The sequence below is a fragment of the Marinobacter orientalis genome, assembly GCF_004792665.1.
In the GTDB taxonomy this organism is placed as follows: domain Bacteria; phylum Pseudomonadota; class Gammaproteobacteria; order Pseudomonadales; family Oleiphilaceae; genus Marinobacter; species Marinobacter orientalis.
Genome location: NZ_SRZX01000010.1, coordinates 1 through 83991 on the forward strand (window position 1 = coordinate 1; position 83991 = coordinate 83991).

An 83991-nucleotide genomic window follows, 5' to 3' on the forward strand; every position below is an offset into this window, starting at 1 on the left:
CGGTTTACGTTCCACGCTTCCTCCCCACGGTCGGTCGCCCTTCCGCAGTTGCGCTTCACTTCATTCGCTGTGGCCAGCTTATGGGAGGACTTGCACCTCCAGGAGTGCGCCCGTGCCGGGCGCACAAAAGAAAACCCCGCTTTTGCGGGGTTTTCGATACTACGGGGAAACAATCAGCCCAACAGCTTGATCATCACACCGGCCGCAACCGCAGAGCCGATAACACCTGCCACGTTCGGGCCCATGGCGTGCATCAGCAGGAAGTTATGCGGATTGGCTTCAAGACCAACCTTGTTGGACACCCGTGCCGCCATCGGCACCGCGGATACACCTGCAGAGCCGATCAGCGGATTGATGGGCTCCTTTACGAAGGCGTTCATCAGTTTTGCCATCAGAACACCACAGGCCGTACCCACACCGAAGGCCACAATGCCCAGGCCAAGGATGCCCAGGGTCTGGGCGTCAAGGAAGCTGTCAGCCATCAGCTTGGAGCCAACCGACAGGCCCAGGAAGATGGTTACGATGTTGATCAGCGAATTCTGGGCGGTGTCGCTCAAACGCTCGACCACACCACACTCGCGCATCAGATTACCGAAGCAGAACATACCCAGCAGCGGAGCCGCATCCGGCAGGAACAGCGCAACCGCAACCAGCACAACGATCGGAAAGACAATTTTCTCTTTCTTCGTCACCGGACGCAGTTGAGTCATTTTGATGGCCCGCTCTTTCTGCGACGTCAGCGCCTTCATGATCGGGGGCTGAATCATCGGCACCAGCGCCATGTAGGCGTAGGCTGACACTGCGATTGCACCAATCAGGTGCGGCGCCAGTACGCTGGACACATAGATAGAAGTGGGGCCGTCTGCACCACCGATAATACCAATGGCGGCCGCTTCCAGGATGGTAAACTCAAGGATACCCAGCCAGTCCAGCAGTGCGGCGCCCAATACGGTACCAAAGATACCAAACTGGGCCGCCGCGCCGAGCAGCAGTGTCTTCGGGTTTGCCAGCAGCGGGCCGAAGTCCGTCATCGCGCCCACACCCATGAAAATCAGCAGTGGCCCGATGGTGCTGCCGATAACAACGGTGTAGAAATTGTAAAGCATTCCGTTGTTATAGCCATTATCCTGGGCAACCGCGTTGGCCACGCTTATGGAAGCGTAACTTGCATCCTTATAGGCAGCCTTGAAAGCCTCCTTGACCTCCGGCGTTACCGCCTGTCCGGCCTGATAGGAGACGTCCAGAACACTCGCCAGCGCAGCCATAGCCTGGGGCCTGGCAAAGTGAATAGCATTTTCCGCCGCAGACAGGGCAAGCCCCGCCTCCGGAATGTTCGCCAGAATGCCACCGAAACCAATCGGCACCAGCAGCAAGGGCTCGAACTTCTTGCGAACCGCAAGGTACAAAAGCCCGAGGCCGATGAGGATCATCACCACCTGTCCGGGCTCTATATTGAACAGGCCACTGCCTGTCCACAACGTCATTAATTTATCCATGGAATGCTGGCCCTTATGCGATTGTCAGCATTTCATCATCAACGGAAACGGCATCACCGACCTTGATGAAAACTTCGCCGATGGTACCGGCCTTGGGTGCGCGCACCTCGGTTTCCATTTTCATGGCTTCGAGGATAATCATCACATCGCCTTCTTCAACGACGTCACCGGGAGAAACCAGCACCTTGAAGATGTTGCCACCCAGAGGTGCCGGAACCGGCTCGCCACCGCCCGCAGGAGCTGGCGCAGGCGAGGAAGCGGCAGGTGCCGATGCACCGGAACCGTCCTTGCCTTCGATCTGGCTGATCTCACCACCCTCGTTGACGGCAACCACATACTTCTTGCCGTTAACTTCCACGGTATAGGTTTCCGGAGCGCCCTTCTTGGCCGGCGCCGATGCCGCAGCTGCGTCATCTTTGGTTGGTACCGGCTCGAACGCGTCCGGATTGCCACGGTTCTCGAGAAACTTGAGACCAATCTGCGGGAACAGCGCGTATGTGAGGACGTCGTCCACTTCCTGATCGGCCAGCTTGATGTCTTTCTCTTTTGCGATCTCCCTGAGCTCGTCGGTCAGCTTGTCCATTTCCGGCTCAATCAGATCCGCAGGCCGACAGGTAACTGGCTCTTTCCCTTCCAGAACACGCTCCTGCAATTCCTTGTTCATTGGTGCCGGTGCAGCACCGTACTCGCCTTTGAGAATGGCAGAGGTTTCCTTGGAGATGGACTTGTAACGCTCACCGGTCAGCACGTTCAGTACTGCCTGGGTGCCTACAATTTGCGAGGTCGGTGTTACCAGCGGGATATAACCCAGATCTTCACGCACCTTGGGGATTTCGGCCAGTACTTCGTCGAACTTGTCACTGGCGTTCTGCTCTCTCAGCTGGTTTTCCATATTGGTCAGCATGCCACCCGGAACCTGGGCAATCAGGATACGGGAATCGGTACCTCTGAGACTGCCTTCGAACCTGCCATACTTCTTGCGGACTTCACGGAAATAACTGGCGATCTCTTCAAGCAGGTTGAGATCGAGACCGGTGTCACGCTCGGTGCCTTCCAGAATCGCAACCACGGCTTCGGTCGGCGAGTGGCCGTAGGTCATGCTCATTGAGGAGATGGCGGTATCCACGTTATCGATACCGGCCTCAGCCGCCTTGATGGCGGTTGCGGTAGACATGCCGGTTGTTGCATGGCATTGCATGTGGATCGGGATGTCCAGCTCTTTCTTCAGACGGCTAACCAGATCGAAAGCAACATAGGGCTTGAGAATACCCGCCATATCCTTGATGGCAATGGAATCGGCACCCATGGAGGCAACTTCTTTGGCCAGGTCAACCCACATCTCGATGGTGTGGACCGGGCTGGTAGTGTAGGCAATGGTGCCCTGGGCATGCTTGCCTGTTTTGCGCACGGCCTTGATGGCGGTTTCCAGGTTACGCGGATCGTTCATCGCGTCAAAGATCCGGAACACGTCAACACCGTTTTCAGCGGCACGATCAACAAAACGCTCTACCACATCATCCGCATAGTGCCGGTAGCCCAGCAGATTCTGGCCCCGCAGAAGCATTTGCTGCGGCGTGTTGGGCATGGCCTTTTTGAGTTCCCGAATGCGCTCCCATGGATCCTCACCCAGATAGCGAATGCAGGAGTCAAAGGTAGCACCACCCCATGATTCCAGAGACCAGAAGCCTACTTTGTCCAGCTTCTCCGCTATGGCCAGCATATCATCAAGCCGCATGCGGGTAGCCAGCAGGGACTGGTGGGCGTCACGGAGAATAACGTCCGTAATCCCCAGAGGTTTCTTTGTGTCAGTCATCGTGTCAGCCTTCTGTTTAAAGGTTCTAATCTGTCTGCCAGGTCACTTCTTGTGGCGTGACCGGTATTGTGCAATCGCTTTTTTAATCGCTTCAGCGGTGTCAGGATCAACTGGCGAAGGCGCTGAGGGCTTTGCACGTGAATTACGGGCCGGAACAGCAGGTTCTGGTTCAGCCGGGCCGAACCTGAGGACCAGTTTTGACATGAGCAGGGTTGCAAACACCAGTATGACCAGGAATGCGAATACAAACCCCATGCCTGCGACCATCAGATCAATGGCTTGTGACATCAGCTCATTCATAACGAATAGCTACCTGTATTGAGTTATTGATTTTCCCGATTTGCCGGGCATTCAGCGGATCACACCCACAACGCGGACAATCCGGAGGACAAAATCCCGCGTAATTTACCGTTTTCCGACCCACTGAGCAACCTAATTGCAGGTTTCAATAGGTGGTTTCCGAGCGCTCCGGTCCCTATTGAAGGGACGCGGGCAGGTAAAATCGATTCTCATTCATGCATAACGCACGCGCATTTTCCGACCTTTTATGCGGCCTTGCTCAAGCCTTTTCAGGGCCGTGGCCGCTGAAGCTTTCTCAACGGCAACAAAACACTGGAAATCGAAGAGATCAATCTTGCCGACCACCGTGCCGGGAAGTCCGGCTTCACCGGTAAGCGCCCCCAGGACATCGCCGGGCCTGACCTTGTCTTTGCGGCCCCCGGCAATGCACAGGGTTTTCATTGCCGGATCAATCGGCTTCAAAGGCGTGGCCAGCAGGTCTGCAGTATTGCCCCACTCCACCGCCTGCCTGCGTTCCGCCTCCAGCCGGTTGATCTTGTGGGCCTGGGACGGCGTGCAGAAGGTCACTGCCAGGCCCTGTTCACCTGCCCGCCCGGTGCGTCCGACACGATGGGTATGCACTTCCGGATCCCTTGCCGGCTCCACATTCACCACTAACGGCAGGGATTTGATATCCAGGCCCCTCGCTGCAACATCAGTCGCCACAAGCACGGAACAGCTCTGGTTGCCAAAGCGAACCAGAACGCTGTCGCGATCCCGCTGCTCCAGATCGCCATGCAGAGGCAAAGCCGCAAACCCCAGGCCATTCAGTTCGCTGGCTACTTCGTCGCACTGCTGCTTCCTGGTACAGAAAGCAAGACAGGAAGCGGGCTGGTGCAATGACAGCAATGCCGCCAGAGCCTGAACCTGCTGCCCCGGTGCAATCTCATAGAATCGCTCACTGATGTCCGATTCAACAGCCTGGCTATCGATTCTCACATCCACCGGGTTGTGCTGGTACTGCTCACTGAGTTTGCGGATATTGTCCGGCCAGGTGGCAGAAAACATCAAAGTCTGCCTTTTTGTCGGCGCCTGGCTGATAATATCTTCCACCGCCTCCTGAAATCCCATATCCAGCATGCGGTCGGCCTCATCCAGAACCAGAGTCTCAAGCTGGTCCAGCTTTAACGTCGCCTTGCGCAAATGGTCCTGAATCCGCCCCGGCGTTCCCACCACAATGTGGGCGCCGTGGCTGAGCGAGCCGATCTGCGGGCCAATGGAAACACCGCCGCACAACGACAGGATTTTCACGTTATCCCGGGCCACGGCCAGTTCTCGCAGGGATTTGGCCACCTGGTCCGCCAGCTCCCGCGTCGGACAGAGCACCAGCGCCTGAACCACAAACCTGCGCGGATGCAGCTTTTCCACCAGCGGGATACCGAAGGCAGCTGTCTTGCCACTGCCGGTCTGGGCCATGGCGATCAGGTCCTTGCCCTCAAGCGCATGAGGCAAGGCACCGATCTGGATGGGTGTCGGATTTTCAAAGCCAAGCCTCGACAGGTTCTCGAGCATTGGCCGGGAAAGACCCAGCTGGCTGAATGACGGCATAAAAATTCCTGGAGATAGCGATAAGGGGTGGGTTCGACCGGGAGCGTTCCGGGCGTATACTGGGACCAGTTTACCAGAAATAGCAAACCGCCACGGAGCATTGCATGCCATCACTACAGGATCAGCTGTTAAAGACCGGCCTGGCCGATGAGAAAAAGGCCAAGGCCATTCGCAATGAAAAACATAAAAAGCGCAAGCAGCAGCCCAAAGGTGCTGTTGAAGTCAACGAGGCCGAGATCAACGCCCGCCAGGCAAGGGAAGAAAAGGCGGAGCGGGACCGGCAACTGAACCTCCGGCGCCAGAAAGAAGCGGAGAAAAAGGCCGTGCTGGCCCAGATCCGTCAACTGGTGGAGACCAACCGTCTTGACCGGTCCCGGGGGGAAACTTCCTACCAGTTTGTCCATGACAAGAAGATCAAGAAGGTCCTTGTGGACGACGCCATGGTGGACCAGCTCTCACGTGGTCGGCTGGCTATCGTCTATGTCAACGACAGTTACGAGATCGTGGCTGAAGGCGTTGCCAGAAAGATTATGGAGCGCGATGAGAATGCCGTGGTTGTCCTTCATGACCGCAAAAAAGACGATGCCGGAGAAGATGATCCCTATGCCGGTTATGAGATTCCTGATGATCTGATGTGGTAGACAAACGGCCTGCTTCCGATAGGGTTCAGGCCTGGAGGTCAATCATTCCGTATCACGTTAAAAACATCCGGCAATCAACTGTAACTGTAAAGTTCTGGAATACGCAGCCGTAAACCGACTTAATATAAGTCAGATAAAATCCACCTTTACTCTTCGGGGCGTACCGGGAAAGCCGCCCGGCTTTCGGGCCGACTCCGTAGGTCCAAAGGCAGGGTCGGCAAATCCCACATCCGAGGAAAAACCATCAATGCGCGTTCCAGAGCTTTTCACCAACATGACCATACGCGCCAGACTGGCGGGTGGGTTTTCCATCCTGCTGTTACTGACCATTGTGGTGGGCGTCGTTGGTGACCGGGCCCTGGACAGATATAGCCAGAGGTCAAACATCGTTGCCATGCTTGGCCAGGTAAGTACCGGCCTTACCGAAGCGCGCGTGGAAGAAAAGAACTTCCTTCTGACAGGCGAAGCCAACGCTGTTGCAAAGACCCGCGCCCAAGGAGATCGCGTTCTCGAATTAACCAACGACATCCGACCCTTGCTGGCCAATAACGAGGATATCGACACTCTGGGCAGCATCCAGGCTGACGTAAAACAGTATCAGCGACTGATGGGGAAAGTGGAGGAGAACATCAGTGACCGGGAAGAGGCTGCCAACCGCCTTGAAACCAGCGCCCGGATCCTGGGATCTTCCCTCAAGGCCCATAGCTCGCTGTTTTTTGCCTCGGCAATGTTCGAGGATATGCGCCGGTCCGAGCGAAAGTTTCTTATCGAGAACGACGAGGCCAGCGTAAAGGCATTCCTTGACGACGCCAAAAGGATCCAGGCCCCGTTGAAATCCGCCAGTATTACCGCCGACGAAAAGGCCCGGATCAACGAGGCTCTCGACACCTACGTCGAAAATTTCCAGGCCGTTGTTACGCTGACCGGCTCGGAACAGCGCTTATCCGACGAAATGGTCAGCACCGCCAAGAGTGCCATCACCTCCGCAGACCGACTCCGGACACGCCAGTCCGATAAAATGGCGACCGATGGTGAGCAGGCCTCCGCCCTCATCTTCGGTACCACAGGTATTGCTGTGGTGCTTGGCTTACTGATGGCTTATCTGATTACCCGCGCCATTGTCTCCCCGATCAGGCAGGCCGTTGACGCTGCTTCAGAAGTCGCATCCGGCAACCTGACTGTTGATATAAAAGCTACCGGGACCAATGAAATCGGTCGCCTGATGGCCGCACTCGCAACCATGGTGACGAACCTGCGGGAACTGGTCAGAAGCATAGACTCCGGCGCTTCCAATATCGCGACTTCAGCCGAGGAGCTTTCCACCGTAACCCATCAGACCAGCGATGGCATTAATCGTCAAAAACAGGAAACGGATCAGGTTGCGACTGCCATGAATGAGATGACCGCGACCGTCGCGGAAATTGCAAAAAACGCAGAGCAGGCCCTGGAAGTGGCAACGGATGCTGCCAACCAGGCAACCGATGGTGAGCGTGAGGTAAGAGAAACCGTAGATCAGGTCAACAGGCTCGCCAGAGAAGTCAGCCAGAGCATGGAAACAATTGAGGGCCTGCAAAAGGAAACAGCAAACATCGGTACGGTCCTGGATGTTATCAAATCCGTTGCCGATCAAACCAACCTGCTGGCATTAAATGCAGCCATTGAGGCCGCGCGTGCCGGTGAGCAAGGGCGGGGGTTCGCGGTGGTTGCTGATGAGGTTCGCTCCCTGGCTCAGCGCACCCAGACATCTGCCCAGGAAATCGAAACGCTGGTAACCACCCTCCAGAACAGCGCGGGCAATTCAGTTTCCGCAATGGGCTCCAGTACCACCATGGCTTCCAATACACTGGAGCGGGCAACAGCAACGGGTAAAACCATAGAGCGTATCGCCAGAGCTGTTGAAGACAGCAAGCAGTACAACAATCAGATTGCCACCGCAGCAGAACAACAGACATCGGTCGCAGAAGAAATCAGCCAGAATATTACCCGCATCCGGGACGTGACTGACCAGTCCGCGGCCTCTTCCAATCAGACGGCCACCTCAAGCAACGAACTGGCAAGGCTTGGCAGCGAGCTCCAGGACCTCGTTTCCCGCTTCAGGTTGTAACGGCGCCGGCCCCTAAACCGCAACAGGGGCCGGGCTGGCCTTCACTCGTCCCGGTTCCAGTAGACCCGGACCAGACCCGCTTCCTTGACGTACTGGATGTCCAACTCGCCATCGTAGGCGCTCTCAATGGCTTCGCCGGTTCCCCGGGGCAGGTGCCGGTCGGTGAATTTGACGATCAATCCTCCTTCCGGGCCATCCTCGACACCCATCATCCGCTTCATGGGATGCTGAGCCTTTTCTTCCTCGACCTTATTCTCAATAAGGTTCATGATTTCCTTCCTGTGCGCCAAAAGAAAACCGCCGGAGAGTGTCAGGACACCAGCAGGAATATCATCCCGGATTCGCTCACAGGCGGGGCACATCACATCATTGGCCTCACCAACCTGCTCTTCGGGCCATTGCCAGCGTCCTTTGTGAAAAACAGCCCCACACTCCGGGCATGCGGCCGGCTCTTTGGGCTTGCTCCCGGTCATATACGGGTCATGATTTTCTTCCTTGATGAGCCTGTCACCACGACCGCGTTCAGCTACATCACCATCTTTACCGCTCATATTTTTGCTCCCTTTCCGGTTTTACAGGCCATCCGTTCTCCGTGCGGCTGGTGCCGCCTGGCCAAATAAATTGCTTTCACCCTGAAGGATAGGATGGAGGACGAGAGTTATGCAAATGGCGATCATCGGGGAATTGACGGAGAGCAAAACGCCTCAGTCTGTGGGGTTCACAAACTGAGGCGCATTGGTCTTGAATTGGCGCGGCTGGGAGGATTATTCGGGCCTGCGGCCCTCACCCTTCGGGCCGCCGTCGCTATGCTCCGGCGTTCCTCAGCACACTTCGTGCGCTTCGGTCGAACCTCTTTCGGTTCAAATCCTCCCAGCTATACATAGCAAAACGCCTCAACCTGTGAGATGCACAAGCTGAGGCGTTCTGATCTTGATATGGCGCGGCTGGGAGGATTCGAACCTCCGACCGCCTGGTTCGTAGCCAGGTACTCTATCCAGCTGAGCTACAGCCGCTTGAAACTGTGAATCCCGTCTGACTTGCGAGCAAGCCTCTGATTCCGGGTGCACGAGAGTGCATGCTTAATAAGTGGCGCGGCTGGGAGGATTCGAACCTCCGACCGCCTGGTTCGTAGCCAGGTACTCTATCCAGCTGAGCTACAGCCGCGCATCCAAAAACTCTTACTTCAGCTCTGATCCGTTCTCTTTTGTCTCCGAATACCTCCGGAAAGAAATGGCGGAGAGGGAGGGATTCGAACCCTCGGTACGATTGCTCGTACGGCTCCTTAGCAGGGAGCTGGTTTCAGCCACTCACCCACCTCTCCTTGAGAACGGGGCGTATACTACCATAATTTTTCTGATTTCATAGGGTTGACACAAGTTTTTTCAGACCACGCCATCCCTGGTACAAAAAAACCGTCCGGGTTCCCCTCGAACGGCTTTCTTCACCCTCAGCTATTGCCAGGTTCCGGCTCTTCAGAGTCTTTCTCGCTCTGAATACGCTGATAGATTTCTTCACGGTGCACCGCCACTTCCTTCGGGGCATTTACACCGATTCTTACCTGATTACCCTTTACCCCAAGCACGGTTACGGTGATGTCATCACCGACCATCAGGGTTTCGCCAACACGACGGGTCAAAATCAACATGTTCCTTACTCCCTTATCCAGAGCTACCTGTTCCGACAAATGTATACTACTTACTTTTATAGTGGGATCACTTATCAATCAAAAGACGCGTAGTGGCTTATACGCACACATGGAGACAGAAGCCTGCAAATGATTCCCTTTTTTACGGAAAGCCGAGGCGAACAATGCTACACGCCCGCCAAAATATCAGGCCTCCTCCACTCCTGGCTTATCGAGTTCGAACGCACTATGAAGTGCGCGAACCGCCAGCTCAAGATATTTTTCATCAATCACCACAGAAATTTTTATCTCTGAGGTGGATATCATCAGAATGTTGATACCCTCGTTGGACAGTGCTGCAAACATTTTGGTTGCAACACCGGCGTGGGAACGCATGCCCACACCCACAATACTTACCTTGGCAATCTTGCTGTCACCACTGACTTCACGCGCACCGAGTTCATCCGATACTTTCTGGAGAACAGCCTGGGCGCGCTTGAAGTCGTTGCGGTGCACAGTAAAGGTGAAATCCGTGCGATTGTCCGCACCCACGTTCTGAACAATCATGTCTACTTCGATGTTGGCATCACTGACCGGCTGCAGAATACGCAAGGCACTGCCGGGTGTATCGGGTACACCAGCGATCGTCAGCTTGGCTTCATCACGGTTAAAGGCTATTCCGGAAACGACCGGTTGTTCCATGGCGTTTTCATCCTCGAGAGTAATCAGGGTGCCTTCGCCTTCCTGGAAGCTGGAAAGAACCCTTAAAGGAACATTATATTTACCTGCGAATTCCACCGCGCGAATCTGAAGTACCTTCGAGCCCAGACTGGCCATCTCGATCATTTCTTCAAAGGTGATCCGCTCAAGCCTGCGGGCACTGTCGACCACCCGTGGGTCAGTGGTATAGACCCCATCCACATCAGTGTAGATCTGGCATTCATCGGCCTTCAACGCGGCGGCGAGGGCAACAGCTGTGGTATCCGATCCGCCCCGGCCCAGGGTGGTGATGCTGCCATTCTCATCAATGCCCTGAAAGCCTGCAACCACAACCACCCGGCCGGCATCCAGGTCTTCCCTCATGCGCTGCTCGTCAATCTGCCTGATGCGCGCCTTGGTGTGGCTGCTGTCAGTCAGGATCCGCACCTGGGAACCGGTATAGGAACGCGCATCGCAGCCACGCTTCTGCAGGGCCATGGAAAGCAGCGCGATGGTTACCTGCTCACCGGTGGAGACCAGCACGTCCATTTCCCGCGGCGTGGGCTCTTCCATAATCTCATGGGCAAGGCCAATCAGACGGTTGGTCTCGCCACTCATGGCTGACACCACAACTACCACGTCATGGCCTTCCCTGCGAAAGCGACTGACTTTCTCAGCAACCGCTTCAATCCGTCCGGTGGTGCCTACGGATGTACCACCAAATTTCTGAACCAAGAGCGCCATTATTTTCCCGATACCAAACGTGGACAAACGACAGGACGAAGCCCGCCTCAGACGACAAAACGGGCGGAATTATAAACGCCTGCCCGCTGCCGAAACAGTCACCTATGCAATATTTTTCTCGACCCAGGCTGGAACGCCGGCGAGTGCATCCGCCAGCTTCGAAGGATCATTACCTCCACCCTGGGCCATATCCGGACGACCACCGCCCTTACCATCGACCTGGGCCGCCAGGTGCTTCATCAGGTCACCAGCCTTGATCCTGCCGGTGGCAGACTTGGTCACACCCGCCACCAGTGTCACTTTGCCGTCTTCAACGCTGGCCAGCACCACAACGCCCTCGCCCAGCTTGTTTTTGAGCTGATCAGCGGTTTCCATCAGCGCCTTGCGATCTGCACCCTGCATTTCCGAAGCAACCACTTTCAACCCGCCAACCTCCACGGCAGAACCAGCCAGGTCGGTTCCGGCGGAGCTCGCCAGTTTTGCCTGCAGAGCACTGAGCTCTTTTTCGAGCTGCCGGTTACGATCCAGGGTTTGCTGAATTTTCTCCACCAGCGACTCACGGGAACCTTTCACCAGCTTTATCGCCTCACGCAGTGTCTGCTCGGTTTGCTCGACCCACTCCAGGGCACCAAAACCGGTCACCGCCTCAATGCGGCGAACGCCGGAGGAAATACCGCTTTCCGAGGTGATGCGGAACAGGCCGATATCACCGGTCCGTGCCACATGAGTACCACCACAGAGCTCCACAGAATAATCGTCCGAACCCATGCTCAGCACTCTGACGGTATCACCGTACTTTTCGCCGAACAGCGCCATGGCACCCTTCGCCCGGGCCTGCTCCATATCGGTGATCTCGGTCTGTACCGGTGTGTTATCCAGGATCTGCTGATTGACCTGGTGCTCGATCTCCCGCAACTGTTCCGGTGTAACCGGCTCAAAATGGGAGAAGTCGAATCGCAGCTTGTCCGGATCCACCAGCGAGCCTTTCTGGGTAACATGCTCGCCCAACACCTTGCGGAGCGCGGCATGCATCAGATGCGTTGCCGAGTGGTTTTTCCTGGTCCGCTCGCGGCGATCGTGATCAATGCGGGCATCCACTTCCAGTCCCGGGAACAGCTCGCCTTCCATCACCGTGCCGATGTGAAGGTGATTGCTGCCTTCCTTGCGGGTATCGGTGACCATGAAGCGGCCGCCGCTCCATGTCAGCAGGCCGGTATCTCCCACCTGGCCACCGGATTCCGCATAAAATGGCGTGCGCTCCAGCACCACCACCGCTTCGTCACCCGCCTGCGCGTTTTTCTCGTTGCCATCGACAATGACGGTGCGAATGGTTTCGTGGCCGTCTATATGCTCGTACCCGGTAAACTCCGTGGAACCTTCAATGTCCAGGCCGGCGGCGTTGTAATCCATACCAAACTTGCTGGCGGCACGGGCACGCTCGCGCTGAAGCTCCATCGCTTTGTCATAGCCTTCATAATCCAGGGCCAGGCCCCGCTCACGGGCAATGTCATTGGTCAGATCAACCGGGAAACCGTAGGTGTCATACAGGGTAAAGATGGTCTCACCCGGAATCTCCGAACCTTTGAGCTCGGCAATATCCTGCTCCAGCAGGCGCAACCCCTTGTCCAGGGTCTTGGCGAACTGTTCCTCTTCCTGCAGCAGCACCCTTTCGATCTGTTTGCGACTGCTGACCAGTTGCGGATAGGCATCACCCATCAGCTCAACCAGGGCACCGGTCAGCTTGTAGAAAAATGCCTGGGTTGCGCCCAGCTTGTTGCCATGGCGCGCGGCCCGGCGAATAATCCGGCGCAGCACGAAGCCACGACCTTCGTTGGATGGCATCACCCCGTCGGCAATCAGGAAGGCGCAGGAGCGAATGTGGTCTGCCACGACTCTCAAAGAAGCTTCCGTAGTGTCCACACCACCCAGAATGTCAGAAGCTGCATTGAGCAGATCCTGCATCAGGTCGATTTCATAATTGCTGTGAACGCCCTGCATTACGGCGGTAATGCGCTCAAGCCCCATGCCTGTATCGACCGACGGCTTGGGCAGAGGCAGCATGTCACCGTTCGCCTGGCGGTTATACTGCATGAACACCACATTCCAGATTTCTATGTAACGGTCACCGTCCTCTTCCGGGCTGCCCGGGGGCCCACCTTCAACGTCAGGGCCGTGGTCATAAAAAATCTCGGTACAGGGGCCGCAGGGGCCGGTATCGCCCATCTGCCAGAAGTTGTCAGAGGCATAGGGCGCGCCCTTGTTGTCGCCAATGCGCACAATCCGGTCTGCAGGAACGCCGATTTCCTGGTTCCAGATATCAAAAGCTTCGTCATCAGCGGCATAAACGGTCACCCACAGTTTTTCTTTCGGCAGGTTCAGCCAGTCACCGCCAGTCAGGAAGGTCCAGGCAAAGTTGATGGCTTCGCGCTTGAAGTAGTCACCGAAGCTGAAGTTGCCCAGCATCTCGAAAAAGGTGTGATGGCGCGCGGTGTAGCCCACGTTTTCCAGGTCGTTGTGCTTGCCGCCCGCCCGAACGCATTTCTGCGACGTCGTTGCACGGGTATAGTCGCGTTCTTCCCGGCCCAGAAACACGTCCTTGAACTGGTTCATTCCCGCGTTCGTGAACAGCAGGGTCGGGTCATCAGCTGGCACCAACGAGCTGCTTGGCACGATGGTATGGCCCTGCTGGTGAAAGTAGTCGAGAAATGCCTGTCGCAACTCTGCGGTTTTCATAGCCCTTTGATACCCTTCTATAAACCCGTTTGGGTCCATGTTTAAAGACACATACTTACATGCGTTTGCAAATCCGCTACTCTAGCACACGCCGAGAACAGGAAAAACGTGAAACATCACAGGAGACGCCATGCCGCGCCGCTTTCATTCCTCTGAGGAATTGTTACCCCCCGCTCCTTTCATCAAGCGGCTCATGGCCGTGATTTATGATGCACTGATCAGTGTTGCGGTGCTGCTGGTGACCACCTGGGCGTACACACTCGTAGCAGGCTGGATTACCGGCTGGGACAGGTATGAGGAAATGGCGGAAGCCGGCACCCTGGAGGCAGATCCGATACTCACGTTTGTGCTGTTCCTGACTTTATACCTGTTCTTCGGCTATTTCTGGACCAGAACCGGTCAGACGCTGGGGATGCAGGTATGGCGTATTCGGATTGAAAACCTGGATGGCACATCCGTGTCCTGGACGCAGGCACTGAAACGCTATGTGGCCGCCGCCGCGATTCTGTTCGTTGCCCTGCTGGGCGCCTATTACCTGAATGCCGCTACCCTGTTTGTAACCATTCCGGCGATTATCGCGCTGTTCTACCCTATCAACGGGCTTTCGCTGACGGACCGTGCCTCCGGCAGCATCGTTGCCTCGGTGCCCAAAGAGTCCGTGAAATAACTAGCCGGCCCTTCTCATCAGTACGGTACCAACCACGGCACTGATGGCTATTGGCAACAGGATCGCAACCACCGGATTGAAGCCAAACACAACGCTCATCGGCCCCAGCAGGTCCTGCATGTACTTGAAAAGCAGCCCTACGATCAGGCCGGTAAACACCCGAAATCCCATGGTCACAGACCTGAGCGGCCCGAAAACAAAGGAGATCGCCACCAGCACCATAACCGCAGTGCCCAGCGGCATCAGAACTTTCTTCCAGAATGCCAGCCAGTAATTGGCGGCGTTCAACCCCTGCTCACCCAGGTAGCTGGCGTAGGTATAAAGGCCCGAGATGGACAGGTCCTCCGGCTTTACAATCAGAACACTGAGCACATCGGGGGACAGGCCTGTCTTCCAGCGCAGCGCCCGGTATTTTTTCTGCGTGTTCCCATCCTCACTCAGATTGGTTGTGGTGACATTTTTCAGCAACCAGTCGTCGCCCTGATAGATGGCTCTTTCAGCAAAGGTCACGGACACCAGCCAGCGCTCATCATCAAAACGGAACAGCGATATGCCGTGCAGCACCCCATTGGGCTGAACGGCATTCAGGTGCATGAACACCTCACCTTCCCGGTGCCAGATGCCCGAGGCAGATGCGACGTTTTCTCCCGCGCCCTGGGCAATTGCTTTCCGGCTCTGGGCCATGCGCTCTGCCGGAGGCGCAACGTATTCACCAATCAACACGCCGATCAACACCACCACCAGCGCCGGCTTCATGGCAGACCAGACAATACGCTTAAGGGATACCCCGGCAGCACGAATAACCGTCAGTTCGGAAGAGCTTGCCATGGCGCCGAGCCCGACCAGGCATCCCATGAAAGCGCCGAGAGGCAGATAGTCGTAGATGCGGCGAGGCAAAGTCATCAGCACATAGAACAAAGCCTGCAGCATCTGATAATCGTTTCTGGCGTCATCCAGCTCGGCGATGAATGCAAAAATCAGGTCCAGGGACAGCACCACCAGCATCACCAGGAAAATGGCGCCACCTACCGTATTCATCACATAACGGTCGATCTTACGCACGGGCACGACCCTCCCGAGTCAGTCGCCGCCGGTTCAGCCAGGCGGGACCGAACAGCAGCCATAGCCCGAGCAGCAGAAAGATAGCGTGAACCCAGAGCAGGCCGATCCATTCCGGAACCTTCCCGCTTTCAAGAGCATCCCGGGCCACGATGAGAAGACCGAGGTAGGTGATATAGACCAGCATCGCCGGAAGCAGATGAAAGAAGCGCCCCTGGCGCGGATTCACACGGCTGAGCCGAACCGCCAGCAAAGTGACAATCGGCACGATCAGCGGCAGGGTAAAGCGCCAGTGCAGCATGGCGCGGTGTCCCGGGTCATCCGACGCCATCAAATCCCAGGTACTCAGCCCCTCTTCCAGCTCCTTTTGCCGGGCATCACCGCCGCGGATTTTCAGCCCATAGGCATCGAAGCCGGTCACATCGTAATCGAGATTACCGGGGATACCCTCGAAGCGGGCTCCCTCCTCGAGCACCAGGAACCGGCTGCCGGTGTCTTCATCAATCAGCTGGGAGCCTTCCCTGGCGGTAATAATCGACAGGCCCTTGCCATTGCGGTTGTACTCGGCAATGAAAACGCCCTCAAGGCGGCGCTTGTCGTCACTCAATCCTTCCGTGTAGGTAACACGCTCACCTGATGACAGCGACTGGAAGCGTCCCGGTGCCAGCATTTCAAATTCCGTCGCCTGACGTTGCTCATTGAAAATGGCCTCCACCTGCTTCATGCCCCACGGGGACACATACAGGCTCATGGCCCCCACGGTCAGAATCACCGGGATGCTGCCGATCAGGGTCTTGCCCAGCAGCTGCTTTTCGCTGACGCCGCAGGCAAACAGCACCGTCATTTCGCTTTCCAGGTACATCCGCCCGTAAGCCAGCAGAATGCCGATGAAAAAACCCAATGGAAGGATCAGTTCCAGGAAACCGGGGAAACGGTAGGCCATGATCTGGAACAGCACATCTCCGGCCAGTTCGCCGGCGGCGGCATCCGCCAGATACTTGATAAACCGGCCGCTCATGAACACCATCAGCAAAATGCCGGAAACGGCAAGCATGCTGACAATCACCTGACGGGTAAGGTATCGGAAAACGATGCTCAATTCGGTCTCTCAGAGCCGGATGCGACCGGAGTCGGTGGAAATCTGGATTCGCCGTATTCTAAGTAACCTTGGCACCGAATGACAGACCACAGGGTTAACAAGCTGTCAGCGCTTGATAATTTTGCCCCAAACCCCAATGCTATAGGCATTCGGACAGCAAACCCGTGCGGGACTGTCCTCCATCCGAATAACCAACGGGAGTTGCCATGAATTTTACCCTGAGCAGTAAGCCCATTCCCGACACCAAAGCGGATTGCCTTGTTGTCGCCCTGCCGGAGAAAGGCGACTGGCCTGCCTCCACCACACAGGCAAACGAAGCCCTGGGCGGACTGATCAAGGCCCTGCATAAAAACGGGGATGCTACCGGTAAAAACGCAACCACCCTGCTAGTGCCTCTGGACGGACAACCCTGGTCACGCCTGTTGGTGGTCGGCACCGGTGCAGACAAGGACCGCACCCCCGCAAACTATCGCAAGGCCCTTGTTGCCATGGCGAACCAGATCAAGGATGGCCCCTCCAAACACGTCCTGATTGGCCTGGGCGACACGCTGGTGACCGGCGATGACGCCACCAGCTCCGAAGCTGCACGTCTGAACCTCCTTGGGCGCACTCTGGAAGAACAGTTCTACCGATTCAGCGAGTTCAAGAGCGAGAAGCCCTCAGACCGCAAACTGGCAAAAGTCACCGTTGCCGCCTCCGGCACGGGCGAGTCGTTAAAAGACGCGTTTAACCTGGGCCTGGCCACCGGTCGCGGCATGAACTTTACTCGTGACCTCGGCAATACACCGCCGAACGTCTGCCATCCTACCTGGCTCGCCGAACACGCCGAACAGCTGGCGAAAGCCAACGACGTCATCAAGACCGAAGTGCTCGATGAGAAACAGATGAAGAAGCTGGGCATGCACAGCCTGCTTTCCGTGTCTGCCGGCAGCGCCCAGCCCGCCAAGCTGATTGTTATGGAATACCGTGGCGGCAAGGAGAAGGACAAGCCTTACGTGCTTGTGGGTAAAGGCATCACCTTCGATACCGGCGGCATCAGCCTCAAGCCCGGCGAAGGCATGGATGAAATGAAGTATGACATGGGTGGTGCTGCCGCTGTGTTCGGTGCCATGAAAACCATTGCCGAAACCAGGCCGAAAATCAACGTGGTTGCCGTTATCGCCGCTGCCGAAAACATGCCCAGTGGCACTGCGACCCGCCCGGGCGATATCGTCACCTCCATGTCCGGCCAGACCATCGAAATCCTCAACACCGATGCCGAAGGCCGCCTGGTGCTGTGCGATGCGCTCACCTACGTCAAGAAATTCGACCCGGAAGTGGTTGTCGACATGGCCACCCTCACCGGCGCCTGCATCATCGCCCTGGGCAGTCACGCCACCGGCCTGCTGAGCAACAACGACGACCTGGCCAACGACCTGCTGGCAGCCGGTGAACGCGCCGGCGATCGCGCCTGGCGCCTGCCCCTGTGGGACGAATACCAGAGCCAGCTCGACAGCAACTTCGCCGACATGCAGAACATCGGCGGCCGCCCGGCCGGCACCATCACCGCAGCGTGTTTCCTGTCGCGCTTCGCCAAGGACTATCGCTGGGCACACCTGGATATCGCCGGCACCGCCTGGAATTCCGGCAAGGCGAAAGGCTCCACCGGTCGCCCGGTACCCTTGCTGGTCGATTACCTGATGTCCCATGCCGGAAAGTAACCCCGGCGTCCGGAATGAAAGGAACCAGTCCTACTGGTTCCACATCCTCACCCAGAACACCCCTGCTGCCCGCAATCTTCACACCGCCAAACTGGTGTTCAAGGCCCGACAGCAGGGAGATCGCGTGGGCATCGTCTGCGACACCATGCAGCACGCCCGGGAACTGGACGACCTGCTCTGGAACTTCAGCCCGGACGCCTTTATCCCCCATAGCATCGTCCCCGACTCCGCCACTACCTGTACCGATCCCGTCGGGATATTGCTTTGCCCGCCGGTGGCAGAGGACTGGGATACCGTGATCATCCTCTCGGACACGTTGCCGGCAGAAGCGGACCGGTTTAAACGGTTGGCGCTGGTGGCTCATAATGATGAGGCGGTGCTGGGGCAGGCGCGGTCGCATTTCAAGCAGTTGCGGGCGTTGGGGATTGAGCCTCGGGTGCATGATCAGAGGAAGCGGTGAGATTTTGAGCCTTTTGTAGGACTTCTCGTTTGGCGGAGGAGCGCGGTGGTGGTATTTATTTCCCTTGGGAAAAGAACTCGCTGCGCTCAGACACCTTTTCCTGGCGGGAAATAAATACCACCACCCCACTCTTGCAGGCCAGGCGGGTATCTCTCAAAGGGCGCAAGGTCTGTCTCTGGTTCGCCGCGAACCGACGGACCATGTATAATCGACGGTCTCAAATTTCCCTTGTGAATCAACCAAACGGTCACCAGCAGAAACCCATGGAAAAAACCTACCAGCCAGAAAAAATCGAACGCCAGTGGTACGAAAACTGGGAATCCAGAGGGTACTTCCGCCCCTCCGGCGAAGGCGAATCATTCAGCATCGCCATCCCCCCGCCCAACGTCACCGGCAGCCTGCACATGGGCCATGCGTTCCAGCACACCATCATGGACACGCTCACCCGTTTCAAACGCATGCAGGGCCGCAATACCCTCTGGCAGGTAGGCAGCGACCACGCCGGTATCGCCACGCAAATGGTGGTTGAACGCAAACTGGCGGCCGAAGAAGGCAAGACCCGCTACGACCTGGGCCGGGAAGAATTCATCAAACGCATCTGGGACTGGAAAGAGCACTCCGGTGGCACCATCACCGACCAGATGCGCCGCCTGGGTAACTCCGTGGACTGGGACCACGAACGCTTTACCATGGATGACGGCTTCTACAGGGCGGTACAGGAAGTCTTTATCCGTCTCTATGACGAAGGCCTGGTCTATCGTGGCAAGCGTCTGGTCAACTGGGACCCGAAACTGCATACCGCCATCTCCGATCTGGAAGTGGAGAACAAGGAAGAAAAGGGTTTTTTCTGGCATCTGCGCTACCCTCTGGCCGACGGCGAAAAGACCCGGGACGGCAAGGATCACCTGGTGGTCGCCACCACCCGCCCGGAAACCATGCTGGGTGATACCGCCGTGGCGGTACACCCGGAGGATGAACGTTATCAGCACCTTATCGGCAAGTTTGTGGATCTGCCTCTGGTAGGTCGCCGGATTCCCATCGTTGCCGATACCCACGCCGACCCGGAAAAAGGCAGCGGCTGCGTAAAAATCACTCCTGCCCATGACTTCAACGACTATGCCGTGGGTAAGCGCAACAACCTGGTAATGATCAACGTGCTGACCCAGGATGCCTGCATCCGCGATGTCGCCGAAGTGGTCAACCCCGATGGCAGCGAGAACACAGAGGTGGACGGCAGCCTGCCTGTCGCCTACAGCGGACTGGCCCGTGAGGACGCCCGCAAACAGATCGTGGCGGACATGGACGCAGAAGGCCTGGTTGAGGAAGTGGAAGACCACGTATTGAACGTGCCCCGCGGTGACCGTTCCGGCCTGATTATCGAGCCCATGCTGACGGATCAGTGGTTTGCCGATGCCAAGACCCTGGCAAAGCCTGCCATTGAAGCCGTGGAAGACGGACGTATCCGGTTTGTACCGAAACAGTACGAGAACATGTACTTTTCCTGGATGCGCGATATCCAGGACTGGTGTATTTCCCGCCAACTGTGGTGGGGTCACCGTATTCCCGCCTGGTACGACGCCGCAGGCAACATCTATGTCGGCCGCAGCGAAGATGAAGTTCGCCACAAGCACAACCTGGCCGCTGACGTGGCGCTGAGCCAGGACGAGGATGTACTGGACACCTGGTTCAGCTCTGCCCTGTGGACCTTCGGTACCCTGGGATGGCCGGAAATTACCGAGCGCCTGAAAACCTTTCACCCCACCGATGTGCTGGTCACCGGCTTCGACATCATCTTCTTCTGGGTTGCCCGGATGATCATGATGACCATGCACTTCATGAAGAACGAGGACGGCACCCCACAGGTACCGTTCGAGACCGTCTACGTGACCGGCCTGATCCGGGACGAGCACGGCGACAAGATGTCCAAGTCCAAGGGCAATGTGATCGACCCGCTGGACATGATCGACGGCATCGGGCTGGATGAGTTGCTGGAAAAGCGCACCGGCAACCTGATGCAGCCCAGGCTGGCTGAAAAAATAGCCAGACGCACAAAGAAAGAATTCCCGGAAGGCATCACCGCCCACGGCACCGACGCCCTTCGCTTCACCCTGGCAGCCATGGCCACCACCGGCCGTGACATCAACTGGGACATGAAGCGCCTGGAAGGTTACCGGAACTTCTGCAACAAGCTGTGGAATGCCGCCCGTTACGTGCTGATGAACACCGAAGGCGAGGATTGCGGCGTAAACGGCGAGCCGGTGGCGCTGTCACTGGCGGACCGCTGGATCATCAGCGAGCTGCAGGCCTGTGAACAGGACGTGATCCGTTACCTGGACCAGTATCGCTTCGACCTGGCGGCCTATGCCCTGTACGAGTTCATCTGGAACGAATACTGCGACTGGTATCTGGAGCTTTCAAAGCCGGTGCTGAACGACGACAATGCCAGCGTTGAGGCGAAGCGTGGCACCCGCCGTACGCTGGTTCGTGTTCTCGAGGCAGTTCTGCGCCTGGCGCACCCGATCATGCCCTTCATTACCGAGGAAATCTGGCAGCGTATCGCGCCGCTGGCCGGCAAGAGCGGTGACAGCATCATGCTGCAGCCCTTCCCCAGTCCGGATGAAACCAAGCAGGATACGGCTGTCGCCGCCGATATCGAGTGGCTGAAAGGCGTGATTGTCGCGGTACGCAATATCCGTGGCGAGATGAACATTTCCCCCGCCAGGTCCATTCCGGTGTTACTCCGCGGAAAAGACCCGGAAGACAAACGCCGACTGGACCAAAACCGGCAATTTCTGGCATCACTGGCCAAGCTGGAAAGTGTGGAATGGTTCACTGGGGGCGAAGCTCCCATGTCTGCCACCCAACTGGTCGGCGAGATGGAAGTACTGGTCCCCATGGCCGGCCTGATCGACAAGGACGCGGAACTCAAACGCCTGGACAAGGAGCTTGAACGGCTGCAGAAAGAAGTGGATCGACTGGCAGGCAAGCTCGGCAATGAAAAATTCACCGCCAAAGCTCCGGCCGAAGTAGTGGAAAAAGAAAAGGACAAGCTCCGTGATGCTCGCGGCAGCATGAACCGGCTGATTGAACAGCGGGCTGCCATCGAGGCCATGTAACCTCATGAGCGGGCGCGAGGAGAACCAACAGTTACCCGGGACCGGTCTTATTGCCATTCTGGGGGCAGGCTCCCTCGGCCGATTGTGGGCCGGGTACCTGTCCGCCGGCAAGGTGGCCTTTGTACCCCGCCATGGCTCCGCTGATGTGTCTGGCGCAGACTCACTAAGCTACAGACTTCAGCGATTCGATGGCTCTGCCGCATCTGTATCCATCCCATGGCTGACCAGCTCGTCAGAACAGCCCTCTGTGCTGCTGGTCACGACCAAAGCCGGCGATACTCTGGGCGCCCTTGAATCCCGACTACCCGAACTGCCCTGCGACACACCCATTGTGCTGTTCCAGAACGGTATGGGGAGCCAACAGGCTGTTGCGGAGCGGTGGCCACGCCGGCCCATCCTTGCCGCCAGCACCACCGAAGGCGCCAATCGTCCGCAGCAAGGCCAGACGGTCCACGCCGGCAGGGGAGAAACCCGGGTTGGTGCTCTCACAGACAGGGCAAGACCGTTCGTGAAGCCGGTAGTGCAGGCCCTCGCCGCGAGCGGGCTGAAAGTCCATGCGGAACCCGATATACGCCAGAGGCTTTGGGACAAGCTGATAGTGAATGCCGGCATCAACGCCTTTACCGCCATTCTCAACTGCCGCAATGGCGACATTCTGAACAGCCGGTTCTACCTGGAGCGTATAGACGACCTGTGCGCGGAAATCGCGGCGGTGCTCGAAGCGGAGGGCGGCCGGCCACTGACGCCTGCCATGATCCGCGAGCGCATTGAAACCGTGGCACAAAGCACGGCAAATAACACTTCGTCCATGCTGAGCGACCGACAAAAGGGCCGGACCACGGAGATTGACTTCATTAATGGCTACGTTGCACGCCGCGGACAGGCCCATGGCATTGAAGTGCCGGTGAATCAAATGCTGACAGAACGGGTACAGCAACTGTCGGCTGATCCAGAAGCCGGGAGGCCAGGCAATCAGAACAAGCCGGGAGCATCCTGACCGGCAATCGCCTTTTTGATCCGGGCCTCCGGTTCAGAGGCCCTGTCGCCTCAGACCCGGAAAGCGTCCACCAGCCGTTGCAGCGAGGCTGTCAGTTGCGACATCTCCCGTGAGGAGGCCAGAGTCTCTTCGGCATTGTCCGCCGTTTTCTGGCCCAGCACGCTGATCTGCTCAACATTGGTATTCACATTTTTCGCAACCGCCGACTGCTCTTCTGCAGCCTGGGCAATCTGGTGACTCATATCCACGATCGTCGATATCCCCCGGGCAATCCGATCCAGCGCCTCAGTAACTTCAGAGGATTTCCTGACCGTGGTTTCCGTCACCTCATGACTGTTTGTCATGGCTGCTACCGCGTCTTTCACGCCGCTTTGCAGGCGGGAAATCATGCCTTCTATTTCTTCTGTGGACTTATGAGTGCGCTGGGACAATGACCGCACCTCGTCTGCAACCACGGCAAACCCACGTCCCTGTTCGCCAGCACGGGCTGCTTCGATGGCCGCGTTCAGGGCCAACAGGTTTGTCTGCTCGGCAATCGCCTTGATTTCCACCAGCACCTGACTGATGTTGTCGCTGTCGGCATTCACCCGGTTGATAACCTCAACCGCACCCGAAATCTCGGTCGCCAGACGGTTGATGGTCTCAACAGTATCAGACACCACCTCGCGTCCCTTCTCGGTATCTTCTTCTGCCGTGCTGGCACTGTCGGAAACCCTGTGGGCGCTTTCTGTCACTTCATTAACAGCTTCCACCATCTGGCTCATGGCTTCGTTGATCTGGCCGGACTCCTCCATCTGCCGGGCGACCGCCTCGCTGTTGGCGGCGGCCGTGTCATTGACCCGGCTTGCCTGGCGATCCACATCCGATGTCGTACTGCTGACGGACCGGATCAGCTCCGCGATCCGGTCCGTCATGCTGTTGAACTCCGTGGTCAGCTCACCCAGTTCATCCCGGTTATCCAGCTCGATGTGGGCTGTCATATCACCCGCAGCCACATTACGGGCCGCCTGGCTGAACCGGTTGATAGCCGTGCGCACCGACATGAAGAAGCCGACGTACAGATACACCACCACCAGCAGTACAACAACAAGAGCAACAATAATGAACTGCCGCTGCTGAACCTCGCCATCCAGCCGTGCATTGAGGTTATCCCTGACCACATCGAAAATGCCCGCCGTAAAGGCATCATAATAAACGAGCTGATTCTCGATCGTGCGGTTAAAATCCTGCCATGGCAATTCCAGGCGCATGGGAGTGATGACATTGGCATCAAGCTCGTTCCGAATAGTAATCAGACTGCCCTCAATACCCTTGACAGCGTTACCGTTATTTTCCGCCAGATCCGGCGAGGTATCGATCGCAACGGAAAGTGAAGGGCCAAGAAGAGATGAACGATTGGTGAGCGCGTCGTAGATTTCATTCAGCGAATCACTGAGGCCGTAGCCCACCTGCCCTTCCAGCAAGGCATGGATCCCGAAGGAACGGGCCCGCCCGATAATGTTTTCGGCATCCGGAAGAGCCTCGCGCACAAGCCCGAGCAACAGCAGATTCTCCCTCGACGCATCCTGGCCCAGGCCGGAAATCTCGATAGTGGCGGAAAGCATGGCACGGACTTTCTGGACAAACTCCTGATAGTACTTGAACTGGGGGTCAATATTGCCCTGATAGCTATCAGCCGACTTCAGCCGCTGCCACTCTTCCCGCAGCAGCGCAATCTGCTCTGCCCAGTTACCGGATGTATCGAAGCGGGCATTCGCACCAGCCAGTTCTTCCAGCCGGAGGCCAATTCTCTCAGCCGCGGCATCAGATCTGGAAAGCAGCTCGCTGTTGTCCTTGATTTTGCCGGGGGCCCGGAAATCACGGTATTCCAGGGACGCTTCGAGAAGCGCATCGACCTTCTCCAGTTGCTCAAGGCCTTCAACACCGCGAGTCATGGTTTCCACCGACCGGTTCAGTTCACTGATCACCAGCCACGACAGGGCAACAATAGGCAGCAGGAACAGAACGCTGATCAGGCTGAATTTGTAGAACATTGGCAGCCGGTTCATCAACGACACAGCAGGCTTGATAAGCTGGTTCACGTACACTCCCACACAAGGCGCCGAAAAAATGAAAATGGATTCTATCTTTTATTTTGTCGACTAAAGTACTACAAACTTGAGTGTTGCTCGGCGAAAAAATGTAATTTTTGTTAAAAAACATCAACTCTATACCACGCCGGCAATCACCAGCAGCGCCAACAGACAGATCCATACCAGCATACTGCGGTTCAGCAGGCCCCGGATCGCATCCAGGCTACGGCGGCCATAGCCGGGCCACTCATCGGGGTGAATCTGTGAAAATCGTCCCGGGTCCAGCGCATAGCCTGTCAATGCGCTATTTGCCGCTGCCATCAGCACCTGATCCGTTTTTAGCGTTATACCGGCCAGAACCCGTTTCCCCTCGCTCATCCAGCCTGCAAGATCTCCGGCCACGCCGAAGGTAAACGCCAACAGGCGAGCCGGCAACCAGTTGAGTACTTCTGCCAACGCGGCAAAGTCGGGCCGTGCTGCCGTCTGTGGCCAGTGGTCCCGCAACGCAATGATGCCTCGTGCGAAAAAGGCAGCTGCCGGACCAGCAACCACATACCAGAAAGCAACCAGGAAGAATCGCTCGAAGACATGGGCCATCAGCGTGCGTGACAGTAGCAGATGCATCTCATCCGGAGAGGCAGCCGCACCTCTGTCCCGAGGGGGAAGGTTGTCCTTGATATGATGCCAGGCAGCCTGCATATCGCCTCTGGCCCAGGACGTACTGTAGGCTTCCAGTGGTGATCGCCAGCCAGGCGCCCCCATCAGCGTTACCAGCAACACGAATTCCAGCGGGTAGGCCGCCATTCTCCAGCCAAGCTTGTCCAGATACCCGACACCAACCGCAAGCACTACTGCCGGCACGGCGATCACGAGTAGCCCTTTCCACTTCCCGGCGCCATTTCCGGCTGACATTTTGCTGCTGGCCCGGAAGGCAGCACGCCACAGTGAATCCCCGGACCAGGCATTTGCCGCATCGAGCTTGCGTCTTGTCAGGTATGCAAGCAGAAAGACTACCAGCGCCATCAGCCACTCCTCCCCGTATCCGGCCCGGCATTCAACATCTGCCGGTAGCGAGACCAGTTGAATGCCGGACCAGGGTCGGTTTTCCGGCCCGGCGCAATATCACTGTGGCCGGTAATCCGTTGCGGGGTAATTTCCGGCCAGGCCGCCATAATCCTCCATGACAGGTCCGCCAACGTCCGATACTGGGCGGTGGTATAGGGAATGTCATCCGTACCTTCCAGTTCAATCCCTACGGAAAAGTCGTTGCACTCCTGCTCACCCTCAAAGCATGAGCGGCCCGCATGCCAGGCCCTGTTCAACAGGCTGACAAACTGCACTGCTGACCCATCACGCAGAATCAGTAAATGCGAAGACACTTTCATCGCAGCAATGGTCTCGAAATAAGGATGCTCCGACGCATCAAGCTGGTTGCAGAAAAACCGCTCTATGGCATCTCCACCGAACTGCCCTGGCGGCAGGCTGATGTTATGAATCACCAGCAGGGAAATGCCTGCGCCTTCGGGGCGAGGGCTGAAGTTGGGTGAAGGACACCACCGGGCTGTGCTCACACGCCCGGTGCGGCGCAGCCGGGAGGCCGGGATTTCTGAAGGGTCATTCGAGCAGTGGGGTGCGTTTTGTTCAGACAATGTATTTCCAGCTGGCCGGCGACGAAGGTTTTATCACCATTCGCCTCTGTTACGTTCGTGCCAGTGATTGAAGCACAAAGCGGGAGACCTTGCTATGCAGTCAGTCCTTGCGACTGCTACGCAGGTTATCGATGATGGACTCCAGGGCTCGATCGAAAATCAGACCGTCATCAAGCATGGTGATTTCTTCCGCCGCCAGGGCCATGGCCAGATCTTCGCGCTGATACTCGGCCACTTTCGCACCACTGCGATTAACGAAGATGTATTTGCCCGTTGCCTTGATAAAGGCGGCCAGTTTACAGCGAATCTTGCCACCGTCGCGAATCAGCTCGATCCAGGATCCGACACGGAGGCCATCAGCACGCTCCAGCCATTGTAGCTCAACGCCACTGCCGGCCTCCGGGGCTTCGGCAGCCCTGGAAACGACCGGTTCAGAAACTGCTGCAGCCGGTTCGGGTGTTGTCAAAGGTTCCGGGGATTGCGGAGTTTTTGCAGGCAGTTCTCTGTCCTGCGGATGGGCAGCGGCAGAAATTTTATCCCCGGGGGTTTCAGGTTGTACCGGCTTTTCAGCAGCTGCCGGGTGCCGGGATGCTGTCACCAGGCGCTGGAACACATCCACATGGGCCAGCTCAAGATCCCTTATAGCGGCGTCGGTGGCGAACGGATCCCAGGCTATTTCCTGCAGCGCAGACCGCAGCCTGTCAACGATGCCGGGGATTGCCCTCAGCAATTCACTCCGGGTGCTTTCTTCGACCGGCTTCGGATCCACGCTCCAGACCAGCTGGCGGGTGAATTCAGTTGCCGCCTGCCAGCGCTCACTGTCGTCGCCCTCACGCAGTACAATCCACTGCAGATATTTCGACCACGCCTCATTCAGCAGCGTGACCACCTGAGGAGGCAGATCCCGGCCAGTCATCTGCTCGCTCAACAGTGCTTCTGTGGCCCTGGAAGCCCTTTCCTGTCTGGCCCGACCCTCTTCTGCGTCACGAAGACGCTGCTCCACCAACTCCCGCCGGCGGCGGTCCAGGTCCATGAAATGCCCGAAGTCACTGAGCAACTCGCTGAACAGGTCCACATTGTCGGTGAATTCATTCAGGACACGGTCAACGACCGATTCGATTTTTTCCCGCAAGGGGTCTCGCTGGCCTGCTTTTTTCTCAGTCCAGCCAATGGCCGACATGGCCAATTCGTTGACCAACTTTCTTACCGGATGCCCGCCGCGATTGAAGAAGTTCCTGTCGCTCAGAGCCACCTTCAGCACCGGAATCTGCAAACGCCCGATGACGGCTTTCATGACGGGATGAAGCTGACGGTCTTCAAGAATAAAGTCGAACAGCATGGAAACCAGGTTGATGACATCGTTGTCGACCTGACCGACATTGAAGGCGCCGCCTGTTTCAGCCCGGAAAACTGGCTGCAGTTGCTCAGACAAAGGCACCACCTCACCCTGGCGCCAATGGAGGGATTGCGCCTGTATGTCACTCAGTCGCAGCATCAGGGCGCCGGTATCCAGCAATACCGTCCCTCCGGACGGTCTTCCTGTGGCGCCGCTCTGCCCCTTGTGCAGCAACGCACTGAGCTCGGAGAAGGTAGCACCAACATCCCCGGGTGGCGCTGTCAGCGGCCCCGCCGAATCAGATCCTGCCTTTTCAGAGAGTATGCCTCCACTCCCGGCGGCCCCGGGCGCGCGTCCTGAAGATGGACGCCCCCCGGCAGGAGCACGGCGCATGTCCGGCAACACGCCTTCGGCGATCAGAGTCTTGTTTGCGTCTTTGTAGACATCGCCAAGAATCCCGACCAGCAGACGATCAAACAGTTTCAGCACCACCAGTTTGGCGCGAATGTCGATGTCCAGGTCAGCACAGGCTTCTGCGACGCCCCCACAAATCACTTCCGGGCTCAGAGGCATCTGGCTGTCATCAAGTTCTGCCGAGGGCACCAGGTGGGAGACCCGGACATTCAGCAACCCGATTGCTTCGGCATGCTGGTTGCGAAGCTTGTTGATCAGGTTATCGATGGCTACCTGCTGCTCCAGATCAGCGTGGTCCATCAGGGCAAGGGAATCCTGCTCAACTTCATCCAGGGTTCGGCTTCCGCTGGCTGGACGAAAGGAGCCAATTTCATTGAAAGCGCGGCTGACGTATTGCAGAACAGACACCGTCATGTTCTTGCGTCGCAACCGGAGTTCCCGCATGGCATCGAAATAGGCGGTCTGATCCTGATTGGTGCTGGCCTTGTCAGCCAACTCGAAAAGCGAATCGTCGGCCTTGTCAAAGAAACCGGACATCACCGCCTTCAGCGACCGACCGGATACGTCACGCAGGCGCACCAGCGAGCCCGGCAGGGAAAACCTGTCCGGCAAATTCCGGGCTTTGAAGCTTACAACCTTGTTATCCTGCGCCATTCGGCTACTCCGGACGGTAACTGGAAATCTTTGTTATCAGACATCTTAGGCCTTACCCACGTCACCTTGTGTCAGAATTTGTCACCTTTTGTGTTTAAGTGACGGTCATCACAGTTTAGGATTCCGGTTCACCTCCGTTTGGTGAATGCGCGGCCGGGCTTTAGAATCATTATCTCGACCCTATTGCGTACAAGATCCCAAAATTCAGGACCGGAACCTTGACCATGATCCCAGCAGAACTGCTTCGCCAATCCCGCACAGAAACCGTCGCCCAAAGCCTCCGGGAAGACATCGGGGACGGCGATATCACCGCTATGCTGATACCCGAAAACCGGATCAGCCATGGAAGGGTTATCACTCGCGAAACTGCAACCATCGCCGGAAGGGCCTGGGTTGAGGAGGTTTTCAGGCAGGTGGACTCAAGCGTTACGCTGGACTGGCAGGTCAAGGACGGGGACGAAGTAAATCCCGACCAGGTGCTGTTTACCATGGCAGGACCGGCCCGCAGCCTGCTCACCGCCGAACGGACGGCCCTCAACTGGCTTCAGATGCTCTCCGGCGTCGCCACAACATGCACGGCCTATGCGCGGCGCGTTGCCCATACCGGCGTGCGGCTGCTTGACACCCGTAAAACACTTCCGGGCCTGAGACTGGCTCAGAAATACGCGGTAACCTGCGGTGGTTGCCATAACCACCGCATTGGCCTCTGGGACGCGTTTCTGATCAAGGAAAATCATATCGCCGCCTGTGGTTCGATTGCCAACGCAGTGGCCGCGGCCCGACGCATCGCCCCCGGCCGCCCGGTGGAAGTGGAAACCGAAAACTCTGATGAACTGGAGCAGGCCCTTGCCGCTGGCGCAGACATCATCATGCTGGACGAATTTTCACTGGATGATATGAAGAAGGCGGTTTCCCGCACCGACGGCGCCGCAAAACTGGAGGCTTCAGGCAGCATAAACAGCGACACCCTGGTACCGGTGGCAGAGACAGGCGTGGACTATATTTCCATCGGGGCGCTGACCAAGGATGTACGGGCAGTTGACCTCTCAATGCGGCTGGAAGAGACCAACTGACGAATCACGACGGCCCGGAAAGCAGGCGGTCCATCTCCGCCAGTTCACGAACGAGGCGGCGACCGGATTCACTCCTGCCCCGGAAATGCTCCTCGGCCATGGGGGCCATGCCGGATACCTCTGGTAATGGTTGCTCGTTTTCAATCAATACTTTCATGCGCCAGACAAACACAAACTGAAGCCACTGGGTGAACTCCAGGGTATCCACCGCAAACGGTTTCGTACTTTGCAACGCCTCGTCAGGCGGCGGATCCGTTTCCCACGCACCCATACGCCGCAGTTCGGTCTCGATCTGCAACAGGCGCTCAGCTACCTGGGCGGCATGGTCGGGTTGAATTGCCATAATTCGCTCTCAGTCGGCCAATGGTTCCAGCTCGACAGTTTCTCCATGGAGCACCCGGTACAGGTCTTCATACTGCCGCGTCAGGGGATGCTTGGGCGCCATATGAATCAACGGCTGCCGGCTCTGGTGAGACTCCTTCATCTTCACCGAGCTGGACAGTCTCACCGGCAATACCGGAAGCCCCTCGTCCATCAATTCACGAACCAGCTTTTTGGGCAAACTGGCTCGCGGCTGGAACTGGTTGGCGACAATGCCTTCCACCACCAGGTCTTCATTATGGTCTTCCTGCAACTCCTGAATTTCCTGGAGAATGCTGTACAGCGCCTGGCGGGAAAAATCGTCACAATCGAAGGGAATGAGGCACCTTTGTGCCGCGATCAGCGCCGAACGGGAATAGAAGTTCAGCGCAGGCGCCGTATCGATGTAGATTTCATCGAACGATTCGCCCAGTTTTTTCAGTGCCTCCCTCAACTTGTAGATCTTGTGCTTTGCTTCCAGCCTGTGCTCCAGAAAATCCAGCTCCGGGCTGGAAGGCATGACAAACAGGTTATCAAAGGGCGAAGCGTGAACAAATTCATCAGCGCGCCGGCTGAACACCGTGAATGCCACCATCTGCTCCAGATAGTCCGCCACGGTGTCCTTCAGCTCCGTTGCCGGTTTGCCCAGCAGGTAATGGGTTGAATTGCCCTGGGGGTCGAGATCAACGACCAGTGTGCGCTTGCCCCGGGCGGCACTGATGGCCGCCAGGTTACAGGTTATGCTGGATTTACCGACACCACCTTTCTGATTAAACACGACTCGTCTCATCTTGTTCCCCTGACTTTGTCCCTGTATTTGGTTGGCCCTACCAGCCCATAACCGACTTCACGAAGGGTATCGTCAGTCGACGCTGGGCACGTAATGAGTTCTCGTCCAGGCGATCCAGTATTGCCAGCAAGTCGGCAAGTTTTCGCGGTGCACGCCTGAGAATATATACTGCCACGTCGTCGCCGAGAACCAGTCCACGCTGTTCGGCCCTGGCCATGAGAATCCGTAAACGGTCATCATCACGGTAGATTCCCAGCTGGATCGTCAAACCGTGGCGAAGCCGTGATACCAGATCCGGCAACAGAAACGGCAGCTCGCCGGGCACTTCGGAGAGGCTGACGACCATCATGCTGCCGCGATCATTTACCCGATTGTACAGATGGAAGACGGCTTCTTCCCAGTTTTCAAGGCCGGCAATGAGATCCAGGTCGTCCAGACAGATCACCGACTGGTTTTCCAGGCCTGTCAACGCCTCCGGTCCGAACGGTAATAACTCCGTCACACTGACGCATACGGCACTCTGTCCACGCTGTTCGGCATGGTGGCAAACCGCCTGCAACAGATGGCTCTTGCCAGTATCGGCATCGCCGCAGACGGCAACGACGGGTACCGGAGCTGATCGCTCGCATACGTCTCTCAGACGGGCCGCTGCCGCTGCATTTCTGTCGCCATGAAAATTATCGAACCGGGCGTCATCCCGAAGTTTAACACCCAGCACCAGTTGCGATGCACTCACTGTCTCTTGATCCTCCAGGCCCTCAGGCTCCAGATGGCGATATAGTGCCCCCCGCTGAACACCGCGGAAACCGCCACCAGAAGAATTCCCGCTTCAGTAACCCAGGGCTGCATCGGAAAGCCTGCCAGCAGAACGATAATCGCCAGGACAACCACTATCTGGATCAGCGTATTGAGTTTACCGGGAAGCGAGGGCTTCAACTCAAAGCGGCCGATCCCGTAGTGGAAAGCCAGTCCGCCGCAGACAATCAGAAGATCCCGGCCCAGCACCAGCCCGAACAGCCATGGTGGCAAGACGCCGGTCAGGGTAAGCATGAGGTACGCTGCAATCAGCAGGGCCTTGTCGGCCAAAGGGTCCGCAATAGCGCCCAGACGGGTCCGCCAGTCGAAATGACGGGCGAGAAAACCATCAATGACATCCGTGGCTGACGCAACGAAGAAAATGGCCAGTGCGATCCGGTATTCCTTGGCCATCAGCGCGGCAGCAAAAGGGGCAATCAGCACGATGCGCAGAAACGTCAGGGCATTGGGAATCCAGCGCCAGCGGTGCATCGTCATGACACGCTTCCCTCTCCCTGCGGCACCCGGAAATTACTCTCCGTTTTCCGGGTTGATGATCGAAGCTGGCTGCCAGCGGTAGTGCAACACCTGGTAAAGTGACTCGAACGCCTGCTCCGACTCCTGTTCATCAACCAGCAACGGCTGGTATACGAACAGAGGGTTAGCCGTGGCGCTGCTGTTCTCTGCATTGTCCTCGGCCAGCGCGACTCCACCTTCGGGCGTCGGCAAAATGGACTCGTCGGAGTCACCTTCAGCGGAATCGCTGCGGTCTCCCGGATCGGTGCTGTCGCGGACCGGTATCCGGGATACTTCCGCATCAGACAGCGGTACCAGGCGCGGAGCAAGCGCAATGTACTGTTTCAGCTGTTCCATTTCACCTGAAAACACGAGCCGTAGCTTTAACTGGTCCTCTCGAGCCTGGGTAGCGCCCGCTTCAACTACCGGCGACAGGTTCTTGAGTACCCTGTTCACACTGGCGTAATCCGTCAGGCTGGTAATACCGTGCACAACAATATCGACCTGCGGCGATTCACCCACATCACTTCCGGCAACCGCATAACGGTCCGCAAACATTTCGGCCCAGCGCCCGATAAGTCGGGCAGCAAGCTCTTCCCTGGTGTCGGCGGTGACTGACTGTTCCGTGCTGTCCAGGCCCATACCATCAAACACCCATCCGGCACGCCACTGCGAGCCGGACCGGCTGATTCTCACCAATGACACCAGATCATGCTCAAGCTCCTCGGAAGCGCTCCTCACACTGGAGGTGAACTGACCCCATATATCGGATAACAGCTCCCGGTCCTGCCCAAACTCCTCGGGAGGCAGGGTTACCGGAAGGCCGCGGTCAACAGCCGCCCCCTGCAATATCTGCCGCCACTGACCATTCGCCCCGCCGATTTCCCCGTCAGCATGCACGAGGGTGCGACGGCCGCTCTCTTCCACCGCAATCCATGCCAGCGTGAGAGGCCGGTTCGCCCCCCAAACCGGTGCATCGACAGACGCAAGCGCACGATTGACCCCTACAGCGCCAAATGACATGCGCAAACGGTGGTTGTTCTCATCTGAGCGAAGAAACTGGTAGGACTGCAGCAGGGATTCAGCATTGCTCAGGAGTGCGTCAACACCCTCATTATCCAGCACATCGCGAGTGCCGGAAACACGCACGAAAACACGGCTGAGGCCTGCGGCATAGCCCTGCTCCAGATCTTCTGGCTGGGAACTCGCCACCGGCACTTCCACCGAATAAAGGCCGGTAACGGTAACGGCGGCGGCCGGAGCCGCCATCAGCGCCAGCAGACCGAATAGCCGCAATGACCGACGGAGTATCTGCGCTGCCTGCATCGAGATTTTTCCTGAGTCTGGCATGAACCACCCTGCAATTCGTCTGAATGGCGGATAGGATACACCAAGGTCCCTGGTGTGAGTAGTTAACCGCGCTTGCACAGAGCCAATACAACTCCTTGATACCCCCACTGCGCCAAACATTGCAATTGCATTTGGAGCACCACTCCGCACCTGTTAAAATCCGCCGCCTGACCCACTGTCCAAACGGTTAAGCACTCCATGAGCGAACAGAAGCCCTCCCTCACCTATCGTGATGCCGGCGTTGATATTGACGCAGGAAACGAACTCGTCAACCGCATCAAAAACACGGCTGCGCGCACCCGCCGGCCGGAAGTTCTCGGTGGCCTCGGCGGCTTTGGCGCCATGGTTGCCATTCCCCAGGGCTACCACGAGCCGGTTCTGGTGTCGGGCACAGACGGAGTAGGCACCAAGCTCAGGCTTGCCATGCAGCTTAACAAACACGACACCATCGGCATCGACCTGGTTGCCATGTGCGTCAACGACCTTGTTGTAGGTGGCGCGGAACCTCTGTTCTTCCTCGACTACTACGCCACCGGAAAACTGAACGTGGATGTTGCGGCCCAGGTGGTTGAGGGCATTGGCAGCGGGTGCGAGCAGGCAGGCTGTGCCCTGGTGGGCGGAGAAACCGCGGAAATGCCGGGCATGTATGAGGGTGACGATTACGATCTGGCCGGCTTCTGTGTGGGCGTTGCCGAACGCAGCGAAATCATTGATGGCACTCGTGTACAGACGGGCGATGTATTGCTTGCCCTGGGCTCTTCCGGCCCGCATTCCAACGGTTATTCACTGATCCGCAAAATTCTGGAGGTCAGCAACGCCGACCTGGACCAGACTGTTGCCGACGTAACGCTCGCGGAGGCACTGATGGCGCCAACCCGCATTTATGTAAAAAACCTGCTGCAACTGGCCCGTGAGGTGGATGTTCGTGCACTTTCCCACATCACCGGCGGCGGCCTGCCGGAGAATATTCCCCGGGTTCTGCCCAACGGCATGGTTGCGGCTATTGACACCGACAGCTGGAAGCTGCCCCCCGTTTTTCAGTGGCTGAAAGATGCCGGCGGAGTCGCCAGTGAGGAAATGTACCGTACCTTCAATTGTGGCGTTGGCATGATTGTATGCATTCCGGCCAATCAGCGTGAACTGGCACTGGACACCCTGAACGCACTCGGAGAGAACGTCTGGCAGATCGGTGTTATTGAAGCGGCGGCAGACTCCGCCTCCGCGGCATCTATTCGCTATGCGCCGGGGCTGTTGTCGGTATGAAAGCAGATTCAGTAACCGCACCCCGTATTCTGGTCCTGGCCTCCGGAAGCGGTACCAATCTGCAAGCCCTGATTGATGCCAGCCGTGAGCGTGATTTTCCGGGCCGGATTGTGGCGGTGGGCAGCAATCGTCCCCAGGCTTTCGCCCTGGAGCGGGCGGCACAGGCGAACATCGATACCTTCGCCGTAGACCACACCCGTTATGATTCCCGCGAGCAATTTGATGGTGCGCTGATGGCGGAGATCCGCCGCCACAACCCGGACCTGATTGTGCTGGCAGGATTCATGCGTATTCTGACCACGGATTTTGTTCAGGCGTTACGCGGCACCATGCTGAATGTTCATCCCTCCCTGTTGCCGAAATATACCGGACTCAACACCCATCAGCGCGCGCTGGAGGCGGGAGAAAAGGTGCACGGTGTATCCATTCACTTTGTTACCGAGGAACTGGATGGCGGTCCCGTTATCGCCCAGGCAGAGGTCAGTGTGGCTCCGGAAGACACCCCGGAGTCCCTTGCCGAAAAGGTCCAGCAGAAAGAACACGTGCTGTACCCCATCGTTGTGCGCTGGTTCTGCGAAGGTCGCATTCAGCTCGGCTCAGACTACGTGGTTTTCGACGGTCAGCCCCTGAACGGGCCCATGGTGCTTCCGGACGACGGTGCTGCAGCATCGGCCGGGTGACTTTATCGTCATCTCCGGGTGCCATCGGGCGCGTTAGACTGTCCACACACAGGCACACCAGCCATTGTACCAGCGGAGGAATTCCCATGCCCCTGAAATACAGCTCCGCAGTCCTGCCAGCCATAGTGGCCTGGGCACTTCTCATTGGCGCCACCCATGCACAGGCTTCAGAAGAAGGGCAGACTGCAGGAGATACACAGACTCCGGAGGCAGCGGAGGAGATTCCTCTCCGGCCCATGGAGCTCAGCTACAACGCCTCCATGGACAGAGGCATATCCCTCAAAGGCAGTGCCCGCCGCATCCTCGAACAAAGGGATGACGGCACCTGGCATTTCCGCACTGACGTGGACTCCTTCATCGCCGATATTGATGAGTCGCTGATCTTCCGCTGGGAGAACAATCAGGTGATCCCCCTGCGTTACCGTTACAAACTTTCCGGCTTCCTGATCAGGAAGAGAGAGGAAGCGATCGATTTTGACTGGGACAAGATGGTGGTCAGCGGGCACCATGAGGGCGACAGGTTTTCGATGGAACTGAAAGAAGGTGCCATGGACCCCATGGGCTACCAGCTGCAACTGAGCCAGGACATCAAAGCCGGCAAACGCGAAATGGAATACCTTGTTATCGACAAGGGCGACTACGACACCGACCGTTTTGCCGTCATTGACCAGGAAACAACGCGCATCAATGGCGAGGAGCTCAGAACCCTCAAGGCAGAGAAAGTTCGCGACAGCGATAGCAAGCGACAATCACTGATGTGGTTCGCACCTGAGCGCGACTACATGCTCATCCGCTTCCTGCAGGTGGAGCCGGATGGCAGCGAGTATGAGCTGACAATCAGCGAAGCCTCCTTTGATCGCTAGACTTTCAGCACGTTACTTTCCGACAGCCGCCCATACGGCTTTCACTTCGTCGGCAATAATGCGCAGCCCTTCGGCGACTCGCTCATCATCCTGGGAGTAGGTAACCCGCAGGCACTCATGACGATGCTGCCAGTCATCCTCGGGCAATCCCGGGAAGAAGTAGTGTCCGGATACGACCAGCACTCCCCTCTCCTTCAACCGCTGATAGAGCTCAAGGCTGGTAATGGGAAGGTCCGGGAACCACAGCCACAGGAACATGGCACCTTCGGGTTTGTGGACATACCAGCGGCAACTGTCTTCACCCATGGCGGCGCGAAACGCGGCAACCGCCCGTTCCATCTTGGCCTTGTAGAAGGGGCAGACCACGTCACGGCTGAGTGACAGGATTTCTCCGGAACGCACCAGAGGCTCTGCGAGCATGGCGCCAAAGCTGCCAGTGGCGAGATTCATGATGGCGTTAATACCCGACAGCGCCTTGATCACGGGCTCGGCTGCAATAACGATGCCCGTGCGTACCGCCGGCAGGCCGAACTTGGACAGGCTGAGACACAGGATCACCTGCTCATTCCAGCGGGGTGTCGCATCCACAAACAGCAGGTTCGGGAAAGGCGTGCCATAGGCCCCATCCACAATCAGCGGGATGTCGTGCTGGCGAGCCAGCTCTTCCAGCCGGGCCAGCTCGTCATCGGTGACCACGTTGCCGGTGGGATTGGTGGGGCGGGAAACACAGATGGCGCCGGTTTCGCCGGTGACCTCAACCGCGTCAAAATCCACCCGGTATTTGAATTCGTGGGCATCTGTAAAGGAGATATCCGGTTGCACAGCGTGGAACAGTCCGGGCTCGATACCCGCGTCGGCATAGCCGATGTATTCCGGTGCCAGGGGCAGAAGGATGTGCTTGCGCATCCCATGGCCATAGTCGCCGCCGAACATGTTGAACAACATGAAGAAAGCGGCCTGGCTGCCGTTGGTCAGCGCAATGTTTTCCGGTTTCAGACCCCAGCCGTACTCCCGGTTCAGCAACTCCGCCAGCGAGGCAATAAACTGTTTCTCACCCTGGGGCGGATCGTAAATACCCACCAGCCGGCGCGTATCCCCCTCACTCCGGGCCATCTCCGCCAGGATCTGCTGAACCCGCTGCTGTATTTCGGGAATATGGCCGGGATTGCCACCGCCCATCATGATCATGTCATCGCCGGATGCGAGGGCATTACCAAGGTCATCCATCAGTGAGGTGATGCCCGCATCTGCGGTGAATTTTCGGCCGAACGAAGAGAGTTTCATGGTGCTTGTCTGTACCGATTCAAAGACGGGTTGTAATCCCAGTGTAGGACAGAGCCGGCAGCGCCGCTGCTCAGTCGTGCAGGGAAATGCCGAGGTTGCTCACGCCCTCGTTGGCGGCGTCCTCGCGGATACGTTCCACAAACTGGCTGGTAGGGGTTCGCTGACGCTTGAGGGCGAGTATCAGGTCACGCTGGAACACTTTGTCTTCTTTCATTAACGGGTGTTGTTCCAGCAGCCGGACCAGCTCGTCCTCTTCCAGGTTTTCCCCTTCAGAAACTTCAATAAAGTTCACCACTGTCGCCGTGGCCATCTGTGAAGCGCCGGTTGCGCGATGCTTGCCCGGATTGAGCCGGTTAAGCAGCGCCTGCTCCAGCAACTGGCAGAAATCAAAGGCCGGATAGACACCGTAGGCATCGTAGACATTCACATCTGGTGACAGGGCTTCCAGTTTAGCCAATAGCTGGGGGATGGCTGCTTCGGGAGCATCTTTTTGCAGCATTTCCCAGCCCAGATCGAGTAACTGGCGCATTTTGGCGCCGGTTTTCAGTCCAACGGCGTCCGCGAACAGGGCGTAGTTGGGAAAGGAGCGCTCCGCGAGGGCCATCAGGAAGGTGAATTCCCGCCAGCCCTGCAGTTGTGATACCGCTTTCAGAAACTGATTGGCATTCACTGTGGATCTCTCCTGGGGGTAAAGGCACTCATGCTCGCGGCAGTGTGACGCCGGTTTGTCCCAGATATTTTCCGCGCCGGTCCTTGTAGCTGGTACCGCAGACTTCATCGGACTCGAAGAAGAGCATCTGGGCGACACCTTCGTTGGCGTAGATCTTGGCGGGCAGGTTGGTGGTATTGGAAAACTCCAGGGTCACCTGCCCTTCCCACTCCGGCTCCAGGGGGGTGACGTTGACGATGATGCCGCAGCGCGCATACGTTGATTTGCCGAGGCAGATGGTCAGTACGCTGCGGGGGATACGGAAATACTCTACGGTGCGGGCCAGAGCGAAGGAGTTCGGGGGGATGATGCAGACGTCGCCGGTGTAGTTGACGAAGCTGTTTTCGTCGAAGTTCTTCGGGTCCACGGTGGCGGAGTGGACGTTGGTGAAGATTTTGAATTCGTTGCTGCAACGGACATCGTATCCGTAGCTGGAGGTGCCGTAGGAAATTACGCGGCCTTTTCCGGTTTCGCGGACCTGATCGTACTCGAAGGGTTCGATCATTCCGTGCTCCCGGGACATCCGGCGAATCCAGTGGTCGGATTTGATGCTCATGGGTGACGTCTCGTATCCATAAAAAAAGAGGCGGTAGTTTACCTGTTCGGTTTTTGTCTGTCGAAGCTTTGGCCTTCTGAATTCCACCCGCAAGCTTGGGGGCTGCAAGAACAGGCAGGGCCTTCCGAAACACGCCGTGAATACATCCCTGTAGGCTTGAGAAAAACATCCATGTTTTTCACAGTTTCGGAAGGCCCTGCCTGTTCTTGCGATCGAGCTTCGGTGGCGTTTCCTAGTGCTCTGTTACCGAGACGCTCGAGATTGAGCCGGTGAGGTTTCTCTCCCTCGTAGACAGTTCAGCGCCTACCCTTCGGGCGATGTCCCTGTAGCGTCTTGCCACTTCCGAGTCAGGCTCGGCCACTACCGAGGGAATGCCGCCGTCGGTCTGTTCGCGGATGGTCATGTGCAGCGGGAGTTGGCCAAGCAGCGTGGTGCCGTATTCTTCAGCGATGCGTTCGCCGCCGCCATGGCCGAAGAGGGGCTCTTCGTGGCCGCAGTTGCTGCAGATGTGGACGCTCATGTTTTCAACCACCCCCAGCACAGGGATCTCTACCTTGCGGAACATTTCGATGCCTTTTTTACCATCCAGCAGGGCGATGTCCTGGGGCGTGGTGACGATTACCGCGCCGGTCACCGGGACTTTCTGGGCAATGGTGAGCTGGATATCACCGGTGCCCGGGGGCATGTCGATGATGAGGTAGTCCAGTTCGTTCCACAGGGTCTGTTGCAGCAGTTGCATGACGGCGCCGCTGACCATGGGACCGCGCCAGACCATGGGGGTTTTGTCGGTGACCACGAACGCCATGGAGTTGGCCTGCAGGCCGTGGGCCTCCATGGGGATGAAGTATTTGTTTTCGTGGGTGTCCGGGCGCTTACCTTCGGGCACGCCCAGCATCATGCCGATGCTGGGGCCGTAGATATCGGCGTCCAGTATGCCCACACGGGCACCTTCGGCCTGCAGGGCCAGCGCCAGGTTGACGGCGGTGGTGGATTTGCCCACGCCGCCCTTGCCGGAGGCAACGGCGATGATGTTTTTCACACCGGGCACGGACTGGATGTCTTTCTGGCCTTTATGGGAATGAATGCGCTGCCCGACGTGCACCTCGACACTCTCAACGCCGTCCACGTCATCAAGGGCATTGGTAAGCAGCTCTTTAAGAGCACCAGCGATTCCCTTTGAAGGATATGGCAGCTCAATCATTGCCATGACCTTGCCGCGGTCGTCTGTCGTCAGGGATTTCACTGCACCCAGCTCATACAGATCCTTGCCCAGGTAGGGATCGCGGTACTGTTTTACGGCGGTTTCCAGTGCGTGCTGTGAAATCTGTGCCATCAGAGTCTCCGGATAAAGCGTTGAAAGCAGGTGTTTCGGGTGAAAAATCTTTGCTTGGAAGGTATCATCTGTGCCCGTTTCTGGCCATAAAGAGTTTTGACCCTGAGCAAGGCCGGCAAACGCGAACGCCAACTCCTGACGAATGAAGGTTCGGACCAAACATGACGCAAGCGAGTTCAAAGCAACAGCGCGATATTCTGGTAACCAGCGCCCTGCCATACGCCAATGGCCCCATCCACCTGGGCCATCTACTGGAATACATTCAGACCGACATCTGGGTGCGCTATCAGAAAATGCGTGGCCAGAACTGCTACTACGTCTGTGCCGATGATGCTCATGGTACTGCGATCATGCTCCGCGCCGAGCGTGAGGGTATCTCGCCCGAAAATCTGATTGACCGCATCCGGCAAGAGCACCAGCAGGATTTTGGCGGCTTCCATATCCGCTTTGACAACTACTACACCACCCATTCCGAGGAGAACCGCCAGTTCTCGGAATACATCTATCGTCAGTTGCAGGAAAACGATCACATCGCTACCCGCAAGATCATCCAGGCGTATGATCCGGAAAAGAACATGTTCCTGGCGGACCGTTTCATCAAGGGCACCTGCCCCAAGTGCAAAACCGAAGACCAGTACGGCGACAACTGTGAAGCCTGTGGTGCCACCTATACCCCGGCGGAGCTGATCAATCCCCGTTCGGCGGTGTCCGGCGCCACGCCTGTCGAAAAAGAATCAGAGCACTATTTTTTCCGCCTGCCGGCGTTCGCGGATTTTCTCGCCAACTGGACCCGTAGCGGCACCCTGCAGCCCCAGGTGGCCAATAAACTGGCCGAATGGCTGGATGCGGGCCTCCAGGAATGGGATATCAGCCGGGATGCGCCCTACTTCGGGTTCGAGATTCCTGACGCCCCGGGCAAGTATTTCTATGTCTGGCTGGATGCCCCCATTGGTTACCTGGCGAGTTTCAAGAACCTGTGCAACCGGGAGGGCATTGATTTCGAGCACTTCTGGAAGGCGGACTCCACCGCCGAGGTGTATCACTTCATCGGCAAGGACATCATCAATTTCCATGCCCTGTTCTGGCCGTCCATGCTCCACAGCGCCGGCTTCCGCACGCCAAGTGCGGTCTGGGCCCACGGTTTTGTCACGGTGAATGGCAAGAAGATGTCCAAGTCCCGGGGCACCTTCATCATGGCCCGCACTTATCTGGACCACCTGAATCCGGAATACCTGCGCTACTACTTCGCCGCCAAGCTTACCGGCAGCGTCGATGACATGGACCTGAATCTGGAAGACTTCGCCGCCCGCGTCAATTCGGATCTGGTGGGCAAGGTAGTGAACATTGCCAGCCGCAGTGCCGGGTTTATCACCAAGCGATTTGACGGCCAGCTTGGCACCGTTACCGAGCACGACAAGTTGAAAGAGTTTATCGATGCCGGGGATGAAATCGCAGACTTCTACGAGGCCCGGGAATTCGGCCGCGCAATGCGTCGCATCATGGAGCTGGCGGACATCGCCAACCAGTATGTGAACGACGAGCAGCCCTGGGTAATCGCCAAACAGGATGGCCAGGACGACGCCCTGCAGGCCATCTGTACCAATGCCATCAACATGTTCCATTTGCTGATGACCTACCTGGCCCCGGTACTTCCGGAAACTGCAAAAGCTTCGGAAGGATTCCTCAATGCCCCACTGGACTGGAACAGGCGGGAGCAGAGACTGGAAAACCATGGCATCAACAAGTTCAAGCCGCTGATGAACCGTGTGGACATGGACCAGATTGAAAAAATGCTGGACGCCTCCAAAGAAGAGCTGCCTGCAGCGACCGGGAAGCCGGCGCCTGCCACCAATCTTGAGCCGATCGCCGACGAGATCGAATTCGGAGATTTCGCGAAAGTTGACCTGCGGGTTGTTAAAATAGTGAAAGCCGAACATGTGGAAGGCGCAGACAAGCTTCTTCGGCTCACCCTTGATGTGGGGCATGGCGAACGCAACGTCTTTGCTGGTATCAAGTCTGCCTACAGGCCGGAAGATCTTGAGGGACGCCTGACCGTGATGGTTGCCAACCTCAAGCCCCGGAAGATGAAGTTTGGCATGTCCGAAGGCATGGTTCTGGCAGCGGGCCCGGGGGGTGAGGATATCTTTATCCTGTCTCCGGATTCCGGAGCCACGCCCGGCATGCGGATCATGTAAGAACCGGCAGCCGGGCAATGGAGCAAGGCGAATGACCGAATATCTGCTGATTCTGGTCAGCACCATTCTGGTGAACAACTTCGTGCTGGTTCAGTTCCTGGGCCTGTGCCCGTTCATGGGCGTTTCCGGAAAGCTGGAAACCGCCATGGGCATGTCCCTGGCCACCACCTTCGTGCTGACTCTGGCGTCGGTGTGCAGCTACCTTGCCTATACCTACCTGCTGGAACCCCTGGACCTGGCTTTTCTCAGGACCATCACTTTTATCCTGGTGATTGCAGTCGTAGTGCAGTTCACCGAGATGGTGGTACGCAAGACCAGCCCACTGCTCTACCGGGTGCTTGGCATCTTCCTGCCTCTGATCACCACGAACTGTGCCGTGCTCGGGGTCGCGCTCCTCAACATAAACAGGAACAATAACTTCGTTGAGTCGGTTTTATACGGTTTTGGCGCAGCGGCTGGTTTTTCCATGGTGCTGGTCTTGTTTGCCGCCATGCGGGAACGTATTGCCGTCGCTGACGTGCCGGTTGCGTTTCGCGGGGCTGCAATCGGGCTGGTGACTGCGGGGCTGATGTCACTGGCGTTCCTGGGTTTTGGCGGCCTGGTCAGCGTCTGACGGGGCAGGGATTGGGAGGAGCAGGATTATGTGGACAAGCGTTCTTATTGCCGTGGTCGTTCTTCTCGCCCTCGCCCTGGTATTCGGTGCCCTGCTCGGCTTCGCCGCTGAACGGTTCAGGGTAGAGGGCAACCAGTTAGTAGACGAAATTGACGCCCTGTTGCCGCAGACACAGTGCGGACAGTGTGGCTATCCCGGTTGCCGCCCCTATGCTGAATCCATAGCGGAGGGCGGGCCCATTAACAAGTGCCCTCCCGGCGGTGAAACCACCATCAAGGCCCTGGCAGGCCTGCTGGATATAGAGCCGGAGCCGCTGGATGCCGAGCATGGGGTTGAGCAGGTCAGGCGTGTTGCCGTGATTCGTGAGGACGAGTGCATCGGCTGCACAAAATGCATTCAGGCCTGTCCGGTCGATGCCATTCTTGGTGCCGCCAAGCATATGCATACAGTCATCGAAAGCGAATGCACAGGCTGCGATCTTTGCGTAGAGCCCTGCCCTGTCGACTGTATCGATATGGTGACAGTCGAGCCGGACATCCGCAGCTGGACCTGGACGCCGCCGGCATCGGGGCTCATCGCCACCGATCGCCATGGAGCCAATGCCTGATGACTCAACTGTGGAATTTCCCCGGCGGCATCCATCCGCCGGAGCGTAAAGACATCTCAACGGCTCATCCGATTCGCCGCGCAGGCATTCCGGAGCACCTCATTCTGCCGCTTCAGCAACATATCGGGAATCCGGCCGAGGCCGTTGTCGAAGTGGGCGAGAGGGTCCTGAAGGGCCAGAAAATTGCGGACGTCAAAACCGGCATGGGCGTTCCCGTTCATGCGCCGACCTCCGGTGTTATTGAAAGCATTGTGGAACACCCGGTCCCCCACCCCTCGGGCATGGCTGACTGGTGCATAACCCTAAGGCCGGACGGCGAGGATCAATGGTGTTCCCGAAATCCGGTGAGTGACTTCCGCACCCTCGACCGTGACCAGGTCCTCGGGATTATCCGGGACTCCGGTATTGCCGGTATGGGAGGCGCCGGCTTTCCGACCAGCATCAAGCTCCGGCCACCGCGGGACCGCAAGGTAAGCACCCTGATTCTCAACGGGGCTGAATGTGAGCCTTACATCACCGCCGACGACATGACCATGCGGGAAAAAGCCGATGAGGTTGTTGCCGGCCTGAAGGTCATGGCGTGGATACTCCGTCCGGAACGCTGTGTCATCGGTATTGAAGACAACAAACCGGAAGCCATTGCCGCCCTGCGTAAAGCAACCGAGGGCACCCGGACCGAAATCGCGGTGATTCCGACCAAATACCCCTCCGGCGGTGAAAAACAGCTGATTCAGATTCTCACCGGCATGGAAGTGCCCAGCGGCGGCATACCGGCGGATATCGGGGTTATGTGCCAGAACATCGGAACCGCCGTTGCAGTGGCACAGGCAGTTTTCCAGGGCACACCACTGATCGCCAGGATTGTAACCATCACCGGCGACGCGATCGACGAACCGGGTAATTTTGAGGCGCTGATTGGTACACCGATCAAGTATCTGCTGGAGCAGGCTGGCGTGCACCAGGACCGGCTCAGCCGTCTGGTTCTCGGTGGGCCCATGATGGGCTATACGCTGACAACCGAAGCAGTGCCGGTCACTAAAACCACCAACTGCGTCATTGCGGCGACAGCCGCTGAGCTTCCGGCCCCGCCGCCGGAACAACCCTGTATCCGCTGCGGCCTTTGTGCCGAGGTCTGTCCCATGGAACTGCTGCCTCAGCAGCTGTTCTGGCATGCCAAAGCCACCGAGTTTGAAAAAGCCGAGCACCTGAACCTGTTCGACTGCATCGAATGTGGTGCCTGCTCCTATGTTTGCCCGAGTTCGATCCCGCTGGTCCAGTACTATCGCTTTGCCAAGGACGAGATCCGGGTGCAACGGGCCGAACAGCTGAAATCGGCCCGCGCCAGGGAGCGTTTCGAAGCGCGTCAGGCGCGGCTGGAGCGGGAGCAGGAAGAGAAAGAGCTGAGGCGCAAGGAAAGGGCAAAGGCTGCTGCCGAGGCCCAGGCAAAGAAAAAAGCCGACGCGGAAAAAGCGGCGGCCGAAGGTGAGGCCGTTGATGAGCGGGCGGCCAGATCTGCTCTGGTAGAGCAGGCCCTGGCCCGCAAGAAGGCAAAGACCGGGGCAACCACGCCTCCATCCGCGACCAGGGCCACTGGGGAAAAGCCGGATATTGAGGATCTCCAGAAACAGCTGGACCACGCCAGGTCCAAACTGGAGACCATGCAGAGCATGCTTGACGAAGCAAAAGCGCAACAGGCGGACAACGTGGAGAAGCTCGAGCGCGCCGTCGCCAAGAATCATGACCGGGTAAAGCGTGCCGAAGAGGCTCTGGCCGAGGCCCGAGACGGACCGGCCGACCGGACGACCGTATCCGGCCCCACCCACTAAACGACATCAGGCACGACTTTCATGGCGTTTGTTCAGCAGTCTTCACCCCATGCCCACAGGGCCCGTCCGACCTCCCGTGTGATGTTGTGGGTAATGATCGCGGCAGTGCCCGGCCTGTTTGCCCAGACTCTGTTTTTCGGCTGGGGCAATCTGATTAACGTCGTCTCCTGTATCGCCGTTGCCGTTGCCTCAGAGGCGGCTTTGCTCCGGCTCAGGAAAAAACCGGTAGCCTTTTTTGTCAGAGACAACACAGCAGCGGTTACAGGGTTGCTGCTGGGCTTGTCGTTACCACAATTTACACCCTGGTGGGTGTCGGCAGTCGCGGTCATATCCGCCATTGTTGTCGCCAAGCAGCTCTATGGCGGGCTTGGCTCAAACCCCTTCAACCCGGCCATGGTTGGCTATGCGCTGGTGCTGGTGTCTTTCCCGGTTGCAATGACCACAAACTGGGCGGAACCGGCCATGCTCTGGGAAGGTGCCCCGGGCTTCGGCGAAACCCTGGCAACCATTGCCTCCGGCCAGCAGACAGCGGTGGACGGCTGGACCATGGCAACCCCCCTTGATGAATACAAACACAAGATCACCACCCACACATCAGCCGAGGTTCTGGCCCACCCCACCTTCGGTGCCGGCATCGCCAAAGGCTGGGAATGGGTCAATGCAGCCTTTCTTGCCGGTGGCCTGTTGCTTATTGGCTTACGCATCATCAGCTGGCATATTCCGGTCGGTTTTCTCGGTGGCCTTGTACTGATGAGCCTGGCCTTTGGCAACAATGCAGACCTGTACGCGCCACTGTCCCTTCATCTGCTCGCCGGCGGTACCATGCTCGGCGCCTTCTTCATTGCCACGGATCCGGTCTCTGCCGCCACCAGTCATCAGGGCAAACTGATCTATGGCGCAGGGATCGGCATCCTGATTTTCCTGATCCGCACCTGGGGCAACTATCCGGATGCGGTAGCCTTCAGCGTTCTGTTGATGAACTTTGCCGTCCCATTTATCGACCACTACACACCACCGCGGACCTACGGCCATCACAAGCCCCGCCGGGGTGTTCCGGGTAGTCAGGGGTAGTTCATGGCCGCCATAACACAATCCATTCGTCGCAGCGCCATCGGGCTCGGCTTGTTCGCCGTTATTACCGGTGGCACCATTGCAGTGACCCAGGTATTCACCGAAGAGCGGATTCAGGAGCAGGCAGCCCGGGCAGAGGCACAGGCGCTTTTCGAGATTATTCCCGAAAGCGAACATACCAACGACCTGCTGAGGGATACCGTGCAGCTGCCGGCCAGTGAGCGCCTGGCACAGTCTGGCCCTGTCACCGTCTGGGTGGCCCGGAAGGACGACCAACCGGTAGGTATGATCATGCCCATCGTCGCGCCTGATGGCTACTCCGGCAAAATACATCTGTTGGTTGGCGTGGACATGCAGGGCACGATCCTTGGTGTTCGGGTCACGAGTCACCGCGAGACCCCCGGGTTGGGTGACCGCATCGAGACCAGGAAATCTGACTGGATCAGGAGCTTCGAGGGTAAATCCCTGGGCCAGCCACCTCATCGGGAATGGAACGTCAAAAAGAACGGTGGCGAGTTTGACCAGTTCACCGGCGCCACCATTACTCCGCGGGCCGTGGTCAAGGCAGTCCAGAAAGCACTGATCTATTTCCGCGAGAATCGCCAGATAATACGGGCGCGGCTTAACGAGCCGCCGTCCCTGAGGGAAAAGAACCTGAATCCGGAAGCGATTGCCGGCGAATCATCCAACACGGAGCATTCCTGATCATGGCAGATAAACCTTCCAGCGAAATCATCCGCGACGGGCTCTGGAACAACAACCCGGCACTGGTGCAGGTGCTTGGACTCTGCCCCCTGCTGGCGGTTACCAGCACCGTTGTTAACGCCATCGGTCTCGGCCTGGCGACGCTGATGGTGCTTATGGGTTCCAACCTGGCGGTGTCGCTGATCCGCAACTTCGTCAGTGAATCCGTGCGCCTGCCGGCTTTTGTCATGATTATCGCTTCGTTCGTGACCTGTGCCGAATTGTTGATGCAGGCATACACCTACGAGCTCTACCAGATACTGGGCATCTTCATACCACTGATTGTGACCAATTGCGCCATCCTCGGCCGCGCGGATGCTTTTGCGTCCAGAAACCCGCCAGTTCCCGCCCTGCTCGACGGAACCATGATGGGGATTGGTTTCCTGGCAGTTCTGGTGGTACTTGGTGGCATGCGGGAGCTCATCGGCCAGGGTAGCCTGTTTGTGGACATGCACCTGCTGCTCGGCCCGGCCGCTGCCGACTGGGTCATCCGCCCGTTCGAAAATTATCCGGACATGCTGTTCATGATTCTCCCACCCGGCGCCTTTGTTGGTCTCGGACTGCTGATCGCCCTTAAAAACGGCATCGACAACCATCTGGAAGAACGCCGCAAGGCCAGCGCACCTGCTCCGGTAACCGCCGGAAGCAAACGCGTCCGGGTCACCGGGCATGTTTCCTGAATACATAGCGGCAGTTGACTGAGAGCTGATGAACAAACAAAAACGTACCGAGATCTTCACCCGGTTTCGGGAAGCCAACCCGAGCCCGACCACAGAGCTGAACTACTCCAGCCCCTTCGAATTGCTGATTGCGGTGATACTGTCTGCCCAGGCAACGGACGTTGGAGTGAACAAGGCGACAAACAGGCTGTTCCCGGTAGCCAATACACCGGAATCCATACTGGCTCTGGGCGTCGACGGACTCAAGGACTACATCAAGACCATTGGCCTGTTTAACAGCAAGGCTGAAAACGTAATCAAGACCTGCCGTATTCTGGTTGAGAAGCACGGCGGCCAGGTACCCGAAAGCCGGGAAGACCTGGAGGCACTGCCGGGTGTTGGCCGCAAAACCGCCAATGTGGTCCTTAACACCGCCTTTGGCCAGCCAGCGATGGCAGTGGATACTCACATTTTCCGGGTATCGAACCGGACCGGCATTGCCCCGGGCAAGAATGTACTGGAAGTGGAAAAACGCCTGATGCGGCTGGTGCCGAGGGAATTCCTGCTCGACGCCCACCACTGGCTTATTCTGCACGGGCGTTACACCTGCACTGCGCGAAAGCCCAAGTGCGGCGCCTGTCTCATCGAGGACCTCTGTGAGTTCAAAGACAAAACGGATTATCTGGACTGAAGCCGGATGGCTCTCATCCGGAATGCAAAAACGGCCCGCCAGAGCGGGCCGTTTTTTTTGAGTTGAACCGAACCTGTTATTTGAAAAGCATGGTTCCCGACAGACCTTCTTTTTCCAGGATTTCACGAAGGCGGCGAAGCGCCTCGACCTGGATCTGGCGAACCCGCTCGCGGGTCAGGCCAATCTCCTGGCCAACCTCTTCAAGGGTGCTGATGGGATAACCTCGCAAGCCGAAGCGACGGGACAGAACCTCCTGTTGCTTGTCACTGAGCTGGTCGATCCACTTTTCAACACACGAACACATGTTGTTATCCTGCAGCAGATCAGCCGGATCAGAGGCTCCTTCATCGGCAACGGTGTCCAGCAGGGATTTCTCGCCACCACTGCCAATGGGCGTATCCATGGAAGCAACGCGTTCATTCAGCCCCAGCATTCGTTTGACATCCGCAACCGGCTTATCGACCAACGTTGCGATCTCTTCCGCGGAGGGCTCATGGTCCAGTTTCTGGGTGAGCTCTCTCGCCGCCCGCAGATAAAGATTCAGTTCCTTCACCACGTGGATAGGAAGACGAATGGTGCGGGTCTGATTCATGATTGCCCGCTCTATGGTCTGACGGATCCACCATGTGGCATAGGTGGAAAAGCGGAAACCACGTTCGGGATCAAATTTTTCAACCGCCCGGATCAGCCCGAGATTGCCCTCCTCGATCAGATCCAGCAGCGTGAGGCCCCGGTTGACGTATCGACGGGCTATTTTGACCACCAGGCGCAGATTACTCTCGATCATCCGCTTGCGACCAGACTCTTCACCCTTGCGGGCGAGCCGTGCAAAATACACTTCTTCTTCGGGTGTAAGTAAAGGAGAAAAGCCTATTTCGTTGAGATAGAGCTGGGTGGCGTCCAGTTGCTTCTGGCTGGTGAAATATCGGCCCTGGGCCGGGATATCGCTTTCTGTTTCGGTGGCTTCGACTTCCGCTGTTTCGGTCGCTGTTTCTGTTTCTTTTTCTTCTACTTTATCTTCCGCTAACAGCTGACCGTCTGCATCCTCGACGTCGGATACACGATCGATGATGAGTTCTTCATGCTCTGCTGACATAACTCTTGCCCCGCCTTTCCTTGATCCTGGATATTCGCTCACGCTTTATTTTTATTGCGAGCGCCTGCTGTTTTTAATTTCTTGTTCAGGACATTTATTGCTGACTAACGGCGATGACCAGACCGCCGATTCTTGTTATTGGTTACGACTGTTACTAATACCGACATCAGGTTTGTGTTGCAACTCCCTCTTAGCGGGATGGGAGGTAGTGGGCCGGGTCAACAGGGTTGCCATTTTTGCGGATTTCAAAATGCAACCTTGGCCGATCCGTGCCGCTGTTTCCCAGTTCAGCGATGACCTGTCCGGCTTTTACGCCCTCCCCTTCCTGCACCAGAATCTTTCGGTTGTGTGCATACGCACTCAAGTAGTGCTCGTTATGGTTCACTATAATCAGGTTACCGTAGCCAAGTAACCCGCTACCGGCATAGACGACGTTACCGCTTGCCGCTGCCCTTACAGCGTCCCCTTCTTTCCCAGCAATATCAATACCTTTATTGACTTTCCCGGAAGTCGAATAACCTGCAATTACGGTGCCAACGTGCGGCCAACGCCAGTTTATGCTGGCGACTGTCTGGGTCTGGCCGGTTAACGGCGACGATCTGTCAGGTGCCCTCGAGACCGCAGGTTTCGGCTCCGGTCTGGACGCCTGCTGGCTGGAAACGCTCGGTGCAGAGCGCTTCGTGGACGATGAAACCACAGGCTTGCCGCCCCGATTATCTCCGGAGGATGTTACATTTCCGCGAACATCCAACCTGAGCACCTGCCCGGCCTTTATGTTATAGGGCGGCTCTATATTGTTGGCATCCCCAAGCTCCCGGTAGTCGCGACCATACCGCCACGCAATGCTGTAGAGAGTTTCTTCGGGTTTGACCACATGCCTGCCCCAGTAAACGGGCGGATTGTAAATGTCGTCCCGGTAGAGGGCCTGGGTATTGCAGCCACTGATCAGAAAGGGTACCAGCACCAGACTGAGCAACAATAAAAGCGAGGGGCGAAAGTTCTTCGTCTTTCCCGCGCACGGAGAGAGAGGGGCACCGGACGGGAGCCGCGGGAGGACTGCCTTTGCAGCGTTGACAAACCCACGCATTGATCTCAAAAGAATAAAAATATGCCCGTTATTTAAAATTCGTATGAAAAATACGGCGGTTTATAAAGTGTTGTAAGTAAGCCGCTAATTTATTGCATATTTTCGATGGTAAACCAAGTTACCCGGCTCGGATATTTGTTACCGCCCGAAACACCCACAATGAACAAAAAGTAACACTACGTCCCGACAGACCTGTTAAAGGTCGCCCGAGTCCGACCTGCCTGCCCATTCCACCAACAACACCAACAACAGGCCCAATGAAGCGCAGATTACAGCCAGCACCAACTGCGGGTCCTGGCCAGTCATCTCAGCATAGTCCAATGGACTGATGCTCGCCTCGGTGAGCGGCACCTGAGCGCCAGCACTGTTGGTCCGCCAGCTCAGTGTTTCCTTCCAAGGCCAGACCTTGTTCAATGCTCCGACCATAAAACCCGTAAGCAGGGCCAGCACCGCATCGTGAAAACGCCTGAACGCCCAGGTAATGAGTCTGGCGACGGACAGCAGCCCTACAAGGCATCCACCAACGAAAATCAGCAGCGTGCCAAAATCGAGTGCGCGTATGGCGTCCAATACCGGAACGTACATACCCAGAATAACCAGGATAAAGCTGCCCGAGATACCCGGAAGTATCATGGCACAAATAGCAAGGGCACCGGCTCCGAAAAAAATCAGGGAAGAGGGCGCAAGCTGGCTGGCCGGCAAGGTAGTCACCCACCATGCAAACACCGTCCCGGCGAGAAACGGCAGGATGAGCACGGGCATGTAATGCCGGACCTGACGGCCCACATGCCAGACAGAAGCCACGATCAGGCCGAAGAAAAAACTCCAGATTAGAATGGGATATTCCGTCAGGATAAAGCTGATGGCGGACGCCAGCGTAGCGATACTGCCAACGATGCCCATCAACAGGCTCAACAGGAAAGTGCCGTCACAAGCCTGCCAGAATGCTTTTACCTGGCCCCGGATCAGGTACCTGAAAACCGCCCGGGGGATTGCCCCGATGGCGTTCAGCAGCCGGAAGTAGATACCGGTAATAAAGGCAATGGTGCCCCCGGAAATACCCGGTACGATATCCGCTGCCCCCATCGCCATGCCCCGGAGAAACACAGCGAAAGGGTGGTGAAAGCGGGCCAGTTCATGGGGGCTTTCCGCCTCTTGCTTCGGGGTCACCGTACAACCCCGCCCAGTAGCGGAACAAAATTCACGGGCTCGATCTCTGTGATTTCAAACCGGTCACCATACCGGACCATTTCCACCAGCACCTGGCTGCCTTCACCGACCGGGGCGACAATCACACCACCGTCCGCAAGCTGATCCTTGAGCTCCGGGGGAATCTCCCGGGGGGCAGCTGTCACAATAATACCGTCAAATGGCCCTTTATCAGGCCAGCCCATGCCGCCGTCGGCATGCTTGAGCATGACGTTGCGCAGGCCAAGCTGTCGTAGCCGATCTCTGGCTCTGTCCTGGAGCGGTTTGATTCGTTCAACACTGAACACCTGATCCACCAGCCGGGCAAGGATTGCGGTCTGGTAACCGGAACCGGTACCCAGCTCCAGCACTCTGCGTGGCTTGTGCCGCATCAGGGATTCCGTCATTCGCGCCACAATGTAGGGCTGGGACAGGGTCTGGCTGTAACCGATGGGCAGGGACGTGTCCTCATAGGCGCGATGGGCCAGGGCCTCGTCCAGAAAGATATGCCGTGGGGTATCGGACATCGCCTGCAATACCTGCTCACCGGTTATGCCTGCTTCTCTCAGCCTGTGTATCAGGCGCATGCGGGTTCTGCGGGAGGTCATACCGATACCATCGAGCTCTGCAACCATCAGCGCCCCTCCCGTTCCGACAGCAGCCCAACCCACTCCCGCAGGGGCGAAAGCGCTTCGTGCCGGGTCATATCCACATGAACAGGGGTAATCGACACATAGTGTTCGCGGACAGCGTTGAAGTCGGTACCCGGACCGGCATCACGGCCTTCGCCGGCAGCGCCGATCCAGTAACGCGCCTTGCCCCGCGGGCAGGTCATGGGAACCGCACCCTGGGCGCGATCACGATGGCCCAGACGGGTAACGCGAAAACCCGCGATGTCTTCCCAGGGTACGTCGGGGACATTTACATTAAGGATACAACGGGGGCCGAGGACGAGCGTGGCTTTGCTTTCCAGTAACACCCGGACAACCCTGGCGGCCGTTTCATAATGAAAGCGGCCTTCATTGACCAATGACACCGCGATGGCCGGTAATCCCAGATTCCTGCCCTCGGTAGCGGCAGCAACAGTCCCGGAGTAAATAATGTCATCCCCGAGATTGGCGTGGGTATTGATGCCCGAAACCACTCGATCAAACGGCTCGTCGAACAGGCCATTTACCCCGAGATGAACACAGTCCGTGGGAGTTCCGTCCACCGAACGGAATCCGTTCGGGTGATCTTCAACCGTCAACGGACGATTAAGCGTTAACGCATTGCTGGCACCGCTGTGGTCACGGTCCGGCGCTACGACTTCCAGATCCCCCAGACCGGCAAGCCCTTCATAAAGGGCCTGCAGTCCGGGCGAATGAACGCCATCATCATTGGACAACAGAATTCGCACATTTCTCTCCGCTAGCCTTGATTACCCGCTTCCGCCACTCCGGCCCGAAGGTGGAACCAGGCATTTTCCTGTAGAGGGTCTTTCGCCCTTTTTTAACCGGCTGGCCTCAATCCTCGCCGGCAAGCCTGGTCGCGTCTGTTATCTCAAACACATCACCCAGCAAACTTGTGGCGTATTGCCCGGGCGCCAGCCAGAATTTCAGCCGCAGCTGGTCGTTTCCCTGCCACTGCCACTCCAGCGCTTCAGGCTTCATCCTCAAGGGTCGTCTTTCCGGTTTCATGCGGGTGGTAGCAAACACTGCTGCCAGCCGGGGATGCCTCCCGACAACCGTACGCTCAATCTCGCCCTGGACAGAGACTGCGTCCGTTCCACCGTCACCCCAGAGCGGACCGGTAACCATGATATGCTGATTTTCGCTGGCACCGGGCTCGCCCTCCAAGGGTTCGAACCAGGTACCGGTCTGCACCCGATAGGCAAGCACCTCGTTGAACAGCCAGGAGCGCGCCGCCGAAAAGTACAATACGTTTTTACTGTCGCCACTGCCAGCGGATGACCGCCCTCTCCCACGCTTTTTGGCATTGCGCGAGCCACGATGATTCAGCTTTGACGGGTCCATCGCCAGGGCCCGGTCCAGATTGGCCCCGTTATGGCCGAATCGTTGGCGGCCGAAGTAATTCGGACAACCCATTTCCCGCAATCGCTCCAGGGCCGCATCAACAGCATCGGGGGCTCCGGACAGCTCTCTCAGCACCAACTCGAAATGGTTACCACGGTGGTCGCCCCGGCGCAGTTTCCGCGCCTGGCGGTGATACTCGAGAACCGGCCAGTTCTCCGCCACCTTCCCCACAAAGGCGGCGTCTTCATCCTCCTGGCCCGGCCTGTAGACGCTGAACCATTGACGGGTAACGGCGTGGCGGTCTTTCAGCCCGCAAAAGCCCACATCAAAATGCCGACAGCCGGAAAGGATGGCCAGTTGACGTGCCACGTAATCGGTATTGTCGCCCTTTTTTTCCAGCCGTATGCAAAGATGCTCGCCGCCTGCCATGAGCTCATCCGCCGACCGCAGGTCTTCATCCACGAAAAAGTCATCAGCGGTGGCCTTCAGAAGAACACTGGCCACTCGACCGCCGGCAGAGGTAGGCCAATCGAGGCGCCAGTCAGACGTCTTCGGCGAATTATCCGGAGCGATGATCATGCAGACACCGCTTCAAGCAGACAAATGGCCTGGCAGGCAATGCCTTCACCACGGCCGGTAAAACCGAGCTTCTCTGTAGTCGTTGCCTTGACGCTGACCCTGCTGGCCGGAATACCCAGATCCTGGGCAATATTGAGCCGCATGGCTTCAATGTAAGGAGCCATTTTCGGAGCCTGGGCAATAATGGTCGCATCCACGTTACCAACCACAAAGCCTTCCTCTGCTACACGTTCCAGGACCCTGCGCAGCAGGCCCCGGCTGTCGGCAGCGGCCCATTCATCACTGGTGTCCGGGAACAGGTGGCCGATGTCTCCGAGGGCAGAGGCGCCGAGCAATGCGTCAGCAAGGGCATGCAGCAGCACGTCCCCGTCAGAGTGCGCCCTCAGTCCCTGGCTGAACGGAATACGGACGCCTCCAAGGGTTACCTGATCGCCATCGCAAAACTCATGAACATCGAATCCTTGCCCTATTCGCATAGTGTCACTTCCTATTCAAGATAAAACCGGCAAGGGCCAGATCAGCAGGCACAGTAATCTTTATATTATCCGGTCGCCCCTCCACGATACAGGGAATCTGGCCGGCAAACTCGATTGCGGAGGCCTCATCGGTTACCGGGTAGCCGGAATCAATGGCGCTCTCAAGTGCCTGCTTCAGCGCCAGGAAACGGAACATCTGGGGAGTCAGGGCGCGCCATAGATCGCGACGGTCCACCGTTGCCTCCACCTGGTGATTGCCGGGCCCGGTACGTTTGAGCGTATCGGCCACCGGTGTTGCCAGCAAGCCCCCTACCGGGTGATCCCCGAGATCGGATAACAGCCGTGCAAGATCGTCGGGATCAAGGCAGGGCCGCGCCGCGTCGTGTACCAGCACCCAGTCTTCCTCGTTCGCGCGCGCGGACAGCGCATCCAGTGCGGCCAGCACTGACTCGGCACGCTCTGCACCTCCGATACAGGTGCTGATACGACGGTCCTTGCTGGCGTCCGTTTCCGGCCACCACTGGTCATTGGGCCGTGTAGCCACCATACATCCGGCGAAAGCGGCATTATCCAGCAAACGGGAAAGCGTAATATCGAGGATAAAACGCTGATCCAGTCGAAGGTACTGTTTGGGACAGTCAGCGTTCATTCGCCGACCGGAGCCTGCAGCGGGAACAATCAGCCAGTAACGGGGTTTACTCATGAACGTGGTCGGCTTTCAAAGGTCTGGCGTGCGGCGGACTACTGCTCCACCACCAGGAAGAAGGTTTCATCGTTACGGATCAGTCCCAGATTCATTCGCGCCCGTTCCTCTACGGCGCCCTTTTCGCCACGAAGATTGCGGACTTCAGCATAGAGTCGCTCGTTGCGCACTGCCAGCCCGGCATTTTCTTCACGTTGCTCTGCAATGGCCTTTTCAAGCCCCCATACCTGGGCAAAACTGCCCTCCCCGACCCACAGGCGCACCTGCAACAGGAGAATGAGAATAATCATGATGGACCAGAGCAACTTCATTGCGAATTCCGTTTACGATGCAATAACCGGATAGTCAGTATAGACCTTAGTGTAGTTTAGCAACAAGTTCTGCTAAGCAGTTGTACAAAAAGGCCATCGTGCTTCCCGATTTCAGAACCACGATGGCCTTTTCAGGTCACTTACGTGCCGGCGTCCTGCCGACCTGTCATCCAGACAACCAGGCGATCAGCCCTGCCCCTTGATCTCGCTCAGGCCACGATAGGGTGCACTTCCATCCAGCGCTTCCTCGATACGGAGCAGCTGATTGTACTTGGCAACCCGATCGGAACGGCACAGGGAACCTGTCTTGATCTGGCCGGCACAGGTGGCAACCGCCAGATCAGCGATGGTAGTGTCCTCGGTCTCACCGGAACGGTGAGAGATCACTGCTGTATAGCCGGCATCCTGGGCCATCCTGATGGCATCCAGGGTTTCACTCAGGCTGCCGATCTGGTTGAACTTGATCAGAATCGAATTACCGACACCCTTGTCGATACCCTGCTGGAGGATTCTGGTGTTGGTAACAAAGAGATCATCACCGACAAGCTGCACCTTGCTGCCCAGCTTGTCAGTCAACACCTTCCAGCCGTCCCAGTCGCTCTCGTCCATGCCGTCTTCGATGGAGACGATCGGGTAACGCTCGCACAGCCCCGCCAGGTAATCGGCAAAACCGGCAGCATCAAAGGACTTGCCTTCCCCGGACAGCTGATACTGACCGTCCTTGTAGAACTCGGAAGACGCACAATCCAGCGCCAGTGTCACATCGGTGCCCAGCTTGTAACCTGCCTTCTCGACCGCTTCCTGAATCACTTCCAGGGCGCCTTCGTTGGAAGGCAGGTCCGGGGCAAAACCACCTTCATCGCCCACTGCTGTACTCAGGCCTTTGCTGTTGAGGACCTTCTTCAGCGCGTGGAAAATCTCCGCGCCAATACGCAGTGCCTCGGTAAAGGACTTTGCCGCAACGGGCTGAATCATGAACTCCTGGATATCAACGTTGTTGTCGGCATGCTCACCACCATTGAGGATATTCATCATCGGCACCGGCATGGAGAACCTGCCAGAAGTACCGTTGATGTCGGCGATGTGCGCGTACAACGGCTTGCCCAGATAAATCGCTGCTGCCTTTGCAGCAGCCAGGGATACCGCCAGAATCGCGTTAGCACCCAGATTCGCTTTGTTGTCGGTTCCGTCCAGCTCCAGCATGATGCTATCCAGACCGCGCTGGTCCGCCGCATCCGTACCGATGAGCGCATCACGAATCTTCGTGTTGACCGCTTCAACGGCCTTCAGGACACCTTTGCCGAGATAACGGGAAGCGTCTGCATCACGCAGTTCAAGTGCTTCACGGGAGCCGGTTGACGCGCCAGAGGGAGCGCAGGCACTGCCGATGGTTCCGTCTTCAAGAATCACATCCGCTTCCACCGTCGGGTTCCCACGGGAATCCAACACTTCACGGCCTTTAATGTTGGCAATCTTGGTCATTTTTCTTTGTCTCCAAGTTTGATTTCAAATTTGGGAGTAAGAGCGAGCGGGAACGGCCCTACGAAAAACGCTACAAGCACATCCATGTTCGCTTGGGCTCCGCCATCCATGGCTCCGCACATTTTCGTAGGGCCGTTCCCGCTCACTCCCATAGTCTTTCTGGAACGCAAAAACCGCCAGTCAGGCGGTATCGAGAGGCTTAAAGCTTTTAACAAGGTCATCCACAGCTTTTACCCGCTGGAGGAACGGCTCCAGCTGACTCAGCCGCAACGCACAGGGGCCGTCGCATTTGGCTTTGTCCGGATCGGGATGCGCTTCCAGGAACAGCCCGGCCAGACCCTGGGACATACCCGCCAGGGCAAGGTCCGTGACCTGGGCACGGCGTCCGCCGGCTGAATCAGCTCTGCCGCCGGGCATCTGCAGCGAATGGGTCACATCAAACATCACCGGCACATTCATCGACTTCATGATGCCGAAACCCAGCATATCCACCACAAGATTGTTATAACCGAAACTGCTGCCCCGCTCACACAGGATTACCCTGTCATTTCCGGCCTCTTCGCACTTCTTGATGATGTGCTTCATTTCCTGGGGCGCCAGGAACTGGGCTTTTTTGATGTTGATGACTGCGCCGGTATTGGCCATGGCCACCACCAGATCTGTCTGACGGCTCAGGAAAGCCGGCAACTGGATGATGTCGCAGACCTCTGCCGCGGGTGCCGCCTGCTCGGGCTCGTGAACATCGGAAATGATGGGAATACCAAATTTGCTCTTGATGTCCGCCAGCATCTGCAGGCCCTTCACCAGGCCGGGCCCACGAAAGGAATGCACAGAAGACCGGTTGGCCTTGTCGAAGGACGCCTTGAATACGTAAGGAATACCGAGCTTGTTGGTGACCTCGATATACGCCTCGGCCACTTCCATGGCCATTTCCGGGGATTCCAGCACGTTCATGCCACCGAACAGCACGAACGGCCTGTCGTTGGCGACCGGGATTCCCGCGACGTTAACCATATTCTGCGCCATGATCAGGATTCCTTTTTACGGGCCAGGGCCGCCCCAACAAAGCCCTTGAACAGCGGATGACCGTCCCTGGGAGTGGAAGTGAATTCCGGATGGAACTGACAGGCCACGAACCAGGGGTGATCCGGGACTTCCACCACTTCAACGAGTTTGCCGTCGGTGGATCGACCGGAGATTCTCAGGCCGGCCGCTTCAAGCTGGGGCAGGAAGTGATTGTTCACCTCATAGCGGTGACGGTGTCGCTCGCGAATGGTCTTGCGGCCGTAACAATTGGCAATGGTGGAGCCTTCGGCCACTACGCAGTCCTGGGCGCCCAGGCGCATGGTGCCGCCCAGATCAGACCTTTCGGTGCGCTCTTCCTTCTCCCCGCTGGCATCCAGCCATTCGGTAATCAGGCCCACCACCGGCTCCGGCGTATGTTCACGGAACTCGGTGCTGTGGGCGTCTTTCAGGCCGGCAACGTTGCGGGCATATTCAATAACCGCAACCTGCATACCCAGACAGATGCCGAGATAGGGCACCTTGTTTTCCCGGGCGTACTGCACGGTGCGGACCTTGCCTTCCACACCACGCTCACCGAAACCGCCGGGCACCAGTATGGCATCGGCACTTTCGAGTGCGCCGGTACCGTCGCGCTCAATATCTTCAGAGTCGATGTAGTTCATCCGGACCTTGGTGCGGGTCTTTATGCCAGCGTGCAGAAGCGACTCGATCAACGACTTGTAGGCGTCCAGCAGCTCCATATACTTGCCGACCATGGCGACGGTTATTTCGTGGTCCGGATTCATCAGGGACTCGACGACCGCGTCCCATTCACTCAGGTTCGCCGGGTTGGCCTCAATGCCGAAACGCTCGATGACCAGCTGGTCAAGACCGAATTCGTGGAGCATGCGCGGAATGGCGTAGATCGATTTGGCATCCTGCAGCGGAATGACCGCGCGTTCTTCCACGTTGGTAAACAGCGCGATCTTGCGGCGGGAGCTGACGTCCACTTCGTGTTCCGAACGGCACAGCAGGATATCCGGCTGCAGGCCGATGGAGCGCATTTCTTTCACAGAGTGCTGGGTAGGCTTGGTCTTGATCTCACCGGCAGTGGCAATGTACGGAACCAGCGTCAGATGCATGAACAGCGCACGCTGGGGGCCCACTTCCACCTTCATCTGACGACAGGCTTCCAGAAACGGCAGGGATTCAATATCGCCCACGGTGCCGCCAATCTCGATCATTGCCACGTCAGCACCGGAGGCGCCCTCGACGACACGGCGCTTGATCTCGTCAGTAATATGGGGAATGACCTGAACAGTGCCGCCAAGATAGTCACCACGGCGTTCTTTACGAATCACTTCCTCGTAGACGCGACCAGTGGTGAAGTTGTTCCGGCGCGACATCGGCGTGCGGATGAACCGCTCATAGTGTCCCAGATCCAGATCCGTTTCCGCGCCATCTTCGGTGACAAAAACCTCACCGTGCTGGAACGGGCTCATGGTGCCGGGGTCCACGTTAATGTACGGGTCCAGCTTGAGAATAGTGACCTTCAGGCCGCGTGCCTCCAGGATCGCTGCCAGAGAGGCCGATGCGATACCTTTCCCCAAGGAGGACACGACACCGCCGGTGACGAAAATATAACGCGTCATGCAGATTCCGTGATTTGTCTGGTTCGGTGAAGGAGGGAGATTATCATCTCAAGATGGGACGCCAGACTACCAGAAAGGCCCTGCCTTCTCAATTACATTCCCGCTCCACATCAATGCGCCAGCCGCTTGCCGGGGCTTGCCCGCTGTATTTGCCGGAAAGCCACAAGTCGCCAGCCCCGACCACCTCCTCTTTGCCATCTGTTACCTCCACCAGCAGCGGTAGCCGGGATCTCTCCCAGGGTGGAATGTTTTTTTCCTGCAGCCAGTTCTTGAGGGATTTTGACGGACCATTCGGGGTCGGCCGGAGACGCTCCCCCCCGGCTCTTGTAGATATCCGTATTTCCGGCGCCGGTGTTTCGCCGTTGCCGGCCGCGGTCAGCGTCAATCGCCACTGTCCCCACAACTGTCTCTGTCCCGGAACCAGAACGGGCTTGCCTGAAGGCAACGGAGCCTGTTCTGGCACCAGATACAGGTGCCGCTGATATCGCCTGATTGCAAAGCCGGCGCCACGTAACTCCGGTTCCCGGTCTGGCTGTGCACTGAGTAAATCAGCCAGAACCTGCGGCCAGTTACTGATCGTCGGTGGCTTATGATGATGGTGCCTGATCCACCAATGCAGCAGGTTTTTCTGCTCTGTCGTTCCGAGCTCCACCAGAGCGTCAACATCAAGCGCACCCTGATCATTGGCACACTGCCGAAAGCGGAGTTCCGCCAGCTTGCCGGCCAGCTCATCGTGCTCGCGGCAGGCACGGGCAGTATATGCCATCCGGGAGACCAGAGACGGCCAGCGCGTCTTGAGCACGGGAATAATGGACTGACGGAGAAAATTGCGGTCAAAGCGCTGGTCGGTATTGCTGGGATCGTCCACCCAGTCGATGCCCTTTTCCATGGCCCAGACCTGAAGTTCTTCGCGACTGAAATCCAGCAACGGCCGGTACAACAAGCCGTTGCCCAGAGGACGCAAGCTCGGCATACCTCCCAGCCCGGCCACTCCGGTTCCCCGCAGCAACCGGAACAGCACTGTCTCTGCCTGGTCATCACCATGGTGAGCCATCAACAGCAGCTCTCCCGGGGTCAGGATTTGCTCGAACACCCGGTAGCGGGCATTCCGCGCAGCTTCTTCGATACCCCCGCCGGCGTCCCGCCCGGCGTTTCCGCTACCTTCAACAGAAACGCGCCGGACATCGAGAGGCACCCCAAGCCTTTCGCAGAGCTGGCGACAGAAACCCTCGGTGTGCACGGCATTGGTCTGCAACTGGTGATTCACATGGACTGCGGACAGCCAGCCGGCGTCGGCATAGAGCCGGGCAGCAATGTGTAGAAGCAGAACAGAATCCATTCCGCCGCTGAGGGCGATCCGCAAGCGTGAATGGGAAGGCAGGTTACTGACCGGGGCACACAGGACCTCCGGCCAGTCAGATCCGGAGCCGGGGTTACCGGCCCGTGTCATATCGGGTCAATCGCTCATAGCGGCGGGAGACCAGCTCATCCAATGGCAGGCGGCTGAGTTCAGCGATTCCCTTACTCAGAGTCGCCTGCAGGGATTCGGCCATTTTTTCAGGATTGCGATGGGCCCCGCCCAGCGGTTCGGTAATCACATTATCCGCCAGCCCCAGATCCTTCAGACGATCAGCAGTAACGCCCATGGCCTCTGCTGCCTGGGATGCATATTCCGCACTCTTCCAGAGAATCGAGGCACAGCCTTCGGGCGAGATAACGGCGTAAGTGGAGTACTGCAACATGTTGAGCTGGTCACAAACGCCGATAGCCAGGGCGCCACCGGAGCCGCCCTCGCCTACTACTGTTGAGATAATGGGGGTTTTCAGACGTGACATCACCGCCAGGTTGAAAGCGATGGCCTCACTCTGGCCACGCTCCTCAGCCCCGATGCCGGGATAGGCGCCCGGTGTATCGATAAACGTGAGGATCGGCATACGGAAACGTTCGGCCATCTCCATCAACCGCAAGGCCTTGCGGTAGCCCTCCGGTCGCGGCATGCCGAAATTGCGTTTTACCTTGTCGCGCACTTCCCGACCCTTCTGATGGCCGATCACCATCACGGGTTTCCCGTCCAGGCGGGCTGTACCGCCAACAATGGCCTGATCGTCGGCGTAACGACGGTCGCCATGCAGCTCGTCGAAATCATCGAAGATCATCTCGACATAATCCAGGGTGTAGGGCCGGCGCGGATGGCGCGCCAGTCTTGAAACATCCCAGGGCTGGAGGTCCGAGAAGATACTTTCAGTAAGGCTTACGCTCTTTTTGCGCAGCCGGCTGATCTCGTCGGTAATGTTGATGTCGGTGTCATTGCCAACCATGCGAAGCTCTTCAATCTTGGCTTCAAGGTCGGCAATAGGCTGTTCGAAATCCAGATAGTTAGGGTTCATGATGTTCCATCATTTGCTTGCAAGGCGAGAATGTAAGTCGCCAAACCAGAATTTTGGACAAAGATAGCAGCGCCCGGGCAATGGCTAAAGCGGACCTTGGTATGAGTCCGCTTTCTGACAAAAACGTAATATTTCAACGCATCCGCCACCGCCGGGATGAACCTTGCCGGACACTATCAATCATAGACCAGTTCTACGGACTGGTCGCCCACCAGATATTTCAGCTCCAGAAGAAGGTCATCATCGGGCTGAACACGCCAGGACTCACCCAGCTCAATACGGGTCGTGGCATTATCACTGCTGTATTCGATCCACACCGGGCTGCCTTCACAACGGAAGGGCCTTAACGCAGAGTCCAGCCTGTCGAGCAAACCATTCTGAAGCTGGTCCGCGCGAATAGCCAGCTTCAGTCCGCGGCTGAACTGCTGCCGGGCGGTGCCAACGTCCATGACCGAGTTCACCCGCATTTTCATCTGGCCGGAATAATCATCGTGGCTGACCTGCCCCTCCACGACAATCACCTGGTCGGACTGCAACAACTCCCGGTTCTCGAAAAATGCCTCGGAAAAAAGGGTTGCCTCGATACGGGCACTGCGATCATCCAGGGTGATAAAGGCCATGGTGGAACCGGTACGGGTTTTCATGGATCGCTGAGCCACCACCAGGCCTGCAACACGCTGGGGCTGCCGCGCAGGTTTGAGGTCAGCAATGGACGAGCGCACAAACTGCCGTACCTCTTTTTCGTATTCGTCGAAGGGGTGGCCGGTCAGATAAATCCCGAGCGTATCCTTCTCCCCTTTCAGGCGCTGTTTCTTTGGCCATTCCCGCACATCCGCGACATCAGCATAAAGATCGCCGTCTTCCCCGCCCATCAGCATGTCGCCGAACATATCCGTCATACCCGCGGATTCGTTGCGGGACTGTTGGCCCGCCTGCTGTATGGCCTTGTCGATACTCGCCATCAGCTGCGCGCGCCCGGCACCCAGCTTGTCCATGGCGCCTGAGCGGATCAGTGCTTCCATGGCCCGCTTGTTGACTTTTTTCAGGTCCACCCGGCGGCAGAAATCGAACAGATCCTGGAAGGGCTCACCGTCTGCACGGCCAGCCTGGATGCTGCCAATCGGACCCTCACCCAGCCCCTTGATAGCGCCCAGGCCGTAAACGATAGCGCCCTCGTCGTTGACCGTGAAGGTATATTCGGAGCGGCTGACATCGGGCACCAACAGCTCCAGGCCCATGCTGCGGCATTCCTCTACCAGCGTGACCACCTTGTCGGTGTTCTGCATATCCGCGGTCAGAACCGCCGCCATGAACTCAGCGGGGTGATGGGCTTTGAGCCAGAGGGTCTGATAGGACACCAGCGCGTACGCGGCCGAGTGGGACTTGTTAAAGCCGTAGCCGGCGAACTTCTCTACCAGGTCAAAGATGTTTTCCGCGAGGGTCTTGTCGATGCCATTCTTTTCGCAACCGTCCAGGAAGAACTGTTTCTGCTTGGCCATCTCTTCGGGTTTTTTCTTGCCCATGGCGCGCCGCAACATGTCGGCGTTACCAAGGGTATAGCCAGCCATCACCTGGGCAATCTGCATGACCTGTTCCTGGTACAGGATAACGCCGTAAGTGGGTTCCAGAACCGGTCTCAGGCCATCGTACTGGTAATCCGGGTGCGGGAAAGATACCGGCTGGCGGCCGTGCTTACGGTCGATAAAGTCATCCACCATGCCCGACTGCAGCGGCCCGGGCCGAAACAGTGCTACCAGGGCAATCATGTCTTCCAGGGAATCCGGTTGCAGACGGCGGATCAGGTCTTTCATGCCCCGGGATTCCAGCTGGAAGACTGCCGTGGTTTCCGCCTTCTTGAGCATCTCGAACGACGGCACGTCGTCCAGCGGGATCTCATTGATGTCCAGTGCTGGCTCGCCCCGTTTCTCCCGGCGGGGATTGATCATCTTCAGGGCCCAGTCGATGATGGTCAGGGTCCGCAGCCCCAGGAAGTCGAATTTCACCAGCCCCGCGTCTTCCACATCGCCCTTGTCGAACTGGGTCACCAGGCTGCCACCCTCGTCGTCGCAATAGAGGGGTGAGAAGTCGGTGATCTTGGTGGGCGCAATCACCACACCACCGGCGTGCTTGCCCGCGTTACGGCAGACACCCTCGAGCTTGAGGGCCATTTCCCAGATTTCCTGGGCTTCCTCGTCGTTTTCCAGGAACTCAACCAGTTGTGGTTCCTGCTCCAGAGCCTTCTCCAAGGTCATGCCCGGCTCAAACGGAATCATCTTGGAGAGCTTGTCCGCCAGCCCGTAGGACTTGCCCTGTACCCGGGCCACATCGCGAACCACCGCCTTGGCGGCCATGGTGCCGAAGGTAATGATCTGGGATACCGCCTCGCGGCCGTATTTTTCCGCCACATAGGCAATGACACGGTCACGGCCTTCCATGCAGAAATCCACATCGAAGTCGGGCATGGATACCCGTTCCGGATTCAGAAAGCGCTCAAACAGCAGATCGTATTCCAGCGGGTCAAGATCGGTAATCAGCTGGGCGTAGGCCACCAGCGAACCGGCTCCCGAGCCGCGGCCCGGACCCACCGGTACGCCGTTGTTCTTGGCCCATTTGATGAAGTCCATTACGATCAGGAAGTACCCGGGAAACCCCATCTGGGTAATGATATCCAGCTCGAAATTCAGCCGCGTATAGTAGGCGTCGCGCTTCTGGTCGTAGTCCGGATCGTCTTTCTTCAGCGTCCTGGCAAGACGTTCTTCCAGGCCCTCTTCCGAGACCTTGCGGAAGTATTCATCCATGGTCATGCCATCAGGGATGGGGTAGTTCGGCAGGAAGTACTCACCCATCCGCACCTGGACCGAGCACCGGCGGGCGATCTCGACGGTATTTTCCACGGCCTCGGGAATATCCGAAAACAGCTCGATCATTTCCTCTGCGCTGCGAAGATACTGCTGATCACTAAATCGCCGATCCCGCCTCGGGTCGTCAAGAGTACGGCTTTCCCCGATACAGACTCGCGCCTCATGGGCTTCGAAATCCCCGGCATGCAGGAAGTGAACGTCGTTAGTGGCCACCACCGGGCATGACAGGGCTTCTGCCAGCTCAATGTTGAGGTGCAGGCAGTCTTCATCCCCTGGCCGGCCGGTCCGTTGCAGTTCCAGGTAAAATGATCCGGGGTAGAGATTGGTCCAGTATTCGGCGCGCTGCCGGGCCAGATCCAGCTTGCCGGCCATCAGCGCCTTGCCCACATCACCCATGCGCGCACCGGACAGAGCGATCAGCCCGTTGCTACGGCATTCAAGCCACTTGCGCTGGATAATGGGTTTGCCAAAACGCTGTCCCTCGGTATAACCCAGGGAGACTATTTCAGTGAGATTAAGGTAACCGTCGTTATCCCGCGCCAGAAGGGTAATGCGAAAAGGGTTGTCGGGCTCTTCCGGGTTTTCAATCCAGAGGTCGGCGCCAATCACGGGCTTTACCCCGGCCCCCATGGCTGCCTTGTAAAAACGGACCAGGGAGCACATGTTGGACTGCTCGGTCAGGCCGACTGCTGGCATGCCCAGCTCGGCAACACGACTGATCAGTGGTTTCACCCTTACCAGTCCATCTACCATGGAATATTCGGAGTGCACGCGAAGGTGGACAAAGCTCTGTGACATAACGCCGGGGTGTTCCTGCTAATTGGTTCCGGATCAGGGCTGAATCAGCGCCTGATCAACTCTTTGATATCTTCCTCGGTCTGGGCGCCGAAGCGGGCCTCAACCAGGTTTCCATCGGGGTTGACAATAAACGTCGCCGGCAGGGCTACCGGCGTTTTCCAGCCGAACTCAGGGCCGGGGTCCTCGGCCAGCATGGCGTACTCGATCCCCATGTTTTCTCCGAGATCAATCAGCTCCTGGCCCTGAATGTCATCAAAGTTTACACCCAGGACAACAATATCGGAGTAGCTGTCAAGATCATTCAGTTCCGGTATTTCCTCCAGACAGGGTTTGCACCATTCCGCCCAGTAATTGACCAGCACCCAGTGGCCGCGCAGACTTTCCCAATCCAGCACCGTTCCGTCCGGCTTTTCAAACTCCTGATTCTGGCAGCCCACCAGTATCAACAGGGCCAGTATCATACCGATCCTGCTCAACCCGCTGGAATAACACGATTTTGCAGGGTACTGCACGGAGTGCCCTCCTGTTAGACTACGGCGCCTGAACATACTTGCGGTCAACCCGATCCGGAAAAGAAAAGAACCATGACAGAACCCACCGGAATTTTCCACAACGCGGATTGACCGAACCCCAAACAGGAGAGAAACATGGCTTCCGAGGCTCCATACATTCTGGTGCTCTATTATACCCGTAGTGGCCAGACTGCGGAGATGGCGATCCAGATTGCCCGGGGGGTGGCCCGGATTCCGGGCATTGAGGCCAGAATCCGCACGGTGCCGGCTGTTTCGCCGGACACAGAGGCCTCACTGCCGGCGGTCCCCGACGATGGCGCTCCCTACGCCAGCAAGGGCGACCTGGCGAACTGTGCCGGCCTGGCCATTGGCAGCCCCACCCGCTTTGGCAACATGGCAGCGCCGCTAAAATACTTCCTCGACAGTACCGGGGACCTCTGGGTCAACGGAGCTCTTACAGGCAAACCCGCCGGCGCCTTCACCTCCACCGGCAGCCTCCATGGCGGACAGGAAAGTACCTTGCTGACAATGATGGTGCCGCTGCTGCATCACGGTATGGTGTTATGCGGCGTACCCTACTCGGAAAATGCACTCAGCCAGACCACCGCCGGTGGTACACCTTACGGCCCCTCCCACTGGGCCGGTACCGGAGAGCAGCAGGCTCTGACTGACCATGAAAAAACAATTTGCCAGGCATTCGGTGAACGTCTGGCCCGCCTTGCCGTAAAACTCAGTGACTGACAGCCCATCATCCAAAAACGGAATCCCGAATGATTCACAATCCGAAAGCACGCATCACGGCCCGTCTGACCATTGCGCTCTATCTCGCAACCCTGATCACTCTGGTGGTAACCACTTTTTATCCGGTACAGACTGAGGGCGTCTCGGTAACCCTGATGCTCAGCATCAAACTGATCCCGCTACTGGCTTTCGCCGTTCCGGTATTCCGGGGCAATAACCGCGGTTACATCTGGCTGAGCTTCGTGGTCATTTTCTATTTTACCCGTCACGTCGTTTCCGCCTGGCTCAGCGAAGGCGACATTGCCCCGCTGATCCTTACCGGGCTGACCTTCCTGCTGTTTACAGTAGCCATGGTGCATCTGAAGGTAAATCGTCCGCAGCCGGCTTCAGAAACCTGACGGGAAACGTGCCATGGCTGGCAGCACCCGCCCACACCTGCGCCTCCACAGAAGCACGCTGACGCTCAGGAACACCGGCACTGCGCCGGTAGCCAACACTGAAAATTTTCAGGCGCTCATTTACCCGGGGAGACACCACACTGATGGAGAAGCCGCTGCCAGCGCCGGGCGTGAGAGGCAACGGCCCGGTCAAGCTGCCCCCAGAGGCTTGCGGTATTTTCTGTATCCAGGTTCTGCCGATACCATTCCTGAAAAGCCGCAGGCATGATATCCGCCTGCTGGGTCGCCAGTTCCGACAGTGGTTCGATCAGAGCCTCTCTCGCCTCATCGACGTTTTCCAGATACGTCTCGATGCCATTGGCGTAAGCCGTGACATAGGTCTCTCCGAGGGCCTCAGGCAGCTTTCCGTCCCCCTCTTCGGGGCACAGTGGATCGGTTTCGGTTCTCTCGATCAAAAGCGCCGTCGCGTCATCAAGCCGCATCGTCAGTAACCTGGCGCTGTTCATCAACTGGCCTGCGCGGTGCTCAGCCTGCCAGCGCTGCTGCACCTCACCAACATAATCCAGCTGCTCACCCGTGTTGCCTCCCAACAGGCCGGCCACTGTCTGGTTGAGCTGTCTGACGCCAGCGGACAACTCAGCGACTACGGGATCATCGCTGCCCTTCGGGTAATACCCTTGCGACCGGGTAAATAACCGCTCCATCTCTTCCACGCCCCAGGTTGCGTTCCACAGAGCGATTGAGAGCGTTTCGGATTTGCTCTCGATAGCCTCTCCCAGCTCTTCCTTGACGCCTTCCCGTTCGGCTTCGGGGATACAGTCCTCTGCTGCCTGGATAAAACGCGTTTCGTAACGCAATCGGTTCAGAGGTTGCATGACCCGGCCCATGATCGAGTTTTTCTCACCAACGACGTATTGCAGCTCACAGCCATAGAGAGACAGGAAATCCAGCATGCTCATATCCAGGTCCGGCATCTCCAGGACACGCTCACGCCGGCGGGGAATCTGTGGAACCGGGGCAACCTTCGATAGCGAGGGACTCAAATCAAGGGCATCGGCCACCTGCGCCACGTAGCCATCCATCATCTCTGGAACACCTGAATCCGGAGCGCAGCCGGAGAGCCACAGGCAAAGAAGCGGAGCTGTCAGATATTTGCTATCGGGCAAGGGGCCTCCTGCTCAAAGGGCTTTCAGAGAGGAAGGCGCAAAGGATTGGTCAACGCTGCTGAAGCAGGGAATCAACTCCGGCAAAGTCCCTGGCTACTGCCCGCCCGGTCTGCGCAAGGTCACCCTCCCGGATCAGCCAGACCGTGCGCATGCCTGCCTTCTCCGCGGCTTGCAATTCGGCCTCCACGTCGGAGAGGAACAGTACGGTGCCGGGATCAACGCCCAGCTCACTGACGATGTTGCTGTAGGACTCTGGTTCTTTCTTACCACCGACACGGGTGTCGAAGTAACCGGAAAAGAAGGGGGTCAGGTCCCCGGCCTCGCTAAAACCGAATATCAGCTTCTGCGCCTTCACAGAACCGGAAGAATATACGAACAGACGCAGCCCCCGATCATGCCAGCGCTGCAGGTATTCGGCCGCGTCCTCATAAACGTGGCCTCTGAAGGCACCTCGCTGGTAACCCTGCGCCCAGAGCATGCCCTGCAGGGCCTTCAGTGGTGTTTCCTTGCGATCTTCGCGAATCCAGGTCTCCAGCACACCGATGAGCCCTTCAATATCGTCCCTGGCAACTCCGGAAATTTGCGCAACGGCATCCAGTTGCTCACGGATCTCGATGCTGTCGGCGTTGCCCTCACGCACGAAATCGGCCATGTGCTCAGCCGAGTAGGGAAACAACACATCATGAACAAAGGAGATCGAACTGGTCGTGCCCTCGATGTCGGTCAGGATAACGCGGATCATCCGGCAGCTCCTGCCAGCCGCTCATAACGGGGCAGGCGGCTGGCAATGTCTTCACCGGTGAAATCTGCAACCCAGCCTTCAGGGTTGGTGAACAGGCGAATGCAGGTGAACGCAGGCTCCGGCCCCATATCGAACCAGTGGCGGGTGCCATCGGGTACGCTGATCAGGTCATTTTTCTGGCACAGAACGGCATACACCTGATCACCGAAATGCAGGTAAAACAGGCCCTGACCCCGAACGAAAAAGCGTACTTCGTCTTCGCTGTGCACATGTTCATCGAGGAATTTCCTGCGAAAAACCTCTTTCTGGGGGTTGTCCGGGTTGAGGCTGATGACATCTGCGGCCTGAAAGCCACATTCATCCTTGAGCGCCCGGATCTCACCTCCATACGCTTCAATGATGTCTTCCGCTGACGCATCTGCAGGCAGATCCCGGGTAGCCCATTGCTCGAATCTCACACCATGTTCCGCCAGCAGGTTGGCAATCTTGCCGGCGTCCTCGGTTACAACGCGGGGTGTCTCAGGCGCGCTCTGGTCAAAAATACTCAGGGTAGTCATCGGCGGACCCTCATGGTTTCAAGCTCACATTCAAAGAGAAATTCAAAGGCTTCAACATGGCGCAGACAGTCTGACATGGTCCTGCCCCAGGTATAAAGACCATGCCCGCGGATCAGATAACCTGGCTGCCGCGGATGCTGCCGGAACCATTCCCCGGTTTCCCTCGCAAGCGCGGCAATGTCCTGGGTATTGTCAAAAACCGGCACCATCAGCTCTGATTCGTGGGTATCAATACCCGCAAAGGCCTTCTGCAGCTCGTAGCCCTGCAGAGTCAACGGTTCTCCGGCTGGCAGCAGGCGGCTCAGCACCGTTGCCTTGACCGAATGGGTATGCAACACCGCACCAACCTCGGGAAAAGCCTGGTACAGAACCGTGTGCAACTGTGTTTCAGCTGACGAGCGCGCGTTGCTGTGAACAGCTTTCCCGGCCAGATCGACCACCATCACATCACCAGCAACCAGCTGACCCTTGTGGCGACCGGAGACGGTGACAGCGATATGCCCGTCATCAATCCGCGCCGAATAGTTGCTGCTTGTGGCCGGAGACCAGCCCTGGCCATAGAGAAAACGGCCGGCATCGATGATGGATTGTGCGGCAATGGCGTAGCGGGTTACATCAAACAAAGGCTACCTCGGAACAGACGCGCCGGACTGGCGCTGAGCGATTTTCAGTATAAGGCTGGACGAGCCACCCGCAAATGCTCACAGGCAGCACTGCGGCTTATTTTACGACGTCGTCACCGTCCTTGTCGGTCCAGATCTTGCGTTCGCCAGTTCCCATTTTCCCTTCAGAATTCCAGACCTCACGATCCGTTGTCGCCTCCTTGACCTTGCCGCCATCATCCCAGATAACACGATCCTTGCACCCGGCCAGTGCCGCTACCAGGAAAACCACCAACATCAGCTGTTTCATTCTTACCTCCGCACCGATTTCATCGGTTTTGACGAACTATTCTCAGGAACCATGGATTTCACGGTTACGTTGCTTGTCGCGATCGCCTTTACGAATCATGACATAGGCAGCACCGGTGCCACCGTGACGCTTCTGAGCAGAGTGGAACGCCAGCACATTATCCAGCTCCGGGAGCCATTTGGCGATATAGCTCTTGAGCTGGGCAATACCGTCCGGATTACGCTCCCCCTTGCCGTGCAGGATGATCACGGATCGCAGACCATAGCGGACACAATCTGAAATAAAGTCAAACACCTCCCTGCGCGCCTCCTCCACGGTCATCCGGTGCAGATCGAGGCGGGCCTCAATGGGGTACTGGCCAAGACGGAGCTTGCGAAACACGCCGTGCTGGACGCCAGGCCGCTGCCAGCAAAGCACATCGTGTGCCCCCAGTGGTTCTACCATATCAGCCGTCAAAGGGTTGCGATCCTTCAACGGCTGGTCCATGGCTGACCGCTGCCGTTCGAGATGTCCGGGCGTCAGCTCTTTAGGGGTCTTAACGTCGGCCTTGTTCGGCTTCCGGATGCGACGGACGTCCTTCATCTCCTCCAGAAAGCTCAGGCGCTCATCTTTGGTCGTCATGTCGGTATCATTTTGCAGTCGGGTTAACAGGACTTTACCACCCGCTTCCCCCATCATAAAGAACAGCAGCCAGGCCATACCCGTCATAGCGGAAATAATTGACTATCAGACGAAAATCTTAGGGCCGCAGGTCCGATAGTTAGGCTACACTTCAGGCTCATAACAAAGACAACGGAGCGCGTTTATGACCGCCGCACCCCAGGACAGCGAGCGCCCCCAGAACACCCGCGCCATTATGACCTTCCTGCGTGAGCATTCGCCATTCTCAAACATGGATGACTCGCAGCTGGCCCATTTTGCAGAGCACGCCTCCCTGCGGTTTTATGCCGACGGCGATGTCGTGCTTTCGCCAGAGGACGGGCCGGTAAAACGCTTCTATATCGTTAAACAGGGGCGCATTCGCGGCGAACGGGCCCGTGACAAGGATGGCGAGACAGAAACCACCTTCGAGATCAGCCAGGGTGAATGCTTTCCTCTGGCGGCACTGATCGGGGAACGCCCCACCCGCACACTTCATCGCGCCTGCGGAGACACCTTCTGCCTCAGCATCGAACACGATACGTTTGTAACACTCTTCTCCCAGAGCGATGCTTTTCGTGATTTCTGCCTGCGTGGCGTAAGCAGCCTGCTTGACCAGGTAAACCAGAGAATCCAGAGCGGGGCCATGGCCTCCATTGGCTCCAGCAACTCACTGGACACCCCTCTGGAACGGTACGCCATTCGCAACCCCATTGTATGCTCGCCCGATCTTCCGGTACGAAAGGCTGTCGCGCGGATGCATGAAAACAGCGTGGGCAGCATTGTAATCACCGATAACGAACGGCACCCCACGGGCATCTTTACTCTCAGGGACCTGCGCACCATGGTGGCGGAAGAAAAAGGCCCCCTGGACACACCCATCGGGCAGGTGATGACAAAAGACCCCTGCTGCCTGACGGCCCAGGCCGACGCGTTTGAGGCCGCCATGCTCATGGCTGAGCACCATTTTGCGCATATCTGTGTGGTGGATGATGACAACCGCCTGATAGGCATGGTCTCGGAACGGGACCTGTTCTCTTTGCAACGGGTGGACCTGGTTAATCTTGCCCGCACCATCGGCACTGCCAGCCATCTCCGGACTCTGATCAGCCTGAGGTCCGATGTGTCGAGGCTGGTGGATTCAATGCTCGCCCACGGGGCGGATTCCGGCCAGGTGGTCAAGATCATTACTACCCTGAACGATGTCACTGTGCGCCGGGTGCTGGAACTGAATATCAAGAAGAGTGACCCGGGAATACCCTTTACCTGGCTGACGTTCGGCAGCGAGGGCCGACAGGAGCAGACCCTGCTGACGGACCAGGACAACGGCATCCTGTTCCAGATACCCGAGGGGATGACCGAAGACCAGGTCAGGGAAAAGCTGCTGCCCTTTGCGGAAACGGTCAACAAGGAACTGGCAGAATGCGGGTTCACCTGGTGTAAAGGCAATATCATGGCCAGCAACCCGAAGCTGTGTCTCAGCAGCAGGGAATGGGATGACTGGTTCATCCGCTTTATTGACGCATCGACGCCCCAAAACCTAGTTTATTCTTCAATATTCCTGGATATGAGATCCATATTCGGTCCTAAAGAGCCGCTTGATGCTTTGTTGGATAAAGTTCTCACTCGCATCCGCAAAAATGCCCTGTTCCAGAAAATGCTTGCAGGCAATGCCATCACCCGCAAACCTCCCCTGACCATGTTCCGCAACTTCCGCTATGTCCAGGAAGGCAAGAAAAACAAGCTGGACCTTAAACGTCAGGGGCTGGCGCCCTTCGTGGAGGCCGTCCGGGTATTTGCCCTGGCCAACGGGGTCGGCGAAGCCAATACACTTGAACGCATGAACAAACTGGCAGAGAAAGACATTTTCGATCCCAAGGATGCCAAAGCCTGGCAAGAGGCCTATAGCCTGATTCAGGCAATAAGGATGAGATCTCATCAGGAACAGCTGGAGCGGGACGAGCCATTGTCCAACTACATCAATCCGGACGACCTGAACCCTCTGGACCGGCGCATACTTCGCGAATCATTCCGCCAGGCGCAGCGACTGCAGCAGAAGCTGGAACTGACTTATCAACTCTGACCACCGGGCCGACTGTCATGCTGGAACAGATCAAAGGCTGGATTGAGCGGCTCAGGACCGGTAGGACCGGTGGCCCCGATCGCGAACACCTGCCAACCCCGAAAACTGCTGGAGACCAGCGCCTGTCCGATTGCAGGCTGATCGTCCTTGACCTTGAAACCACAGGGCTCAATGCATCAAAAGACGAAGTTATCGCCATCGGTGCCGTGGCCATCTCCGGGAATGCCATACCGATGGAAGATCAGTTCGACCTGATTCTCCGACGCCCCGAGCTGGATATCCGTGAAACTGTGCTCATCCACGGCATCGGCCCGGAAGCGCTGACTCAGGGCCACGAGACCGAAGACGCCCTGTTGCATCTGCTGGAGTGGATGAATGGCGACCCGATCCTCGCCTACCATTCAGCCTTCGACCAACGGTTTCTGGAAAAAGCCCTGAAGCAGACCCTTGGATATACCCAACCGCACACCTGGATAGATGTTGCGGAAATGCTCCCGACCTTTTTCCCGGATGCAAAAACGGGGGGCCCTGGCCTTGATAACTGGGCAGATTTCTTCGGCCTGGACGTCAGTGCCCGCCACCATGCGGCGGCAGATGCGATGGCCACCGCAGAGCTCACACTCGCCGTTATCAACAGCGCACAGAAAGACGATGTCACAACGCTGAAAGAGCTCACTGGCAAACTGAAGTACTACCGGCAATTAAAACACATGCATCGGCCGGGATGAGAACCTGAACTGTGTCGCGTCTACAGACGTTTTGACCGGCAAATAACTGAGAATTAGACCTTTTGCCAATATCTATATATCGCTTGACCGGTAAAGTCGGAGAGGAAAACAAGTCGGAGAAGAATTATATGAATAATAATTTCTCTACAACACATACATCACAGAAAACCCACCCAACCTCCACAACAACAAAACAGGAGTGATCCTATGTCAGGTCATGACTACGATGCTGTGAATTACTGGAAGGCGAACCTTCGCCTGATATTCTGGAGCCTGATCGTCTGGGCCCTTGTATCTTATGGATTCGCCATATTGCTGCGCCCCATGCTCGCCGGAATCCCCGTCGGCGGAACCGACCTCGGGTTCTGGTTCGCCCAACAGGGATCGATTCTCACCTTTATCGTGCTGATTTTTCATTATGCCTGGCGTATGAACAGGCTAGATGAGAAATTCGGCGTGCACGAGGAGTAAGGGCAATGGACCAGTTTATAATTAACCTGTTATTCGTAGGCGGATCCTTCGCCCTCTATATCGGTATCGCCATCTGGGCGAAGGCCGGTAGCACCAGTGACTTCTACGTGGCGGGTGGCGGCATTCACCCCATCACCAACGGTGCGGCAATAGGTGCTGACTGGATGTCTGCGGCATCCTTTATCTCCATGGCAGGCCTGATTGCTGCCGGCGGCTACGCCAACTCGACCTTCCTCATGGGCTGGACCGGCGGTTACGTACTGCTGGCCATGTTGCTTGCACCTTACCTGCGTAAGTTCGGCAAGTTTACGGTTCCTGAGTTCATCGGTGACCGGTACTACAGTCAGAACGCCCGTCTGGTCGCTGTTATCTGCCTGATTGTCGCTTCGGTTACCTACGTAATCGGTCAGATGGCCGGGGCCGGTGTGGCATTCTCCCGCTTCCTGGAAGTCGACGCTACTCTCGGTCTGATCATCGCCGCGGTTGTGATTTTCCTGTACGCCGTAATGGGCGGCATGAAGGGTATCACTTATACCCAGGTTGCCCAGTACTGCGTCCTGATCGTGGCCTATACCATTCCGGCGGTGTTTATCTCCATCCAGCTGACCGGTAACCCGATTCCGGGTCTTGGCATGTTCTCCACTCACACCGAATCCGGTTTGCCCCTGCTCCAGAAACTGAACCAGGTCATCACCGACCTCGGCTTCAATGAGTATACGGCGGATGTGGACAACAAACTGAACATGGTTCTGTTCACCCTGACGCTGATGATCGGTACTGCGGGTCTGCCGCACGTTATCATTCGCTTCTTCACCGTACCCAAGGTAGCTGATGCCCGCTGGTCCGGCGGCTGGGCCCTGGTCTTCATTGCCCTGCTGTACCTGACAGCTCCGGCTGTTGCTTCCATGGCTCGACTGAACCTGATGACCACCATCTATCCTGACGGCACCGCCGCCGCGCCGATCGAGTACGATGAGCGTCCACAGTGGGTCCGCGAGTGGGAGGTCACCGGCCTGATCCAGTATGAGGACAAGAACAACGATGGTCGCATCCAGCTGTATAATGATGTGCCCTCCTTTGAAGAGGAAGCCGAGGCCCGTGGCTGGGAAGGTAACGAGCTGGTCGTGAACCGGGATATCCTGGTACTGGCCAACCCGGAAATTGCCAACCTGCCCGGGTGGGTCGTTGGTCTGATCGCAGCCGGTGGCCTTGCAGCGGCACTATCTACCGCTGCGGGACTATTGCTGGCAATCTCATCGGCAATAAGTCACGACCTGATCAAGGGGCGCATCAATCCGGCTATCTCGGATAAAGGCGAACTGCTGGCTGCCCGGATATCGATGGCTGTCGCCATTGTTGTGGCAACCTACCTGGGCGCAAACCCTCCTGGCTTCGCGGCACAGGTGGTGGCACTGGCGTTCGGCATCGCTGCTGCATCCCTGTTCCCGGCACTGATGATGGGCATCTTCTCCAAGCGAGTGAACAATAAAGGTGCCATTGCCGGTATGCTGTCAGGCCTGGTATTCACGCTTGCCTACATCTTTGTGTACAAGGGCTGGCTGTTCATTCCGGGCACCAATAACCTGGCGGATATTCCTGAAAACTGGGTACTGGGAATCTCTCCCCTGTCTATCGGCGCAATTGGTGCAATCGTCAACTTTGCGGTAGCCTTTACGGTCTCCAATGCGACTGAAGAGCCGCCCATTGAGATTCAGGAGCTGGTCGAAAGCGTCCGTTACCCGCGTGGTGCCGGCGGCGCGACGGACCACTAAGCAACACATCAGCCAATGACAGATGAGAATCTGACAGGCTGAACCTGAACGGGCTTCCTTCTTAGGAAGCCCGTTCTTTTTTGAGGAAATCGAATTATGTTCTGGACGTTAGTTGCCACCGTTTTCTGCGGTCTCGGGGCTGCCGGTATTGCCTTGGGCATCCGTGCGCTCACTCGAAAAAAAGCCCCCAAGTGGCTCATTCCTGCCTTCGCCGGACTCGGCATGCTTGGTTATCTGGTCTATGGCGAATATATCTGGTACGACCACAAGAAAACGCTGCTCCCGGAAGAAGCAGTTATAGTGGATACCGAATCAGAGGGCATTCTTTGGCGGCCATGGACATTTGTGTTCCCTTACGTCACCGCTTTTTCGGCCGTGGACACGGATAGTTTTGCCCACGCACCCAATAATCCTGACGTTGTCCGCTTTACGCTTTACCGTTTTAATCAGAAGGTCACAGATGCGATCTCGCACCGGGTTCACCTCCTGAACTGTGAAACCCGCGAGCTGGTACCGCTCAATAGCGAAGGCAGCCCAAGTCTGGACAATATGAAGGTGCTCGACAGCGAGGACACACTTCTGAACACCGTCTGTAACGCCTGAGTGCCCTGAGCGAACGGACCAGACCCACGGAAACGTGTTTCTATGATTAGTGCCTGGTTGCTGGTTTTAATTTCCATCACCTACATCTCCGTTCTGTTTGTCATCGCATGGGCCGGTGACAAACACTCCGGCCTGTACCGACGCCGACTGGCGCGCACCCACATTTACGCGTTGTCCCTGGCCGTTTATTTCACATCGTGGACTTTTTATGGCGCAGTAGGGCGTGCTACCCAGGAAGGGCTGGGCTTCCTGCCCATCTATCTTGGCCCCTTGCTGGTGTTCGTATTTGGTGCCCCGCTGCTACGCCGCATAATTTTCATCAGTAAACGTAACAACAGCACTTCCATCGCCGATTTCATCGCCTCGCGTTATGGCAAATCGCAGTCCCTGGCGGCCATGGTTGCAGCCTTCGCACTCATTGGTAGCGTCCCTTACATCGCGCTACAGTTAAAAGCCATCTCCATGGGCTTCAACGTGCTCTCGGATGCAGGCACCGCCCATACTGAGCTGAGTACCGCTGCCTGGAACGATTCAGCCTGGTACATTACCCTTGTACTGGCAGTATTTACCGTGCTTTTCGGTACACGGCACCTGGAATCCACCGAACACCACCGGGGCATGATTCAGGCCATTGCCTTCGAATCAGTGATCAAGATCGTTGCCTTTGTCGCCGTTGGCCTTTTCGTCGGCTATGGCCTTTATGGTGGTTTCGGTGATCTCTGGGACAATGTCCGTGATGCCGGACTGGTGGGTACCCTGACCACGGATGGCCTCGAAGCGCCAGCCTTTATTACCCAGACACTGGTGGCCATGCTTGCCATCATCTGCCTGCCGCGGCAGTTTCATGTCATGGTAGTAGAGAACACCGACCATCGGGATTTCGAGACCGCACGATGGGCCATGCCCATTTACCTCATAATTGCCAGTGCCTTTGTGCTGCCCATTGCCGCAGCCGGGCTCCTGTCGCCAGAAGCCAGCTCCTCGGATCCGGACGCACTGATTCTCAATCTGCCCATGCTGGCCGGTGAGCAATGGCTGGCGATACTGGCTTTCCTTGGCGGGGGGTCAGCAGCCGCTGCGATGGTCATAGTCTGCTCCGTGGCCATTGCCACCATGGTCAGCAACGAGATTATCATGCCGGCACTGCTTAGATTTTTCCGGCCACGCATGAACAAACGTTCGGATCTCAGCTACCTGCTGTTAAGCATCCGGCGGGTCGCCATCTTTGTGGTATTATTAACCGCCTATGGCTTTTATCGCATGGCCGGGGAAGACTACAGCCTGACGGCTTTCGGCCTCCTCTCCTTTGCTGCCGCTGCCCAGTTTGGTCCGGCCCTGGTGGGGGGAATTCTCTGGCGCAGGGGTAACCACACGGGCGCCTTGTGGGGGCTGGGGCTGGGCTTTCTGATGTGGTGTTACACCCTGCTTCTGCCTGCGCTCGCTTCAACCGGCTGGCTGAACGATAACCTGATCCAACAGGGAATCCTCGGAATAAACTGGACCCGGCCTACGGCGCTGTTCGGCTCCGAGCTGGACCAGATCAGCCATGGCATTATCTGGAGCCTTGGCATCAACACGGTTACCTATATCGTACTGTCCATGCTGACCCGCCAACGGGTGCGGGAAAAGATCCAGATCGCTTCCTTCTTCCAGGATCCTCAACCAAAAGCTGAAACACCACAGCAACAAAGCTGGCAGGGTGAGATCCTGACCTCTGACCTCCAGGCCATCGCGGATCGTTTCATGGGAGAGGAGCGGGCAGAAGCGATTTTCCGGAACTACGAGCGGCGTAACGCCATTCGTCTGCATCTGCACCGTCCCGCTTCGTCACATCTTATGAAGTTCATTGAGCGCCAGCTGGCCTCGGTCATAGGCGCCTCAACCGCCAGGGTTGTCCTGGAGTCAACCCTGACCGGTCGTGACATGCAGATTGAGGATGTTGTCAGCATCGTTGATGAAGCTTCCCAGGCAATGACCTTCAGCCGTGAGCTCCTGCAGTCCGCCATTGAGAACATCAGCCTGGGCGTTTCGGTGGTGAATCATCAGCAACAGCTGGTGGTATGGAATCAGCGGTATCTTGAACAGTTCAATTATCCCACAGGCTTCGTCCGTGTCGGCCGGCCAGTGGAAGACCTGATGCGCTACAATCTGACCAACGCCAATCAGCCCGCAAGACGCATTGACGAGATTATTGCGGACCGCTGCGAAAGTATGCGCGAAGGCAAGGCAATGTCTTACGAGCGGCAGCGCCCGGACGGAACTGTACTGAGAATTGACGGCAGCCCGATCCCCGGTGGTGGCTATGTAACCACGTTCCAGGACATCACAGCCATGCGGCGCACAGAACAGGCGCTCAAGGAAACCAATATCTATCTGGAGCAACGGGTCAAGGAGCGCACCCAGGAGTTGCAGGTTATCAACGAGCAGATGCTCAAGGCAAAGTCCGTTGCCGAACAGGCCAACCAGAGCAAGACCCGCTTCCTCGCATCAGCCAGTCACGATCTGCTGCAGCCACTGAATGCCGCGCGCCTGTTCACATCTGCCCTGGCCGGCAAGGCCCGTGACCCGGAAATGACGGAATTGGTGGAGCACATCGACAGCTCCCTGGGGGCGGCCGAGGAAATCATCAGTACACTGCTGGACATATCCAAACTCGATGCCGGTGCGCTGGAGCCGGATATTGGTGTCTTTCCGGTCAATGACATCCTGCGCCACCTGGCAACCGATTTCTCTGCCATCGCCAAGGACCAGGGGCTGGACCTGCACGTTGTGCCCAGCAGCGCCTGGGTACGTTCCGACTCCAAACTACTCAGGCGGGTGATCCAGAATTTTCTCTCCAATGCGATCCGTTATACTCCCAGTGGAAAGATCCTGCTCGGATGTCGCCGCCTGAAGGGCTACATACGGATTGAAGTATGGGACACAGGGCCGGGCATTCCGGATGACCAACTGGATCATATCTTTGAAGAGTTTCGCCGCTTCCAGCAGGGCCGGGATAAAAAGGGGCTGGGCCTTGGCCTGGCGATTGTTGACCGAATCTGCGGCATGCTCAATCATCCGGTGAACGTTCAGTCCGTTCAGGGGCTTGGCAGCGTATTCAGCATCACTGTACCGGCTGCTCCCCCCGAATACAGCGAACAGAACGTCGCAAAACCGGCCACCGCATCACGGCGCGTATCCAGCCTGGGAGGATTGCATGTGCTGTGTATCGACAACGACCCGGCCATCCTTCATGGCATGAGTGCGCTACTGGGCAACTGGCAGTGTGACGTCACCACTGCCGAAAGCCTTGAAGATGCCCGCTACAGGCTGAACGGCACCGAGCCGGACATCATCCTTGCGGACTACCAGCTTGATGATAACCGTAACGGTCTTGACGCAATGGACTCATTGAGAGAAGAGGCAGCCAATGATATACCTGGCATACTTATTACCGGCTATATGGCTCCGGAAGTCAGGGAAGACGCCATCAACAGGGGCTACCAGATTCTCTATAAACCTGTAAAACCGGCAGCCCTCAGGGCCCTGGTTAACAAGTTACTGAAACAGAAGCGCCCATGACAGAATCTACAGACAACACCATCGGCACCGCCTTCGCCAGACTCAGCTATCTGGTTATTGATGACTTCGAAAACTTTCGCCTCTCCATGAGGCAGATGCTACGCAGCTGCGGAGCTGACAGGATCGAACTTGTACCGAATGCGCCAACTGCAGTTCAGTATTGCTCCTACAACCATGTGGATGTGGTCCTCTGCGATTACAATCTGGGTGAAGGAAAGAATGGCCAACACATTCTGGAGGAGCTGCGGCACAAGAAACTTCTGAAACGCTCGTCCCTGTTCCTGATGGTAACCGCTGAAACATCCAAGGAAATGGTAATGGGCGCAAGGGAATATCAGCCCGATGCCTACCTGACGAAGCCCATCAATCGTGCCATGCTGGAAAAAAGGCTCAGCGGACTGATCACACAACGCAACGCCCTGCTTCCGATCAACCGCGAAATTGACCGTGAAAACTTCCCGGAAGCCATCTCCCTGTGTCTGCAGGCGCTTGCCACCAGGCCCCGTTACAAAACATGGCTGATGAAAACGCTCGCTGACCTCTACTATCAGGTAGGTGACTTCAGTCATGCCCTGCAAATTCATGACGACGTGCTGGCCCAGCGTGATCTGTCATGGGCCAGGCTGGGGCGCGGCAAAGTTCTGCTGGCCAACCAGAACCATGACGACGCCGTTACCACGCTGAAAGATCTGGTGGCCAAGCACCCGGATTACATGGAAGCCTACGATCTGTTAGCCGAAGCTCTGGAAAAGCAGGGTCGCCCCACACAGGCACAGCAGATTCTGGAGAAGGCGGCAGAACATTCTCCCAATGCCCTCTTGCGACACAAACACCTTGCGACACTGGCGGCTTCCAACCAGGACATGTCGACAGCCTCGGACGCCTGGCGACAAACTGTCAGCCTGGGCACCTACTCTATTCATGACAGCTCCGGGCATTATCTGGCGCTGGGGCAGTCACTGTCGGATCTCAGTGAAGGTGATACTTCGGACGAAGGTTCAGCCCAGGCCGATGAAGCGCTCACCATCCTCAGGCGCATGGAAAAACGATTCGCCGGCCAGGAAGACATCAAGGTCAGAAGCCGCATTGTGCAGTCCCGGGTTCACGCAGGCCAGGGCAGAATGAACGAGGCGCGGGCGGCTATCGAGAGTGTCGCCGACGAGCTGGGAGACCCGGAACTGATGGATCCTGAAGCCGGCCTCGATTATGCCAAGACATTGTTCAGACTCGACAGGGACGAGGAAGCAAAGACGCTGCTGGCAGCCCTCGCCACTCGCTGCCACGACAATCCGGGATTACTGCAGAAGATCGAGAACCTGCTTGATGAACCGGTAGGTTTCCGGCAAAAACTGCAGGCACGGTCCCTGAACCGCGATGGCATCAAGGCCTTTGAAGCAGGCAGGCTTGACGATGCGGTCTCAACGTTCAGCGAGGCCCTGGAAATAGTACCTTCCCACGCAGCACTGAACCTCAACCTGGTACAGGTATTGATGAAAAAGCACCAGGGAACGCCTGATGATCGGGAGCTGTTGAAGCGTTGTGAGAAATACCTTGTCAGGCTCCAGGGGTTACCGGAGCAACACAGGCAGTATCGCCGACTGGTGTCGTTGCGTAAAAAACTGGAAGGAATGATGTCATGAACAGAAAGAACCACGACAGCCCTGTCGAATCACGGTCATCCCAGAGCATCGATTTTTCCATGGTGCTGGCATCCGCCGTTCACGACATGAAAAACTCCCTGGGTATGCTTCTGAATTCTCTGGACGAGCTCCGCCAGGAGCAAGGCGAGTCCATCGGCGAGTCGCCCCGCTTTAACACCCTGCAGTACGAGGCCGAGCGTATGCACAACGATCTGGTGCAACTGCTCGGTATATACCGTCTGGGTGAGAACAACCTGTCGGCCCACATGGAGGAACACTTTGTTCCCGATTTTCTCTCCCAGCATATGGCACGGCATACACCACTTCTGGACGGCCTGGGTATCGAGCTGGAAATCAAAGCTGAGGACATTAACGGATTCTTCGATGACGACTTGCTGACAGGTGTGCTGAACAACACCATCAACAACGCCATCCGATATACCAGGAGCAAGATCAGGCTCACTGCAGCGCAGCAACAGGGCTTTCTGGTTATCGGCGTTGAAGATGACGGCGAGGGCTACCCGGAAAGCATGCAACACAGTGGTACACCGGGTTTCAAATCTCTGGATTTCAAGAGCGGGAGCACCAGCCTGGGCTTGTTTTTTGCGTCGTCAGTTGCCCAGCTTCACAGTGAGGGAGATCGGACCGGGTCTATTCGTCTGCATAATGGTGGCAGTTTGGGGGGTGGTGTATTTGAGATCTGGTTACCATAAAATCGTCTGCAAATAAAAAACCCCGTCAGCGTGTGCTGGCGGGGTTTTTGGTATTAAGAGCCTGACGATGACCTACTCTCACATGGGCAGAAGCCACACTACCATCGGCGCTGGTCTGTTTCACGGCTGAGTTCGGGATGGGATCAGGTGGTTCCAGACCGCTATGGTCGT

Annotated in this window: 74 protein-coding genes, 3 tRNA genes, 1 rRNA gene and 1 other RNA gene; 29 read left to right on the forward strand and 50 right to left on the reverse strand. The window is 57.3% G+C overall.

The features are described 5' to 3' along the window. Positions 1-173 precede the first annotated feature (173 nt). The 4 genes from DIT72_RS17315 to dbpA form a co-directional block, all read right to left on the reverse strand. On the reverse strand, positions 174-1496 hold the full coding sequence (locus DIT72_RS17315; protein ID WP_135956494.1) for a sodium ion-translocating decarboxylase subunit beta: 1323 nt from the start codon (positions 1494-1496) through the stop codon (positions 174-176). A 13-nt stretch (positions 1497-1509) separates the two neighbouring features. Beyond that, positions 1510-3309, reverse strand: coding sequence for a sodium-extruding oxaloacetate decarboxylase subunit alpha (gene oadA, locus DIT72_RS17320; RefSeq protein ID WP_135956495.1), 1800 nt, complete (start codon positions 3307-3309; stop codon positions 1510-1512). 42 nt (positions 3310-3351) lie between these two features. After that, positions 3352-3609, reverse strand: a complete 258-nt coding sequence (locus tag DIT72_RS17325; protein ID WP_135956496.1) for an OadG family protein — start codon at positions 3607-3609, stop codon at positions 3352-3354. 213 nt (positions 3610-3822) lie between these two features. After that, positions 3823-5196 carry an ATP-dependent RNA helicase DbpA gene (dbpA, locus tag DIT72_RS17330; RefSeq protein ID WP_135956497.1) on the reverse strand — a complete coding sequence of 458 codons (1374 nt, stop codon included), beginning with the start codon at positions 5194-5196 and terminating at the stop codon, positions 3823-3825. A 104-nt stretch (positions 5197-5300) separates the two neighbouring features. Between dbpA and DIT72_RS17335 the strand changes: the two genes are divergently transcribed. Next, positions 5301-5837, forward strand: a complete 537-nt coding sequence (locus DIT72_RS17335) for a DUF2058 domain-containing protein (protein ID WP_135956498.1) — start codon at positions 5301-5303, stop codon at positions 5835-5837. A 247-nt stretch (positions 5838-6084) separates the two neighbouring features. Beyond that, on the forward strand, positions 6085-7941 hold the full coding sequence (locus DIT72_RS17340; RefSeq protein WP_135956499.1) for a HAMP domain-containing methyl-accepting chemotaxis protein: 1857 nt from the start codon (positions 6085-6087) through the stop codon (positions 7939-7941). A 41-nt stretch (positions 7942-7982) separates the two neighbouring features. Here DIT72_RS17340 and DIT72_RS17345 read toward each other — a convergent pair whose 3' ends face one another. The 8 genes from DIT72_RS17345 to alaS form a co-directional block, all read right to left on the reverse strand. After that, entirely contained in the window at positions 7983-8492 is a 510-nt protein-coding gene (locus DIT72_RS17345) for a BCAM0308 family protein (RefSeq protein WP_135956500.1), read from the reverse strand. A 196-nt stretch (positions 8493-8688) separates the two neighbouring features. Continuing rightward, positions 8689-8828: non-coding RNA, RtT sRNA (locus tag DIT72_RS17350), on the reverse strand. Positions 8829-8877: 49 nt separating this feature from the next. After that, positions 8878-8954: transfer RNA gene (locus DIT72_RS17355), tRNA-Arg, on the reverse strand. 74 nt (positions 8955-9028) lie between these two features. Next, positions 9029-9105, reverse strand: a tRNA-Arg gene (locus DIT72_RS17360). 67 nt (positions 9106-9172) lie between these two features. Further along, positions 9173-9262 (reverse strand) — tRNA-Ser (locus tag DIT72_RS17365). Between the two features lie 126 nt (positions 9263-9388). Then, the gene (gene csrA, locus DIT72_RS17370; protein ID WP_135956501.1) at positions 9389-9586 is read right to left on the reverse strand and encodes a carbon storage regulator CsrA; all 198 of its coding nucleotides are present in this window, start codon (positions 9584-9586) and stop codon (positions 9389-9391) included. A 186-nt stretch (positions 9587-9772) separates the two neighbouring features. Next, complete coding sequence (locus tag DIT72_RS17375; protein WP_135956502.1) at positions 9773-11008, reverse strand: aspartate kinase; 1236 nt, start codon at positions 11006-11008, stop codon at positions 9773-9775. Positions 11009-11110: 102 nt separating this feature from the next. After that, positions 11111-13741 (reverse strand): alanine--tRNA ligase, encoded by a 2631-nt coding sequence (gene alaS, locus DIT72_RS17380; protein WP_135956503.1) that lies wholly within the window; start codon positions 13739-13741, stop codon positions 11111-11113. Between the two features lie 130 nt (positions 13742-13871). Between alaS and DIT72_RS17385 the strand changes: the two genes are divergently transcribed. Then, a complete protein-coding gene (locus DIT72_RS17385) occupies positions 13872-14408 on the forward strand; it encodes an RDD family protein (RefSeq protein WP_135956504.1) in 537 nt (178 codons plus the stop codon). Here DIT72_RS17385 and lptG read toward each other — a convergent pair whose 3' ends face one another. Together lptG and lptF are read right to left on the reverse strand one after the other, a co-directional pair. Then, positions 14409-15470 (reverse strand): LPS export ABC transporter permease LptG, encoded by a 1062-nt coding sequence (gene lptG / locus DIT72_RS17390; RefSeq protein ID WP_135956505.1) that lies wholly within the window; start codon positions 15468-15470, stop codon positions 14409-14411. Beyond that, positions 15463-16566, reverse strand: coding sequence for an LPS export ABC transporter permease LptF (gene lptF, locus DIT72_RS17395; RefSeq protein WP_135956506.1), 1104 nt, complete (start codon positions 16564-16566; stop codon positions 15463-15465). The genes lptG and lptF overlap by 8 nt, the downstream gene beginning before the upstream one ends. Before the next feature lie 206 nt (positions 16567-16772). Here lptF and DIT72_RS17400 point away from each other — a divergent pair, with 206 nt between their 5' ends. From DIT72_RS17400 to DIT72_RS17415, 4 genes are all read left to right on the forward strand, one after another. Further along, a complete protein-coding gene (locus DIT72_RS17400) occupies positions 16773-18266 on the forward strand; it encodes a leucyl aminopeptidase (protein ID WP_135956507.1) in 1494 nt (497 codons plus the stop codon). Beyond that, on the forward strand, positions 18253-18726 hold the full coding sequence (locus DIT72_RS17405; protein ID WP_135956508.1) for a DNA polymerase III subunit chi: 474 nt from the start codon (positions 18253-18255) through the stop codon (positions 18724-18726). The genes DIT72_RS17400 and DIT72_RS17405 overlap by 14 nt, the downstream gene beginning before the upstream one ends. Positions 18727-18989: 263 nt before the next feature. Next, positions 18990-21842, forward strand: coding sequence for a valine--tRNA ligase (locus DIT72_RS17410; RefSeq protein ID WP_135956509.1), 2853 nt, complete (start codon positions 18990-18992; stop codon positions 21840-21842). Between the two features lie 4 nt (positions 21843-21846). Beyond that, positions 21847-22839: a ketopantoate reductase family protein gene (locus DIT72_RS17415; protein ID WP_135956510.1), complete on the forward strand. Its 993-nt coding sequence runs from the start codon at positions 21847-21849 to the stop codon at positions 22837-22839. 50 nt (positions 22840-22889) lie between these two features. On the opposite strand, the gene DIT72_RS17420 is transcribed toward DIT72_RS17415, so the two are convergent. From DIT72_RS17420 to DIT72_RS17435, 4 genes are all read right to left on the reverse strand, one after another. Further along, a complete protein-coding gene (locus DIT72_RS17420) occupies positions 22890-24920 on the reverse strand; it encodes a methyl-accepting chemotaxis protein (RefSeq protein ID WP_135956511.1) in 2031 nt (676 codons plus the stop codon). A gap of 126 nt (positions 24921-25046) precedes the next feature. After that, on the reverse strand, positions 25047-25934 hold the full coding sequence (gene ampE, locus DIT72_RS17425; RefSeq protein ID WP_135956512.1) for a regulatory signaling modulator protein AmpE: 888 nt from the start codon (positions 25932-25934) through the stop codon (positions 25047-25049). Next, positions 25934-26515, reverse strand: a complete 582-nt coding sequence (gene ampD, locus DIT72_RS17430; RefSeq protein ID WP_169450045.1) for a 1,6-anhydro-N-acetylmuramyl-L-alanine amidase AmpD — start codon at positions 26513-26515, stop codon at positions 25934-25936. Before ampD ends, ampE begins: the two co-directional genes overlap by 1 nt. A 145-nt stretch (positions 26516-26660) precedes the next feature. Next, positions 26661-28964, reverse strand: coding sequence for a DUF1631 domain-containing protein (locus tag DIT72_RS17435; RefSeq protein WP_135956514.1), 2304 nt, complete (start codon positions 28962-28964; stop codon positions 26661-26663). Positions 28965-29188: 224 nt separating this feature from the next. On the opposite strand from DIT72_RS17435, the gene nadC reads away from it, so the two are divergent. After that, complete coding sequence (nadC, locus tag DIT72_RS17440) at positions 29189-30037, forward strand: carboxylating nicotinate-nucleotide diphosphorylase (RefSeq protein ID WP_135956515.1); 849 nt, start codon at positions 29189-29191, stop codon at positions 30035-30037. Positions 30038-30041: 4 nt separating this feature from the next. Here nadC and DIT72_RS17445 read toward each other — a convergent pair whose 3' ends face one another. From DIT72_RS17445 to DIT72_RS17465, 5 genes are read right to left on the reverse strand one after another with little or no spacing between them, the layout of a single operon-like run. Then, positions 30042-30380, reverse strand: coding sequence for a YqcC family protein (locus DIT72_RS17445; protein ID WP_135956516.1), 339 nt, complete (start codon positions 30378-30380; stop codon positions 30042-30044). Positions 30381-30389: 9 nt separating this feature from the next. After that, positions 30390-31187, reverse strand: a complete 798-nt coding sequence (locus DIT72_RS17450) for a ParA family protein (protein ID WP_135956517.1) — start codon at positions 31185-31187, stop codon at positions 30390-30392. A 37-nt stretch (positions 31188-31224) separates the two neighbouring features. Beyond that, entirely contained in the window at positions 31225-31923 is a 699-nt protein-coding gene (gene hda, locus DIT72_RS17455) for a DnaA regulatory inactivator Hda (protein ID WP_135956518.1), read from the reverse strand. Beyond that, positions 31920-32480 (reverse strand): CDP-alcohol phosphatidyltransferase family protein, encoded by a 561-nt coding sequence (locus DIT72_RS17460; RefSeq protein WP_169450043.1) that lies wholly within the window; start codon positions 32478-32480, stop codon positions 31920-31922. Before DIT72_RS17460 ends, hda begins: the two co-directional genes overlap by 4 nt. Positions 32481-32513: 33 nt before the next feature. Continuing rightward, positions 32514-33824 (reverse strand): DUF2066 domain-containing protein, encoded by a 1311-nt coding sequence (locus tag DIT72_RS17465; RefSeq protein ID WP_135956519.1) that lies wholly within the window; start codon positions 33822-33824, stop codon positions 32514-32516. Between the two features lie 222 nt (positions 33825-34046). On the opposite strand from DIT72_RS17465, the gene purM reads away from it, so the two are divergent. The 3 genes from purM to DIT72_RS17480 all read left to right on the forward strand — a co-directional run bounded on the left by purM (position 34047) and on the right by DIT72_RS17480 (position 36654). Further along, positions 34047-35111 (forward strand): phosphoribosylformylglycinamidine cyclo-ligase, encoded by a 1065-nt coding sequence (gene purM / locus DIT72_RS17470; protein WP_135956520.1) that lies wholly within the window; start codon positions 34047-34049, stop codon positions 35109-35111. Continuing rightward, a complete protein-coding gene (gene purN / locus DIT72_RS17475) occupies positions 35108-35791 on the forward strand; it encodes a phosphoribosylglycinamide formyltransferase (protein ID WP_135956521.1) in 684 nt (227 codons plus the stop codon). The genes purM and purN overlap by 4 nt, the downstream gene beginning before the upstream one ends. 86 nt (positions 35792-35877) lie before the next feature. Next, on the forward strand, positions 35878-36654 hold the full coding sequence (locus tag DIT72_RS17480; protein WP_135956522.1) for a DUF3108 domain-containing protein: 777 nt from the start codon (positions 35878-35880) through the stop codon (positions 36652-36654). A gap of 12 nt (positions 36655-36666) precedes the next feature. Here the strand turns inward: DIT72_RS17480 and DIT72_RS17485 are convergent, their stop codons facing one another. The 4 genes from DIT72_RS17485 to apbC all read right to left on the reverse strand — a co-directional run bounded on the left by DIT72_RS17485 (position 36667) and on the right by apbC (position 40536). Continuing rightward, on the reverse strand, positions 36667-37938 hold the full coding sequence (locus tag DIT72_RS17485; RefSeq protein ID WP_135956523.1) for a valine--pyruvate transaminase: 1272 nt from the start codon (positions 37936-37938) through the stop codon (positions 36667-36669). Between the two features lie 70 nt (positions 37939-38008). Further along, a complete protein-coding gene (locus DIT72_RS17490) occupies positions 38009-38608 on the reverse strand; it encodes a YjaG family protein (RefSeq protein ID WP_135956524.1) in 600 nt (199 codons plus the stop codon). Between the two features lie 28 nt (positions 38609-38636). After that, complete coding sequence (dcd, locus tag DIT72_RS17495; RefSeq protein WP_135956525.1) at positions 38637-39203, reverse strand: dCTP deaminase; 567 nt, start codon at positions 39201-39203, stop codon at positions 38637-38639. 232 nt (positions 39204-39435) lie between these two features. Then, on the reverse strand, positions 39436-40536 hold the full coding sequence (gene apbC / locus DIT72_RS17500; protein ID WP_135956526.1) for an iron-sulfur cluster carrier protein ApbC: 1101 nt from the start codon (positions 40534-40536) through the stop codon (positions 39436-39438). A gap of 161 nt (positions 40537-40697) precedes the next feature. On the opposite strand from apbC, the gene metG reads away from it, so the two are divergent. From metG to nth, 8 genes are read left to right on the forward strand one after another with little or no spacing between them, the layout of a single operon-like run. After that, positions 40698-42731, forward strand: coding sequence for a methionine--tRNA ligase (gene metG, locus DIT72_RS17505; protein ID WP_135956527.1), 2034 nt, complete (start codon positions 40698-40700; stop codon positions 42729-42731). 31 nt (positions 42732-42762) lie between these two features. Further along, on the forward strand, positions 42763-43344 hold the full coding sequence (gene rsxA, locus DIT72_RS17510; protein ID WP_135956528.1) for an electron transport complex subunit RsxA: 582 nt from the start codon (positions 42763-42765) through the stop codon (positions 43342-43344). A 28-nt stretch (positions 43345-43372) separates the two neighbouring features. Further along, complete coding sequence (gene rsxB, locus DIT72_RS17515) at positions 43373-43951, forward strand: electron transport complex subunit RsxB (protein WP_135956529.1); 579 nt, start codon at positions 43373-43375, stop codon at positions 43949-43951. Next, positions 43951-45777 carry an electron transport complex subunit RsxC gene (gene rsxC, locus DIT72_RS17520; protein ID WP_135956530.1) on the forward strand — a complete coding sequence of 609 codons (1827 nt, stop codon included), beginning with the start codon at positions 43951-43953 and terminating at the stop codon, positions 45775-45777. The genes rsxB and rsxC overlap by 1 nt, the downstream gene beginning before the upstream one ends. 21 nt (positions 45778-45798) lie before the next feature. Continuing rightward, positions 45799-46848: an electron transport complex subunit RsxD gene (gene rsxD, locus DIT72_RS17525; protein ID WP_135956531.1), complete on the forward strand. Its 1050-nt coding sequence runs from the start codon at positions 45799-45801 to the stop codon at positions 46846-46848. A gap of 3 nt (positions 46849-46851) precedes the next feature. Beyond that, positions 46852-47553 (forward strand): electron transport complex subunit RsxG, encoded by a 702-nt coding sequence (gene rsxG, locus DIT72_RS17530; RefSeq protein WP_135956532.1) that lies wholly within the window; start codon positions 46852-46854, stop codon positions 47551-47553. Between the two features lie 2 nt (positions 47554-47555). Then, a complete protein-coding gene (locus DIT72_RS17535; protein ID WP_135956533.1) occupies positions 47556-48272 on the forward strand; it encodes an electron transport complex subunit E in 717 nt (238 codons plus the stop codon). A 28-nt stretch (positions 48273-48300) separates the two neighbouring features. Beyond that, the gene (gene nth / locus DIT72_RS17540; protein WP_135956534.1) at positions 48301-48942 is read left to right on the forward strand and encodes an endonuclease III; all 642 of its coding nucleotides are present in this window, start codon (positions 48301-48303) and stop codon (positions 48940-48942) included. 76 nt (positions 48943-49018) lie between these two features. Here the strand turns inward: nth and rpoS are convergent, their stop codons facing one another. The 16 genes from rpoS to DIT72_RS17620 form a co-directional block, all read right to left on the reverse strand. Then, on the reverse strand, positions 49019-50038 hold the full coding sequence (gene rpoS, locus DIT72_RS17545) for an RNA polymerase sigma factor RpoS (RefSeq protein ID WP_135956535.1): 1020 nt from the start codon (positions 50036-50038) through the stop codon (positions 49019-49021). A 190-nt stretch (positions 50039-50228) separates the two neighbouring features. After that, positions 50229-51002 carry a peptidoglycan DD-metalloendopeptidase family protein gene (locus DIT72_RS17550; protein WP_228260859.1) on the reverse strand — a complete coding sequence of 258 codons (774 nt, stop codon included), beginning with the start codon at positions 51000-51002 and terminating at the stop codon, positions 50229-50231. Between the two features lie 318 nt (positions 51003-51320). Next, positions 51321-52217 carry a DUF368 domain-containing protein gene (locus DIT72_RS17555; protein WP_323053159.1) on the reverse strand — a complete coding sequence of 299 codons (897 nt, stop codon included), beginning with the start codon at positions 52215-52217 and terminating at the stop codon, positions 51321-51323. A 74-nt stretch (positions 52218-52291) separates the two neighbouring features. After that, complete coding sequence (locus DIT72_RS17560) at positions 52292-52948, reverse strand: protein-L-isoaspartate(D-aspartate) O-methyltransferase (protein ID WP_135956537.1); 657 nt, start codon at positions 52946-52948, stop codon at positions 52292-52294. Then, a complete protein-coding gene (gene surE / locus DIT72_RS17565) occupies positions 52948-53712 on the reverse strand; it encodes a 5'/3'-nucleotidase SurE (protein WP_135956538.1) in 765 nt (254 codons plus the stop codon). Before surE ends, DIT72_RS17560 begins: the two co-directional genes overlap by 1 nt. 106 nt (positions 53713-53818) lie before the next feature. Continuing rightward, complete coding sequence (truD, locus tag DIT72_RS17570; protein WP_135956539.1) at positions 53819-54907, reverse strand: tRNA pseudouridine(13) synthase TruD; 1089 nt, start codon at positions 54905-54907, stop codon at positions 53819-53821. Further along, the gene (gene ispF, locus DIT72_RS17575; RefSeq protein ID WP_135956540.1) at positions 54904-55383 is read right to left on the reverse strand and encodes a 2-C-methyl-D-erythritol 2,4-cyclodiphosphate synthase; all 480 of its coding nucleotides are present in this window, start codon (positions 55381-55383) and stop codon (positions 54904-54906) included. Before ispF ends, truD begins: the two co-directional genes overlap by 4 nt. A 4-nt stretch (positions 55384-55387) precedes the next feature. Next, the gene (ispD, locus tag DIT72_RS17580) at positions 55388-56086 is read right to left on the reverse strand and encodes a 2-C-methyl-D-erythritol 4-phosphate cytidylyltransferase (RefSeq protein WP_135956541.1); all 699 of its coding nucleotides are present in this window, start codon (positions 56084-56086) and stop codon (positions 55388-55390) included. 38 nt (positions 56087-56124) lie between these two features. Continuing rightward, on the reverse strand, positions 56125-56397 hold the full coding sequence (locus tag DIT72_RS17585; protein WP_135956542.1) for a septum formation initiator family protein: 273 nt from the start codon (positions 56395-56397) through the stop codon (positions 56125-56127). Between the two features lie 186 nt (positions 56398-56583). After that, positions 56584-57879, reverse strand: coding sequence for a phosphopyruvate hydratase (gene eno / locus DIT72_RS17590; RefSeq protein ID WP_135956543.1), 1296 nt, complete (start codon positions 57877-57879; stop codon positions 56584-56586). 180 nt (positions 57880-58059) lie between these two features. Continuing rightward, positions 58060-58905, reverse strand: coding sequence for a 3-deoxy-8-phosphooctulonate synthase (kdsA, locus tag DIT72_RS17595; protein ID WP_135956544.1), 846 nt, complete (start codon positions 58903-58905; stop codon positions 58060-58062). Positions 58906-58907: 2 nt separating this feature from the next. Beyond that, complete coding sequence (locus DIT72_RS17600; protein ID WP_135956545.1) at positions 58908-60536, reverse strand: CTP synthase; 1629 nt, start codon at positions 60534-60536, stop codon at positions 58908-58910. Positions 60537-60624: 88 nt separating this feature from the next. Next, a complete protein-coding gene (gene tilS / locus DIT72_RS17605; protein ID WP_135956546.1) occupies positions 60625-61986 on the reverse strand; it encodes a tRNA lysidine(34) synthetase TilS in 1362 nt (453 codons plus the stop codon). Continuing rightward, entirely contained in the window at positions 61970-62923 is a 954-nt protein-coding gene (accA, locus tag DIT72_RS17610; protein ID WP_135956547.1) for an acetyl-CoA carboxylase carboxyl transferase subunit alpha, read from the reverse strand. Before accA ends, tilS begins: the two co-directional genes overlap by 17 nt. Positions 62924-63099: 176 nt before the next feature. Continuing rightward, the gene (gene dnaE, locus DIT72_RS17615; RefSeq protein ID WP_135956548.1) at positions 63100-66582 is read right to left on the reverse strand and encodes a DNA polymerase III subunit alpha; all 3483 of its coding nucleotides are present in this window, start codon (positions 66580-66582) and stop codon (positions 63100-63102) included. 44 nt (positions 66583-66626) lie between these two features. Then, positions 66627-67043, reverse strand: a complete 417-nt coding sequence (locus tag DIT72_RS17620) for a TlpA family protein disulfide reductase (RefSeq protein WP_169450044.1) — start codon at positions 67041-67043, stop codon at positions 66627-66629. Positions 67044-67229: 186 nt separating this feature from the next. On the opposite strand from DIT72_RS17620, the gene wrbA reads away from it, so the two are divergent. Together wrbA and DIT72_RS17630 are read left to right on the forward strand one after the other, a co-directional pair. Further along, positions 67230-67835, forward strand: coding sequence for an NAD(P)H:quinone oxidoreductase (gene wrbA, locus DIT72_RS17625; RefSeq protein WP_135956550.1), 606 nt, complete (start codon positions 67230-67232; stop codon positions 67833-67835). 29 nt (positions 67836-67864) lie between these two features. After that, entirely contained in the window at positions 67865-68233 is a 369-nt protein-coding gene (locus tag DIT72_RS17630) for a DUF2069 domain-containing protein (RefSeq protein WP_135956551.1), read from the forward strand. A 116-nt stretch (positions 68234-68349) separates the two neighbouring features. On the opposite strand, the gene DIT72_RS17635 is transcribed toward DIT72_RS17630, so the two are convergent. From DIT72_RS17635 to smrA, 6 genes are all read right to left on the reverse strand, one after another. Further along, positions 68350-69399, reverse strand: a complete 1050-nt coding sequence (locus tag DIT72_RS17635; protein ID WP_228260860.1) for a DUF3080 family protein — start codon at positions 69397-69399, stop codon at positions 68350-68352. Between the two features lie 49 nt (positions 69400-69448). Next, the gene (mtnC, locus tag DIT72_RS17640; protein ID WP_135956552.1) at positions 69449-70141 is read right to left on the reverse strand and encodes an acireductone synthase; all 693 of its coding nucleotides are present in this window, start codon (positions 70139-70141) and stop codon (positions 69449-69451) included. Then, the gene (locus DIT72_RS17645; protein ID WP_135956553.1) at positions 70138-70698 is read right to left on the reverse strand and encodes a 1,2-dihydroxy-3-keto-5-methylthiopentene dioxygenase; all 561 of its coding nucleotides are present in this window, start codon (positions 70696-70698) and stop codon (positions 70138-70140) included. Before DIT72_RS17645 ends, mtnC begins: the two co-directional genes overlap by 4 nt. After that, entirely contained in the window at positions 70695-71321 is a 627-nt protein-coding gene (locus DIT72_RS17650; RefSeq protein WP_135956554.1) for a methylthioribulose 1-phosphate dehydratase, read from the reverse strand. The genes DIT72_RS17645 and DIT72_RS17650 overlap by 4 nt, the downstream gene beginning before the upstream one ends. Before the next feature lie 97 nt (positions 71322-71418). Beyond that, positions 71419-71610: a hypothetical protein gene (locus tag DIT72_RS17655; RefSeq protein WP_135956555.1), complete on the reverse strand. Its 192-nt coding sequence runs from the start codon at positions 71608-71610 to the stop codon at positions 71419-71421. A 42-nt stretch (positions 71611-71652) separates the two neighbouring features. Continuing rightward, positions 71653-72231 carry a DNA endonuclease SmrA gene (smrA, locus tag DIT72_RS17660; protein ID WP_135956556.1) on the reverse strand — a complete coding sequence of 193 codons (579 nt, stop codon included), beginning with the start codon at positions 72229-72231 and terminating at the stop codon, positions 71653-71655. A gap of 184 nt (positions 72232-72415) precedes the next feature. Here smrA and DIT72_RS17665 point away from each other — a divergent pair, with 184 nt between their 5' ends. The 8 genes from DIT72_RS17665 (at position 72416) to DIT72_RS17700 (ending at position 83820) form a co-directional block, all read left to right on the forward strand. After that, entirely contained in the window at positions 72416-74332 is a 1917-nt protein-coding gene (locus DIT72_RS17665) for a putative nucleotidyltransferase substrate binding domain-containing protein (RefSeq protein WP_135956557.1), read from the forward strand. Between the two features lie 17 nt (positions 74333-74349). After that, positions 74350-75060, forward strand: a complete 711-nt coding sequence (locus DIT72_RS17670) for a 3'-5' exonuclease (RefSeq protein ID WP_135956558.1) — start codon at positions 74350-74352, stop codon at positions 75058-75060. A 207-nt stretch (positions 75061-75267) separates the two neighbouring features. Continuing rightward, positions 75268-75531 (forward strand): DUF4212 domain-containing protein, encoded by a 264-nt coding sequence (locus tag DIT72_RS17675; protein WP_135956559.1) that lies wholly within the window; start codon positions 75268-75270, stop codon positions 75529-75531. Between the two features lie 5 nt (positions 75532-75536). Then, the gene (locus DIT72_RS17680; RefSeq protein WP_135956560.1) at positions 75537-77303 is read left to right on the forward strand and encodes a sodium:solute symporter family protein; all 1767 of its coding nucleotides are present in this window, start codon (positions 75537-75539) and stop codon (positions 77301-77303) included. Positions 77304-77399: 96 nt separating this feature from the next. Further along, a complete protein-coding gene (locus DIT72_RS17685; protein WP_135956561.1) occupies positions 77400-77906 on the forward strand; it encodes a hypothetical protein in 507 nt (168 codons plus the stop codon). 42 nt (positions 77907-77948) lie between these two features. After that, complete coding sequence (locus tag DIT72_RS17690) at positions 77949-81467, forward strand: hybrid sensor histidine kinase/response regulator (RefSeq protein ID WP_135956562.1); 3519 nt, start codon at positions 77949-77951, stop codon at positions 81465-81467. Next, positions 81464-83107: a tetratricopeptide repeat-containing response regulator gene (locus DIT72_RS17695; protein ID WP_135956563.1), complete on the forward strand. Its 1644-nt coding sequence runs from the start codon at positions 81464-81466 to the stop codon at positions 83105-83107. Before DIT72_RS17690 ends, DIT72_RS17695 begins: the two co-directional genes overlap by 4 nt. Continuing rightward, the gene (locus DIT72_RS17700) at positions 83104-83820 is read left to right on the forward strand and encodes a sensor histidine kinase (RefSeq protein ID WP_135956564.1); all 717 of its coding nucleotides are present in this window, start codon (positions 83104-83106) and stop codon (positions 83818-83820) included. The genes DIT72_RS17695 and DIT72_RS17700 overlap by 4 nt, the downstream gene beginning before the upstream one ends. 59 nt (positions 83821-83879) lie before the next feature. Here the strand turns inward: DIT72_RS17700 and rrf are convergent. After that, positions 83880-83991 (reverse strand): 5S ribosomal RNA (gene rrf, locus DIT72_RS17705); the annotation flags it as partial.

Bases quoted from the DNA above. Each gene is read 5' to 3' on its own strand.
- DIT72_RS17315 (WP_135956494.1), bottom strand. From the start codon at position 1,496: ATGGATAAATTAATGACGTTGTGGACAGGCAGTGGCCTGTTCAATATA.
- oadA (WP_135956495.1), bottom strand. From the start codon at position 3,309: ATGACTGACACAAAGAAACCTCTGGGGATTACGGACGTTATTCTCCGT.
- DIT72_RS17325 (WP_135956496.1), bottom strand. From the start codon at position 3,609: ATGAATGAGCTGATGTCACAAGCCATTGATCTGATGGTCGCAGGCATG.
- dbpA (WP_135956497.1), bottom strand. From the start codon at position 5,196: ATGCCGTCATTCAGCCAGCTGGGTCTTTCCCGGCCAATGCTCGAGAAC.
- DIT72_RS17335 (WP_135956498.1), top strand. From the start codon at position 5,301: ATGCCATCACTACAGGATCAGCTGTTAAAGACCGGCCTGGCCGATGAG.
- DIT72_RS17340 (WP_135956499.1), top strand. From the start codon at position 6,085: ATGCGCGTTCCAGAGCTTTTCACCAACATGACCATACGCGCCAGACTG.
- DIT72_RS17345 (WP_135956500.1), bottom strand. From the start codon at position 8,492: ATGAGCGGTAAAGATGGTGATGTAGCTGAACGCGGTCGTGGTGACAGG.
- csrA (WP_135956501.1), bottom strand. From the start codon at position 9,586: ATGTTGATTTTGACCCGTCGTGTTGGCGAAACCCTGATGGTCGGTGAT.
- DIT72_RS17375 (WP_135956502.1), bottom strand. From the start codon at position 11,008: ATGGCGCTCTTGGTTCAGAAATTTGGTGGTACATCCGTAGGCACCACC.
- alaS (WP_135956503.1), bottom strand. From the start codon at position 13,741: ATGAAAACCGCAGAGTTGCGACAGGCATTTCTCGACTACTTTCACCAG.
- DIT72_RS17385 (WP_135956504.1), top strand. From the start codon at position 13,872: ATGCCGCGCCGCTTTCATTCCTCTGAGGAATTGTTACCCCCCGCTCCT.
- DIT72_RS17400 (WP_135956507.1), top strand. From the start codon at position 16,773: ATGAATTTTACCCTGAGCAGTAAGCCCATTCCCGACACCAAAGCGGAT.
- DIT72_RS17405 (WP_135956508.1), top strand. From the start codon at position 18,253: ATGCCGGAAAGTAACCCCGGCGTCCGGAATGAAAGGAACCAGTCCTAC.
- DIT72_RS17410 (WP_135956509.1), top strand. From the start codon at position 18,990: ATGGAAAAAACCTACCAGCCAGAAAAAATCGAACGCCAGTGGTACGAA.
- DIT72_RS17415 (WP_135956510.1), top strand. From the start codon at position 21,847: ATGAGCGGGCGCGAGGAGAACCAACAGTTACCCGGGACCGGTCTTATT.
- ampE (WP_135956512.1), bottom strand. From the start codon at position 25,934: ATGGCGCTGGTAGTCTTTCTGCTTGCATACCTGACAAGACGCAAGCTC.
- DIT72_RS17435 (WP_135956514.1), bottom strand. From the start codon at position 28,964: ATGGCGCAGGATAACAAGGTTGTAAGCTTCAAAGCCCGGAATTTGCCG.
- nadC (WP_135956515.1), top strand. From the start codon at position 29,189: ATGATCCCAGCAGAACTGCTTCGCCAATCCCGCACAGAAACCGTCGCC.
- DIT72_RS17445 (WP_135956516.1), bottom strand. From the start codon at position 30,380: ATGGCAATTCAACCCGACCATGCCGCCCAGGTAGCTGAGCGCCTGTTG.
- DIT72_RS17450 (WP_135956517.1), bottom strand. From the start codon at position 31,187: ATGAGACGAGTCGTGTTTAATCAGAAAGGTGGTGTCGGTAAATCCAGC.
- DIT72_RS17460 (WP_169450043.1), bottom strand. From the start codon at position 32,480: ATGACGATGCACCGCTGGCGCTGGATTCCCAATGCCCTGACGTTTCTG.
- DIT72_RS17465 (WP_135956519.1), bottom strand. From the start codon at position 33,824: ATGCAGGCAGCGCAGATACTCCGTCGGTCATTGCGGCTATTCGGTCTG.
- purM (WP_135956520.1), top strand. From the start codon at position 34,047: ATGAGCGAACAGAAGCCCTCCCTCACCTATCGTGATGCCGGCGTTGAT.
- purN (WP_135956521.1), top strand. From the start codon at position 35,108: ATGAAAGCAGATTCAGTAACCGCACCCCGTATTCTGGTCCTGGCCTCC.
- DIT72_RS17480 (WP_135956522.1), top strand. From the start codon at position 35,878: ATGCCCCTGAAATACAGCTCCGCAGTCCTGCCAGCCATAGTGGCCTGG.
- DIT72_RS17485 (WP_135956523.1), bottom strand. From the start codon at position 37,938: ATGAAACTCTCTTCGTTCGGCCGAAAATTCACCGCAGATGCGGGCATC.
- dcd (WP_135956525.1), bottom strand. From the start codon at position 39,203: ATGAGCATCAAATCCGACCACTGGATTCGCCGGATGTCCCGGGAGCAC.
- apbC (WP_135956526.1), bottom strand. From the start codon at position 40,536: ATGGCACAGATTTCACAGCACGCACTGGAAACCGCCGTAAAACAGTAC.
- metG (WP_135956527.1), top strand. From the start codon at position 40,698: ATGACGCAAGCGAGTTCAAAGCAACAGCGCGATATTCTGGTAACCAGC.
- rsxA (WP_135956528.1), top strand. From the start codon at position 42,763: ATGACCGAATATCTGCTGATTCTGGTCAGCACCATTCTGGTGAACAAC.
- rsxB (WP_135956529.1), top strand. From the start codon at position 43,373: ATGTGGACAAGCGTTCTTATTGCCGTGGTCGTTCTTCTCGCCCTCGCC.
- rsxC (WP_135956530.1), top strand. From the start codon at position 43,951: ATGACTCAACTGTGGAATTTCCCCGGCGGCATCCATCCGCCGGAGCGT.
- rsxD (WP_135956531.1), top strand. From the start codon at position 45,799: ATGGCGTTTGTTCAGCAGTCTTCACCCCATGCCCACAGGGCCCGTCCG.
- rsxG (WP_135956532.1), top strand. From the start codon at position 46,852: ATGGCCGCCATAACACAATCCATTCGTCGCAGCGCCATCGGGCTCGGC.
- DIT72_RS17535 (WP_135956533.1), top strand. From the start codon at position 47,556: ATGGCAGATAAACCTTCCAGCGAAATCATCCGCGACGGGCTCTGGAAC.
- nth (WP_135956534.1), top strand. From the start codon at position 48,301: ATGAACAAACAAAAACGTACCGAGATCTTCACCCGGTTTCGGGAAGCC.
- rpoS (WP_135956535.1), bottom strand. From the start codon at position 50,038: ATGTCAGCAGAGCATGAAGAACTCATCATCGATCGTGTATCCGACGTC.
- DIT72_RS17555 (WP_323053159.1), bottom strand. From the start codon at position 52,217: ATGGCGATGGGGGCAGCGGATATCGTACCGGGTATTTCCGGGGGCACC.
- DIT72_RS17560 (WP_135956537.1), bottom strand. From the start codon at position 52,948: ATGGTTGCAGAGCTCGATGGTATCGGTATGACCTCCCGCAGAACCCGC.
- truD (WP_135956539.1), bottom strand. From the start codon at position 54,907: ATGATCATCGCTCCGGATAATTCGCCGAAGACGTCTGACTGGCGCCTC.
- ispF (WP_135956540.1), bottom strand. From the start codon at position 55,383: ATGCGAATAGGGCAAGGATTCGATGTTCATGAGTTTTGCGATGGCGAT.
- ispD (WP_135956541.1), bottom strand. From the start codon at position 56,086: ATGAGTAAACCCCGTTACTGGCTGATTGTTCCCGCTGCAGGCTCCGGT.
- DIT72_RS17585 (WP_135956542.1), bottom strand. From the start codon at position 56,397: ATGAAGTTGCTCTGGTCCATCATGATTATTCTCATTCTCCTGTTGCAG.
- eno (WP_135956543.1), bottom strand. From the start codon at position 57,879: ATGACCAAGATTGCCAACATTAAAGGCCGTGAAGTGTTGGATTCCCGT.
- kdsA (WP_135956544.1), bottom strand. From the start codon at position 58,905: ATGGCGCAGAATATGGTTAACGTCGCGGGAATCCCGGTCGCCAACGAC.
- DIT72_RS17600 (WP_135956545.1), bottom strand. From the start codon at position 60,536: ATGACGCGTTATATTTTCGTCACCGGCGGTGTCGTGTCCTCCTTGGGG.
- tilS (WP_135956546.1), bottom strand. From the start codon at position 61,986: ATGACACGGGCCGGTAACCCCGGCTCCGGATCTGACTGGCCGGAGGTC.
- accA (WP_135956547.1), bottom strand. From the start codon at position 62,923: ATGAACCCTAACTATCTGGATTTCGAACAGCCTATTGCCGACCTTGAA.
- dnaE (WP_135956548.1), bottom strand. From the start codon at position 66,582: ATGTCACAGAGCTTTGTCCACCTTCGCGTGCACTCCGAATATTCCATG.
- DIT72_RS17620 (WP_169450044.1), bottom strand. From the start codon at position 67,043: ATGATACTGGCCCTGTTGATACTGGTGGGCTGCCAGAATCAGGAGTTT.
- wrbA (WP_135956550.1), top strand. From the start codon at position 67,230: ATGGCTTCCGAGGCTCCATACATTCTGGTGCTCTATTATACCCGTAGT.
- DIT72_RS17630 (WP_135956551.1), top strand. From the start codon at position 67,865: ATGATTCACAATCCGAAAGCACGCATCACGGCCCGTCTGACCATTGCG.
- mtnC (WP_135956552.1), bottom strand. From the start codon at position 70,141: ATGATCCGCGTTATCCTGACCGACATCGAGGGCACGACCAGTTCGATC.
- DIT72_RS17645 (WP_135956553.1), bottom strand. From the start codon at position 70,698: ATGACTACCCTGAGTATTTTTGACCAGAGCGCGCCTGAGACACCCCGC.
- DIT72_RS17655 (WP_135956555.1), bottom strand. From the start codon at position 71,610: ATGAAACAGCTGATGTTGGTGGTTTTCCTGGTAGCGGCACTGGCCGGG.
- smrA (WP_135956556.1), bottom strand. From the start codon at position 72,231: ATGACGACCAAAGATGAGCGCCTGAGCTTTCTGGAGGAGATGAAGGAC.
- DIT72_RS17665 (WP_135956557.1), top strand. From the start codon at position 72,416: ATGACCGCCGCACCCCAGGACAGCGAGCGCCCCCAGAACACCCGCGCC.
- DIT72_RS17670 (WP_135956558.1), top strand. From the start codon at position 74,350: ATGCTGGAACAGATCAAAGGCTGGATTGAGCGGCTCAGGACCGGTAGG.
- DIT72_RS17675 (WP_135956559.1), top strand. From the start codon at position 75,268: ATGTCAGGTCATGACTACGATGCTGTGAATTACTGGAAGGCGAACCTT.
- DIT72_RS17680 (WP_135956560.1), top strand. From the start codon at position 75,537: ATGGACCAGTTTATAATTAACCTGTTATTCGTAGGCGGATCCTTCGCC.
- DIT72_RS17685 (WP_135956561.1), top strand. From the start codon at position 77,400: ATGTTCTGGACGTTAGTTGCCACCGTTTTCTGCGGTCTCGGGGCTGCC.
- DIT72_RS17690 (WP_135956562.1), top strand. From the start codon at position 77,949: ATGATTAGTGCCTGGTTGCTGGTTTTAATTTCCATCACCTACATCTCC.
- DIT72_RS17695 (WP_135956563.1), top strand. From the start codon at position 81,464: ATGACAGAATCTACAGACAACACCATCGGCACCGCCTTCGCCAGACTC.
- DIT72_RS17700 (WP_135956564.1), top strand. From the start codon at position 83,104: ATGAACAGAAAGAACCACGACAGCCCTGTCGAATCACGGTCATCCCAG.